Source organism: Enterococcus sp. AZ104 (assembly GCF_050546705.1).
GTDB lineage: Bacteria > Bacillota > Bacilli > Lactobacillales > Enterococcaceae > Enterococcus > Enterococcus faecalis.
On record NZ_CP172952.1, the window covers coordinates 1,827,914 to 1,943,256 of the forward strand.

Consider the following 115,343-nt stretch of genomic DNA (forward strand, 5'->3'; position numbering starts at 1 on the left):
TTCCAGTTCTTTTATTGCTTAGAAATATTGAATTCCCATTGCTTTTTTGACTTCTGTTAAGGTTTGTGCTGCCACTTTTTCAGCAGCAAGACTTCCTTTATGCAACATTTCCATAATCGCTTCTGGATTTTTAGCCAGCTCTTCACGACGTCGACGAATCGGTGCGAGTTCTTCTTCTAAGACATCAATTAAGTAACGTTTAATTTTCACATCTCCTAAACCGCCATGACGATAGTGCTCTTTTAATTCTTCAATATATTCTTTCTCTTTCCCAAAGACATCCAAGTAAGTAAAGACCATATTTCCTTCAACTTGTCCTGGGTCCTCTATACGAATATGATTTGGATCGGTATACATACTCATTACTTTTTTCTGTACCACTTCAGCTGGATCTGAAAGATAGATACCATTGCCTAAAGACTTACTCATTTTTCCGTTGCCATCAATTCCTGGCAAGCGTCCCATGCCTTTTGGTGGTAACACAGCTTCCGGTCTAACTAAAACTTCACCGTACGTCTGATTAAAACTATGCACAATTTCTTGCGCTTGTTCCAACATTGGTTTTTGGTCTTCCCCAACTGGGACTAAGTTCGCTTGAAAGGCAGTAATATCAGCAGCTTGTGAAACGGGATAAATAAAGAATCCTGTCGGAACACCTTCCCCAAATTTTTTTTGCTCAATTTCTGCTTTGACCGTTGGATTCCGACGAACACGTGACGTGGTCACTAAATTTAGATAGTACATTGTTAATTCAGCTAACTGTGGAATTTGCGATTGGATAAAAATTGTTGTTTTCGTAGGGTCTAAACCAACTGCTAAATAGTCCAAAGCAACTTCTAAAACATTGGCTGAAACTTTTTCGGGATTTTTTGCATTATCTGTCAATGCTTGTAAATCTGCAATCATGACAAATAATTGATTTGTAGGGTCTGCTTGCATTTCTACTCGTTTTTTTAAGGAACCTACGTAATGTCCTAGGTGCAATTTACCAGTTGGACGATCACCTGTTAAGATAGTATTCATTGTCTACACACCTTTATCGTTTACTTTCATTTATTATTTTACCTTGTTTTAAAAAGAATGAATAGTAGGCAATAGAATATTTATTGATTCTAGATAATCGAAGAGACTAGAAAGATTGCAAGGTACAGCAATTCTTGTTCCAGTCTCTTCAAACAGTTCGTTTATTTTGTGACTTTAATTGAAAATTGTGCAGTCACTACCGGTAAAACTTTGCTTGTTACTTTGATTTGATAATTTCCTGCAGCAGTCGTTGCTTCTGTCCTAATCAGACCGTTTTCATCTACACTTACTGTATTGCCAGCATCTGGTGTAACCAACTCATACGTTACTTGCGAGCTCCAAGCATCCGTTTCTGTGTGCGGCGCTTGACCAATCACTTTAGATTGAATTTGATAATTTTCGCCTGATTTTATAGTGGCTGTTTCTGTAGCAAATTGAATTCTTTCAGGAATCGCATGAGTTTGCACGACTTGGAAAATTTTTCGTTCATCAGGATTCGCAATTCCTATTTTTTCTTCTACTGCAGCAGGGAACTGGTAAGTACCTGGCGGGCTACTTGGCGAATAATTACTAACATCGTCATCCCAAGAAATAACCTTCAATTTCGTTTCGCTACCATCATCTAATTTTGCAATTACTTCAGTTGGCAAATTCAGTTCGCCTCGCGAGGTGCCTGTTAATCGATCCAGCGTAGGCAATTCCTTGAATCCAACAATATGTTTAGCGGTGACTTTTACATTGGCAATAATTGGCATTGAGACACCTGCTGCTCGTCCTACAACAGTGAATGTTCCTTCTTTTTGATAAGAAGATGCTGGAATTTCTGACCAATTGACAGTCACTTCTCGTTGTGAACCATCCGAATAAAAAATAGTTGTTTTTTCTGGTAGATTAGGGGCTTGACCCGCTTCTGTCGTGACCTCAATCGACTCATGTTTGACTTCGAAAACATTCGATAAAACAATTTTAGGAGCTAAACTATCCTCTGCTAGCTGTTGACCAGTTGGCAAGGTCAATTTGCCTGTTAAAAAGTCTTGATAGGCCTTTTGTGCGCCTTCTTTTGAAAAAGCATCAAACCCAGCATTATCAGAATCATAACCAGGCAAACGACTGTCTGTAATCGCTAATAAGAAACTTAACTTGGCTGGAATTTTCTCACCACTTTGAATTAGCTTCCGTAGATAGTTACTAATATCAATAGAGATTGTATTTTGATTATTCATAATTGAGCTATTTGTAAAAGATTGTCGAGCAATAAATTCTTCATTTGGTACATTTAAATTATTTGGACCATTGTTCCAAGTAATGGTGTTACTCATCCAATTAGTATCTGTTCCATAAACATCTACTTGGAACTGCGTATTTTTCAAACGTTCATCAGTTGTATTTCCAGCACCATTCCACGCATCATAACGCATCACATTTAGTTCTAAATTGGCACTTTTTAGTGATTGATAGTTCTTCAATTCTTGTGTATCAATTTCAACGTAAATCCGGCGATTATACCCCGCAGAACTAGCATTTTTTAATTTTAATGCGTAATTGCCCGTATAGTTTACTCCATAAGGATATTTATAGGCGTCTCCTGAACTAATGGCAGCGGTACCGCCTGCTATAGCAGAGTATGCTCGGTTACCATCACTCTTTTGAACATAGGCAGTTTGAGCTATTTTTAGTTTAACGGTGTCTTTTCCTTCACCAAGTTCACCCTCAAAAGAGACCTTGGCTGTTACTTTGACAGCATCTATCGGTAAGCCGATAACTGTTGCTGCAACTTCAACTGTGCCTGCTGTATTAATTTTTTCTTGAGGGATTGCTTCCCATTGTAACTTAAATTCTTTTTTGCCTGTCGCAACCACTTCTTCATTAACGACTTCTTCGTACGTTAATTCAACTTGCTCTGGCAAATTAGGATACACACCTGTTGCCGAACTAATTTCTAACACTTGATTTTGATAACGAATACTTTTTTCAATTGTGGATGCTTGTTGTGCACCAATATCTAAAACTTTATTTTTCAAGCTATTTCCAAAGAAGTCTTCGGCCGCACTGTTCACTTCCGACAAGCCTTTACCAATCGCTGGAGAGGTTTCTTTTAATTGGAACATTTGTGCTCGCTGACGTAAGCGTTCTTTGGAAGTAAATTCAACCACATTATCTTTTGTTGGTTTCAATGTCGTAAATTCTTGCTCTGCCAACTCTTTCACTTTTTCAGGGTTATCTGTGATTTCTAATTGTGGTTTTTCAAAAATGTTTCCACTTGATACTAATTTTTCAACAGTTGCACCACTTTTTTCTGTAGCAATTTCTTTTGGCCAAATAACATTATTTTTGAAATATTTTTCTGGATTATCGACCATTTTACGTTCAATTGGTTGTGTCCCATTTGTTGGATAATTAGATAAGAATTTTAATTGTCCGGTACCTTCTTTGTATAAAATATTATTGTAAAAATTGGCTACTGTACCACTGTTGTCAGAACTATTTCCTTCACCAAATAATGATGTTGAAATGCCGTCGCCAACATAAATCGTATTATTGTGGATAGTTGGCATTGCCGCTCCATCATTTTTCACCCAATAATGGAAAATACTTTGTTCTTTATAATTGTAGCCACCAGCTCCGCCTGGATTGTCTTTACCTGTTCCTCGGTTACCACCGCCGTCATTAGCTGAGATATTGTACCGAATAACCGAATTTTTTTGATCAGACATAAGCAATAAAAAGCCGCCAGTATTATGATGTGAATAGTTATATTGATAAATAACATTGTTTGACTGCATGTCCACATCATAAGCTTCGGCATCGTTAAATCCATATTTGATTCCGTATACTTCGTTATATTGGAACAGTCCGTCATCTACAGACATTGCCCAAACGCCCGCGTAATTTTGTGTACCATAATCGGCATTGCACATTCGGACAGCAACATTTCCTTCGACGACTCCGCCACTTTTGGCTTCTGACAAGACAATCCCGTCGCCAGCAATATCTTCTAAATAGTTATTACGAATCGTAATATTAGAAAACGTTTTGTAGAAAGTGTTGCCTCTTGAGGTATCTGAATCAGCTTTTGTTCGAATTCCTTCAAGTCCCACTCGTTGAATCACATTATTTTCAATCAAAATATCATTAAATCCAGTCGTTGTTCGATGATCATTGGCTGCCGTTACTACATTGCCATTCTCATCAAACCAACTTCCTAAAACAATAATTCCACCTACCGCTTTTAATCGTTTGGTTGCAGTATTCCCACTTAGATTCAAATAATATTCTGTTTGAACATCATGAACATAGTTATTCCTTATCGTGACACTATTGAACGTTCGATTTTGTTCATATCCTAGTACTAATATCCCCGCTCTTTGAGCATCTCCTGGTTTCTTATAGCCTTCGAGATTATCTAGCTCTGGTGTATTTGTCACTTCTAAATTTGAAATATCCCAATATTCTTGGTTCACTAACTGCACGGCCCCTGAGATTGCACGTTTGAAAGTCCCTGTGCTGTAGGTGCCACCACCGTTAATAATCGGACGCCGTGTTGTTTCAAAAATGGTTTCTCCTTTGTCATTCGTATCATAAAAATCAATGACAATCTTTTGTGCCGCTGTCCCATTCCCTTTTGGATGCAACAATTGGTTATTCCAGGTACTTTGCGCATTCAGCAAAAGATGGTCGCCTGGCTGAAACTCCGTCTGATTCACTTTTTCAAAATCACGCCAAGCACTGGCTGGAGACTGCCCATCATTGGCATTATTTCCTCCTTCCCCATCCACATAGTAGGTCGTTCCATTTTGAGCGACACCTACTGAACGAAAAAGTAACGGTTGATCACTCACTGTTTCCCCATAAGCAGGAAGACTAAATAATTGAAGCTGGGAAAAAACAAGCAAAATAGAAAGGAAGATGGTTACACTTTTAAAATACGCTTTTTTTCTCATTTTCTGCTCCTTAACTGTTTTTATTTTGATAATTTTGAAAAAACTTTTCTCTGTCTTTCTCCAACAAGTCTACTTTGGTTGCTTGTTGATACGTAGCTAATTTCTCTTTGTAACATGTGTTGATATAGGCATTTTTGCCAAATTGTGGTGCTTCTTCAAACTGTAAAAGTTGCCCTCCTTCCTTATTAAAAATATAAAAGTATTGGTTTTCGTGGTATCCTTTCACCACGGTACCAACAGCTTTTTCACTAAGAATCTCCCCAACAGACAACGAATAAATATCCTCTTTTTGGATTTCTGCACTCTTCAATTGATACGATTCAATAACAAGATTAGGTAATTTATTTTGCCACTCCAATAACGTCTCCTCATAAGATAGATTCGGAGAGATTGCTTCGGCTATTTTTTCTAATTCTGCTTGCTTACCTGAAAAAGTTGGAATTTCAATTGCTTCAACAAAGTAATCGGTCTTTTTATATTTATCATCCAATTGCTCAAAGGCCTGCCGCAATTCTTTTTGCGTTGGCTTTTCTTTCTCCATTAATTTCTCTTTTATTTGGTCCTGTAATTGTTGATCTTTTGCATCTAAAAATTGCCAGAGCGTTAAACTGCTCTTTTGGTCTTGCCATTCTTTTTTTTCTTGCCCAAATGTTTGTGAGTGGGCTATTTCTAACTCCGTCGCCAGCTGTTTAATCATTTTATGTTGTACTAAATCCTTCGTTGCAACCTTCAGTAGTTCCTGAGTGGGTGATTTTCCGTTATACGTTTTGCGCCAGAAATTTTTCCCAAACGAAGTTAAATTATTCTGATCAGAGAATTGCTTCGCTACACGATTCATATTTTTATCGCCATAAACAATTAATTCTTCGACTTGGATTGCTTCGTTATTAATCATACTTTGCTGGCTGGTAGTAAAAATAACGAGCACAAAAATAGCACCTATCAAAAAGCTACTTAAAATAATTATTTTTTTCTTCATTCGTTCGCTCCCTCCACTTTAATAAACAAGGCAAGAACAAAATAAGCAACCCCACCTTCATTCATTTTCCTGAAAATCGAGATTACTTATTATGTAAAAATTATTTATTCTTTTTTTGCTTTTCATGCAATTTCCCAGTATTTAAATAAATAATCCCTAGGAAAAGGACAGGGGTTACAACAAACCCAAACTGTGGCTTCAAAAACATCATTGCAAACATTGAGAATAGTAAAAAAACATTTAGACAGCTGACATACCATTTCCGCAGTCCATAGTAAACAGAAATCCGAAACACATCTTTAAAAGAAGCTTGCGGGTTTCGTACTTGAAAATACCAAGCATTCAGCATAATAGCTAACCCAAAAATTAGCAGAAGGACCATCAATGGAATAAACCATTTACCAATCGTTGTTTTGGCAAAAAAGAATATATCTGTCACACTGATGATGCTACTTCCTAAGCCTAGCAAGCTGATAAGAAAGCCTCTTAACCCAAACTGACGAAACTTTTGGAAAAAAGTTTTAAATGGATCCAACTCCTTTTCTTCTTTAAAAGTATCGATTAAGCCTAAAAGTGCAATCATCCCTGCCCCCATCGGCAGCAACGTTACTACAAAAAGTGGGAGGTTTCGTGGATCAAGGTCTAAGCTAATCACCGCTATAAAAAAAGGAATGTTCACTAAGAGAAGCCCTAGATTACCGATAAATAAAATGTAAAGCCAGCGAAAAATTTTCATATAGATATTATTATCAAAGGTTTGCTTAGTAAACATTCAAACTTCCTCCTAATTCTTCATTCCAGATGTAGCAATACCTTCAACAAAGTATTTTTGCATTGCTAAAAAGACAATCCCTACTGGTAAAATAGAAACCACTGATGCGGCCATGATTAAGGCATATTCAGCATCAAATAAACCGACGAACATTTTCAAACCTAACTGAATCGTTTTATTCTCAGTAGAAGATAAATAAATGAAAGGTCCCATATAGTCATTCCATGTATTCACAAAAGTAATAATCGTGAGACTGGCTAAAGCTGGTTTGGTTAATGGTAAAATAATTTTCCAATAAATTCCCCACTCACTTAACCCATCAATCCGCGCACTTTCACATAGTGAATCTGGAATACTACTGTAATATTGTTTCAGTAAAAAGACTCCAAATGCATTAAATGCTTGTAATAAAACAAGTGACCATAACGTGTCAGTCAAACCTAATTGACGCATCATAATAAATTGTGGAATCATATACGATTGCCAAGGAATAGCAATTGTTGCGATGTACGTAATAAAAAGTGTATCTCTTCCTCTAAAATTCATTTTTGAAAAGCCATATGCTGCAAAGCTTGAAGTAAATAGTTGAATAATCGTAATCATAATACTTAAAAATAACGTATTTTTAAAGAAAGTTAACAACGGAATGCGTTCCCAAATAACGGAATAGTTTTCTGGATGCCAACTTTTAGGAATCCATTGAATTGGAATGGTGAAAACTTCATTGTTTGTTTTAAATGATGCTGAAACCATCCAAATGAAAGGCACCAAAGTAATTAACGCAAGTAAAGTTAAGAGAATGATTACAAGGATCCCACCAGGTGTGACTTTTTCTGCTTTTTTCGTTTTTGCTTTTCGAGTATTTTCTTTTTTTGAAAAAGTTGCTTCCATCTTTTCTCCTCCTAAACTTTCTCTTGATGTTGATTCCATTTAAATTGAGCCACAGTAATCGCTAGAACGATGATGAATAAGACCATCGCAATGGCTGATGCATAACCAAAATTAAATTTGACAAAGGCTTCATTGTAAATTTCGTAAACTAACACATTCGTTGCACGTCCTGGTCCACCACCAGTCATAACTTGAACTAAGTCAAACACTTTGAAACAGTTAATTACAAGCATGATAGTCACGAAAAAGGTCGTTGGTCGTAGTGAAGGTAAGGTAACATTTAAAAATTGATTCCATTTACCCGCGCCATCCATTGACGCTGCTTCATATAATTCTCTTGGCACACTTTGTAAACCAGCTAAATACAAAATCATATAATACCCCATAAAGCGCCACACACTAACGATGATAATTGCTGGTAAAGCCCAAGTAGAACTAGATGTCCAGCCAGGAGGATTTTCAATAAATAATTTCAAAAATTGATTAATTGGTCCCATTGTTGGATGAAATAGCATATTCCAAACGACCGCAATCGCAACTAATGACGTTACATAAGGAAAGAAAAAAGCCGTTCTAAAAAATTTCATCCCTCTAATTTTACGATTCAACAAAATCGCTAGTCCTAATGAGCAAATCAATGTTAACGGAACAACACCAATCGTATAGATAAACGTTTGTTTTAACGAAATCCAAAACGTATCATCATGAATCATTTTGGTGAAATTTTTCATTCCGACAAATTCAGGGGTTGAAAAAGAATCCCAACTCATAAAAGCTAAAATCAGTGAACAGATAACCGGGATTAAAGTGAAGAGGAAAAAGCCAATAAAGTTTGGTGCGATAAAAGATAACGCAGTCCACGTATTTTTTCGTCTCAATTTATTTGCTGTTTTTGTTTTTGAAGTAATTTCCATAATTGTATTCTGTTAAGTGAACTTAACAGGCCCTCCTTCCAAACTCAAGCTACATTCTTTATTTAAAAAAATAAGCTGAAATTCATTGTAGGTTACTCATTTCAGCTTATTTTTTTCATCAATCTTTTGTGTTTTTGCAGAAAATAATAATTAGTCTATCTCTGCTTTGACACGTTTTTCCATGTTAGCAATACCATCTTTTGGTTTTTCGTCGCCAACCATAATTAAATCATGTTCTTCTTGTAATACTTTATCAATTGCGGCACCGTTTTTATCAGATGGGAATTCTAAATTAATTGTATCTGGGTTAAAGGCTTTTTGTGAGACTTCGTCTGAAGGCATTCCTTTTCTTGCAAAGTAGATTTTATCAATTTCATCTGTTTTATAAGAAGGAACCACCCCTACTTCTGCTAAAAGTTTTGCACCTTCTTTACCTGAAGCAAAGTCTAAGAATTTTTGAGCAGCTTTTTGTTTTTTACTGTTTTTATTAATTGCAAAACTTGTCGGTGAGCCAAAGGTAGTTGCTTTGCCTTTTTCTTGTTGTGGTATTTCGGCAATCCCCCATTCGACATTTGTTTTGCCATCATCAATGTTTGTTAATAAAGTCCCCATGTACCAGCTACCCATGTACATCATCGCCGCTTTTGAATTTTCAAATTGTGATTGATACGTTACTTTTGTTGATTTTGCTGTTCCAAAATCCATTTGTGATTGATCTTTTTGCATTCTCAATGCGCGATCATAATAAGTTTCCATATAATTGTATTTTGGTTCAATCAAATTGGCATTGTTTTGAGCAGCAGCAATCGCTTGAACGGTTGAACGCCAAGTATGTTGATAGGCACCATATACTTGTTCTTCTGGTTTAGATAATTTTTTCGCTAACGCTTCATATTCATCCCAAGTTAAGTTATCGGGATAGGCAATTCCGGCTTCATCAAACATTTTTTTATTGTAATACAATACCCAGAAATCTGTACGGTAAGGCTGAGCATAGGTTTTACCATCGATTTCATACATCTCGTAACTTGCTTTGGCAGGTTCGATATCTAAATCTTTAACGTGATCGGTTAAATCCACCAATTGATTGCGTAGCGCGTAATTAGAATATGAAAGTAAGTTTTTCATGGTTAAAATATCCGTCGTATCTCCTGATGAAAGCATCGTTGTTACTTTTGTGTCATAATCATCTGAAGCAATGTCCACCGGTTCAATAGTGATATCAGGATTTTCCGCTTCAAAAGCTCTGAATAATTTCTCAAATTCTGGAGTCGTGTCATAATTCCAAGTAGTTACTGTTAATTTTGTTTTGCCATCTTCACTCTTTTCAGTTGCTTTCTTTTCACTTGAACCACCACATGCTGTTAAAGTTACTGCCGCCACTGCTAACAACGCTGCCGCTGTTAAGCCTTTTTTCCAAAATTTCATTTGTACTACCTCCGCTATTTATTATTTTTTAGGAGTTTTCCTCCATGAATTACCAAAAAGAATACCAGCTTTTCGCTAAACGAGTTAACGCTTCCAAATAAAAGTAGTCGCCCCAAATCATGCATTCATCGACTCCTGTATTTGTTTTTTTATCATAGACACCATGAAGCAATAGGCCGTTCGACTCTGGTTGTAAAACCGTTGTATACTTTTCCGCTAATGCTTGTAATAGTTCTAGCGCAACCTTTTCATAATAGCCATGTTTTTCATCATTTAATGGAAGCTGACGAGATAATTCTAGTAAGCCACATGCGGCAATTGCAGCAGATGAGCTATCACGTTCTTCTTCACTCCCTTCATTGAAAATTAAATCCCAGTAACAGATTTTGTCCTCTGGTAATTCTTGAATAAAGTAATCAGCAACATTTTTTGCTGTTTCCAGAAAACTACTATCTCCTGTATATAAATAACTTAACGTAAAGCCGTAAATTCCCCAGGCTTGGCCGCGAGCCCAACAAGAATCATCTGAGTATCCTTGCTGTGTCTTTCCGTACAAGGCTTCGCCTGTTTCCGTATCAAAATAATACGTATGGAACGTAGTGTGATTTTCTCGCACAATATATTTTTGTGTTTGTTTCGCATGATTGTAGGCAGCTTCATAATACTCTTGCTTGCCAGTCATTTTTGCTGCAAAGTATAATAATGGTAAGTTCATTAAACAATCAATAATCATTCTACCTCGTTGCTCTGGATCGTCTAAATTCCCCCAAGCTTGAATAATCTTGGCTTTTGGTGAATAACGTTTCATTAATAAGTCCGCAGCTTGCAAGGCCATTTCTTTTGAGGCCTCATGACCATTGACTTGATAATCAGCAATGGCTGTTAAAATATACAAAAAGCCTATATCATGTGTTTCCAGCTCAATTTGTTCATCCAAGCGATGTTGAAAAGAAGCCATCTGTGTGGCAATCACCTCATCGAACTCTGTTGAATTTGTTAATTCCTTTGCTAAAAATAACATTCCTGGCCAAAAGCTGGCCGTCCAGTCAATATTTTCTTCAGGATAATAAATTTGATTTAAACTTGCCGCGGGTGGAACTAATTCTTTAAATGTCTCTAAATTTCCTCTAACTTTGTTTAAAGCAAAACTGATTTGCTTCGGCAACCACTCAATCTGTCCATTTTCTGTCATTGTGTATTTCTCCCCCTAATTCCCCAAAATTACAACTTTTTCTTCAACTAAAAGCTGATTTTCTTTTAACCTAACTTTAACTGGCTCAATTTGTTCATTCGGTAGTACGCCTGTCACCAATGAAATTAAAAGATGTTTCCCTTTCGACAAGTTTGCTTTCAAATATGGCAACTCCGTTAACGGATAAAGTAAATTTGTATTCGGTTCTGTTCGAATAATCGCAGCTTCAGAAAAGCCGTTGATATTTTCTACTTTTGACACACCTTTTGCATTTTTTACCTCAGCCATTTGATCAGAAACACAAGTGACCTTTTCATCGAAGAGCGGGATTGAGAAGCCACCTTCATAAGCCACTAATGCACGTTGTGTCTCAATTTCGTGGATCCGTAAATGTTGGCCTTCTAATGGTACAATTGTCGTTTTGATTGCTACATCGGACCAAGGATGCCATTGATGAATGATACGATCATCAAGAATTTCGTACTGATCATCTAATCCTTTCGTGCGGAAATAGTGGTCGTCTTCAGCTAAAGCCAAGCAATTATCATAAGCACCTTCGTAATACCAATAATCACTCTTTATAGTACTGAAACCAAAATGGGAAGAATAAACAAATTTACTATATTTATCATGCGCATGAGCTTGATAATTAATAAATTGTCCCGCTGGAAACATTAAACCATGTGTCCCTGCATCATTTACTTGATAGTAGTTCCGACTTTCTGGTGAAGGTAAGTGTTTTTCTGGAAAGCTAATAGGCTGTGTTTCTGCTTGCCAATAAGGATGATCTTTTGGAACCGCTAACAAAATGAATGTTTTAAAGGCCCAATAAGGTGAACCAGGACCATTATAGCCTTCGGCAAAGACCATATTTTGATAATCATAACCTACCGACAATAATCCATCTGTTGTAAAAATATCTTTGTTCATCCATTGATGAAGATGTCGGCTGATTAGACCTTTGATCTCACCCCACGGCAATGCTTCAACATCTGCAAAAACTAAAGCACTAAAAAATGACACTTGAGCAAAACGATATGTTAAGCTACGTCCAAAGGGAATCGCTTCTCCTGGCTGAGTAAACCAATATTTAAACTCTTGCGCGAACAAAGTTGCTCGTTCCTTCATAATAGCCACTCTTGCGGTATCTTCCGGGGCAAAACGACAATACAATAAACTATAATAATGAATAGCAAAAGAAACATAATAATCAACTTGTGTCTCGACTCCGTCATAATACCAACCATTACCGACATAAAAACGATCAATTACAGCCAAATCAACAGCAATCTGTTCTTTTGAATACGGCATTTCACAATGTTTCATCGTTAAATTCAGCAACACTCTAAAGAAATGCCAATTATTTGGCGGAATAATGTTTTCATTGGCTTGTATCAGCCAACTGTGTAAATTGTTTTGCTGTTCTTTTGTTAATTGGTCCCACGTTTTTTCTTTGTTTAACAAAAGAAATGTACTTAATGCTGCCATCTCAACAATCAATTGATCATAATCTTTTGTTTTTCCCCAATAAGATGAACTCTCAGGATCGGTTCCTTCGATAATTCCCGTTAGAAAGTCATTCAAATACTCACTTTCATTTTGCGTTACATAAGGACCTAGTCCCCATAATGGTCGTAAAAATGCCTCCGCATCACGTGTCCCTTTAGAATAAACCGTTCCGTGTGTCCCTAAATCCAGATGACCTTGATACTCTCGATCAAAAAACAATTCCAGTGGCGCTAATAAATCTTCAAATCCTTCTGCAACTTCTTCGTATGTTTCAAAAGGATTCTGTCTAATTCGTGGCTGAATCATGATTCTCCTCACTTTCAATTAATGTCCCTTTCAAAAAGCCGTAATATTCTCCGTAAACTGTCACTTCGTCACCAATCTTCAATTTTTTCTTTTGCTCATTAAAAACTTGATATTTACTAGAACCACTTTTCAAAATAAAACGATCACCTTTTTTTATTAAACTGGAACGACTGTCACTCTCAACAATCTCCCCTTTCAAAGAAATATATTCATTTAAACGAACGTCACCATTTTGTAATTCTGTTTCTGAATAAGACTGTGCCGTTTCCTTTAGATTTTGAAGAGATTCTTCATCAAATTCTTTTTCACCGGATTTACAACCTGTTAAAGCAAGTAAAATTAGTAAAAAAAATGAAAATCTTTTCACTAAACCACCTTCTCCATCGAATTAAAGCGCTTTCTTTGACTTTATAGTATATTTTTTTAGTCAAAAAATCAATAGTTTTTGCTAAAAAAAAGTAAAAAAAGCTTTTTCTTGCTTTTTTTTACTAAAAAGAAATATACTATATGCTATAATAGTACTTGAGAAGGAGGCATTTAGAATGGCAACTATCACAGATATCGCAAAAGTCGCGAATGTTTCAATTTCAACTGTATCGCGAGTTCTGAACTATGATCCAAACTTATCCGTTACAGAGGAAACCAAGCGAAAAATTTTTGAAGCAGCAGAAACCCTGAATTATACGAAATATAAAACTAAAAATAAAAACAAACAGCAGGAGCAACTGACACCTAACCTTTCCGTACAAACAGCTCCGCAAGAGCCTTCGATTGCCGTCGTTCAGTGGCGTTCAGATGACGAAGAACTAACGGATATTTACTATATGTCGATTCGTTTAGGCGCTGAAAAGCGGGCCGAAGAGTTAGGTTACAATATTCTAAAAGTTTCTCAATTGGAACAACATAACCTTCAAGGGATTGATGGCATTTTGGCAATTGGCAAATTCACCCAAAAGACGTTACAAGAGTTGCAGCAACTGCATCCAAACCTTTGTGTAATTGGCAGTAATTTTCCACTGGAAGAATTTGATTCTGTAAATACTGATTTTTATCAAGCAACCGAGATTGCCTTAACCCATCTTTTGGAATTGGGTCACGAAAAAATTGCCTTTATTGGTGCCGAAGAAAGCGAAAACATGTATGGTTTCCGTCGCTATAAAACGCCGACAACCAATGCTTATCTTGACATTATGCAGCATTATCACTTGTTTAACGAAGATTATTTTATCTTAAAAGAAAATGGGATGTTGGATGTCAAAACGGGGGAACAATTGACAGAAGAAGCGTTAGAGAAATGGGGAAATGATTTACCTACTGCGATTCTTGCTTATAATGACGCCTTTGCAATCGGTGTGATACATACGTTAGCCGCACACGGTATAAAGGTTCCTGAAGAAATTAGTGTCATGGGGATCAATGATATCTCTATTTCTCAATATGTCTCACCACCGCTATCCTCTGTCCATGCCTTTACTGAAGAAATGGGCGAGACAGGCATTAATTTATTGCACAAACGAATTCAAATGCCTAGCATTCCTCGTAGAGTCCTGTTAAACACAGAATTGGTTGTCCGCCAATCAACAACTAGCCCACGCCAGAAATAAAAAATAAGGACCGCTCCTATAAAGGAACCGTCCTTATTTTTTATTTGTTTTGACCAAATAATTCAATTTGTGTTAATGCTGGAAATGGTGATGGTTCATCTGCTTGAATTAACTCTGTTAGTATCACCCACTCCGCTGCCCGTTTCGCAAAGGTAAAGCTCTGGCGTTGCTCAGTCTTAACAGTTTTAAAGACCTCATGTGTACCGTCGGAAAATTTTAAAGTCACTTGTTGCCAATAATTATCATGAGGAAAGTCCGCTCGTAATGTTAAGATCACTTTATCCAACAAGACTTCACGCCCAAATTCAATTTTTAATGCGGCATCTAATTGCTGATTAATCCCCCATGATTGATAAGGATACGGCCCATGATAAAGATTAGCGAAGGTACCGTCAATCGCATTGCAAGCAAAAAAAGTGGCATCATTTCGCGTTTCCACGTTGGCAGATGCATGAGGATACGCACCAGTAAAATGTTGTAAATCATGCGGATTTAACGCCCAATTACGATAACTCTTAATTTCTTCTTTAGTGGCAATACGCACACTTATATAAGGTTTCTTGGTTTCAAAACGATACGCTGCTCGCGCTTCGATAGCGTTTTCATTTTTTATGATTGGAAACGTCCATTTTTGTTCTGGAACATAAATTAAACTGCTATCAAGCGTAGCATCTAACTTCACCATTAAATAAGTATTGGGCGTATCTAAACAAACTTGAATCACATCGCCGTCTTGTAATTGACAATCCCAAGCAGCTAAACAAACAAAATCTTTTCCTGTAATAGTTAACTCTTTCAAAGAATCTGAATCATCTATCTTAGCTTTTCTAACTTCTTGTTCTTGATTTAAAATCGATAATGAAATACACGTCATATGCTTCCCTCCTAGTTTTACCTTTATTATATATTATTTTAGTAAATTAATCTATTTTTTACTAAAATAACGACTAATTAAAGCATAAATGTTTAGATCAAAAAAATAAAAAGGATTTTCTTAAAAGTCTTCTTTTGTTCAAACTGATTATCTTTAAGATTTAAAAAGTGGGACATAAGTTGAGCCGACCCCCAAAAGTTAGATTTCTAGGTCTAACTTTTTGGAGTCGGCTCAAGTCGAAATGACTAATGTCCCACTTTCAATAAAAAAAGAATAAATTTATGATTTTTTCTGATCATCTTCATCCATCTTCAGAACCGCCATAAAGGCTTCTTGAGGAACTTCCACGGATCCAATTTGTTTCATCCGTTTCTTCCCTTCTTTTTGTTTCTCTAACAATTTACGTTTACGAGAAACATCGCCACCATAGCATTTAGCCAGTACGTTTTTGCGTAAGGCTTTAATATCTGAACGAGCCACAATTTTTTGACCAATCGCCGCTTGAACTGGGACTTCAAACTGTTGACGTGGAATTAGTTTTTTCAGTTTCTCAACAATCGCTTTACCACGCTCAAATGCGAAATCTCGGTGAACAATAAAGCTTAAAGCATCCACTTTTTCAGCATTTAATAGAATATCCATTTTTACTAGACGGCTGGTACGATAGCCAGCCATTTCGTAATCTAAGGATGCATAGCCTTTTGTACTTGATTTCAATTTATCGAAAAAGTCAAACACGATTTCAGATAACGGAATTTCATAAACTACGTTTACACGATAATCGTCTAAGTAATCCATTGTAATGAATTCGCCACGTTTACGTTGTGATAATTCCATTACTGCTCCTACATAATCGTTTGGCACCATGATTTGCGCTTTAACATAAGGTTCTTCCACAGATTCAATCGTTACTGGTTCTGGAAATTCAGCTGGGTTGTCAACAACAACGGTTGTTCCGTCAGTTTTATTAACGTGATAGATTACGGACGGTGCTGTTGTAATTAACTCTAAATTAAATTCTCGTTCCAAACGTTCCTGAACAACATCCATGTGCAGCAAACCTAAGAAACCACAACGGAAACCAAACCCTAAAGCTTGCGATGTTTCTGGTTCAAATTGTAACGCCGCATCATTTAATTGTAATTTTTCTAATGCTTCCCGTAAATCATTGTAGCGCGACGTATCAATTGGATATAAGCCACAATAAACCATTGGATTCATTTTGCGATAGCCTGGTAGTGCTTCTGCTGCTGGATTGTCGGCCAAAGTCACTGTATCCCCGACCCGTGTATCTTGAACCGTTTTAATGCTAGCGGTGATATAGCCCACATCACCAACCATTAAATAATCACGAGCGATTGGTTTCGGTGAAAAAACGCCGACTTCTGTTACATCAAACGTTTTACCGTTACTCATCATTTGGATTTTATCCCCAGGACGAACGACACCGTCAATTACACGGATGTTTAAAACGACCCCCCGATAACTATCGTAAATAGAGTCAAAAATCAAAGCCTTTAAAGGAGCCTCAATATCGCCTGATGGAGCTGGTACATACTCCACCACTTGTTCTAAAATATCTTCAATCCCAATCCCTGCTTTTGCACTTGCTAAAACAGCTTCCGATGCATCAATTCCAATTACGTCTTCAATCTCTGTCCGAACACGCTCTGGATCAGCGGCGGGTAAATCAATTTTATTAATAACAGGTAAAATTTCTAAGTCATTATCCAATGCCAAATAGACATTTGCTAGCGTTTGCGCTTCAATTCCTTGCGCCGCATCAACAACTAGAACAGCCCCTTCACAAGCTGCCAAGCTACGAGAAACTTCATAGGTGAAATCGACGTGCCCTGGTGTGTCAATCAAATGGAAAGTATAGGTTTCACCATCTTTGGCTGTATAGTTTAATTCAATTGCGTTTAATTTGATGGTAATGCCGCGTTCTCTCTCTAAATCCATTGAATCAAGTAATTGATCTTGCATTTCTCGACTGCTAACTGTATTTGTTTTTTCCAAAATCCGGTCGGCTAAAGTTGACTTCCCATGGTCAATGTGGGCAATGATCGAGAAATTACGAATTTTCTCTTGTCTTGCTTTCATTTCTTTATTGTTCATTTTTTGCCTCATTTCTTTTAAGAAAAGCTAGCTCCCTGCTAGCTTCATCAATCAATTGTTATATTTTAGTTGCCTTTTTTATCAAATTATCATGTTTAAAGGTCTAGGATAATCAGCACTTTTCATTATACCAATTTTTGAAGAAGATTTAAAGCACTTCCCTTTTATTCTTTTGGTTTCGAAAGGCTAACAGAGTTTCGAAAAATTTGGTATACTAAAAACAGTAAATTTATTGGAGATGGAAAAATGGATGAACAAGAATTTCGAAAGCAACTGACCTTAAAGCCTGTTGAGGAAGAACACATTGATCAATTTAATGAACTTCTTTCCTATGTTTTTCAAGTGACTGAAGCAGATATTGAAGAAAGTGGTTTTGAAAACAAACGCGCATTTATCAAATCAAAACAACCGATTTTAGAACTTTCAAAAGTATTTGGCTGGTTTCACGAAAATCAATTAATTTCACAAATTGCTATCTATCCATGCGAAGTCAATATCCATGGTGCTTTATATAAAATGGGCGGCGTTACTGGTGTCGGCACCTATCCTGAATATGCCAACCACGGTTTAATGAAAGACTTGATTCAAACGGCATTAGAAGAAATGCGCCAAGATAAACAGTGGATTTCTTATCTTTTCCCTTACAACATTCCTTATTACCGACGTAAAGGTTGGGAAATCATGTCTGACAAGTTATCTTTTAAAATTCGGGATACGCAATTACCAAAAACCGTTCCTGTTCCGGGAATGATTGAACGGTTAGCTGTCGATCACCCAGATGTCTTTGATGTCTATGCGCGATTCGCTCGTCAAAATCACGGCGCGCTCATTCGTAGTGCCTTCAACTGGGAAGAATATTGGCGTTTCGAAAACGAGGAAGAACGGACTGCTGCTGTCTATTATGGTGCCAATCAAGAACCTTTAGGAGTACTTTTCTATTGGGTGGCCGATGAGGTATTTCATATTAAGGAAATGTTTTACTTGAACCAAGAAGCCCGAAATGGCTTGTGGAATTTTATTACTGCGCATTTTTCGATGGTTTATTGGGTCAAGGGCGATATCTATAAAAACGAACCATTAGCCTTTCTTTTAGAAGACAGCCAAATTAAAGAAAGCATTGAACCCTATTATATGGCGCGAATTGTCGATGTCAAAGCCTTTTTAGAAAACTTCCCTTTTGAAAGTACAGCTAAGCCCTTCCATTTTGTCGTTAAAGATCCTGTGGCTGAGTGGAATAATGGTATTTTTGGCTTAATTTGGGATGAAAATGATCAAGTAACCATTACGGATGAACCTCTAGGCACCGCCGTTCACTTAGATATTCAAACACTAACTTGTTTAGTCATGAATTACCGACGCCCTTCGTACTTACATCGAATTGAGCGCATTGATACAGATAAAGAAACTTTAAATTCTTTGGAACGGATTTTTCCTGACCAAGAAGCTTATTTCAGTGATTATTTCTAAACCCTTGGATTGGAGACAGACAAATGACAAAAATTTATTTTGCAGGACCTTTATTTTCGCAAGCTGACTTACGTTATAATGCCTATTTAGTCGAACAAATTCGACAATTGGATAAAACAATCGATCTTTATTTACCACAAGAAAATGCGGCGATTAACGACAAATCGGCTTATGCCGATAGTAAAATGATTGCCTTAGCAGATACAGAAAACGTCCTTGCTAGCGACTTATTGGTTGCTTTATTAGACGGACCAACCATTGATGCGGGCGTAGCTTCCGAAATTGGTGTTGCTTATGCCAAAGGAATTCCGGTGGTTGCCCTTTACACAGACAGCCGCCAACAAGGTGCTGATAATCACCAAAAGCTTGATGCTTTGAACGAAGTCGCTGAAAATCAATTCCATTATTTAAACCTTTATACAGTTGGTTTGATTAAATTGAATGGTCGGGTTGTTTCTTCAGAAGAGGATTTGTTGGAAGAAATTAAGCAACGATTGTCAAAGTGTGTATAAAGAAATGAAAACAGAGTTTGGGGCATAATCCTCAAAAAGCATAAAAAAGAAGACCGAAAATCGTTTTTATTTTCAGTCTTCTTTTTTATGCTTAGTGGTCAAGAAACCAACTTCATCTCAACAATTTGCGAGGCTTTTAATACCTCATTAGAAGCTATCTTGAGAGCGTGAGATAAAAATCACTTTAGATTTTTGCTCCACTCTTAAAAACTAATAAACGGAGGAAACCCGATCTCTTCAATACATACAAAAAATCCAGTGAATTTTCTCCTCTTGATTCAACAATACTCTACTTTTCCTCATTGCCTGTACTACTAATTAACATATTTTTCTTGATAAAGCATCTAGTCATAGTGTATTTACTTAATCTTCAATATATTTATAATTATTTAGTTACATTGTTTCTTCGGTTCCAGCTTCTTTTTTATAGAAAGAAAGCTATTTTTAATAGGCTTTATTCCTAATCTATAAATTATTAGTACTCAAAATTTGATAACTAGATTTTGTATACTAATTTGTTTCGTTTATTTCCTGAACAATTTTTATTTGAATCAATTGCTTGAATGAACTAAATTTGTCTTCAATAATTTTTTCTATCCTAGAAGAGTGCCTTTCTAAAATTATATAAAATCTTCCATCTCTTACCAGAACTTGAAATTTTTCTGAAAACCCTTCAGATAACTTACATTCTATGTCTCTTTTTAACAACCAAGAGTCCCCATATTTTAGGCAATCGGATATTCTACCCAATAAATATAATTTACTATCTTTAAGGTATCCCAAATCTCCTGTGTACACTTCATCGAGCGCTATAGCTGTATGGTTACTGTACCCCTTAAATTTGTGGTTACTTTTGACAGTTATATGTCCAATCTCTCTTTCTTTAAGCTCCATATGAGAATGCAAATCTTTTATAGTGACATCCACAAAAAAACTAGGTGTCCCTACACAATATTCATTTTCACACCATTCTGTTGAATCAATAACAGATATTAACCCTAATTCTGTTTGTCCATATAAATCTAACAATTTTGCATTAGGAAACACTTCAACTGATTTTTCTCTTAAAAATTGATGCATTACTCCTCCTGTAATTGTAACCAAAGGTATCCTATTATAAAGATGTTTATTCTTTTTAGCTATAGAAATAAATTTTTTTATTCCATATATATTTGTAGTTAAAGATTCTATATCTGCTCTTTCACATAGATTAGTCATATCAAAACAATTATCTACGTCAATTTGAAGAATAGTTTTTCCTTCTTTCAAAGTTGAAAGTATTGTCCCCAAAAATGGTCTTACTGAACTACCTTTTGTGATGATATTAATGCCTTCATTTTGCTCAGTAATTGGGACATTAATAAAGTTAAATTGATTATAGCTGACAATGACCCCTTTAGATTTTCCTGTAGTTCCTGAAGTATATAATATTAATTTAGCAGGGCTGCAACTTTTCTCAAAAAACAATTGAATATCTTTTAACGATTCTTTTTCAACTATATCTTTGATATTAATTTTTTCAATAGGACTATTAATAAAATGATTACTCACATCTGTTAAAATGGTAGTATTTTTGTCAAAATCTTCTTCCGAAATAACAATAGCATCATTGGTAAACTCTACATCTTCAATCTTAGTATACTGATGTGCATCATATGGAATTATTGAATTATCAATGTTTAGTAAACTAGTTGCTAATAATATGGCTACCGCATTAGATTCCTTTTGACAAATAGTACATATTTGATCTATATTATTTTCTATTTTACTGAGAAAAATCAACATTTTTGAAATCTTTTCATTTAATTCTTTATATGTTACTTTTTCATTTATCCCAATATATGCTTCTCTATTAGGGTACAAATTAGCCATATCATTAATGTTTTTTATTACAGACCGCATTGTACAATCTCCTATTTTTTTATTTTAATGAGCACCAAGGAACTCAGCAAAAATACTAATGAAAAACCTAATAAAGCAATAAAATTTGTTGCTATATTTGAAATATTCCCATTATTTACAATGATTGTTTGAAATCCTTCTAATGCCCATGATTGTGGAACTAGTTTTGCAACATTTTGCATCATATCAGGCATTAAACTTAGAGGAACCATAGTCCCTCCTAATGCAGCTGAAAATAGAACAATAAACAATGAATAGCCTGTAAGTTGGGAATCAGTTTTAGCAATCAATGACAGCAATACTCCTAAAGACGTACTGCATAAAGATAAAATAGCTATCAACAAAATCAAAGCATACAAATTTTTCCCTAGACTCATTTTAAATGCCAAGCTTCCAAATATAAATAAAAAAAGAACTTGAAAAAAATTCACTACATAATTTGGAATAAATTTACCAAAATATATGTCAAATGAACTAGCTTTAGATGTTAACAACCTCTTCCATGTACCACTTTCTCGTTCTTTCAAAAACGATTTTCCTGACCACATGACAATAAAAAAAGCAAACATCACAGCATATCCAGGAACATTTTGTTGAAACGAGTTTGGAGCTTTCTTTTGTTCATTACTAAATACATTTTCAACGAAAATTGTTTGTATTTCTACTTCTTCCTTCATTAATTTTTCTGTATCTTTACTAATACTTTTTTCCTTGTCTTCATTTTGAAAACTATTAGCATGTATGGACATACCTAAATTATTTTCAATATCTTTAATTGTTTGTCCAACAGCTTCATTAACAAATTCGTTAGTCAGACCCGCCTGTTTTCTGCCATAACTTTCTAATTGATACTTGACTTCAAAAGCTCTAGAAATCCCTTTAATTGACTGAATCAACACATTTGCTGTAGTTGCTTGAGTGGCATCAGAAAACATTTCAATATTAATTTTAGTATTGTTGATTATTGATTTCTCAAATCCTTCAGGTATCATAAGTAAAACAATATATTTATTTTCTTCCTTATATCTAGAAAATTCTTCTGCCGAACTTATTTTTTTTAAAGAAAGTCCTCTTGACTCCTCGAATTTAGTTAGATAATCACGAGATGCTCTAGTGTTGTCTTTATCAAAGTATCCTAAAATAACTGGATTATCGTTACTACCATATTCATTTTTCAACGCAAAGCTCATAATAATCATGAACATTAATGGTAGTAGTAATAATACAACTAGCGCGCTAGGATCTTTCAAGAGAATTTTTATATCTTTAATTGCAATATATTTCCATTTCATATTTGTTATCCCTCCCTTAACTCTTTTCCAGTAGTTATTAGAAACAACGTATCTAAATTAGGAGGGGAATAATTTAGTGAATCAATTACAATTTTATTTTCACTGGTTTTTTTTAACATTTTTTTTGTTATTTCTTCTATGCTTTTATTCATACTAAAATAATAGGTATTTTCCCTTACTTTTAATAACTTGACTTCTGGAATTCCCTTAGCAATTGAAAGCATTCTACCAGTAACTGATATATCTTTAACTGTTAACTCTAATATACCCTTTCCTAAACTTTGTAACAGTTCTTTCGTTCTTCCTTTTAGAAGAACTTTTCCTTCGTCGATAATATAAATAAAATCACATAATTTTTCTACTTCATTCATATAGTGAGTAGTATAAACTATTGTTTTCCCTGCATTCTTTAAATTATAGATAATTTCATAAATATAATTTCTTGATTGTGGATCAATTCCTACTGTTGGTTCATCAAAAAAAAGAAGTTGTGGTTCATGAACCAAGGCTGCTCCAATATTTATTCTTCTTTTCATTCCCCCTGAATAAGTCTTTATTGATTTGTTAGCCTTACTATTTAATCCAACCATATCAATAATCTCTTTAACGTTACTTTTAACTTTTTTTCGATTACTAATATACATAGATCCAAAAAATGTTAAATTATCTATAGCGTTCAATTCTTCATATAAGGCAATATCTTGTGGAACATAGCCGATGTTTTCTTTAGAAATCTTTTCTTCTCCTCTATATAAAACTGATCCGCTGTATTGATCATCGAGCCCTGTTAGGATGCTAATCAAAGTAGATTTTCCAGCACCATTAGGTCCTAATAATCCAGTCATTTCACCTTCTTTAATAGAAATATCTTCTATATTTAACGCTGTATGATCTCCATATCTTTTAACTAAATCCTTTATTTTAACAAAATCCATACCGTCCTCCTCACTAAGATTTTTTTATTCATTAAATCAGCTCTTCAAAATAAACTGATATGTCCTCCTTATATCCTAAATATTTGCACATTCTAAAATGACTTAATGCTTTTTTACGATTTCCCCCAATTTCTTCAGGAGTTTTGTATAATAGCATAGCCAATAAATAATGAGCAAATGGATCATATGGATTTTTTTTGACCGCTAACTCAGTATATTTTTTTAAACTTGGATATAATGTGATTTTTTCCATCAATGATTTTGACTCTGCCTCTGAGCCAATAGTAGCAGCTAACCAAGTATACGCTTCTGAAAATTCATATTCTTTAATTATATCTTTAAAGCATAATTTCGCCCTATGATAATTTTTATTTTGAAGTTTTTGTTTTCCATATTCAAGTTTTGATTTAATCTTTTTTTCTCTTGTATTGTATATGTACGTAGGTTTTCTGCTTATTGGATACTTAAATATTTTTCCACGATCAACTAGCTCGCCTTCTTTAAAAATATGAACTTTTGCAGAAAGTAGTTCTAGTTTATCTTTCAGCTCTCTTTCTAGTTCGGATTTATTTATTATTTTATCTATATTATACTCCATTCTTATTTCGACATTCTCATTTTCTACATGAACTTCCCAAAAAAAAGGAACGTCATTCAATGAATAAATTGCCTCTTGTATTTCGAACATATCTATTTCTTTATTACTTAACTTTATTACATCACTAATTCTTCCTCTAGCACGAATTAGCTTATTATAATCTCCACAACTACATTTTTCTGACAAGACCTCTATAATATCTTCAATTTCGTAATTTCTAATTTTCGAAGTATGATTTTTTTTATTAGTAATATACACATTTTTATTAAGACCTGTCGATAATAAGGAAAACTCACCTTGCTGCACTTTTTCTATAAAAAAATTTTCTTCATCCATATGCATATTTCCAAATTCACAAGTATATCCAAAATTGCCTACTTCTGTTGCTCCATATAAGTTGAATACTTCAATCCCCCAATCAAGCTCTATGTAGTTCTTTCTTTTATGACTTAATACTTCGCCAGCAGTTACAAAAGCTCGTAAATTAGGCAAGTATTCACTAGGAGTAAGTTGTTGAACGCTCAACGCCTCAAACAAGAGTTCAATTTCTCTTGGGTTCGCTGCGAAAACAGTTACCTCTAGTTCTTTCATCAAACTTAAAAGTTTAAAATATGGAGCCATTTCTGTTCTACTACTTACTGGGATAATAATTGACTTACTTTTTTTAGCACTAGCTTCTATTAAATGTGCTGGTAAAGATAATGTGTACGGAAATCTAATCATTATTGTATCATTTTCAGATAATTGAACTCCTTTATTGATAATATGATTGGACATCTCTTTTAATTCAAAATCACTATACCAACCATATCCTCGAATACCGCTTGTACCAGAGGATTCAACATAAGTTACACTTTGATCAATCGCTCTATTTAATAACTGCTTTTGCGACATTTCTCCTAAAACCTTTTTTGAAAACACCACTTTTTCTCCCGTCAAATCTCTCCCTATTTTTTGTAAAATACTCGTTGATTTTTCCCTTTATGCTTAGGAATATTATCTGTGATTTCTATCTCACAGGTAATATCAAAATTGTCTTTGAATAATTTCTTTAATTCCATAGTTATTTCATTTTCAGATATATTCGGAAATAATTTTTCACATCTTATTGTTAACTTTTGATTTTCTATAACAAACTGATACCATAACGTTATATAATTACTTTTTAGTAATACATTTTCCAATACTAATGGTGGAAAATTTCCCTCTTTCAAACAAATTTGATCACTTTCTCTTCCAAAAAGAAATAATTTTTTCATTCTACAACCACATTCACACGTTTCTTCGGTAATAATCCCTATATCTTCAGTATTGTACCTTATCATAGGCATTCCTTCTCTTAATAAAGTTGAAACAACTATATTTCCCATTTCTCCGTTTGGTACAGGCTCACCATTAGCTCCTAAAATTTCTACAAACACATGCCCTTCACAAATATGGTAACCATTTTGTTTAATACATTCTTTTGCAATTAAGCCTATTTCAGTTGATCCATAGAAGAAAGTCATTTTACAATTCCATCTTTCTTCTAATTGCTTTCTATATGTAAATGAGCAACCTTCTCCAGTCAAAATAAATCTTTTTATTTGAAATTCCTTAGGATTAAAGCCTAATCTTATGGCTTCATCATATAATAAGGCAGCATAAGAAGGAGTTGTTGTAATCACTGTTGGTTGATATTCTTTTAGCAACTCTAAGGCTTTTTCCACTGGTGCCATATACCCACCTTTTCCTAGTGATAATACCATAGAACCAAAAACAAATTGAAAGAGCCGCTGAAATCCCAATGCAGGTAAAGCAAATTCATAAGGTAAAGCGACACCAACTATATCTCTAGCCTCAAACGGAAAGAGTTCATTATACTGCGGTAAAAGATCATAAATATATTGGTCTGCTAAAGTATATGCTATATATGTTGGTTTACCTGTTGTACCAGAAGTAAGATGTAATTGACCAATCTTTTCATTAGAAACACATTTAATTAAGTCTTTTTTGCCTCGAATATCTTTTTTTAATAATAGAGGTATTTTGTTTAATTCAGAAAAGCTTAGATTTTGATTTCTTTCTCTATAAAATTTATTGTTCTTTCTTGCAAAATCTAAAACATTATTCAATGCCATTTTTTGATATTCTAGCATTTCTTCAGAAGTATTATGTTCAAAGTTTTTGTCTTCTTTCTCCAATCTTTCAAAATATGATAAAGTCGTAGGGAATGCTATTTCATTTGTATTATCCTCAGCTTTAAAATATGCTTTTTTCATAAAATCCTCTCCTTTTTTATTCAGATTTAAAAACCATTTATTAATATTCTTACAGAATATGATAATGTTAACTTCCCTCATATTTTCTCTTTCAAAATCAATTATACGAAGTATAATTATTATATTTTAATAGTATCTTTCAAGGATTTTTCTCAAAAATTTCTGCATATGTAATGTTAAATAATTTTAAATTGTTAACAGATGTTACTACTAACTAAGCAAATTTTTTTTATTTCAATAAAAAAAATATACAAGTATATTAGCAATTATTAATGAAAAAATATGAGCAATTGTGAATCCTAAAAATACATACCTAAATCCTCTTTTATAATCTATTTCAGACATTTTGAATACGGCAGATACGATACCACAGTATGGCATATTTGCTAAAACAGCTGATGACATAACGCCTATTCTATGAATAACTTCCTTAGGAATACCAGAATCTAAATAATATGAACTAAAGTTCTCCATTATAATTGCAATACTACTTGAAGAAGAAGCCGTCATCCCACCAAAAAAAATTGATATGAGATTTAAACTCACAATGGAATTACTATTATTCGAAAGTAGTTGAAAAAAATTTTTGAAAATATCTGATTCAGCTATTACATTGCCAAATCCCATAGACGAAGCTGTATAGATTAACGGTGCAAAAGCATTCATCACTCCTCTGTTCAGCGCATCCATATCCCTATGAACTATCATAAAATATATTATTGATAAAACCATTGCTGGATATACTCCGTTTACATCTGAAAATATCCCAAATAGACTTATAGTTGAAAATAAAATTATTACAGGTATGATCGAAGCAAAAAGACTTATTTTTTTTAATTGATTATTTGATTTTTCAAAGACTTTTGGATACACATAGTTATTATTTTTTTGTTTCTTAAGTTCCCTACTCATAAAGAAAATAGAAAAAAGTACACAAACTATTGAGCTTATTAAGCCTATACCTGGAGCTGAAAAAACAGAAGTTCCTAAATATTTTATTGGAATATTATTCTGGATTGATGGACTTCCTGGTAACATAGTCATTGTGAATGTTGCCCCACCAAGAAAAATAGGTAATGTTACCATTTCCCAAGGAATATTCACTTTTTTAAATAATTGAAAACTCATTGGTATTAGAATAAAAAATACTACAAAGATGTTAATCCCCGCATATGTTAGCAAAGCACTTATACTGTATAAAACAATTAACATAGAAAATCTATTTTTCACACCTATCTTTGAAATGATTTTTTCTGCGATGCATTCAGATGCACCTGATTCTAAAAAATAACTTGATAGTATAGAACTTAACAGAAAAAGAATTATATAATTCCCTACAAACTCTTTTATTCCGGCTATATAAGAATTAGTTTCTCCAAAAAATGCAATCTCTATATCCATTTTATTGGTAAAAATAACAATAAAACTAGAAACTATTGTTCCTACAACTATATTCACTCTTTTAAAACTCATTAAAACTAAAAAAGACAAAGATAATAAAATACCTATCAATTCCACCTTAAAATCCTATCCATTTATAATCTTAATTTAATTTTAACCATTGTTTCTATAATAGTCAATATATTTTCTATTCTAATTATAAAATTAAGCAAATCAAAAATTTGTTTATGATTTATCTAAAAGATAGTTTTTTTCACTAATAAATAATAAAAAATGCGTTATTGTGATTGATATATAGATTCCCCTAGTCTACGCAAAACCAACTTATACCTTTTTCAATCCTTCAATTTAACGTAAAATAATAGTCCTCAAATAATTGTTTTTTTACATTATAGCTTTTACTTACAAATAAACATTGTTCACAAACATCGAAACAGCGTAGGTATTTCTCACTATTTAGATAAAAAGATATGTCAATATTTTTTAAAGTTTAATAAAGATGTTCTTGAGAAAACGGAAAAGCCAATATTATTCTGTCCCAGAAAAGTGGAATAGGCTAGCTTTTTATCTCAATAGCAAGATACACCATTAAGAAATAATTTGCCAATTATTTATGGACAACTTTTTACTACAAAATTAGATGATATTTCACATTCTGATAAAAGTAGAACTTGGTAGGTAACGGCCAATTGCATTGTATTAAAAGCAACAAAAAATAGAGCATAAAAATCTGCTCTATTAAAAATTTCTTTATACTTTTTATTAAAGTCAGAGTCATTTGCTACTGAATACAATATCTCTTTATTTCAATACTTTTGCTATTTTGATTACCTTATATCTCCCATGTTGGTATTGAAAAAATAACTACTTCCTTTTTTAAACACTCATTATCTTCTTTATTTGAAAAAACTAATAGTAACCAACTTTTAAAGTGTTCAATACGTAGAAAGTCTTTCTAATATCCACCTCATCTGCATTCCCTTTTAAAAATTGAAATCAAACTTCTGCTTTGGTTTCAAGAAAACCTGAAGTTTTTTAATGAATATACTTCTTCCTTAAGTAATAATCGTCTAATTCTAGTTTTTATTTCACAACGCTCAAAAAAGCGCACCCCCTTTTCTTAGGAAGCGCACTTTCTCTATATTTTTTAACTTGTTGTATCCACCAAATCCATTAGCATGAATTTCTATTTAAAAATTATTTTTATACTTCTTCTATTGGTTCATTTTCAAAAACTAATTGATTGTCTAATAGACTAATCGTGACTTTTGTTTTTGGCATTACTCGACCAGAAACAATTTCTTTTGCTAATGGTGTTTCGACTTCGCGAGTAATGAAACGTTTTAACGGACGAGCTCCATAAGCTGGCTCATACCCATTTTCAGCAATCCATGTTTTAGCTTCATCAGTGATTTCCAACACAATTTCTTGTTGCTCTAAACGATGAGCAAGTTGTGCGGTCATTTTACCAATGATTCCTTTCACATTATCCAAGCTCAATGGTGTGAATAAAATGGTATCATCAATTCTGTTTAAGAACTCTGGTTTAAAGTGTCCTTTTAGAATATTCATGACTTGATTTTCAACTTCTTCTGGAATTGTTCCTTCAGGTGTCACACCTTCCAATAAAAGCTGAGAGCCGATGTTACTTGTCATAATTAAAACCGTATTTTTAAAATCAACGACTCGACCTTTAGAATCTGTCAAACGACCATCATCTAAAACTTGTAATAAGATATTAAAGACATCTGGGTGCGCTTTTTCAATTTCGTCTAATAAGACAATTGTATAAGGGTTTCGACGAACAGCTTCCGTTAACTGGCCACCTTCTTCATAACCAACATAGCCTGGAGGGGCACCAACCAAACGAGACACGGCATGTTTTTCCATGTATTCACTCATGTCAATCCGTACCATATGATCTTCAGAATCAAACAAATCTTCAGCTAAGGCTTTAGCAAGTTCTGTTTTACCAACACCAGTTGGTCCTAAGAAAAGGAACGAACCGAGTGGGCGATTTGGATCTTGTAATCCTGCTCTTGAACGAATTACCGCATCACTAACAGCATCGACGGCTTCATCTTGACCAATCACACGTTTGTGTAATGTTTCATTCAGTTTCATTAATTTTTCTCGTTCGCCTTCAACTAATTTTGTCACAGGAATGCCAGTTAAACGACCGACCACTTGCGCAATTTCGTTTTCAGTAACCGATTCTTGTACCATTTTGACGTTATCTTTAGCGTTCTTTTCTTCCAATTCTTTCAATTCATGTTCTAATTGTGGAATTGTTCCATGACGCAAAACAGCAGCTCGTTCTAAATCATAATTATTTTCAGCATCTTCTAATTCGTGTTTTGCTTTATCAATCTCTGCACGTTTGTTGGAAACCGCATTAACTTCTTCTTTTTCCGTTTCCCATTGCATTTTCATTGAGTTGGCTTCTTCACGCAAATCTGCTAATTCTTCTTGCAAGTTGGCTAACCGTTTTTTACTTGCAGCATCTGATTCTTTTTTCAAGGCCGCTTCTTCAATTTCTAGTTGCATTAACCGACGTGTTACTTGATCGAGCTCTGTTGGCATCGAATTCATTTCCACTCGAATCGTTGCGCTTGCTTCATCGACTAAGTCAATCGCTTTATCTGGTAAGAAACGATCAGTAATATAGCGATCGGATAAAGTAGCGGCAGCAACTAAAGCATTGTCATGAATATTCACGCCGTGGTGAATTTCAAATCGTTCTTTTAAGCCACGCAAAATAGAAATTGTATCTTCTACTGTTGGTTCTTTGACTAATACTTTTTGGAAACGACGTTCTAAGGCTTTATCTTTTTCCATATATTGGCGATATTCATCAAGCGTTGTGGCACCGATTAAATGCAATTCACCACGTGCTAGCATCGGTTTTAATAAATTTCCGGCGTCCATACTGCCTTCTGTTTTACCAGCTCCGACGATATTATGAATTTCATCAATGAATAAAATGATTTTGCCATCACTTTTTTTCACTTCTTTTAAAACAGCTTTTAACCGTTCTTCAAATTCGCCACGGAATTTTGCTCCCGCAATTAAGGCGCCCATATCTAAAGAAAAAATGGTTTTATCTTTTAAGTTTTCGGGAACATCTTTACGAACGATTCGTTGTGCTAATCCTTCAACAATCGCTGTTTTACCAACACCTGGTTCACCAATTAAGACTGGATTATTTTTAGTTTTTCTTGATAAAATCCGAATAACGTCACGAATTTCTTCGTCACGACCAATGATTGGATCTTGTTTTCCTGCTTTTACTTGTTGTACTAAGTCAACACCGTATTTTTCTAGTGCTTTATATTGTTCTTCCTGGTTTTGAGAAGTCACACGATCTCCTCCTCTCATCTCTTCAATATTTTTTCTTAACTCTTTTTCCGTAATGCCTTGTTGCATTAAATATTTTGTTAAACGATAATTTTTCAATTTCATTAAAGCTAAAAGTACAATTTCGGTTGATAAAAATTCATCTTGGAATTCTTCTCGAAGTGAATCAGCTTCTTGCAATAAATGGAACAAATTTTGACTTAAATTTTGACCATATTGCACATTACCGCCTGCCACACTTGGATATTCATCTAACGCGTTATCTACTTCTCGTTCAAATGCGTCAACATCTAAACCAGCATCTGTGTAAAAATTACGTCCAAAATGGTTTGGTTGAAGAAAAATTTTCCATAAATGTGCGATATCAATTTCTTGATGTTGACGTGTCACCGCAACTTTTTGAGCTTCAGCAATCGCCTCTTGTAGCGTGGTTGTCATTTTTTCAATATTCATAAACGATCCCTCCCGTTTATTGTTTTGTCTTTTTTATTTTAACATTCTTTACAATTATTATTATCCGACTTTTGATGGATTTCTTCAAAAGTTAAGGTATTCGTAAACCTTATAGATTTATTATACCTCATTGGTCAGTAAAGGTCAATGAATAAATTGACCTTTTTTGACCTTTTTGATAAAAAAAACCTAAAACAACTAAATATCACTGTTTTAGGGCTTTTTTCGCAATCACAACTAGTTTGACCAACTCTTTATTGCTTTGATTTATTAAAAATAAAGTTTTAACGTAAGATACTTTTTATCGGCATAGCTAACCAAAATAGCCAAACTGGTTATCGCTAAAAATAATTCGTACTCATAACCACTAAAACCACTTGCCAAGCCAAAAGAAAAAATAGCTCCGACTAAAACTGCTATGAATCCTACTGATACCAAAGGAATTAAAAAGCCAATAATCATAAATAATCCACCAATTAATTCAATTGCTGCTACACCATAAACAAAAAGACTTGGCAAACCAATACTAGCAAAAAACGCTAAAGTATCTTCCAATGACGTTACTTTCATCACTCCATGAATTAGCATCGTCACCCCTAGCCAAATTCTAATCACTTGAATGCCTCGCTGTTGTTTATCCATACTTCTCCTCCTTTGTTTGCATTAAATAGTTAATGTAACTATTTAAGTTACATTATAAAGGATAAATCGAAAAAAGTATAGAAAAAAACAAACGTATTTAACAATACGTTTGTTTTTTAATCCTTCATTTTATAACATTATAAGAGAAAAGCGAGAAGAATCATCCTTCTTCTCGCTTTCTTTTTATCCTAAACCAACACGTTCAAAAATCGTGTCAACATTTTTTAAATGATAATGGTAATCAAAGGCATCATCTAGCTCTTCTTTTGATAAGACAGAAGTAATTTTTTCATCCGCATCTAGCAACGGACGGAACGCCGTTTGATGATCCCATGCGTAAGCTGTTTTTGGTTGGACCAGATCATACGCTTCTTCACGTGTCATGCCATGGTCAATCAATTTTAACAAGACACGTTGGCTGTAAATTAGTCCATAGGTCGCATCCATGTTACGTTTCATATTTTCTGGGAAGACCGTTAAGTTTTTGACAATATTACCAAAACGATTCAACATGTAATTTAGCAAAATCGTTGTATCGGGAATAATAATCCGTTCAGCAGACGAGTGAGAAATATCTCGTTCATGCCATAAACTCACATTTTCAAAGGCAGTAATGACATGACCACGAATCACACGTGCCAAACCAGTCATATTTTCAGAACCAATTGGATTCCGTTTATGCGGCATTGCCGAAGATCCTTTTTGTCCTTTTGCAAAAAATTCTTCTACTTCACGTGTTTCTGATTTTTGTAGACCACGAATTTCTGTTGCAAATTTTTCAATACTTGTCGCAATTAATGCCATGGCAGAAACATATTCTGCATGTAAATCACGTGGTAAAACTTGTGTCGAAATCTCTTGAGCACGGATCCCCAAATGTTCGCAAACATATTCTTCAACAAATGGTGAAATATTGGCAAAGGTACCTACGGCTCCACTGATTTTACCTGCTTCGACACCTTTGGCTGCATGTTCAAAACGTTCAATGTTGCGTTTCATTTCAGAATACCACAACGCTAATTTCAAACCAAATGTAGTCGGTTCTGCATGAACACCATGCGTTCTTCCCATCATGACCGTATGTTTATACTCTTTGGCTTTGGCTCCGACAATCTCCGTAAATGTTTGTAAATCTTTCCGTAAAATATCATTCGCCTGTTTCAATAGATAACCATAGGCAGTATCCACAACATCTGTGCTGGTTAACCCATAGTGCACCCATTTTCGCTCTTCACCAAGCGTTTCTGAAACGGCACGGGTAAAAGCGACAACATCATGACGTGTTTCTGCTTCAATTTCTAAAATACGTGCAACATCAAATGATGCATTTTCTCGGATTTTTTGTACATCTTCTTTAGGAATTTCGCCAAGTTCTGCCCAAGCTTCATCCGCCAAAATTTCAACTTCTAGCCATGCCTTGTAGCGGTTCTCATCTGTCCAAATTGCGCCCATTTCGGGTCTTGTATAACGATCAATCATTGTGCCTTATCTCCTCTTTACTCCTCAATTTTTGAAAAATAATTACGACCAAATCTTTGTTTCTTTAATTTCTTCAAGTGTTTCATCGATTTCTTTGGTTAATATAGTAATATGCCCCATCGCTCGTTGCGCTTTTGCTTCACTGTGGCCATAATAGTGGAAATGCCAATCTGGATGTTCATTAATAATGTCCATCGTTTCATAGGCTTCATTTCCAAGCACATTGACCGTGACTGCTTCAGACAACAGTTGAATCGTTGGCATTGGCCAATTACATAAACCACGAATATGCGTATCATATTGACTAAAAGAACAAGCATCTATTGAAAAATTCCCAGCATCTTCTGGACGAGGTAAAATTTTATTTACATAAATCCCGCCTGTTTCTGTATAAAACATTTCAATTGAAAGGGTGCCGACTAAACCAACTGCTTTAGCAATCATCTTAGCAATTCGTTGCAACTCACCACTGACTTCGTCATCAATTCGGGCTGGTGCAATCGTTTCATGTAGCTTACGCTCTTTTTTAATTGTTTCCACAACTGGAAATGTCGCAAATTCGCCACGACCATTACCAGAAATCAGAACAGATAATTCTTTTTCGTAAGGAATCCAAGCTTCCAAGACACAGGTTCCTTCTCTCAGAAGATTCATGGATGGCGCTAAGTCTGAAGTACTATGTAGTACATAACGACCTTCCCCTCGCGTATTCTTCAAGATACACGGATAACCAATGCCATCAATTGCTTCTTGAATATCAGTCGGACTAACAATCGTTGCATAAGGTGCAATCACAATATTATTATCTTCCAAGAAACTTTTTTCCATTAAGCGATCTTGCGTAATCGCTAAAATGTCTGTTCCTTGCGGTATATTCGCCAAATGTTGAATCGCTGTTAACGCATCAACATCTGCATGTTCAAATTCATACGTAATCACTTGGGCACGTTTTGCCAATTTCTCTAACGCTTCAGGATCATTATATGCTCCTAATAATTGCCAATCGGCAACTTGTGCAGCAGGACAATCAATTTGTGGATCTAGCACACCCACTCGAAACCCCATTTCTCTTGCACTAAGGGCCATCATTTTTGCTAAATGTCCGCCACCAATGATACCAATCACTTGACCAGGTAATAGTGGTTTATCCAAGTTCATCACAACTTTCCATCACAGTTTTATCCTTAAAATCCTTCTGCGGTTTCTCGTCGCAGTCTAGCCTTTAAGAGTGCTCTTTTTACATGATACAAGGAAAAAGGCTCAACTTCAAGTGCCAGCAGTGTTTCCATTAGGTTTTCTCATCAGAATTTATTAACATACTTTAGGATAAAACAGCGGTAACTTACTACTCGTCTCTTTGTAACCAAGCTTTTTTCTCTTTTTCTCTTCAAATTGATGAAAACATTAAATTTTTCTAAACGATGATGAGGTCAAAAAAGTATGAAAGAAAAGCCACCTGACCTTATCTATCATACTTTTTTGAAACTATTCGTTACTTTCTGAGGTTTCTTTTAAACCATTGAATAAAAGATTTAAAATAATTGCGGTAATGCTGCTCATGACAATTCCATTACCAGTAAACATGCTAACAGTTTCTGGTACTTTATTAAAGAGCGTCGGCATAATATTAAAGCCTAAACCAAAGCCAATCGAGATGGCAATAATTAATAAATTTTTGTCATTTGAGTAGTCAACTTTTGACAACATGCGCATTCCTTGGACAGCCACCATTCCAAACATAACCAGCATTCCGCCGCCTAAAACCGGCTCTGGGATAATTTGGGCCATCGCACCAATTTTTGGTAATAAGCCTAAAATAATTAAGAAAAAAGCAGAAAAATAAATTGGTCGACGTGTTTTGATCCCAGATAATTGAACTAACCCGACATTTTGAGAGAAACCTGTATAAGGAAACGTATTAAAAATCCCCCCTAAAATGACGGCTAAACCTTCTGCATGATACCCACGACGTAAATCATCTTCGCCAATTTTCTTCCCTGTAATATCTCCTAAGGCAAAATAAACACCTGTTGATTCAACCATACTAACAATTGAAATAATAATCATCAACACAATAGAAGAAAGATCAAACGTTGGTTTGCCAAAATAAAATGGCTGTGGAAAATGAAACCACGTAGCTTGACCAACAGGAGACAAATCCACTAATCCCAGAAACGCAGCTAAAATTGTGCCACCGACTAGGCCGATTAACACGGCAATTGACTTGATAAAGCCACGTCCCCAAACTTGCACAACAATGATTAAGGCAATTGTTACAAATGCGAGGAGCAAGTTTTTAGGATCACCAAAACTTTTGTCCGTTGCTAAGCCGCCACCCATTTTTTCAACAGCAACAGGAATTAAGGTCAAACCAATAACTGTAATGACTGTGCCGGTGACTAAAGGCGGAAATAGACGTTTAATTTTTGAGAAAAATCCTGCAATAAGAACGACAAAAATGCCCGAAGCAATAATTGAACCGTAAATTGCACCAACCCCTTTGTTCGTACCAATCATGATTAAAGGCGCAACTGCTTGAATGGCACAACCTAAAACGACTGGCAAGCCAATCCCAAAAAACTTATTCACCGTTAATTGTAAAAGTGTCGCAACGCCGCACATAAAAATATCGATTGAAATCAAATACGTCATTTGTTGCGAATCAAAATTCAAGCCGGTTCCGATTAATAAAGGTACGGCAACTGCTCCAGCATACATCGCTAATAAATGTTGCAATCCTAAAACGGCGGCTTTCCCATTTGGTGTTTCCGTCTGTTGTGGTGTATTCAATTGTTTTGTTTCCAAGATTATGCATCCTCCTCTAAAAACGTCACCGTTCCTTCACTTAATGAAGCAATACGTGCTAAAGAGACTACATTTAAGCCCATGTCTTCTAATAACTGACGACCATCTTGGAATGATTTTTCAATTACGATACCAATTCCTTCAACCTTTGCACCAGCCTGTTGGCATAATTCTACCAATCCTTTGGCAGCTTGTCCGTTAGCTAAAAAGTCATCAATAATCAACACTTTATCAGCATCAGATAAAAATTTTCTTGAAATGGAAATTTGACTTGTCACTTGTTTTGTAAATGAATAAACTGAAGCCGTTAAAAGCTCTTCATCCATGGTTAAACTTTTTGCCTTACGAGCAAAGATCATTGGCACGCCTAATTTTTGCGCTGCGTATAAGGCAGGAGCGATTCCTGATGCTTCAATTGTAATTACTTTGGTAATGCCTGCTTCTGCGAAAACCTCAGCAAAACGATTACCCATAGCCTCCATTAATTCTGGATCCACTTGGTGCGTAATAAAACTATCTACTTTTAAAACACCTTCACCTAATACACGGCCATCATTTTTAATACGTTCGACTAATTCCTTCACAATATGAACTCCTTTACTTATTTTTCGATAGATGCTTTGTTCTCATCCTGAGGAAAGGACGGTTCGTTAAAAACGAACGAAATAAAACAAAGTGCTATTTATATTCGTGTTCTAACAAAAGAAAAAAGCCCATTTTGCCAAAGCAAAAAAGGGCTATCCGCTCTTCTTCACTTATAGACCAGCATTTACGGTGCTGGGTAGAGACGGTCAACCGTATTTTGACCTTATACAAGCTTCTATGTTTCTCTAGGATAGTACAAAAATCTCTAACTTTCAATGGTTTAACAACTTTTTTTCATTAGAATTTTCAAATAATTGGTTCATTCTTCCATTGTTCCGTAAAAGCGAACATTAAATAGCTAAAAACGCTTTGGCAGTCTATCCTGCCAAAGCGTTTTTTATTCTTCATCGGTTGCTTTTTCTTGTTCACGATATTTTTTCATTTTTTTGCTGAATAATTCACCGTTACTAGGGGGCGTATATGTAATAGCATTCGCTCCAGCGATAATGGTTTCATGAATACTCGATTCAGTTGGTCCTCCTGTTGCAATAATCGGTAATTCTGAATACTTGCCACGGAAATAGCGTACGGTGGCTGCAGTGTCTTTTCCTGCACTGATATTAATCATATCCACGCCAGCCGCAAGTTTTTCATCAATTGGTGTATGAATAGAAGTTACTGTGCTGATAATAGGAATATCGATTGCTTCATCCACCATTTTAATTGTTTCAATTGGTGTAGGACCATTCAAAACGACACCCATTGAGCCTTGTGCTTCTGCAAATAAACTCATATAAGCAGAACGCATGCCTTGCGTTAAACCGCCGCCGACTCCTGAAAAGACAGGAATATCCGCTGCTTCAATAATGCCTTTTGTAATCGCTGGATGCGGTGTAAAAGGATATACAGCAATCACTGCCTGTGCATCCGTATTGCGGATAATCGCAATATCTGTCGTAAAAATAATTGATTTTATTTTACGGCCAAAAATTTTAATGCCACTGGCTTGCCGAATAATCTCTGGCATTTTTACAATATCTTGTTTCAGCGGCGTCATAATTTCTGGAATCCACTTTTCGCTCATTGTCATCATTCCTCCATGCTTAACGGTCGTATTTATTTAAATTGTATTCTTCAATTACATGAATGATCTTATCAGCGTATGTAGGATCCGTTGCGTATCCAGCATCTTGAAGCGCTTGTGCAGCCTCTTTATAATTTTTGGCTAACAAGACTTTTTCATATAAATTTGGATCCCAATCGACCCCATCAACAAATAACTTGGTATGATCTCGCATGGATTCTTCCCAATTGTCATAAACTCGAAAATCACCCTGAATCGTAATCCAGACCTCATTGACATACTCTTTTGTTTCTAAATTGACTTTTGGTTGATTCCCATATGCTTTAATCCCAAAAAGATTGTTATATTTCGATGCTAATTGACTTTGTCCAAAATTTGATTCTAAAACTGCTTGCCCCATAATAATACTTGGTAATACCCCGTAAGATTCTTGTAATTCACGTGCATACGGTGTGATTTCAGCAACAAATTCTTCTTTTGAGATGTTTTCATTTTGGCGATTGACTGACTCGCTTTGTCCCTTATCTGAATCAGAAAGGACAGATAACGAAAAGACAAAGGCCAAACCGACGACAACTACGCCTAAGAATAACTTTGGCAAATTCAGCTGCTTTTTTCTTTTTTTCTGATAGTTGCTCACTTCATTAATTCCCCACTTCATCTTTTATTTTCCGATAAAATGTTTCACTATCTTTCACTTTCGTGATTGATTTCATTTGTTACTATAACCGAATAATTGTATCATTTTCACAGAAAATTATCAACTTTCATCACTGCTTACGCTCGTGATTTCAGTACTTGATTCAGTGGTAGCAGTTGAAGAAACTGTACTACTTTCAGAAATTTTAGTGGATGATTTCACTGTTGTTTCAGTTGATGTGTGAACAGATTCTTCAACTGGCTTTTTGCCAAAAAAGACAAAAATTACCGCACCAAACATAATAATCACAGATAAAATCCCAGCAATTGTGTATTTCAAAAGACCATCCTTCCTATTCGTTATTCACCTACGTAAGTATCCATCAGATTTTCATTGACCCAATCTAATAATTCAACTTTTGAACCTTCCAATTGTCGTTGAATCGTAGCTGGTAACCGGAATGTAATAATGTCATCAAAACCCCATTCGCCATAGGCCAGCGTCACTTTCAAATCAATATAACCAGCAGCAATTTCTTGTTCCTGTTTATTGTTAGGAATCAATTCTACAACGCCCAAATCAGATTGTAACCATTTTTTGGCAATTGTTGTTTTTAACCGTTTATATTCCGAAACAGCTAGGTTACGTTTTTCCGGAAATAAGATGGTTTGGCGGAGTATTTTTTGAGTCAGCATCCACTCATAATCCGTAAACAAATTTTTAATTTTTTGCATGACTTCATTGTCCAAACCAAATTGGCCTTCTTTCCAAGCTTGCCAATCGGCTGCTTGAATTTGATAAGCGGAGTAAAAATTTTCTTCTGTTTGGTACTGTTCAATAATTGCGTCAACAATAATATCTACATAAACTTGATGCATAATCATTCGCCTCCATTTTCTATTTTACTGAAATTCTCTAAAAAAAGCATCTTTTTATCTCTGGATTTTATCATATTTACAAAATTGTCCTTGTTTTCTAATTTCTCTTGTTTACAGTATAATAAATAATGAAGAAGATTTGAAGAAATTGCATAGATTAGGAGGACTTCTTTTGACAAAAAAATTATATCAATGGGGCATCGTAGGATTAGGTGGGATTGCCCACGAATTTGCTTCAACGTTTAAACAAGAAACTAGCCAACTTGCAGCTGTTGCTTCACGGACATTGTCTAAAGCAGAACAATTTGCCGCTGATTATTCAATCCCTAAAGCCTATGGTTCTTATGAAGAATTGCTAGCAGATGAAACAATCGATGTTGTCTATATAGCAGTGCCAAATAAACAACATGCTGAACACATTTTAAAAGCGCTCCAGGCCGGAAAACATGTGTTGTGTGAAAAAGCTATTACGATGAACGCGGCAGAATTAAAACAAGCCTTGGCAGTTGCAGAAAAAAATGACCTTATTTTAGCAGAAGCCATGACTATTTTTAACATGCCACTATACGACGAATTACGTCGCTTGATGGATGCTGGCAAATTTGGTCAGTTAAAAATGATTCAAGCACCATTTGGAAGTTACAAAGAACCCGATCCTAAAAATCGCTTTTTTAATCCTGACTTAGCAGGCGGCGCATTGTTAGATATTGGTACTTATGCGGTTTCGTTTGCTCGTTGGTTTCTCAGCTCACAGCCAGACGTTTTAGCTTCTAGCATGGTCCCCTTCTCTACTGGCGTTGATGAACAATCGGTGACATTGCTTCGGAATAAAGAAAATGAGTTGGCTACTATTTCATTAACATTCCAAGCAAAAATGCCAAAGCAAGGAATTGTTGCTTTTGAAGATGCCTATATTACCATTACAGATTATCCACGTGCAGATGAAGCAATCGTTCACTACAATGACGGTACGGTTGAGACCATCGTTTCTGGGTACTCAGCTGAAGCCATGAATTATGAAATCTACAATATGGTTGAAGCAATCAAAGGTACACAACCCAACCGCTCCTTATTTTTCACGACAGAAGTCATTGATATTTTGGACCAGATGCAAAAATTATGGCAGAATTAAAAAAAGAACTTCGGCTTTTGCCGAAGTTCTCTTTTTTATTTGTTCTCTATGGATAAATACGGTTTAACATACGTGGGAACGGAATCGCTTCACGAATGTGTTCATTACCAGTAATGAACGTAACAGCACGTTCTAAACCTAATCCGAAGCCAGAATGTGGAACAGAACCGTATTTACGTAAATCTAAATACCAGCTATATTCTTCTTCAGATAAGCCAAACTCAGCAACTTTTTCTTTCAAATAATCATAATCAGTTGCACGCTCGGAACCACCGATAATTTCACCATAACCTTCTGGTGCAATTAAATCGGCACAAATTACAACATCTTCACGTGTTGGATGTGGTTTCATATAGAAGGCTTTAATTGCTTTTGGATAATTTAAAATGAATGTTGGAACGCCATAGTAATTTGAAATAAAGGTTTCATGTGGGCTACCAAAGTCTTCGCCCCATTCAATGTGATCATAATCATTGTTTGCTTCTTCTTTTTGTAATAACTCAATCGCATCATCGTAAGTAATACGTTTGAATGGTTCCGAAACATATTTCTCTAGTAACGCTGTATCACGTTCTAAAACATCCAATGGATATTGTTGATTTTTCAATACCGATTTAATTAAATGTTTTACATAGGCTTCTTGAATATCTAGTGATTCTTCATGAGTTGTGTATGCCATTTCTGGTTCAATCATCCAGAATTCCGTTAAGTGACGACGAGTTTTGGATTTTTCCGCACGGAAGGTTGGTCCAAAAGTAAAGACTTTTCCAAATGCCATCGCACCAGCTTCTGCATATAATTGACCTGTTTGTGATAAGAATGCTGGTTGTCCGAAGTAATCTGTTTCAAATAATTCTGTTGTGCCTTCTGGTGCTGAGCCTGTTAAAATTGGGCTATCAATTTTAATGAATCCTTGTTCGTTAAAGAACTCGTAAGTAGCACGAATAATTTCGTTACGAACTAACATGATCGCATGCTGTTTGCTTGAACGTAACCATAAATGACGATGATCCATTAAGAAATCTGTGCCGTGTTCTTTCGGCGTAATTGGGTAATCTTCTGAAGCGCCAACGACTTCTAAATCAGTGATATCCATTTCATAGCCGAACTTAGAACGGCTATCTTCTTTGATAACACCAGTAACCATGACTGCTGTTTCTTGTGATAAGTGTTTAATTTGTTGGAATTTTTCTGTACCAGCTTCTTCACCAAAGGCTTCAATGAAGTTTGGTTTGAACACGACACCTTGGAAAAAGGCTGTCCCGTCACGTAATTGTAAAAAGGCAATTTTTCCGCTTGAGCGTTTGTTAGCAATCCAAGCGCCAATTTTTACTGTTTCTCCAACATGTTTGTTTGAATCAATAATTTGAATTTGTTCCACGTTTGTCTCTCCGTTCATTTCTTAGTTTATTCTTTTAGGCGTTGTGCTGAATTCGTTTCTTTTCTATAAAGTCATTCATTCGCTCAATCGCTTTTTCTAACGTCATTAAATCTGTCGCATAGCTCATCCGCACATGTTCTGGTGCACCAAAGCCCTCTCCCGTTACCAGAGCAACATGCGCTTCTTGTAATAAATCTTCCACCCAGTTAGTCACGTTATCATACCCACAAATTTCTAACGTTTTTTTGACATTCGGGAATAGATAAAAGGCGCCTTCAGGTTTTATTAGCGAAACACCTGGCAAAGCTGCTACTTTTGGATAGATATGATTCAGGCGTTTTTCAAAGGCCTGACGCATGTCTTCAACTGTCGACTGTTCACCTGTTAAAGCCTCAATTGCCGCATATTGGCTAACTGCGACTGGATTACTGGTGGATTGTGAAGCGAGTTGTGTCATTGCTTGAATAATTTTTTCATCACCGACTGCAAAACCAATGCGCCAGCCTGTCATTGCATATGTTTTGGAAACACCATTAATAATGATTGTCTGTTGACGAATTGCTTCTGAGATGGTTGCAATTGGTGTGAACCGATGTCCATTGTACACCAAACGACCATAAATATCATCTGCAATAATGAGGATATTATGAGCAACTGCCCATTCACCAATTTGGCGTAATTCTTCTTCCGTATAAATAATACCAGTTGGGTTAGATGGTGAATTTAAAATGATTGCTTTTGTTTTGTCCGTTCGTACAGCTTCTAATTGTGCGACTGACACTTTAAATGATTGCTCTTGCGTGCTTGATACAAATACTGGCTTGCCTTCTGCTAATTTGACTTGTTCACCATAACTTACCCAATAAGGGACAGGGATAATCACTTCGTCCCCAACGTTCAAAATGGCTTGAAATAATAGATACAGCGCATATTTGGCACCATCTGTCACAATAACTTGCTTGGGTTGATAACGAAGTTGATATTCTCGTTCCACATAAGAGACAATTGCTTGCTTTAATTCAGGAATGCCGCCAGAAGGTGTGTAATAACTTGCTCTTCCATCCTCAATTGAAGCAATTGCTGCTTTTTGAATATTTTTCGGGGTTACAAAATCTGGTTCCCCAACCGTTAAGCTTAAAACATCTACACCTTTTGCTTTTAATGCTTTCGCCTTGGCGGCAGCTGCTAATGTAACAGAAGGAGTCAATTGCTGTGCTCGATTTGATACGTTCATACACCTTTCACTCCCACTTTCATCAAAACCTATCTAAATTAAATATCTTTGACAACGTTGATCTCTTCGCCTTTATCAAAGCTCATAAGATAATATGTTAGTACTCCTTGATCATTTTCGGTGACCACTTCCCATGCAGGGCGCTTATCATAAAGCCCTAACGTAGCTTTCATCACCGATTCATCGGGATGGGCTTTAGCAACAATGTCTGTTATTTGTTGTTCAGTTTGACCATCTTTTTGATTTAAGACCGTGACTTTTTCTCCCGATTTAGGGACAATCACGACAATCTCTGTGCCTTTATCATTTTTGCCGGTTAAAGTAAAATACGTATTTTTGCGTGTAAACCAGTAAAATTTATCAACTGTTTCTAAATTAGCAGAAGTTTTGGCAATTGCGGTTGCTTCTTTTTTGGCTTGAGCCATTGGTTGATTGGTTCGTACAAAAAAGATAATTATTGTTACAAGAATTGCTAAAAGGATTGCCAATAGGGTTAAAAGGACAGTAATCCGTTTCTTCTCTTTCTTTTCTTCTAATTCCTCCAAAAATCCTTCCATCCTCTCTAAACTTACTGGGTCTTATTATAGCAGAAAAATAGCGGCCTTTCACAAATATGACCTAAAAATAATCAATTATTTGTTTAAAAATTCCTTTAATTCTTCTAAAATTTCAGGCATGGGCGCTTCTTTTACTGAGAGTCCCTTGGGAAACGCTTTGATTAATCGTTTGCCATATTTTGCAGTGACTAAACGACGATCCAGAATCAGCAATGCCCCTCTGTCTTCTTCAGAACGGATTAAACGGCCCAGTGCTTGTCGCAAACGTAAGGCTGCTTTCGGTACCGCTTCTTGAGCAAATGGTTGTATCCCTTCTGCTTCTAAATACGCATATTTTGCTTGCACAAGTGGTCGTTTCGGGTTTTCAAAAGGCAAACGCGTGACTATCAATAACTGTAAAGCTGTTCCTGGTAAGTCCACACCTTCCCAAAAGCTATCAGCTCCTAGCAAGACATTTGGTTTTCCATTAGAGAACCGTTTAAGAATTTTTTCACGACTGCCGCTAATCCCTTGGGCGAGGACCTCTTGTCCTTTTTCCAATAATCTTTGCTGGACTTGATGATACACGGTGGACAATAATTCATGCGAAGTAAAAAGAACCAACATCGAACGTTCCTCTTGCGCCATCAATTTTTCAATGGTATCTGAAATATATTGACCCATTTCATAGAAAGAGGCATTTTGAATGGCTACTGCTTCTTCCGGTACATAGACTCGCGCATTTTCTGCATAGTTATATGGCGTTGGCAGGGTTTTGAACGTCACCTCTGTTAAACCTAACCGTTGCGGTAAATACTTTTTATTGTTGCCAAACTTCAATGTGCCGCTTGTATAAATAATTCGTTCATACCGCGGATACCACTTTGTTTCAGGAAGCAAACTAGCTTCTAAGTCATGAATTTCAATCAAGCCATGGTCTTCATTTTGTGGTAAATATTCTTTTACCCAACGTGGACGCCAATCATCAAGATAAATGGTAAAACAGTGGTGAATACGTTCAATTTCATCAAAAAATTGAAACAAGCGAACAAAAACGATGCGATCAGCCAAACTAAAGGTTTCCAACTGACTCATAATTGTTTGCTGTAACTTACTTTGAATAGTCAACAGCTCCTGCAGTAAAAGCTGGAGCGTTTGACTATGTTTTTCTCCCGCAGCAGATAAATAATCAATACGTTCTTTGGTTAAAAGTAACTCCTGATGGTCTATCCGCTTCTGCGTTTTACTAAATAAACGATGCAATTCAAAAAGAAAATCTTGCCATTCATCCACAAAATCCAGTAAACCTTGCTGATAAATTTTTACAAACCGCTGCTCTTCAGAAAACTGTTGAAAAATTTGCTGTAAAGCAACAAAAAGTTGTTCTTTTTCAATAAAATGCGTGACTTGTTTTTTTAGTATCACACTGTTTACTCGTTCGCTTGCCATCCGACTAGCGATGTCTGGTAAATGATGTGCTTCATCAATAATTAGCCACGGACTTTCAGGTAATAACGGTTGTTTTCTTAGCGACTCTTGCGCCAAAAATGCATGATTAACAATCAACACGTTACTTTGAGCGACTTTTTTATACAGATGTCTTAAAAAGTCAACTTCATAAAGTTCATCTTTTTTTGAAAGAAAATCCAATCCGCGATGTGTAACTTCTCTCCAGAATAAATGATTTAAATTCGTCAATTGTAGTTCATCTAAATCGCCCGTTTCTGTTTCTAGCAACCAGACGAGAACGCCCATTTGGTAAAGAGCGTATTGTTTTTGCGGAGTTGGCTGATTCAACGTTGCCTTAAAGCGTTGTAAATCAAGATAGTGTCGATGGCTTTTAATAACAATGCCTCGTAATTTCCCTTGGCAGATTTGATTGGCTAATGGTAAATCTTTTTCCACTAATTGATTTTGTAAAACAATCGAAACTGTTGAAATGATGACTGGTTTTTCTGGCGTTGCTAAATAGCTCATCGGCAACAGATAGCCTAATGTTTTTCCCGTTCCAGTCGCTGCTTCAATAAATAAATCTTTTGTCGTTCCTTCTGTAAAATGATCATAGACTAAATTCATCATCCGACTCTGTTCCGCACGATAAGCGAAACGTTCGCCAAACAGTTTTTCTTTGGCTTTTTTAGTTTTGGGATACGTGCTAGTCTGATAGAACGTTTCTTCAAAAAGAGGAACTTCTTTTTTGCGTAAAGCAATGCCACTGACCACTTGATAAGCTGGATTTAATGGTGTGACTTGTTTTTTCATTTGTTCATACGTTTGTTGAATAAAAGTACTGGTTTCCCGCGCTGTCTGTTGACTTAATTCCGCAATTTTTTCCATAGTGACTAATGGTAAAGATTTCATTTTTTCTTGAATTAATAACAAAAGTTCGGCTGTAACCTGCGCATCACTATCTGCTTGATGGGGATTCTCATGAGACAAACCTAAGCTTTCCGACAAATCACTTAAACGGAAACTTTTTTCTGTCGGTAAAAAAATCTGTGCCAATTCCACTGTATCAATGGCTGGAATAGTAAGTGGCGGCGTGCCACACCGTACCAGTTCACGAGCTAAAAAATTATAATCAAAGTGGACGTTATGCGCCACAAAAATAGTATCTTCCAGATAATGATAAATTGTATGTGCTACATCTTCAAAATAAGGCGCTTTTTGAACTTGCGTATTACTAATCCCCGTTAAACTTTGAATTTGTTTTGGTACTACTTGATTGGGATTCACATCTGTCGCAAAGTTCGCAATAATCTTTCCATCTTGAACGAGAACGCATCCAAACTGAATGATCCGATCACTTGTAGGATCTGTTCCAGTCGTTTCAAGGTCAACTACTGCATACACTTGTTTGTCTTTCAATGACTTCACGCCTTTCATTCATCTTTGAAAATTATACTACAATTTATAGGATTTTCACTAGTATTTCAAAAATTCTCTTGAAATCTTTTCCAGAAATAATAAGAAAGAGCCTGAAACAAAAATCCAAAGTGATTTTTGTTTCAGGCTTAAAAGCTGATAAACTGAACGGTTTTGTCTTACCTTCTCCTAAATAAACGATTAATAACAGTCAAGGATTTTCTGCATATACTGGTTTAATTGCCCATAGCCTTCCAATTCTCTGATTACTGGTAGCGGACAACGAACCTTTTTATTAAATAGTGTCCGCTTTTCAACATATTCTGTAACTTCGTCTAAAAATTTATCTAATCCTTTTTCTAATTTCATACAACTTAACTGATTGCAAATTCGCACGTCTCCTGCCTTTTTCTTTTGAACTTGTTTAAATGATTGTGAGAATGCTTTTGCTTCAAACATTTGTGCTTCTAACTGTCTTTTTTCAATCGTTATTTTCGGTACTGCTTGATTTCCATCAGTATCCTCTAACTGGCGACTCATAAAGCGACGATAAATTTCCTCTTCTAGTTCGTCCAATTGTCGTTGAAAGTCCGCAGGAATTGTCCGACTTGATGAATTTTCTTTCTCACTTTCCATAGAGACAGCTTCTTTTTCTGGCTTCTGCTCCTCTTCTTTTTCGGCAGACTTATCCACTGAATTTAGCGAGCTTTTTTCTGTTTCTTGTGGAAAAGTAAATAAAGGTTTTGCCGCGGTACTCTGCTGGTTTTCTTGTTTTTTTTCTGGCAGCGCTTCTTTAATTGGCGCTGGTTCAGATAACACTGGTTCTTTCGCTGGTTCTTCAAGCACTAGTTTGTTAACGGGAAGCACTGCTTCACTTGTTGCTACAGTTGTTTCACCTTCTTGATTTTCCCGATTATCAGGCGAGAGATTGACGTCTGGTTGTTCCAGATTAGTATCCTCTGATACTTTCAGCGATGCCTGTTCTGCGGCTATCACAGGAGAAGCTCTTTTCAAATGGATCGTTTTTATTTGTCTAGAAATGACGGGATTTCTCGTTTGATTAACGGCTTCATTTAAGGAGGCTAAATTTTCTTTTAAAAGTGTCAACATTTCACGTAAGACAGCAATTTCACCAGCTAATTCCGTTAATTGATTTTCTTGCGGCACTACTTGCACATTGGTTTCATTCATACGGACTATTTTTTTATTTTTAGTTGTCGGTATTTCATACATCCATTGTTTCAGTGCGGATCGTAAGTCACGAGTGGTCGGCTCAAAGCTTCCAAAATAAACAGTGTAGTACATTAACTCCGTTTCAACATAGACATAAATCTTTTTAACAATTAACTCTTCAAACTGTTCTGATTCATCCCAACTTTCACATAAAGCCTCAAAAAATTGTTCCCCTTCTGCTAAATTTTGGTACTCTTTCGCTAAATAAAGCTTGCGAATTAAGTAAAAATTATACGGTGTTTCAACATTATCCGCATAAATTTCTCGTCCTAAAAAATCTGGATTCGTTTCTTTACAAAGAAAGACCGTTTTCTCTTCTGGTTGTGTTTCAAGTGTTTTAGTCATGAGGTTCACTTCCTTTTTCTCCGTTAATAACCATTTTTTAATGATAGATACCTTTAGTATACAGGAGAAATTCTTCTGATTTTCTCATATTTTTAAGAGACAATAGAAATTTTAGAGAAAAATCGACAGAAAAAAAACGTGAGACAAACAGTCCTATTGACCATTTATCTCACGCAAAATACTTAAACTGACTATTTTATCCTTGAAACATGCAACCAATTATTCTGCTGAATCAATTGGCAAAATCGTGTCTTTTTTCTCGCGACGTGCAATTGCTGGTAAAATCATTCCTAATAGAATTAAGACGATTGGTGTCACAATGTTAGAAGCTAATTGGAACAACCAGCCTTGAGGGTCTGAGGCATACTCAAATTTAGGCACCATTCCTAGGATACAAGCAAAGGCTGTAAATAGGAAACACCAAAGACCAAACACAAAACCAATTTTAGGATTTTTAACAAATTTATATTCTGAATTAAATTGTTTGTATGCTTTGTTTAGAAGCATATAGGCAAAGAAGACCCACAAGTAACGCATTGGCATAACTACAGAATTTAAGTTAGTTAGCCATTTAACCACTTCGTTCATGTCCTTCAACCCAAACATCGGTAAAGCGATAATAATACTTACTAAAATACCTGTTAATAAGTAACCATTAATTAACGTACCTTTTTTCGTACGTTTACGTAACCAACTTGGAACAAATTCTGGATCTGCTTCAGCTAAAAGAATTTTCAGTGGAGCATCAATTGAAAAGGCTAACGCAGCCACTTGACCCACTGTATTCGTCAAAGCATAAACAATCATTAAGAGATTACCGACACCATAATATGCGCCTAATTTTTGGAAGGCACTGTAGGCACCATTTGCCATTAAATCTTTAGGAATATTGTCACTTGAGAATAACATTCCCATTGCAAATGAACCTAAAACAGCCGATAAACCAACCATTGCCGCTAGGAAAATCATTCCTTTAGGGAACTCTTTGGCTGGATTTTTAGTTGCATTTACGTAAGGAGAAATTTTTTCAGCGCCACCTACCGCAAAAACTAACATCGATACGGTTGTAAAATAACTAAAGTCAAATTTAGGAATGTAAGTGCTGACTTGTGACATGTTTGGCGTCGCAAATTCAACCGTTGAATTAATAAATGGTGCGCCTACCGCTAATAAAATAAATAAAATAGACATCACAAACATGGCGGTTCCAGCTAAACCACCAATAACTTTTAAGGTGGTTAACCCTTTTGTTGATAATAACAAGAAAACCAAGAAAATTATTAATGAAATAAATGATACCGTTACGATTGGCATCGTATTGACTAAGTTTCCATTCCCTTGAACTGCCCAACCTAAGGCAATTAAAATTGCTTGTGGTTTTTGTGCCAAGTAAGGAATGTGCACTACCCAATAAGTCCATGCTGCATAATAGGCTAGACGTTTAGTACTGGTATTTTGCACCCACGAACTAACCCCACCATTACTGTCTTTAAATGTTGAACCTAACTGTCCTACGATTAACGCATAGGGAATAAAATATAAAACTAAAATCAAAAGCCATGAAGTGACCACTGAAATCCCTTGTTGTGCATAATTATTCACAACATTTCCAAGACCCCAGACCATGTTAAAGGCAATTAACCCGACGGTGAACCATCGTAATTGCTTTTTGTCCATATAACCAATTCCTTTCTTATTAAAAAAATAAAGCTCTTCATTTATCATAAGCATTTTACTTTTTATGCACAAGCTCAACATAATTAAATAAAGATGGCTTTTTAATAAGTAATTAAAACGCTTCTAGCAATGATTTTCTAATTTATTTGATGACTAAAAAAGGCCGGTGAATAAGTTGCTTCACCAGCCTTTTTCTAAGAGATTTTTCTTTTATAACATATCAAATAATGATAATTGGTTTTCATCTGGCAAGTCTTTTAAGACACCATTTTCATTCATGTATTCAATTAACGTTTTAGAAACTTTGCCTCGTGTTGCCAAATCTTCTTTCGATAAGAACGGTTGCTCTTCTCGCGCAGCAACAATGGCTTTCGCTACGTTGAGGCCTAAACTTGGCACTGCTCGGAAAGGTGCAATCAAGGTATCCCCTTCAATCACAAAATTTTCAGCATCTGATTTGTACAAATCAATCATGCCAAATTTATAGCCCCGTTCCAACATTTCATTACATAATTCTAAAACCGTTAATAAGTTTTTCTCTTTAGTGGAGGCGTCCATCCCTTTGTCCGTAATTTCTTTCATTCGTGCTTTCACAGCTTCTTTCCCTTGTGACATTGCCACTAAGTCGAAGTCATCCGCCCGAACGGAGAAAAATGCACAGTAATATAAGATTGGGAAATAAACTTTAAAGTAAGCGACCCGCAATGCCATTAATACGTATGCTGCCGCATGGGCTTTCGGGAACATATATTTAATTTTAGAACAAGAATCAATATACCAGTCAGGGACGTTGTTTTCCTTCATCGCATTTAAATACGTATCCCGTAGTTCATCAGGAATCTTATTCCATTGTCCTTTACGTACCGTTTCCATAATCTTAAAGGCCATCCCACTGTCCAAACCAGCATGAATTAAATATACCATGATATCATCCCGACAACCAATTACTTCAGCAAGATTGGCTTCGCCGCGGCGAATCAATTCTTCTGCATTCCCTAGCCACACATCGGTTCCGTGAGACAGTCCAGAAATTTGAAGTAATTCTGCAAAAGTTGATGGATGGGTCTGCTCTAACATGCCTCGAACGAAACGTGTTCCAAATTCAGGAATTCCTAACGTTCCTGTTTTAGAATAAATTTGCTCTGCATCCACACCTAGAACATCAGGTCCTTCAAAAATACGCATCACTTCTGGATCGTCTGTTGGGATGGTTTTTGGCTCAATCCCAGATAAATCTTGTAACATCCGAATCACGGTTGGATCATCATGTCCTAGAATATCAAGTTTTAAAATATTATCGTGAATGGAATGGAAATCAAAGTGCGTCGTTTTCCATTCTGCCTCTTGATCATCAGCAGGGTATTGAATTGGCGTAAAGTCATAAACATCCATGTAATCAGGAATTACAATAATACCGCCAGGATGCTGCCCAGTCGTCCGTTTAACCCCTGTTGAACCTTTGGCTAAGCGATCAATTTCAGCACCACGCAAATGTAAATTATGATCTCTTTCATATCCTTTAACAAAGCCATACGCTGTTTTGTCGGCAACTGTACCAATGGTTCCTGCCCGGTAGACATATTCTTCACCAAAAAGAACTTTCGTGTAGTTATGGGCTTCGGCTTGATAATCGCCAGAAAAGTTCAAATCGATATCGGGAACTTTGTCGCCATGGAACCCTAAGAACGTTTCAAAAGGAATATCGTGACCATCTTTAAACAATCGAGCGCCACATTTTGGACAGGCTTTTTCAGGCATATCAAACCCTGAACCATAGGAACCATCTTCATAGAACTCAGAATATTGACACTCAGGACAATAATAATGTGGCGCTAAAGGATTTACTTCAGTAATCCCTGTCATTGTCGCAACAAAACTCGAACCGACAGAGCCCCGTGAACCAACTAAATAGCCATCTTCATTACTTTTATGCACCAGTTTTTGAGAAATTAAATAAATGACCGAGAAACCATTCCCGTTAATCGAATTCAGTTCCTTTTCTAACCGTTTTTCGACAATTTCTGGTAAAGGATCGCCATACAATTCGCGCGCACGATTGTAGCTTAAATCAGTGATCTCTTGTTCAGACCCAGGAATTTTTGGCGTATACAAATCGTCTTTTACTGGAATAACTTCTTCACATAAATCAGCGACTTTGTTGGGATTTTCTACTACAATTCGCTTAGCGACGTCTTGTCCTAAAAATTGAAATTCCGTTAACATTTCATCGGTGGTTCTGAAATGAACCTTTGGTAAACTATGGCGATTTAACGGATTAGCGCCGCCCATAGACCCGACTAAAATTTTCCGATAGATGGCATCTTCTTCATTTAAATAATGAACATTTCCAGTGGCGACAACCAGCTTGCCAAGTTCGTCACCGATTTTCACTAGATTACTAATAATTTCTTCCAAATCTGCTTCATTTTTCACCAATTCTTGTTCAATTAATGGCGCGTAAACTGGTTTGGGCATAACTTCAATATAATCGTAGAATTTGGCACGATTTTTTGCTTCTTCGACACCTTTTTGCATCATTGCTTCAAAAATTTCGCCGTTTGAACATGCGGAACCGATTAAAAGCCCTTCTCTTAACTTCGATAATTGCGAACGAGGAATCCGTGGTACTCGGAAAAAATAATCTACATTGGACATCGAAATCAATTTAAAAAGATTTTTTAATCCTGCTTGAGTTGTTGCTAAAATCGTTGCATGGAAAGGTCGAGCTCGTTTGTATGAATCTCCTTCGCCAATATGACGATTCAAATCATCATGGAAATGCATATCATGATTCTCTTTCGCTTCTTTTAAGAAAATCCAGCACAAATGACCTGTTGATTCCGAGTCATAGATGGCGCGGTGATGTTGTTCTAAGTTGACGCCAAATTTTTTCGATAAGGTATTTAGACGATGGCTTTTGAAATGTGGATACAAGAATCTGGATAATTCTAATGTATCGATGACGGGATTAGCCGCTTCAGGTATTCCATGTTTGCCATAACTTGTATTTAAGAACCCCATATCAAAAGAAGCGTTGTGGGCCACTAAAATAGTTCCTTCTGAAAACTCTTTAAACATGCGTAAAACTTCTTCTTCGGATTTTGAACCGCGCACCATTTCATCTGTAATCCCAGTTAAATTAATTGTCGTTTGAGATAATGGATGGCCAGGATCAATAAACTGCTCAAAAGTCTCAATGACATTTCCTTTGTGCATTTTGACTGCGGCCAATTCAATAATTGTATCATAAACAGCGGAAAGCCCCGTTGTTTCCACGTCAAAGACCACATAGGTAGCATCTGTTAATTCAATATGTTCTTCGTTGTAAGCAATAGGTACACCATCATCAACAATATTGGCTTCCACGCCGTATAAAATTTTAACGCCTGCTTTTTTACCTGCAGCATGGGCATCAGGAAACGCTTGGGCGCCGCCATGATCCGTAATTGCGATGGCCTTGTGCCCCCATTTCCCCGCTTGCGCCACCAAGTCACCGACTTTATTGGTCGCATCCATTGTACTCATGTTACTATGCATGTGTAATTCTACACGTTTTTCACCTTCTGGCGCGTAGTCTTTTCTTGGCGCATGGGCGACTTCCATCAAATCTTGAGCATTCATGACTAAATCACGCATGAAGGTATCTTCTTGTACACTACCACGAACACGAATCCAACTTTGCGGTTGAATCGCATCAAAAACTTGTTCATCCTTTTCCCCATTCGAAAATTTCTTCACCACGAAAGAGGAAGTATAATCAGTTATTTTCAAAATTAAAATTTTTCGTTTAGAACGCAATTCACGCACTTCTTTATCAAAAATAAAGCCTTCAATCGTTATACGACGTTCTTCTTCCAGTATATTTCCCATGGGCATAATGGGTTCATCATTGGGAATATTCCGACCTAAACGAATTGGACCATCAAACGCAGGCGCTTGTTGTTGTTTTTCTTTTTTCATTTGTTCATGTTTAACAAGCGATTCAGCAGCTTGTTGTTGAAAGGCTGCGGCTTGTTCTAATTTTTGCTCTTCAAACTTTTTCAACACTTCTGCAGCTTGCTGTTGATCCATTTTTGGTTCAATATGAAATTTAGGAAACCCATAAGAGAAATAAAGTTCCTCAATAATTGGTAAATATTGTTGCTTCAAATAAGGAATAACTGCTTCATTATCAACAGGTAAGATAATTTTCCGATCTTCAAATTGTGGTGTCTGTGTTTTTAAGACTTTCTGAACTAACGGTGTATTGCATTGACTATTTAACAAGGCCAACTGCCAATAATCCGTTAATTGTTCCTCTGTAAATGTTGTCTGATTTGTGGTTATTTGAACGGAAACCTGCGCAATTTGTTGAAAAGCTAGTTCCAATTGTTGCATAAATGTTTGATATAGCATCACTGGCATCAATTCATCAAAACTTAAATGAAATTCCCATAAGCGACTTTGTTGGTGAACAATGACCTTGTCAATCCGGCCATTTTGAATTAAGGGATGTTCTTTCGCTGTGTCATCTAACTGAATTTGCGTCATCAGTTTATCAAATAAATCGCGTGCTTTTTCTGTCACAAAATGAACCTCCTTCTATCATTGAAAAAAGGCCCTCAGACAAATCTGTCAAGTGCCTTTTTTCGGTTTCTCTGCATTCGCTTCTCTATTAAGTATACTCGTTTTTTGTAAAAAAACAATCTTGTTCCGTCACTGGCTTGCTAAAAATTAGAGAACAAGAGTAATGTACTCCTGAAGAATTCCATTATTTGTTTGAACATATTGAACAAAAAGACATCCTGTCAATCCGTATTTACCAATCCCTTACAAATCCATTCTTGCCATTTCTTCCAATTTCTCAATCTCTTTTCGATAATTTTTCCGCATGGCTTGTTCTGTTTCTTCTAGGATTGAAACAAACCAATTTTCTGTTCGTTTCATTTCATCTAAACTGGCGGCTATTTGATGATGAAACATTCGTTTGTCCCAAGAATCATTTCTAGTAAAATAAGCCACCTTGTCTACTAGTTGGTTCGTTTGTTGTCTAAATCGCTGGATTTCAGCGGAAACATGTTGCTGTTGTTGATTGATTTTGCGCTTTTCTTGATAATAGTTGTCTTCAATCATCTGGTAACTGCGGCGTTTTTCTTCCGGTGTCATCTCCTAACCTCCTTTTGCTGGTGTTTTTAAATTTGCGTCAGGAATCGTTTTCAAATAATGGCTCGCTGCGTCCGCCACTTGCCCTTGGAACGCACCTTTTAAGGAAGAAGGCAACGTAGTTTTTGATTGTTTGCTCATCAATTCTGAAAGTTTCTTGATTGTATGTGTGGAGGTTTGTTTGATGGTTGCGATTCTGGTTTGTTTTGCTGTAATCACAGCTTGAATGGCTTGGCGTTCTTGTATCTTTTGTACGCGTTCTAATTCCAATTGAAGTTCTCTTTCCAGTTCATCCATGTGCGACATCCTTTCATTTCTGTGCAAATAACTGATTACCTGCTTGGCGATCGTATTCTTGAATATTTTTAGCCGCAGTTGTTAACTTTTCACTAAATGTCATCAGTTTTTGATTATATTGTTTCACTTGTTTCCGATTGTGACTGGCCTGTGCCTCGTCCCACAAACGACTTTTTTCATAGGGTGCAATCATTGCTTGGACCTCAGAATAAGACAAATATTGTCTAATTTCATTGGCACTTGTTAAAATTTCCTTGGAAATTTCTGCTAACGCTTGTTCTGTGTCTTGCTGGCTTTGTTTCAGCAATTTCTCCGCTTCTTCACCGATTGTCCTAGCCTGATTAGCTACCTGTAATGCCAAGTCTGCTCGTAACTTGATTTTTTGACCGCCAGAAGCACTGGCAATTTTTGTATGTAAAGAACGAATAGCTTTATCAGTACCAGATTTTAATTTTTCCAAATTCGCATTCGTTTGCGCAAATTCGCCATAGAGTTCTAAGTACTCCTGCACTCGTTTTTTCGCTTCGGCTTCATTATTTGTGGTGGGATCCCAGTCGCCATTTTTCTTTGCCCAGACTTTCGCTGCTAACTTGACTTGCTCCAAAGTCATATTCGGTGCGAAAATGCCATCTTTGGCTAAACGATCCAAATCCAAGTCGTCTCCATCAAAATAGTTGGCTAAAGTATTATGTTCACCAACCCCTGAAATCGAAGAAATCGTGCCATATTTACTATCACGTCCTGACAGTGCTGCCCACGAATCATTTTGGTAGCGAATCAAAAATTCTGGATTTTCTTGTAGCCACTGTTTTTCACTCGTCGTTAAACGTTCAAATTGATTGCGGCCCCAATCATCAAAACTGGTGGTACGAAAGCCCATTTCTTGCCCGTATTTCCCTGCCATTTTCATCATGTAGCCACCTGATTGACTAAAGCCTGCAACATCGGTAATTGTGCCGTTTTGCGAGGCGATTTTTTGCTGCGTTTGTTTTAAAAATTTTTCAGCTTCCTGATATTCTTCAGAAAGTCCACCTACAAAAGCTGTCCCAGCTGTCTCAAAGCCTTTTTTACCTTCATCACCAAAGGAATTGGTACCAGCGCACACGACAGCGACGTTGTTATAGTCAGGTTTGCCTTGGTCATCTAAAGGGGCGATGGCCATGGCATTTAGTTGGCTGGATTTGGTGCTGGCGGCTTTGTTTATAAGGTAATAATCTTCCTCTAGCCCTTGAATAGATATTTTATTTCCATTTTCTCTATTTTGAACGATTTTTTTTGCTGAATCTATTGATTTTGCTAAAACTTCAGTAGTCATTTCATCACTCACTAAAACATGCCTCCTAATAAACTAATTCATGAATCTCTAAATTAGAGATTACTTTTGCATTTGAACTTCCTTCAGAAGATTTTTTAATTTTTTTAGACTCTGATATCTCTAATTTGTCTCCTATATTCAAGCCTTTTGTTGCATTTTCTACCTCCAACACTAAAATAGAATCTATTTTTTGAGGTCTTAGATAATCTAATTGAATATATTTTTCAAGTTTATCATCGTACTCAGTATTGTAATTTAACGTAAACGACATCGTAAAATAATTATCCTCAGATACATAAATTCTCACGTCACTATCCACATAATTCCCCAACAACGAAGGCCCATATCCTTTTGCATTCCGCCATTCCACGCCAACGCCTTGCCACTCAATCTTCTCAATGCCTTCATAGTTTTCTACTAAATAGTTCGATACATATTTTTGAATCAAATCGATCCCTTGTTGGTAATCTTTTTCTATTGCTTTTTTATCCATGTATTGTTTCCCTCCAATTCCTATTATGATTAGTACTGCAGCAGCTAAGGTACTTAGCCACCATTTTCTTTTTTTCACTGGCTTCCCTCCTTTCTTTTTATGTACACTAATTTTTTAAAACTTCTATTGTATTCGTCCCATAAATCCCTTTCACTAGTACAGCGCCAATGCTACTGGGTTCCCTTTACTAACCTAACTTCATTCAATCGTTTCTATTCTGAAAGAGTATTTTCTTTAATTTTCTAACCTATTTTTTATTGGTTATAACCTCCTCTATTCAATCTAATGAATTATCCACCATTTTATAATATCATTAACATATAATTTATGTAAATATAATTTTAAATCTTATCTATATATGAAAAATTTGTTTAAAAACAAAAAAATATCATTTAATCAGCTTAAATCACTTGTTTATTTCCTCTATTATTAAAAACAATAAATGAAATAATTTTATATAGATTAATCTTTAAAATCGAATATTGTTTATAGCTTGAGACATTTAAGTTTTTTATTACATTAAAAAAGCTTAAAACAAAATCAGAGAAACTTTGATTTCGTTTTAAGCTTTATACTGTTATTAAGTTTGTTTATTTATTCCGCTTCTGATGTTGTGTTCATCAAAATAGAAAGTGTACTTTCTAATTCTTCTTTGCGTACTTCCAACATTTCACCAGTACGTTTGATTTTGACTTCTACCACACCATCGACTGCTTTTTTACCGACTGTGATACGGATTGGACAACCAATTAAATCAGCATCAGCAAATTTTACGCCTGCGCGCTCATTGCGGTCATCAACTAATACTTCGTAGCCCGCTTCGGTCATCATTGCTTCAACTTCTTGTGATAGTTTTGTTTGGTACTCATCTTTCACATTCATTTGGACCACGTGTAAATCAAATGGCGCAATTCCTGTTGGCCAATTAATACCGCGCTCGTCTGCATTTTGTTCAACGATTGCTGAAAGTAAACGACTAACGCCGATGCCATAGCAACCCATGATCACTGATTTTTCACGACCGTTTTCATCTAAAACTGTTGCGCCCATAGCATCACTATAACGCGTTCCTAATTTAAAGATATGACCAATTTCGATTCCTTTAGTAAAGGCTAAGACACCATTGCCATCAGGAGAAGGATCGCCTTCTTGAACAAAGCGTAAATCTTCGTAACTAATTGGTTGGAAATCACGATCTGGATTTACATTTGTCAAATGATAGCCATCTTCGTTAGCCCCAACAATGGCGTTGGCTAAATCTTGAACAGCTAAATCTGCATAAATTTTAACATCTTCGGAAACATTGACTGGACCAATTGAACCAAAGCCCGCTCCTAAGACACGGCGAGCATCTTCTTCTGTTGCTTCATCTAAGAAATCAGCGCCTAAGAAGTTTTTCAATTTGACGTCATTGACATCATGATCGCCACGAACCAAGACCATTACTGGCTCTTCATCGGCAATAAATAGTACTGATTTAATAATACGTTGTGGCTCAACTTCAAAGAAGTTTGCCACTTCGGCAATTGTACCCACTTCTGGTGTTGCAATTTTTTCTAAATCTAATTGTGTTTCATGTGATTTTTTCGGCGTATAAAGACTTGTTGCCATTTCTAAATTGGCAGCATAATCACTTTCTGTTGAATAACAAATAGTATCTTCCCCAATTTCAGAAATCGCCATAAATTCTTTAGAATCTTTACCACCCATGGCACCACCGTCCCCAATAATGGCACGGAATTCTAGTCCACAGCGTTCAAAAATGCGTGAGTAAGCTTTTTCGTAATCACGGTATGATTGATCTAAACTAGCTTCATCGGCATGGAAAGAATAGCCATCTTTCATGATAAATTCACGGCCTCTTAATAAGCCAGAACGTGGGCGTTTTTCATCACGATATTTTGTTTGAATTTGGTATAAATTCAAAGGTAATCGTTTGTAAGAATTAATTTCATCACGAATTAATTCTGTGAAGGTTTCTTCATGCGTTGGGCCTAAGATATAGTCACGGTCATTGCGATCTTTTAAGCGATACAAGTTAGGTCCATAAGTTTCATAACGGCCTGATTCTTTCCAAAGTTCTGCTGGTAATAACGCAGGCATTAACATTTCAACTGCATCAATTTTCTCAAATTCTTCTCGCATAATCGTTTTTAATTTTTCTAAAACACGATTGGCTAAAGGTAAATAAGAATAGATCCCTGCAGCGACTTGACGAATATAGCCTGCGCGCAACAGAATTTGATGACTTAAGACTTCTGCATCATTTGGTACTTCTCTTAACGTTGGAATTAACATTTTTGACTGTTTCATTAAAACTCTCCTCTATTTTAAAATCAACTATTTTTGATTTCTTTACACACTTTTTTACTTAAGCTTTCTCCTTAAAAGAAAAAGCGTTGAATATCGTTCCAAGTAACTAACACCATTAACACCATGACAAACCCAAAGCCAATTAACGTAATGATGCCTTCTTTTTCAGGACTAATTGGTTTTCCACGTACACCTTCAATAATGTTTAAGACAATTTTCCCGCCATCTAAAGCTGGGATCGGCAACAAATTAATAATCCCTAAGTTCATTGACAACATGGCCATTAAGAATACAACTGTACTTACTCCAGCATTGGATGCTTCTTCCGATAACTTAAACATCATGACTGGCCCACCTAGTTTGTTTAAACTAAAGCCTGTGAATAGTGAGCCGAGTGCTTTAAAAATCTGTGTCGTACTATTTAAAGTATCCTGAATACCGCCCATCAATTTTGACGGTAAATCGGTTTTCATATAAGGATAAACGCCGACTTTACCAATCGTTTGTTTTTCCACTTTTTGTTTTTCTGGTGTCACTGTTAGTTGCTCTTCTTTGCCGTTACGCTCAACTACGAACGTTAACGGCTTTTCGGGGTTCTTCTGCACAATGGTTGTAAAATCTTCGTATTTTTTGATTTTTTGATTATTAATCGATAAGACTTTATCATTTTCTTTCAACCCAGCTTCTGCGGCTGGGCCATTAGGAATCACTTGTCCAATTTGATTCGTGTTTAAATCAGTAACGCCTCCTTGTAGAAAGACCGCTAACGTAAACAGAATAAACCCTAAGATAAAGTTATTCATGGGTCCCGCAAAGTTCGTCAAAATGCGTTGCGATAATTTCGCTGATTGAAATTGAACGTCAAGTGGCGCAATCCGCACCTCGGTTCCATCACTTTCAATAATCGTTGCATCATGGTCAACTTTATAAACGGTTTCTTCTTCCTCGTTTCCATTGACATAGCCCTTGATGAATAATTCTTTTTCAAGATCAAAATCAACGACTTCCATCGGAATACTATGAGGTAATTGTACTTTTTTACTTGTATTAATTTTAACCACATTACCCACGGCATTTAACTCAACAGATAGAGGCATACCTGGTGTGATTTCTGTCATGTCTTCGCCCATCCCAGCCATTCGCACATAGCCACCAATTGGCAATAAGCGAATCGTATAAGTGGTGCCATCTTTTCCACGATGCGCAAAAATCTTTGGTCCCATTCCGATTGCAAACTCACGAACTAAAATACCCGCTCGTTTTGCAAAATAAAAGTGGCCAAATTCATGTACGAGGACAAGAATACCGAAGACAATAATGAATGTGATAATTGTTTTCATAGATGTCCTTCTTCCTTCATTCACTGACGTTCAGTGCTTTTTATTATTACATGGGAAAGTCTCGTAAAACTTGCTCTGTTCCCTTCCCGATAAACCAGTGCAACTGTTTACTGAGAACAGTCGCCACTGTTAGTGAACAAATCTTTCCTTATGTAAGACAAGTTTTATTTTAGCATATTCACTCATAAATAACCATTGGACTTGACCACTTCGCCTAGATATTTTGTGTATTTTTAGAAAATCCGTTAATTTGAGAACGTTGCTTTAAAAATTCAATAAGAATGTGGTTTGTTTAGCTCGTTATAGAAAAAAATATAAGCTATAGTTGATTGGTTCTAATAGAAATAACTTTGAATAGATAAGGAAATTTCTTATTTGTTTTCTGCAAAGCAGAACGGTAGTTGTTACTTCAAGAAACCAGCGTTAGACGCTGGTTTCTTGAAGTATGTTGTTGGTTTGAGTTTTTAGGGGACTGAACCTTTCAGCAAAGGGTTAGTGGTTTCTACAAGTTTCAACAGCTTCTAAATGCTGTTAGCTCAACATCCGTTATTTTGGGCGGTACCATGAAATTCTGATGATTTTTCGGGATTGATGCTAGTTTGGGTGTTAGTTTTAATAGACCTATGCAACTTTAAAAGTATAGCTCCGCTTCTTGCTCAAGAATCTGCTTAGTTTCCACAATTTTTATCAAAGACTCTCTAAAAAGAGCAAACTCTTTCTTTTCAAGTGCAGCTTTAACTTTTTGAATATATTCATTACTAACCTTTTTACGAACATCTGAATATTTTTCAAAAGTTGCTACATTCATTTTTAAGGGTTGAATTTCAGGCCAAATCATTTGAATCTGAAGTAATATTCGAAATCCACCTAAATCAATGTCACCCCAATGATACAGTTCAGAAAGACCTTCTATTTTAAGCATTTTAAAAAATAAAGTTTGATGTCTAGTTAAAAAGCCCCCAGTATAAATAATAAGAGTTTCAGGTTCTCTTTCATTTTGTATATACCAATAATAATTAGCTAAATTTTCAATGGTAATAATCTTGTTATAAAAACAATTGATTGTTTTTATCTCTGCCAACATGTCAGCACCTAAATAGCTACCTTTTGACATGAATTCACAATTGACTTTCTCACCATTTTTCAAAACTAATTCAACTGGGCCTGTAAAATATAGGAGTTCTGGAGCGAAACCAATCCCTATTTGTTGAAGCTTTTCTCGATCGGTCAAAGCACTACTCCAATCCAATAAGTAACGTGTTAGTAGCTGTAATAGTTTTTTTTGAACATTCTGCTCAAAATATTTACTATCCGAAAATAAATTCACACTCAAAATACGCTTATCTATATTGCTCCCTTGATAATCATCCAACAATTCTAAAACCTTACAAACTTCACTTGTCTGTTTTGGTGATAAAATAAACTTCCAACTTTTCCCAATGCTATCAGCTTCTCCCAAAATAATTGAAAAAAGCTCAAGCATCCATGGTGTCTTAATAGTTAGCTGTTTCTCTCGAAGTATTTTAATACTTTGAGTAGCTATTTTATCTTTTGAGACACGTTGACAAAGTGCATAAGCATTCACCAAAGAAGCTTCTTCTATAATTAGCCATATTTCACTAATCAAGTTATTTTCTTCAAATTTCTCCCATTTAAAATCGATTACCTTTTCTTCTTTTAGTTTATTTATCACTTTAAAAAAGACTCTTTTTTCAATGGGATCTTCTAATTTTTTGCTTAATTTGAGATCTTTTTCCGGTTTATAAAGTACACGTCTTAGACTAACTCCATTTACAAACCCTATAGAAGTTTCATATTTATCCAAAAGTTGATTTAGAAGATACACATCATACTTCATAAGGCTCACCAATCAATTCATCCAATGATGAAAACTCTCGTAATGTTGCCTGATTTTGATTTCTGAATACAACAAGTGCTTTATCTGCTTCTTCCATAATCTCAGAAATTTTTTCTGGCGGTGTTGAAAAAATCGCTTGAAGACCAAAGCCTCTAATCATTTGAATACATTGCTTGATTTTTTCTCCGTCAATTTTATTAAAAGCTTCATCCATTATAATCAGCCTAATTGTATTATTCCTCCGAGTGTTATTCACTCGATAAACTTGTGAGAATGCTGCTAACAATGAAATATATAACGGAATCTGCGTTTCTCCACCAGATTTTTGCGCATACGTTTTAGATAATCGTTGTGTACTGTCTCCTTTTGTAACTATCATATCGAAGGTCAAATAAGTTTTATAATCAGAAAAAGCTTGAATTCTACTCTCTTTACTTTGCCCATTATCCAAGTCATTTCCAGATAAAATAGAAAATAACACTTCTATTTGTTGAGCATATTTACTTTCAAAAGCAGCACTCAATAAATTCCACTCTCCATTGTCCATTAACATTTCATCCATAATCATTTCATAATATTCTTTGTTATTACTAGCCGCTGTAATTTTAAATCGATAGGTGTCCTCTCCAAATTTACGATTCTTTAAAGCATCATTAATTTCATTTACTTGCCGCTGTAAATTCTCAATATTACTTTTTAACTTACCTAAAAATTCATACCTGAATTCATAGATAGCTTTTTCTTTGGCATCCTTAATATCTAATTCAAACTTTGGTAATTCACTATTCGTAAATTTTTCGTGTTCTTCCAAATACAGATTAGACTGTTTAAGATTAATTGACAAATTTTCAGTAAATGTTTGATTGTAATCATTCATCTGTTCTCTTATTTTTTCTTCTGATTCACTAATACTCACTTGTGTTTGTTTCCGATTATTTTCGTAATTTGTAATAAAATTTTGATAGACAAGAATATCTAATTTATTAACTGCCACTCTATACGCTTCTTCAAAGTTTGGTAATTGTTGGCATGATTCAAATTTAGTTTGAAAAATTTTTTCTTGTGCCATGATTTTTTCTAAACATTGAGGAAGTAGGCTCTGATTTATTTGATTCATTGTTGCTTGACTACTATTTGACTCTGTTGTTATTTTAGTAATTTGAACAGTTAATTCGCTTACTTCTTTATCCAAACGCTTGATTTTTTCATCTAACTCTACGAGCTCAGAGTCATCTAAATTATTCAATTTACTTTCTAACGTCTTTAACTCTGCTAATTTTTGATTAAGTTTCTTACTATCAGCAAATTCAGTAACTATTTTACATGAATAGAAATCTTTCTTTTGATAATTCTCTATTTCTTTTAGAATAGTGAGTTTCTTTTCTAGCGTTCGTAATTCTTCTTGACATCCATTGAATTTTTCTTGAACATCAAGTAATTGTTTTTCAACAGCAGTACTTCCAATTGACATCGTCAAATTTTTAAATTGCAGCTTACGAGTAACAAAACCTTTATATAAAAAACCATCTATAGTAATTGAAGTAGAGTATTTTGCTAAACTAAAAACATCTTCACAAGCAATAACACGTCCCAAAAGAAAATTAATGTATGCTTGGACTAACTGATTACCTGTTGTTAATTTCCGCGCTAGTGAATTTTTTTCTGCATTAAAATGCTTTTTCTGTAATTTCCCTAAATTAATTATCCCAATACCATAAACCTCTTTTTGCTTTTGAACGGACTGATAGTATTGTAATGCTTTATTATAAAATTTAGGGTCAATCACGAGATAATATCTTTGTCCACCAAGATAAGCTTCAACTGCTTTTTGCCAATTCTCTTCACCTTGTTTAAAGTCAATCACATCAGACAAATACTCAACGTGAGCATTTTTATCATGGTTACTTAAATATTTTTGTAACGCTTCCTTAAACACGCGTATTTGCTCTGGAACCATTTTAATCCCTTTTTTCAATTTTTCCTTCTCATTTAAAAGAACTGAAAGCTTAGATTTAAGACCTTTTTCTTGCTCATTAACGAAGTGCTTGTAACTAACAAGTTCTTTTACTATCTGATCCAGTAAATCATTCATTTCAACAAATTTACTAATTAATTTCTGTTCTTGATTATATTTTTCAAATACTTGAACTAAATTTGTGATAGACGGAAGCTCAATTGGTAACCCTTTGACTGCTTTAATAAAGTATTTCATTAAAGCAATTGCTTCTTGTCCTTGCTTTGTTTGATTTTGAATCGTCTGAAACTGTTCATTTACGCTCTTTACCTGATTGTTTAAATAAACTTTATCTTTTAAAACAACTAGAGAATCCCGTTTATCTCGCAGCTCCTCTTTTTTTACACCCAGTACATCTATTCTTTTTGAAGAATCAGTTATATCCCGAGTATTTTTTTCAATCTGTCGTTGGTAGTTTTCAACCTCGATATGATAATTTTGTTCTTGCTCTTGAAATGCATCCAGCTTAGCCTTTTCAATGAAATATTCTTGGCGCAACTCAGTTAACTTTCGTTTTTCCAGCCCCTGTAATTCACTCTTAATATCTTCCAGTTTAGCAACCTTGCTTTTAATCCTATCACTTTCCTGTTCAAGATCATTATAACGACGAATACTTTTTTGCATCTCTTCTACATTAATAGGACTTTCCGTTTCACTTACAAAATCGGTCAAAAACATTTCTATATCTTTTACAGGGGTAAAACTAACAGACTGTTTCAATAATCTTCGATAGTCATCTCGAATTTGGCCAAATAACCCAGCAATTTTTTTCCTATAATCCTTATCAGTTACAATTAGTGTGACCTTTTCATTTTCAGATTTAAAATTATTCTCATAAATTAGTTCATTGATTGAATAAGGTATTTTCTCTTCTTGATTAATAAAATAATCAGCTGGTAATTTAGATTTAGTTGTTAACCATTGCAAGTTAGGAGGACTGTGATCTGAGTTACAATCTGCTACAAAACCACAGCAAAAATACTCACAAGTCTCTTCATTTTCAAATTCTGCTACTAAATAACTGGTGAAATTTTCCTCACGTAAATAGAGAAAACCATCTCCACCATCATCTCCGAGTTTTCCATACAAATAGCTTTCTAATGTCCGACTAGAATTTTCATTAGCTGCTTTATTGAAGATATGCTTTTGCTTTTCTCCCAACAAAACTATATTCAATGCATCCATAATAGTCGATTTTCCTACTCCAGTTTGTCCAGTAATCAAGGTAATATCTTCAAATTCAACAAGTTGAAAATCATATGCTTGCCAATGAATTAGGAGTAATCTTTTTAATTTGATCATTAATTATTGACCTCCCTCAAGCAGCTTAATTTTTTCATCTAATCTTTCATTCGGCAGCAACAGTTTAATTGCAGGATAAATGATAAACATGGTGTCAGTATCTTCCCATTTCCCTGCCTTTTTCCCTAAAATACCAACTCTTGATAAATAACGTAAGCATCTACTTAGAGCTTGCAAATTAGGTTTCTTATCCTTGATACCATATTCTAATAACTTATCAATAAATTCAGCTACTCTAATAACAATTGTCGAAGAACCATTAAACTCTTTTACTTTTTCGTCAAAAAGTAATCTCAAAGCTAAAATATAAAGCGTGGTTTCCTTATCTAATTTCTTTCTAGCAGATGAAAACTGACTTTGAACGGAAATTACACTAATATCACGATTAATAATTACTTCGTACCCACCAAACTTAAAATAGTCCTGAAAAAGCTTAAATTTTTCTTCTATAAACAAATAATCTTCGTCCCAATTTAATCCATCATTTTTGATGCGATTAATATACGTGCAGTTCAGCAATCTAGTGACAGCTTTTTGAAATTTTAATACAGACTCCGACGACAAATTATCGTATGCTTTAACAAAATTCAACTCATACATTTCTATTCTCCTTTTTAAAAATCAATTTTGGTAATTTATAGTAGCCATTACGAACATACTCCTTTTTGATAGCAACTATATAACCGCTTCCATTTTCTTCATATCCACGAATCGCTCCCATAATAGTCAAGATAAATTCTTCATAAGAACTAATTTTATACTCTAAGGTTGAAATGGTTTCTTTCTCCTTTAGCAATTCTAAAATAAACTGATCGACCTTTTTCGAAGAATACCTAGAATTAGCTAGCTTTTTAAATAATTGATACTGCTCTTGCTCAAAACCATCTTCTTTTTTCTTAAACACTTCGATCTTCTTTCGAGTCTTATTACTAATATCTTCCTTCTTTTTTCTAGGTTCAAATAAGGACTCCTGATCAATGAGTTGAAATTCCACAATATTTGCTAAATCATAGGTTTGAGTTTCTTTATCTGCTTTAATTTGATGAATAAACTGATCAATTTTATCTTTTAACTGAAAATCAGAACGCAAACGATATTGAATTTTTCCAATTGATTTTTCAGTATATTCATTTTTCTTATTATCAATCTTATCAATCAAAAAACTGACATCCCGATAAAAATCAGCAATTCCATTTAAATTCGTGAGAACCTGTTTTTCAGCTTCCAATTCAAATCCAGAAATCGATTGATTTTGATTTTTTAAATTCTGTGTAATTAATAGTTCGATTACCTCGTCAGTATTATATTTAGTGATTAAATTCAGAATTGTATGTTTAAATCGAGGCAGGGAATCTCTTGTTTTTAGAGGAAATAAGACTTGATCAATAATTTCTTGTTTGTAAATACCAAAATGTTGAGATAGCATTTCACTTGTAGATAAATCATCAACAATTTGGATATACATTTCTGATAAATCGAAATAAGCATTTTGAATAGCCCGCTGTAATCCTTTTGTAGAAGTCCAAGCTGATTCGAGAGCTTCAAGTAGATTACTAGGATCCTCTAAACCAGTTTTCAAAGCAGAATAAGTAGAAAACACATAGCTTGAATAAGAGGCCGATTGATTTGAATCAATTTCTCTCAATATTTGAATGAAACTATTTACATAAGTTGGGAAAGAAACTTGCTGAGTAAAACCTTCCTCTAAATTAACTCTCAACCAACCTTTTTTCTCCAATTGTCTTAAAACGCTTTGGACCAGCATTCTTATTGTCTTTATTTCTTCTTCATACTCATCAGCATACTCTAACCCATTCAATGTAACCCCCAACGAAGATAGATGGTTCTGAAGACTATCAACAACCTTATCACGAGAAAAATAGATATTCCCTTGTAGTAAATCATCGATATGGAAGAGAGACTCCAAAAATATTTCCTTGTGTTTAGAAGTTAAAATTTTAAAAAAATCATTTGGAATTTTGTTAAATACATTCGTCATCTGCTCACACATCATTTCATTTTATTTTATTTGAAGTTTTCTCATCATTAATTTGATAAACTAGTAGAGTGTATTGAAATAGAAATACAAAAAATAATTTTTCTTCGTAAAGTAACCCTCTATCTCAACTAAACCTAACACAAGTTAAAATCACGGAAATATTGACTATTATTTAAATACCAAAGAATACAGGTTTATCACAAAATGTGTCTTAACTCTTTTATTGTAGCAATACTCGAAAAAAGTATCTAAAACGTGCAAAAAATATAGAATTATGTTCACAATATACATAGAATCATTATGAGTTAAGATATTCTATCTGCATGTTATAATTATTTGCTTTCTTATTAACTTGTTGATATTTATACTGAATTAATCTACTTTTCTCTTCCTCATGTGTGGATAAAATAAGTTGTGTCTCTGGAAATTCTTCTACTAAAAGATCCGCAAATGAATGAGCACTAATCTCATCAATAGATTGCAAGGGATCATCAATCATGATAATATCCAATTGGTTTTCTTTTGAATAAATTTTCCGTATGGCGAATAGTATTGATAATATAACTCCGTTAAGTTGCCCTACGCTCAGAATATTAAAAATATCTGTATTCATTTCAGTTTCTTTATATGCAACCTTAAAAACAACCTGTGTTGCATTTACTTCTGCATAAATTCCTAGGCCTAATTGATATGTTTGAAGAATACGTCCACTAATTAAAAATAGTGGTAATTGAATTTTTTGAATAAATTGTTCTTGGTACCTTTGGTAAGCTTTTAGATTATATGCTCTTATTCCTGTTATTAGTTCCTCTACTTGCTTGGCATTATTATGCTTGACTAAAATTTGTTCAACTTTCACAAATTCTTTTCTTATTTGTTGAAGTTCTCTTACATACACATCTTGATACTTAGATTGAATGTACAAATATTTAAAATCAAGGTCTTTACTAGTAATTCCTGGTTTTTCATTTTTGAAATTATTCTCAAAAACTTGGTTCAGCTCAATTAGGTCTTCTCTAGAATATACTTCTTCATCCCCTTTCAAGTTTATTAATCTTGTACGGAAATGTTCTATAAGTACTTGAAAATCCTTCCCTAAGTTTTCTGACTCAATAAATACACTTGAAAAATCTGGAATAAATTTTTCAATATTATTTATTTCCACACTAGTTAGGCTTGATAGATTTCGTAATTCATGAAATAAAGATAAATCTTCTATAAATGGCTGTATAACTTCTTTTAAGCTTTTTGAAATAGCTGTTGTTAACTCTGTTAGAGAAATTACATATTTATTTATCTTTGTTTGGATTTCATCCATAGATGACTCTAAATGATTTGTTAAATCAGCATAAGCTTTTTCTAAGTCATCAACATAACTTCCGCAAAAAGGACAATGCTCTAGGTCTGTACTCTCTTGATGCTTATGTTCTTCATACAACGCTTTTCTTTTCTGATTAAGCTTTACAATTTCAGTTCTATTTCCCTGTATAGTTTTCTCTAATTTATTTTTCCCTTCAAAATCTGAATGGTACTCAGTAATTAGCTTTACTATAGATTCTTTTCCTTTTATTAATTCAAATCCACAAATTCCTAAAGGAAATTGCTGCTCATCAACATATCTTTTCAAGGTTGATAATTGTTCCCACCAAGTATTACTATAAGATTCTACCTTTGATCTATAAAAATATTTTTTCAATCGATTATCTGGAATTTTTAGAAGCTTATTAACTTCTTCAACTTGTCTAGATTTAAGAAATAAATCATAGTTATCAATTAATTTTTTTATGGGTCCCAATTGATTTTCATAGCTTTCAAATGGAATAGTCACATCTATTTCTTCGGCATCAAATGGATAGTTCTTTTCGGGAAACAATTTACTATATGAAATTAATTGATCACCAATTTGAGTCTTTTTCACTATTTCCTCTAATTTTTTTTGATTAGATAATAAGTCTTGCTTTTTTTCATTTAGAATCTTATCTATACTTCTAATTTTTTCAGAATATCTAGATTTTAGTAATTTGATAAATTCTACTCTATCTTCTATCTCTTTCATATCTAGTATACTAGTCAGCATTTCTTTACGCTTTCCATATTTTTCCTGTAAAAATAGAAGAGAATCACTTTGAGAGATATACATTCCTATTTTGAAAAAATTCTGATTAATGTTCAACAAACTATATACCTGTTCATTAGTAATATTCCTTGAAGTTCCTTCTTTATTAGAATATATTAGCTCACTCTCATTCTTATTCTCCCACTTAAAAGTACGTTTAACACTAAAGGTAGTATCTCCATTTTTAAAGTGTCCCACAATCTCCGTGGGTAAAGAATTGGAATTAGCAATAATTGATAAATACGTAGTGTGCCCATTTTTAAGTCTAGATTTAAAATGATCAATATCTCCTGTAATCAATAACTCTAGAGAATCAAAAACTGTTGATTTTCCATAGCCATTTGGTCCATCAAATATAGTCGCACTATTCCCTTCAAAATTAAATATTTTCGGTTCATTAGATTTGAAACTTTTAAAGTTTTTAACTTCTAACTTTTTAAGATAAATATTCATCTAACTCGCCTCCATAAATATCATCAATGAAACTCTCTATTAGTTTCACAGCTGCTACTTCAAACTCCTCTTCATTGGGAATATTGGGAATAATTTTGTTCTCCATCGTAACGATTTGTTCAGTCGTAAATGCACTGGTTGCTTTTCTTTCCATTTCATATAGCGCTTGAAATTCTTCCAATTCTTTTTTTTCAAACGTCATTTTAATAATCGGTATCTTTATTATCATTCTGTACAAGAGAACAAACGAATCTTCTCTTCTAAAATTAGTATATACTTTGAAAAAATTATCTTTAAAATTGAATATGTCTTCATTCTGTCGTTTCAATTCCTCCAATTCATTGGAAGTGTAATAGCAAACATATTTTTTATATCGAAATTCATTTTCTTCAACTTCAATAATTTGTTTATAGTGTGCTTCATCTAAACTCCCAACTTCTGAAAATAGTATCAAATAGGTGTCTTGTGGAATAATTGCATAGTCTATAGACTCAGTGATAAGTTCATCAACTATGTCTAGTTGCTCCATTGGTTGTTGATTACTCCAGAAAAACAGATACTTTTTTCTAGAATTATTGGGTTTATACATCTTTAGAACCATATTTTTCTCATTACTAGAGTGCAATTCCGACCAATTACCATTTTCCAAATCAAATTTTTCAACTACTGATAACAAAAATTCTCCATTATTCATTCTCTAAACTCCTTTTCATGAATAGTTCTTTATTAATCAAATTAAAATTAAACTCTGGGGATATACTCATATTTTCATTTTCTACCTTTTTTCCTAAAATACTCTCTGGAATCACATGAATCTTTTGATTTTTATACTCGATTATTTTATCTGGCATTTCTGCAGTAACGGCACTTCTGTCATAAATTCTCTGTATCTCAGTATCTTTTTGTATTCCTTTTAGAACTTTAGAAAGTCCACTACCTTTTGTTATCTTAATAGACGAAGGTACTATTTTTTCTAAATAATCATCCAGTCCACTCTCGTTCACAACATATATGTGCTGATTGTCACAAAAAAATATATCTAAATTCATAATTTCAAAGACCTCTAACATGTCTTTGATGCGATAACCACTAAATACTTCAGCAACATATACGTTAGTGTCATCAATAGTAATTGTAGGATCTAATATTTTTGCATAAGTTTCACGGTTTATTGATTCAAAAGACTCTCTTAAATCATTTAGAGGACAGAATTCACAACTATCCTTCTCGCAATCTTCACAATAATCTGATAGCTCAGAATCCAGATTAGTTAGCACCTTCTCATCAATCGCCAATTTTGCAAAAAATAGTTTATAATCATGTGTCTCAATAAGCACGTTCCTTAAGATATTGTCTATATCTGAAAAATTAATCTGATACTCTTCATCCCTAGCATTCCTATGACGATGTAAATAATCAATTTTATCGATAATTATACGACTAATGCACGCAAAAGCCATATCGACCTCTAGCAAATCTTGATTCCCCTCAATATCTTCAAAAAAAACGACTATCTCTCTTTTTATACAATTAATAATGTCAGCTGTACTAATAAACATGCCTTCCTTATATCCATAAAGTGAAATCTTATCTACGAATTCTGATTCATTCCAATCTGTAATTTCCGCTGCAGTTGCCAGAAAACAAGTAGCCGCACTTGAACCTACTTGCCCCTTATGATTAATTAATTTTTCACAGGCTTCATTGTAAGCTGAAATACTTTTTTCAGTAACATATGCTTTAACCTGAAATAGTTCTTGCGCTATATCATTTTTATAGATAATGAAATCTTCATATTTTTCAATCTCAACAGAATAATTTTCATACTCTTTTTCTGGTAGACTGTTCATATATTCCAATGTTCTTAAAACAGTTACAAAACCTTGAAAATTAAATCCATTCCATGAAGGTGTGGCATCATTAGATTTAAATTGTGAGTTCATAACAGGCTTTTCAGGACAAACTTTGGAAAATTGTTCCATTATTCTATCATTGTTATATTGTTCTTCTGTTATCTCAATGTAGCCAAATTTTAATTTTGACCTATTAGAAATTTGACTGAATATAATTTCAGGTTTGGATAGTGTTTTTCTTGGCTTATTTTTAAATTTTTTTATTTCTGTTTTTAATTTTTTTACAGGTTTAAAGTACAATATATCGTTAGATTGGTTTTCAACATACTGTTGTAATAAAAATAAATCCACTCCTTTATCAGTTGATTTAGATGCTTCAAATGATAATTTACTCATAGAGTCAGCAAATATAAGGATTATTCCAAAAGAATCAGGTATTTTGGATAAAATAATATCTTCTTTATAAATTGATTTCTCTCTGCTTTTGTTAATCTCATGAACTATATCAATTATCGTTCCCATTACAGATTTCCTCCAATCAATTACTCGCTAGTTACATACACAATCAATTATATCAATAAGTAGATAAAAATAGAACAAATTATAATAAATAATAATAAAATAGAAATCACTATAGAATATCTATCCATGATCAAAACAAGACTTACCACTACGACCAGTCTGTAGTAGCGAATTTAATTTTAGATAAAAAAACTCAATAAAATTTACTAAAGAGAAAACACTCTTAGTTTCGAGTTATCTACACCTTGATGATATAACATTTAATGTATTTACATCAAGATTAACAAAAGCATGCGAGCTTATTAGAATACAAATGTTAGATCATTTGAAAGCCTTCGAGCTATTCACAAATCAAAAATAATGTTGTATTCTAGCCTTAGCTGGTTTAGCTAAGGTTTTTTTTGACGTCAAAAATCTCCTCTATTTCAGTAAATATGAAAGTGATGATTACTTAGGTTTAGAAAAAAATAAATAGACTACACAATTGTAATCTTTGAATTTTGGCTCTATACTTTCTGATGTTGGTATTTTTACCAACATCTTTTTTGATTCACAAAAAAGATACCTTCAAATTACGGATTTTCGTCCAACAAGGACAAGATATACAAACCAAATAAAAAAATCCAGAGGATTTTCTCCTCTGGACTCGACATGATTCTACAATTTCTCTTTACCAACATTATTTGACAACGTGCCGTTATTAACCCACACTGCCTTCCATCTCATAACTAATCAACCGATTCAACTCAACCGCATATTCCATCGGTAATTCTTTCGTAAATGGTTCAACAAAGCCCATAACAATCATTTCTGTCGCTTCGGCTTCAGATAAGCCGCGACTCATTAAATAATATAATTGTTCTTCAGAAATTTTTGAAACTTTGGCTTCGTGTTCTAAGGACACTTGGCTGTTATGGATTTCGTTAAACGGAATCGTATCTGATTTTGATTTTTCGTCCATGATAATCGTGTCGCATTCGATGTGGGAAATCGAGCCTGCGCTGTCTTTTCCAAAAGTCACTTGGCCACGGTAGTTAACTTCGCCGCCATCTTTAGCAATTGATTTTGAAACAATTGAGCTAGAGGTATTCGGCGCATTGTGAATCATTTTGGCCCCAGTATCTTGGATTTGGTTAGCGCCAGCAAAGGCAATCGATAACATCGTGCCACGGGCACCTTTGCCATCTAAGTAAACGCTTGGGTATTTCATGGTTGTTTTAGCTCCTAGGTTCCCATCAATCCATTCGACAGTGGCACCTTCGTAAGCTTTAGCACGTTTGGTTACTAGGTTGTAGACGTTATCTGACCAGTTTTGAATGGTCGTATAACGACAATAAGCATCTTTTCTAGTGAAAATTTCTACGATGGCCGCATGCAAGCTGTTACTTGAATACGTGGGTGCCGTACAGCCTTCAACATAGTGAACGCTGGCCCCTTCATCGACAATAATCAAGGTCCGTTCAAATTGGCCGGTATTTTCAGCGTTGATTCGGAAATATGTTTGTAATGGTACATCGACTCGAACGCCTTTTGGTACATAAATAAAGGTTCCACCTGACCAAACAGCTGAGTTTAAAGCGGCCAGTTTATTATCTGTTGGCGGCACAAGTTTTGAAAAATACTCTTTGAATAGGTCAGGATATTCTTTTAAAGCAGAGTCAGTATCTGTAAAAATGATGCCTAATTTTTCAAATTCTTCTTTCATGTTGTGGTAAACAACTTCTGATTCATATTGAGCAGAAGCCCCAGCTAGATAAGCACGCTCAGCTTCGGGAATCCCAATTTTTTCAAAGGTTTCTTTGATTTTATCAGGTACATCATCCCAATCGCGTGCGGGTTTGTCACTCGGTTTTTGGTAATATTTAATTTTACTAAAGTCAATATCTGACAGGTCTGGACCCCATTCTTGCATGGGCATTTTATTGAATTGTTCTAACGATTTTAAACGGAAGTCAAGCATCCATTCTGGTTCGCCTTTCACGCGAGAAATTTCGCGAACGACGTCTTCTGTTAGGCCGTCTCCGGTACTAAAGACTGGTTCCACATCGTCGTGAAAGCCAAATTTATATTCTTCTAATTCAGGTACTGTACTCAATTCGTCGTCACCCTTTCTTTATTTTTCACAATGTAAATGACCGGCTTCGCCTTGGCCGTTATTAGCAACAGCCTGCTCTAAGGCTTTCCAAGCCAGGGTTGCACATTTAATCCGAGCTGGAAATTTAGCTACGCCGCTTAACATTGCTGCATCGCCTAATTTTTCATCTTCGGCCACTTCATTTCCTTGAACAAGTTGAGAGAAATCCTCTGCTAAGGCCGTTGCTTCGGCGATTGTTTTTCCTAAGACCGCATCAGTCATCATACTAGCACTTGCTGTACTGATGGAACAGCCACTTCCTTGAAAGGCGATATCTTTAATCACACCGTCTTCAATGGCCACATCCAGTTCAATCACATCTCCACAAGTAGGATTATTCAGTTCAATTGTTTGGCTAGACGCATCTAGCGTTCCGTGGTGATGTGGGTGGCTAGAATGGTCCAAAATGACTTGGCGATATAAGTTATCTAATTTAGAAAGTGCCATGCTGGAAAAACTCCTTTGTCGCTTTAATCGCTTCAACTAAGCGATCTGCGTCTTCTTTGGTATTGTATAAATAAAAACTTGCCCGTGCGGTTGCTGGCACGCTCAAATAGTTTAATAACGGTTGCGCGCAATGGTGACCCGCTCTGACAGCGACCCCTTCCATATCTAACGCCGTAGCCACATCATGTGGATGTAAACCTTCAATATTAAAAGCAAGCACACCTGTGTGGTCTTTTGGATCCTGTGGACCATAAATCGTCAAGCCCTCGATAGCTTGCAACTTCGGCAAAACATAGTGAACAAGGGCTGCTTCATGTTGATGAATGGCCTCTAAACCAATTTCAGTTAAATAATCAATGGCGGCACCTAAGGCAATTGCCCCAGCAATATTAGGTGTGCCAGCTTCAAATTTCCAAGGAAGCTCTTTCCAAGTACTTTCTTGAAGATGAACAAAGTCAATCATTTCGCCACCAAATTCCACAGGTTCCATTTGTTCCAATAAATGACGTTTGCCATAAAGGACACCAATTCCAGTTGGTCCACACATTTTGTGACCACTAAATGCATAAAAATCAGCATCGATGGCTTGAACGTCCACAGGCATATGAGGAACTGCTTGCGCGCCGTCTACCACCATCACAGCGCCATTTTTATGAGCTAATTGTGTTAATTCTTCGATTGGATTAATGACCCCTAACACATTTGAAACATGAGCAATCGAAACAATTTTCGTTTTTTCTGTAATTTGTTGACGTGCACTTGCCATGTCTAAAAAGCCGTCTTCAGTGACGTCTATATACTTCAAAATGGCCCCTGTACGTTGGGCTAATTGTTGCCAGGGAATAATGTTTGAATGATGTTCCATGTAAGATATGACGATTTCATCCCCGGCTGTAACTGCCAAGTCACCATAACTTTTGGCAATCCAATTCAAACTGGTTGTTGTTCCTCGTGTAAATAAAACTTCCGCTGTTTCTTTGGCATGGATAAATTGGCGAACCTTTTCGCGGGAGGCTTCATAGTCCTTCGTTGCTCGTTCGGCTAACGTGTGCACCCCACGATGAACATTGGCATTATCGGTTTCATAATAATGTCGTAAAACATCTAACACTGCCGTTGGTTTTTGGGTTGTCGCAGCATTGTCTAAATAAACTAGCGGTTCATCATTAACTTCTTGAAATAAAATAGGAAACGATTGACGAATGGTTGCTGCATCCATCATGCGTTTAACTTCCCTTCAATTACTTCTACAAATTCATTTTGTACTTCTTTAACTGGAATTGCTGTAATGACAGAACCTAGGAAGCCACGAATCACCAAACGTTCCGCTTCTTCTTTACGCAAGCCGCGGCTCATTAAATAATACATTTCTTCTGGATCTACTCGACCAACGCTGGCTGCGTGTCCGGCAGTCACTTCATTTTCATCAATTAAAAGAATTGGATTGGCATCACCACGAGCTTTATCAGACAACATTAAAACACGACTTTCTTGCTGTGCGTCGGCTCCTTTTGCTCCTTTTAAAATGTGACCAATTCCGTTAAACGTTAAAGTACCACGTTCACGAATAACTCCATGTTGTAAAATATGACCAATTGAATGTGGCGCTTTGTTTGTCACTCGTGTGTCGATGCCTTGTGTTTGTGTACCTGCACTAATTGCAACGACTTTAACTTCTGAATGAGCGCCTTCGCCAACTAAATCAGAATCAAAATCAGCAACAACATCGCCATCATTCATGACGCCTAGAGCCCAATCAACAGAGGCATCCCGCATAATATAGCCACGACGATTCATATAAGTCGTTACAGTTTGCCCTAATTGATCCACAGCTGAGTATTTAACTTTTGCGCCATCTTTCGCAATCACTTCCACAACGATATTTCCAGAAGCTTTCTCTGCGTGATGACCAGTTGATTGAAAACGTTCTAAATAACTGAATTCACTATGATTATCTGCAACGATTAAAACATGTTTAAAGAAAGGTTGGTTGCTATCTGAATCCTGAATAAACAAAGATTCAATGGGCTCTTCAATCACTACGTTTTTAGGAACGTATAAGAAAACGCCACTATTCATGAAAGCTGCATGAGCTGCTGTCAGCTTGTCTTCTTCTGGTAATACGGCTTTAGTCATATAGTATTCTTTAACTAATTCTGGGTGCTCTTGTAAAGCAGTAAAAATGTCTGTAAAAATTACCCCTTGTTCCGCTAATGAGGCTGGCAATTGCTCAAAAGCATGAAAAGATCCTTGTTGAACAATTAAAGGATTGTCTTTCATTTGATCAAAACTTGCGACATTTCCTTCAGAAGGCACATAACTTTCCATGTGAACATTTAATAAAGGCCAACGATGAAATTTCACACGATCAATATGTGGTAACTCACTTTCGTCAGCGTTTTTTAAAGCCGTTGTTCGCAATTCAGTCATCCAAGCTGGTTCTTCATGTTCTAGTGAAAAAGCGGTGACTTCGTCAAGATAATCCATTAGATTTACTTTTTTCATTTATCTTGTCCTCCTTACGCTTCTTCTTTGTAATCAATACCTAATTCTTGGCTGATACCAGCATAGCCTTCTGTTTCTAAACGTTTTGCCAAATCAGCCCCACCGGTTTTCACAACGCGGCCTTCCATCATGATATGAACAACATCCGGCGTGATATAGTTCAATAAGCGTTGGTAATGGGTAATAATTAACGCACCAAAGTTCTCGCCGCGCATTTCATTAACCCCTTTAGAAACTACTTTTAACGCATCGATATCTAAGCCTGAATCAATTTCATCTAAAATGGCAAACGTTGGCTCTAACATCAATAATTGTAAAATTTCATTTCGTTTTTTCTCGCCGCCAGAAAAACCTTCGTTTAAGTAACGCTCAGCCATTTCTTCAGGCATATTTAATAATTCCATTTTGCTATCTAATTTTTTTAAGAACTGCATGACTGACATTTTGTTGTCTTCGTCACGTTTTGCATTGATTGCTGCACGCATGAATTCAGCGTTGGTAATCCCTGGAATTTCACTTGGGTATTGCATTGCTAAGAATAAGCCTAAGCGAGCGCGTTCGTCTACTTCTAAATCTAAAACGTTGACGCCGTCAAACAGAATTTCTCCTTCTGTGACTTCGTAGTTAGGATTTCCCATAATTGCTGCTGATAAAGTAGATTTACCAGTTCCATTAGGTCCCATAATTGCATGGATTTCTCCAGTATTAATTGTTAAATCGACTCCTTTTAGAATCTTTTTATCTTCAATTGATACGTGTAAATTTTTGATTTCTAACACAGACATGTACAATTCCCTCCAACTTGTTTTAATCGTTTTTCCGTTCTCACTCATTTTAGCCTAATTGAGAATGAATCGCAAATTACAATTGCTAAAAATAACAACTCTTATCATCAAATTTTAGGATTCAATTTGTGAAGGAAAATTTTAAAAGGCTGATATTTCAAAGTTTCTCTATATTTTTAAGTGATCCTCCCTACACAAAGAAAAAAATTCTGGTAGAATAAAAAAATTTATTCAAGAAAGCGTTTTCTTGGATAATTACTTTAGAATGACTTTCGCAAAGAGAGCGTTGAGATACGCCTTCATCATCTATACAAAAAAATCCAGAGCATTTGCTTCTCTGGATTCAATAATTTTTATTAGTGATTGGTTTTATACTTCTAAAAGTTCTTGTTCTTTTTCAGCAGTAATCGCATCGATATTTTTGATGCTATCATCTGTTAATTTTTGAACATCTTTTTCAAATGAACGTAATTCATCTTCAGTGATGTCGCCATTTTTTTGAGCTTTTTTCAACTCATCCATTGCATCACGACGAACGTTACGGACAGCAACTTTTGAGTTTTCCGCTTCTTTTTTCACGTCTTTGGCTAATTCTTTCCGACGTTCTTCCGTTAATTGTGGAATCACTAAACGGATGACATTTCCATCATTGGTTGGGCTAATGCCGATATCACTCATTTGAATAGCTTTTTCAATGTCAGCGATAGAATTTTTGTCAAACGGTGTAATCATTAATACACGTGCTTCTGGGATATTGATACTTGCTAATTGGTTAACTGGTGTTGGTGCACCATAATATTCTACTTGAATACGGTCTAATAGACTTGCGTTCGCACGACCAGCACGAATTTGACCTAATTCACGGCGTAAGCTTTCTTCCGCTTTTGTCATTTTTTCTTTGGCTGTTGCTAAAACTTCTTTAGACATTCTTTATTTCCCCCTTACAGTTGTTCCGATATTTTCACCAAGGATGGCACGACGGATATTTCCTGCTTCATTTAGGTTAAAGACAACTAAAGGAATATCGTTATCCATACTTAATGAGCTTGCTGTTGAATCCATTACTTGCAGCCCTTTAGAAATAACATCTAAATGTGTTAGTTCTTCAAATTTTGTCGCTGTTTCATCCACACGTGGATCTGCAGAATAAACACCATCAACATTGTTCTTCGCCATTAAGATGACGTCCGCATCTACTTCTGCAGCTCGTAACGCAGCCGTTGTATCTGTCGAGAAGTAAGGATTTCCTGTTCCTCCGGCAAAAATAACAACGCGGCCTTTTTCTAAATGACGTTCTGCACGACGACGAATGTATGGTTCTGCAATTTGACGCATTTCAATTGATGTTTGAACACGTGTAGGCACACCAAGATTTTCTAATGTATCTTGCAATGCTAAGGCATTCATCACAGTAGCTAACATGCCCATATAATCTGCTTGTGCACGTTCCATGCCCATTTGAGCACCAATTTGTCCACGCCAGATGTTTCCGCCGCCAACCACGATGGCCATTTCGATACCTAATTCATGGACCTCTTTAATTTCTTGGACGATTTCTTTAATGACTGGTGGTTTAATGCCAAAACCGTCTTCTCCGGCTAGCGCTTCTCCACTTAACTTTAATACGACACGTTGATACTTAGGTTTAACCATCATAATTCCCTCCAAGATTCTCTAAAAATCATTCAATTCCTCATTTAGATGACTTTTCACCAAAATGATTTTTTAGACCAAGCAGTGCGATCCACTAGTTTTGCCTAAAAAAAGGGAGCGCATATCAAAGTTATGCGTTCCCAAATGGCTGAAAGACTGCCTTGAATCAAGCAGTAATCAATTTATGCAGCTTCCTTTGGGGATCGCTGTCTGTTTAGATACTTATGATTCACGGCTTTTCAACCGAGCGTTTGATGCTCTTAGTTTTTCATTTGGCTCATTACTTCATCCGCAAAGTTATCTTCACGTTTTTCGATACCTTCGCCAACTTCAAAACGTACGAATGATTTCACTTCGCCGCCTTTAGAAGCAACAAATTTTTCGACAGTCATATCTGGATCTTTAACAAATGGTTGGTCAACCAAAGCGATTTCTGCTTTGAATTTTTGTAGACGACCAACAACCATTTTTTCAACGATATTTGCTGGTTTACCTTCGTTTAATGCTTGTTCAGTTAACACAGCTTTTTCGTGTTCTAATTCTTCTTGAGGAATTTGAGATTCATTGACATAGCGAGGGTTGATTGCCGCGATGTGCATAGCAACATCTTTCGCTACTTCTTCGTCAGTTGTGCCATCGATAACTGTTAATACAGCAATACGGCCACCCATGTGTAAGTAAGCGCCAAATGCAGCATTGTCAGCTTTTTCGACAACTTCAAAACGACGGAAGCTGATTTTTTCACCGATAACAGTTGTTGCTTCGATTAAATCAGATTCGATTGTGCCTTTTTCAGTTTTAATAGCCATTGCTTCTTCCATCGTAGCTGGTTTGTTTTCAGCAACTTTAGTCGCAATATCTTTAACTAAATCTTGGAACATTTCGTTTTTAGAAACGAAGTCAGTTTCTGAGTTTACTTCAACGATTGCTGCAACGTTACCCACAGTTGCTACGTTTGCTAAACCTTCGGCCGCAATGCGGTCATTTTTCTTCGCTGCTTTAGCCATACCATTTTCACGTAAAAAGTCTACGGCTTTTTCCATGTCGCCTTCTACTTTTACTAATGCTTTTTTAGCGTCCATCATTCCAACGCCAGTCATATCGCGTAATTCTTTTACCATTTTAGCTGTAACGTCTGCCATTATTTGTGTCCTCCTCGGATATTATCAATTCTTTTTAAAAAAGCTATCTCAAAGGAGAATCAGGCTTTTTGTCGCCTAGCCTTTGAGACAGCTCCGTAATCATTATTATCCAGCTGATTCGTTATTTCCTTCAACAACATCAACGATTTCTTCGATTGAAGTTGCTTCTGGTGTTTCTTCAACGAATAACTCTTCAGTTGCTTGGTCTTCCCCTTGGTTACCTTCGATGAAAGCGTCAGCCATTTTAGCAGTGATTAATTTCACGGCGCGGATTGCATCATCATTTGAAGGGATTACAACATCGATCTCATCAGGATCACAGTTTGTATCAACCATTGCAACGATTGGAATGTTTAATTTGTGTGCTTCTTGAACAGCAATGCGTTCTTTACGTGGGTCAACGATGTACATTACATCTGGAATTCTTGGCATATCAGCGATACCACCTAAGAATTTTTCTAAACGTTCACGTTCTTTGTTTAAGCCAGCAACTTCTTTCTTAGGTAAAACTTCGAAAGTGCCGTCTTCTTCCATTGCATTGATTTTTTTCAAGCGAGCAATACGTTTTTGGATTGTATCCCAGTTAGTTAACGTACCACCTAACCAACGATGGTTTACATAGTATTGACCAGCGCGGATTGCTTCATCTTTGATTGCTTCTTGTGCTTGTTTTTTAGTTCCTACGAATAAAGCAACGCCGCCTTCTTCTGCAACGTTTTTCATGTAATCGTAAGCTGCATCTACTAATTTCACTGTTTTTTGTAAGTCAATGATGTAGATACCGTTTCTTTCTGTGAAGATATATTTCTTCATTTTTGGGTTCCAGCGACGAGTTTGGTGACCAAAGTGTACGCCGGCTTCTAGTAATTGTTTCATAGAAATTACTGCCATGTTGTGTTTCCTCCAGTTTGGTTTTTATTTTCCTCTTCTTTTCGTCAACTCCTTGAAGAACTACCGTAGTAGCACCACTTCGCAGATGGAAAAGAATGTGGATTTCGTGTGTGAAAATCACACCTTTAACAGTATAAGATATTTTCAGAAAAATAGCAAGCCTTAAAACTAGAAATGTCGCTCCTACTGCACTTGCCAAACAAGATGACATTCTTCGTTTCCCGTTTCATCGATGGTTCGCTTTTGTTGGACAAAGCCTTGTTTTTGATAAAAGGCGTAAGCTGCTTGATTTTCCCTGTAAACAGCCAAAGATAAGATGTCCTGTTCTTCTTTTGCTACTTGCAGTAATTTCTGACCGATGCCCTTCCCTTGAAACGCTTTTTTTATAAAAATTCCTGCGATATAGTTATCCATTAAGCCTAAAAACCCAATTATCTGACCCTCTTCTTCCGCTAAGATCAGTGTTGCTTTTGGTAACGCAGCGCGGACAAATGCCTTATTTTCTTGCCAATAAGTTGGTGCGACAAATGGATGAGCTTCTAGGTTCGTTTGCAGCCAAATAGCCATAATGGTTTCTAATTCTTTTTCTGTTAACTGGGTTGTCTTTTTGATAGTCAGCATTTTTTGACACTCGTTTCTGTTATTGATTATTTTCAAAATAAAACATTAACACGCCTGCTGCGATAGCGACATTCAATGATTCTGCTTGACCTTTCATTGGAATATAAAGATTTTTCGTGGTTTCTGCTAACAATTCTGGCGAAACCCCGCTACCTTCATTGCCTAAAATCAACGCATAATTTTCCACTGCCTCTTGTTCATAATAAGCAATCGCAGCTTCATTTAGTTCTGTACCGAAAACTGGTAGACCTTGCTTCTTGAATGCCTGAACCACTTCAGTCAACTCTCGTTGAAGAACTGGTAAATGATAGTGGCTTCCCTGCATTGAGCGCAACACTTTTGTATTGTAAATATCTGCTGTGCCTTTACCTAAAATCACGCCTGCTAAACCTGCTGCATCAGCTGTGCGAATCATTGTACCAACATTGCCAGGGTCTTGGATATTATCTAAAAGTAACCAACCACCTTTAAAAGAAAGCGACTGCTCTTGTTGCGTTTCCAAGGTGACAATTGCCAAAATCCCTTGTGAAGTTGGCAGCTCCGACAAACTATTTAAAACCTCATCACTTACAAAAATTAATTTTTCTGTTTCTTGTTCAGCTAACCAAGTTCTCCATTCTTGTTGACCTCTTTGGTTAAACAAAATCCACTGAACATCGGCGTTGGCCTTCACGGCTTCTTCAACTAAATGAAATCCTTCTATTATATATTGGTTCAGTTCTTCTCGGTACTTCTTTTTGTGTAATTTTTTCCATTCTTTTAATTGGTTATTTTTCGTTGATATAATTTCTTTCATAAGTCACCTCGCCTTTGTATTATAGCATGCTTCTAGCTTGCTTGGATACTTGCTAGAACAAAGAAAAATCGCTATCATAAAGAAAAAAGCAAAGGAAGTGTCTCTCATGGAAAAACTAAGAATGAATGTACAAGGGCGTGTCCAAGGTGTTGGCTTCCGCTACATGACCAAAATGGTGGCAGATCAATTAGGTGTCACTGGTTCAGTGAGAAACGAAGACGACGGGTCCGTTTCAATCACAGCAATTGCACCTGAAGACATAATGGAAACATTTATCAAAAAAATCAAAGATTCCCCCAGTCCAGCGGGACGTGTAACGTATGTTGATATTCAAGAAGACCCTTTGTTAGAAGAAACGGAACAATTTAAAGTGATTCAATAAACTTACTTTCTAACGATTGATTTCTTTGGGAAGAAGCCTTGAACAGCAAGTAGTTCCTGCTTTTTATTGATTTTTGTAAGAGCTTCTTTTCGATTTTGATTGAAAAAGGGCGCTGTTTCAAGTATAGTTAACCATGTAAAAATTTTTTAGAAAAGGACCGAATTACATGCGTAAATTAAACCGATGGCTTTACGGCTCTGGCTTACTATTTTTAGTAATGTTTTTATCAGGCTGTGTGAAAACAGGAGCAGATGGACAACCAACTGGTGAAGGTTTTGTCTATAACTTCCTTGTTTTACCGATGAGTAATGCAATTACTTATCTTGTCGATAACTTTAATTGGAACTATGGTTGGGCGATTATTTTTATCACCATTATTGTACGGATCATTATTTTACCGTTAGGCTTACATCAATCGAAAAAAAGCTTTATCCAAACGGAAAAAATGCAAGCAATCAAACCCCAAGTGGATGTTGCACAAGCAAAAATGAAACAAGCAAGTACGCGTGAAGAACAAATGGCCGCACAAGCAGAACTACAAAAGATTTATAAAGAAAACAATGTGAGTATGGTTGGCGGAATTGGTTGTTTGCCTTTATTAATTCAAATGCCTATTTTCTCTTCTCTGTTCTTTGCTGCTCGTTATACAAAAGGTATTGCCACGGCAAGCTTCTTAGGAATGAATTTAGGGCAACCAAATATGATTTTAGTGGCATTAGCTGGTTTAGCCTATTTAGCTCAAGGTTATATTTCAATGATTGGTATTCCTGAAGAACAAAAGAAAACAATGAAATCAATGCTGATTGTTTCACCATTAATGATTGTTTTCATGTCCTTTAGCTCACCTGCAGGCGTAGCGCTTTACTGGGTAGTTGGTGGTATTTTCACATGTATTCAATCTGCCATCACAAATATCCTCTTACGTCCAAGAATTAAAAAACAAGTACAAGAAGAATTGAAAAATAACCCACCAAAACAAGTGGTTACTCCTATCAAGGATGTGACACCAAAAGAAACAAACAAAGTAACGCAAAAAACGAACCAACCAAAAGCAAACGGCAATAAAGGTCGTAATGCTGGAAAACAAAAACGTAAATAAAAAAAGGATCGCCTCTAAACGGCGATCCTTTTTTTACTTCAATTCTTTCCCAGTCATCTCTTCAATAGTTCGAATAGACTTTGGACCAAAGCCATGCAACGAAAGTAACGCTTTTCGGCCTCGTGCGTAGAGTTCATCCACACTGTCGATTTTTTCATTCGTTAGCGCACGAACAGCTGGCTTTGATAATTGTGTTAAAATTTGTTCAAATGTTGTTTCTAGCATACTGTCGGTTCCTCCTTAGCGGTCGAAAAACAGCGCTTTTTATTTCACAATTAATAAATCTAAGCTAGCAATTGATAACGCCATTTTAGCAATTTGCATTAATTGTTTTAATCGGTTTTGTTTGACTTTTTCATCCTCAACCATAACCATCGTTTCATTGAAGTACGCATCAATTAACGGACGTAGATTTACTAGTGCTTCATAGTTTTCTGCAATCGTGCGTGTCGCAAATGCTTCAGATAAATCGTTAACTGCTTGATACAGTTCTTTTTCTGCCTTATTTTCAAACAGACTTGGATCAATCCCTTCTTCAGTATCACCTAAAAGTTCTTGACCTTTTTTCGCTAAATTAATAACACGCGTTAAGGCTTCCATTGATGGTTTAAAATCTTGATCTTCAAAACGGCTTTTTAAAATATTCGCTGAAGCAAATAATTTCGATAAATCGGCTTGCTCAGCAGACACCACTGCATCGATAATGTCATGGCGAACATTTTTCGTCATTAATAATTGACGTAAGCGAGCTTTCACAAATTCAACGACTTCTGCTTGTCCTTCGTTTAGTAAAACGCCATATTTCTCAACATCTTGATTCACTGCTTCATCAACTTCTGTTTGTAATTGAACTAATGGGAAGGTCCAGCCTTTATCTTCAATAATTCGGATAATGCCATAGGTTTGACGACGAAGTGCATAAGGATCGTTAGAACCTGTTGGAATCATACCAACTGAGAAGAATGAAAAGACGCTGTCAAGCTTATCGGCTAAGGCTAAAACAGCCCCGATTGCTGTTTCTGGCAATTCACCTTCACTGGAAGTTGGTAGATAATGTTCTCGAATCGCCGTTGCTACGGCTGGTTTTTCGCCTTGTAATAAGGCATATTTTTCTCCCATAATTCCTTGTAATTCTGGGAATTCACCAACCATATTTGTTACTAAGTCAAATTTATAAATTTCAGAGGCACGTTTTAAATCTTCCAATTCATCCTCAGATAAGCCAACTTTTCGACCAATGATTTGTGCAATTAAAGCAACCCGTTGCATTTTTTCATAAATTGAGCCAATCTTTTCATGGAAAGTCACATTTTTTAGTTTTTCAACACATGCTTCAATCGTTAATTTTTTATCTTCATTGTAAAAGAATTCTGCATCTTCTAAACGAGCAATTAACACTTTTTCATTTCCTTTAATCACGTTTTCAAGGTGAACATTATCCCCATTGCGAACAGCGATAAAATGCGGCATTAATAAGCCTTGGTCGTTACGAACTTCAAAGTAACGTTGGTGTTCTTTCATAGAAGTCACTAATACTTCATCTGGAACAGATAAATATTTTTCATCAAAACTGCCTACAAATGCAGTTGGATATTCCACTAAATTCGTAACTTCTTCCAATAACTCTTCATCTAAAGCTAACTGCCAATTTTTTTCTGCAGCGAGAGCGTTCGCTTGATCAACAATCATTTGTTTCCGTTCATTCGGTTGAACCACTACAAATTGTTCTTTTAATTTTGCTTCATATTCATTAGCATGTTGGAACGTCACATCGTCTCCCAAGAAACGGTGGCCACGAGAAGTTTGCCCTGTCGTCACGTCTAACACTTTGAAAGGAATTACTTCATCATCAAGTAGTGCCACAATCCAGTGAATTGGACGAATATATTCGAAATCATAGTTTGCCCAGTGCATTGTTACCGGGAAAGTTAGACTTGTAATCACGTCATTTAATTTTGTTAATACCTCTTTGGCACTTTGGCCTTTGGTAAACTTCGTCACATAGACATATTCGACACCATTTAATTCTTTGAAAACAATGTCCTCAGTTGTAACTCCTTGGCCGCGTACAAAACCTTGTGCAGCTTTTGACCAATTTCCTTCAGCATCTAAAGCAATTTTTTTCGCTGGACCTTTTACTTCTTCTTCAACATCCGCTTGTTTTTCAGGAATCGCAGTTACTTTCACGGCTAAACGACGAGGTGTGGCAAAGGATTGCACTGTTTCATAGTCTAAATGATGTTCATCTAAAAATTTGATTACTTTTTCTTCAAGTTGGATACGGCTTGGTGTGACAACATGTGCGGGCATTTCTTCTAAGCCAATTTCTAATAATAAATCTTTTGCCATGTTATTCTGCCTCCTTGGATACACTTTGATCTTTATTTAATAATGGGAACCCTAATTTTTCACGTTCAGCCACAAAAATTTTCGCTACGGAACGAGCCATATTCCGAATGCGGGCTAAATATCCTGCACGTTCCGTTACAGAGACAGCGCCGCGAGCATCTAATAAATTGAATGTATGGCTACATTTTAAAATATAATCATAGGCTGGGTGAACTAAGCTTTCTTCAATACAGCGTTTAGCTTCTTTTTCAAATTTGTCAAAGTTTTCTAAAAGCATTTCTTGGTTACTAATTTCAAAGGAATATTTTGAATGTTCATATTCAGGTTGCACAAAAATTTCACCATATTTAACGCCTTGTGTCCATTCTAAATCATAGACACTTTCGACTTCTTGGATATATGATGCCAAGCGTTCTAACCCGTAAGTAATTTCAGAAGTGACAGGATGACATTGTAAGCCGCCGACTTGTTGGAAATACGTAAATTGGGTAATTTCCATGCCATCTAACCAAACTTCCCAACCTAAACCAGCACAACCCATTGAGGGATTTTCCCAGTTATCTTCTACAAAACGAATGTCATGTTCTAATGGATCAATTCCTAATAATTTCAAACTTTCTAGATAAAGTTCTTGGATATTTTCAGGAGAAGGCTTCATTACAACTTGGAATTGATGATGTTGGTATAGACGGTTTGGATTTTCACCATAGCGTCCATCAGCTGGACGACGAGAAGGTTCTACGTAGGCAGCATTCCATGGTTCAGGTCCAATGGCACGTAAAAACGTGTAAGGACTCATGGTGCCGGCTCCCTTTTCTGTATCATAGGCTTGCATTAACATACAGCCATTAGATGACCAAAATTTTTGCAAGGTTAAAATCATTTCTTGTACGGTTAACTTGTTTTTCATTGTTTTCCTCCTTGGAATATTTTTTATAGACATAGGGATTGGCTTTGCTTCGGGAATGTAAATTTAAAAAGGGCTACAGAGAAACAATTTTGTAGAATGGGGTAATTTTTATGCTGTTCATCATCTACTCTGTCACCTTTGCGCCAATTGAGCTTTTTTGAATAAACGTTACTATTTTTTCTTTTGGTGTTAACTGTTTGCTTTTTTTATTCGGTTACAACGTTCCCTTTGGTCACCTTGTACTGTTCATCATCTACTCCATGTTTTTGGCTAAGCAGTTTGTTTTAACATAGAGGAGACAACGTTCCTTTCAGTCACCTTGTGCTGTTCCACATCTGCTCTGACACAAAGTGTCAGAGCAGATGTGGAACATGCAAAAAGTCCCCATGCCTATTAATAGACATAGGGACGAATAATTATCGCGGTTCCACCCTACTTCCGATGTGTTCATCGGCAGCTTCGTTTGTCGTACTCCAAAGTGCCTTTCAAAAGTTCCGTGTTTCTGGCTCCCACTCTCCCAGATTCGCTTAACAGAGGGTTCTTTTTACTTCTCTTTTTCTTCGTACGTATTTAACTTCTCTATCATAATACGGTGTCTGAGGGAAGTTGTCAAATTTTTTTTAGAAAAACGACTGCTTGTTTATGTTTCTTTTTCTTCCTTCTTTCGTGGTGGAATTTTTAACGTATTTTCCCACGTTTTCATTTGATCAATAAATTTTTTACTTTTTAAGTGCAAACCAACATATTCATCGTATAACATATCAATCGTTTCTCGAATACTCTTCTTAGTTTCTTCTTTTACTTGAATGTTTTGGACTTTTTCATAGGAGACTTGCGAAAATAAGCGAATAAAATGAATCGCTCTAGGATCTGCATGGTAGCGCTGTTCATCTAAATGCCAATGTTTTTCACAAAGCACACCGCTATACTTTGAAGAGTAGTCAAATTTCCCTTGTGTTTCGCCACAAGCCACACAATGATGCCATTCTGGTCGTACACCAAACCGTTCTAACAATTGAATTTCAAAAATATTTGTAATGATTTCCGGATCTTTTTGCTCATTTAAAGCGGATAATGCCATGTGGGTAAATTGAAATAAGTTCGGATCATAGTGCTGATCTTCAATTGCTGCATCGACTAAGTTTAAAATATATGTTCCATATGCGTTAATAAATATGTCTTGTTGAATGTTTCGAAAAGGTTGAACTTCTTTGCTGCTATTGAGAAAAGATAAGCCTTCTTCTCTAAAATTTCCGATGTAGACGGCTTCTGTAAATGGCAGAATCGCTGGCAAAAGAGGATTATTTTTTCGATGCGCGCCTTTCACAAAAAACATCAATTTTCCATAGGATTCTGTAAAAATTTTGACGAGTTTATCCTTCTCTTTAAAATCCTTCGTAAATAAAATAATGCCTTTGGTCTCCCCTAATGCCATTCAATTCACTTCCATTTCTTATGTAAATTAGTGTAGTGTTTGGAAAGTTCGTTTATACACTCGCTTCCCAAACACTACTTTCTTAATATTCTTCTTTGCGATAACCAAAATCTTGTAAATAGATTTTTTTGTCACGCCAGTCTTTTTGGACTTTTACCCAAAGCTCCAAATACACTTTGTCATCTAATAAATATTCAATATCTTGACGCGCCTTGGTACCAATTTGTTTCAGCATTTTTCCGCCTTTGCCAATAATAATACCTTTTTGACTGTCCCGTTCCACAATAATGGTTGCTTGGACATGGACTTTATCGTTTTCATCTCGTTTCATTGAGTCCACAACGACAGCGACAGAATGAGGAATCTCATCTCTTGTTAAAAGTAACACTTTTTCACGAATTAATTCGGAAACGATAAAATATTCTGGATGATCCGTAATTTGGTCATCAGGGAAATATTGTGGTCCTTCTGGCATTTGCTCAACGAGAACATCCATCAAATGCTCAAAATTATTTCCTTCAGTGGCAGAAATGGGAATAATTTCTTTAAAGTCCATTTGTTTCGAATAGTCTTCAATAATACTCAATAAATCATCTGGATGGACTTTGTCAATTTTATTAATAATCAAGTAGACTGGACTATTATTATTTTTCAATCGTTCAATAATAAAGTCGTCACCTTTCCCGCGTTTTTGATCAGCACTTACCATAAATAAAGTAGCATCTACTTCACGCATCGCATTGTAGGCACTTTCCACCATGAAATCGCCTAAGCGGTGTTTAGGTTTGTGAATCCCTGGAGTATCGATAAAAACAATTTGTGCTTCAGGAATTGTATAAATTCCTTGAATCTTATTACGAGTTGTTTGTGCTTTGTCACTCATAATTGCAATTTTTTGGCCGACAATTCGATTTAACAATGTTGATTTTCCAACATTTGGTCTGCCGACAATGGCTACGAAACCAGATTTATGTTCAGTTGTCATTGTATTTCTCCTCTTATTTCCACATTTGAATGATTTGTAAAATTTTTGGTACAAATAGAATTAGTCCAACTAGCACTGCGAAACCGGCTGTTAATAAAACAGCTCCTGCGGCCATGTCTTTAACCTTTTTTCCGATTGGATGAAAGTGAAAATCCGTAAACATATCTACGACATTTTCAAAAATTGTGTTGATAATTTCTGCCAACCAGACGAGAAAAACGGCCAATAACAACCACAGCCATTCAGCAAGTGTTAAGGAAAACAAGAAACCAAACACAATGGCAGTGACACCAAACGCCACATGTTTGCGCATATTACGTTCTTCTCGAAAAACTGTTTTGATTCCTTGCCAGGCAAATTCTAATGAATTAATAAAATGTTTATTTTTTCCTGTTTGCTCATCTTTTAAGGCCATACGCATCTAAAATCTCTTTCTGTAAACCAAACATTTCTTTTTCATCTTCAGGTTCCATATGATCGTACCCATTCAAATGTAAAAAGCCATGTACTGCCAAAAAGCCCATTTCTCGCTCCAATGTGTGCCCATATTCAACTGCTTGTTCTGCTGCTCGCTCTGTTGAAATAATTAAATCACCTAGATTCCGTGGTAGCTCTGCCAACTCTTCATCATCAAAAATAATTGGCAATTCGTCTTCCCCTTCATCCTCTAAAGCAAAACTGATGACATCTGTAGGCATATCTTTGCCCCGATAGTCACGATTAATCACTTGGATACCTGCGTTATCTGTAAAAGTCACCGACATCTCCGTATCTTCGGCAATTTCTAGAAAACCCGCTGCAAATTGCAGCAAGTTTTCGATTTCTTTGATTTCTTCTGTTGGTACTTTCTCGGTTTCATCAATGAAAGTAATATCCATTAGTCATCTCTCTTTTCTTGTTCATCTTTCATTTCTTCTGCTTCAGCTTTCATTTTTGGATACTTAATCCGTGAATGGAAGGTACTGCATAATCCATTAATTAATGATTTTTCAATGATGCGAATCTCTTTCATCGTTAACCCACATTCATCTAATTGGCCATCTGAAATTCTGTCTTGAATCACATTATGCACAAAGGCTTGAATTTTTTCGTTGGTCGGATGATCCATCGCCCGCACAGCAGCCTCACAAGTATCAGCAATACTCACAATCCCTGCTTCTCGTGTTTGTGGACGTGGTCCAGGATAACGGAAGTCGGATTCTTTAATTTCAGGATTGCGTTCTTTTGCTTTCACATAGAAAAATTTCATTAATGTTGTGCCATGATGTTGACGACAAATGTCAATCACCATTTGCGGCATATTGTACTCTTCTAAAATTTTGGCGCCATCAATTACGTGGCCAAAAATAATTTGTTTACTATCTTCTGGTAATAAAAAGTTATGTGGATTTTCTGCACCAGCAGGTAAGTTTTCCACAAAGAAATTGGCGTGTTTAATTTTACCAATGTCATGGTAATAACAAGCAACTCGTGTTAATAGCGACCGCCCGCCAATCTCAGCAACAGCGTTAGCGCTCAAACTAGCCACCATCATGCTATGATGATAGGTACCTGGCGCTTCTTCTAACAGTTGTTTTAACAACGGATGGTTCGGATTACTTAATTCATTCAAGACAATCATACTATCATCGGTCACTAATAATTCGATATATGGATGCAAGCCCATTGTTGCTAAAAATGAAAGTACCGTTCCTGCACTTGCACAAATTAAAGCTGTCCACGTTTTACCATCTGTTAAACTCATCCCTTGATAAATCATTAAGACAACCGCCATGAAAACAGGAAAGACCACTACCCACATTAAAGCTGGGAAAACTTGCTCACTCATCCGTTTCCGTTTAACAACTGTTGCTAGAAATCCTGAGAATAAGTACATAATCAGAATAACCGTCAACGAGTTTGTGCCAATAGAATTATAAAAGATAAATAACGCAAAAACGACTTGGAAAATGGCAGCGATTATCCCTGAACGACGATTTACAAAATGATTTAGAATCAGCGGCGCAAAGGCTGCCGGATAGAACAAGGGAATATACATCAACTGCTCTGTTTGGAAAATCTGGAAGAATTTCATTAAAATAACACTGATTAGCATAGCACCCGTGTAAAAGATAATAAACGAGCGTTGTCGCGAAGGCTCAGTCACTTGTTTTGTAAAGAAAATCAACACTTCAACTTGAAGTAAAATAGCTAATGCTAATGCCACCATCGGAAAAATAGAGGTATTTTGACTAGTCATTCCTAGTAACTCAAGTTTTTCGACCGCTTTTGCATCAATTTGAGTACCTTCACGAACAATAATTTCGCCTTGATAAATCATTGCGGGTTGAACAGCATTCATCGCTTTTTGGCGTAGCTCTTCTGTTCGTTTTTCATTGGCAATATCGTTTACCACAATCCCTTGGTTAACAATGTAACGAATGACTTGTTGCATGGTACTCGTAATGTCTAAGTATTGAATTTTACCGTTAGCTTCTTGGCGAATTTTATCTAAATCAGATTCTCGAACGTGATTTTGCATTGCGTCATCCACCAACATCAAACTTTCTGAACGAACCTTATCCAATTGCTCAGAGGTTAATGTAAAGATTGTTTGATAAAAAACATTAGGAAAACTTTGATAAAACGTAACTTCATCTTGCGGTAAAGATTCAAACAATGACTTTAAGCTAGCTACTCGTTCTTCCACGGTCGGCGCAGGAATCGTTTCTTCCTTTTTGGCCTTCGCTTGCTTATTGCTGTACTCTTTGTCTACTTTTTCATTCGCAGAATCAATCAATTTAAATAATTTATCAATACGATTATGTTGGACAGATGCCGTATCTTCTTGATAAATATATTCGGGTGTGACAGCTTCTGCTGCCAATTTTTTTCTTTGTTCTGTTTCGTAGGTATTCTCGATATTTTTATTTGCACGAATGGTTTTCTCGGCCAGTTGACCTTCTTTAATTTCTACTCTTTTCTGATGGACACTGCCAAACATAATCATAAATAAAAGAAGAGAAAAAACGGCTAATAAAATAGGTAAATAGGCTTTACCTAAACGATCCCCTAACTTTGTAAGTACTTTTTTCAAAAGGTACTTTCACTCCTTCCCTAACTGCTTAGGAATGCTTTTGTTGTTCTTTTTCATAGGCTTGAATAATTTGTGCTACAACCGGATGACGCACAACGTCACTGGCTTCAAAATTTACAAAGGCAATTTTTTCAATGTCTTTTAACGTACGCTTGGCGTTAACTAAACCACTTGTTACACCACGTGGTAAGTCAATCTGACTAGTATCTCCATTAACAATCATTTTTGAACTAAACCCTAAACGAGTTAAAAACATTTTCATTTGGGCAACCGTGGTATTTTGTGCTTCATCTAGAATGACAAAAGCATCATCCAATGTACGACCACGCATATAAGCAAGCGGGGCAATTTCAATAACGCCGCGTTCCATTAAACGATTTGTATGATCCATACCAAAAATTTGATACAAGGCATCGTAAACTGGACGTAAATAAGGATCGACTTTTTCTTTTAAGTCACCTGGTAAAAAGCCCAAGCTTTCGCCAGCTTCCACCGCTGGACGAGTTAAAATAATTTTTTGTACTTCGCCTTTTTTTAAGGCTGCTACTGCCATCACCACGGCCAAAAAGGTTTTTCCTGTCCCCGCAGGTCCCACCCCGAAAATGACGTCATGAGTTTTAACTGCATCGATATATTTTTTTTGACCAACATTCTTAATTCGGATCGCCCGACCATGATGGTCCTTCATAATTTCTTCTTCATACATGGCAATAAACGCCTCTAAATTTCCAGCTTTGGCCATTTTAAAAGCAGAAACGACATCTGGCGTATGCACTTTGATGCCTCGTTGAATTAATGTTTGTAGCGCTCTTAACACGGAAGCGACTAACTCTACCTCTGATGATTCGCCAATTAACTGAATAACTTCGCCACGACTATTAATCGTTACGTGGGTATTCTCTTCTAAAAATTTGATATGTTTATCATGTGTTCCTAAAAGCATGTGTGCATCATCAGAATCAGTAAGTATTAATTCCAAAGATTTTGACTGATTATCTGTCAAAAAACGTCCATCTCCTTTATTATATAGTCCTTTACAATGATACCACATTCTTATCTGTTTAAAAAGAAGTCGTACCTGATTTGACTTTGAAAGTCAAAAAAGAGAAAACCGTAAAAAGCTACCGGTTTTCTCTTTGCATAAAAAAACTAGGACAGTATCCTGTCCTAGTTTCGATAACGCTCTTAGTTTTCTTGTAATAATTCTTTCACAATTGCGTTAACTTGGTTGCCATCGGCTTTGCCTTTGACTTTCGGCATCATAGCGCCCATCACTTTACCAAAATCTTTTGGTGAAGTGGCGCCAGTTTGCGTCATTACCTCTTGAACTAGTTGACGAATTTCTTCCTCCGTTAGTTGTTGAGGCATATATTTTTCAACAATTGCTATTTCAACTTTTACTTTTTCAACAAGATCGTCGCGTCCCGCCTTTTCAAACTCTGATAAAGAATCTTTTCTCTGTTTCATCTCACGAGACAATACAGTGAGTTCTTCTTCTCCGTTCAATTCACGGCCCGCTTTAATCTGATCATTTTGAATGGCAGTCTTTAACATACGAAGTACGGCTAAAGTTTCTTTGTCTTTAGCTTTCATCGCTGTTTTAATGTCGTCATTCAATGTGGTTAGCAATGACATACCACCAACTCCAATTCATTCAAAACTAGAATTTTTTACGTTTTCTAGCTGCTTCAGATTTTTTCTTACGCTTTACACTTGGTTTTTCGTAGAATTCACGTTTACGTGATTCTTGTAAAGTACCCGCTTTTGAAACGGAACGTTTGAAGCGACGAAGAGCATCATCAAGAGATTCGTTTTTACGAACGACTGTTTTTGACATGTTATTCCCTCCCTCCGAGCTTAAAAAGTAACCGTTTTTCTTATTTGTGGGAAAAACCCACAAATTAAAATACTGTCCTTGTTATATTATAGCTAAAGCATAAATAACCGTCAACCACTCTACTGATAAAATACGAAATTTTTGCTTGATTTTTCGTCTTATTCGCTATTTTTCGCAACAATCGGCACAACGACCAAGTATTTCAAAGCGATGTCCTTCAATTGAACAACCTTTTAACTGTTCTTCGAAAAAATTCATCGGACACATGTGAATTTCTTCCGTTTTGCCACAAACCGTACAAATAAAGTGATGATGATGTTCCACCTCTTGGCAACAACGGAAGCGAAACTTTTGTTCGCCATTTAATTCTGTTTTTTCCAGCAATTCTAAGCGCTCAAAGTCATGCAAGTTACGATAAACCGTATCATAACTGACTCCTTTAAAGGTTTCATTCATAAATTCATACACTTCACGTGCAGAAACATACCGATTTCGCTTAATCAAATAGCTCATCAGTAATTCTCGTTTTTTAGTATATTTTAATCCACTGGCTTTCATGGTTTCTAAGGCTTGTTCAATATTGGTTTTTACTGGTGCCATCGCCATTTCCTCCCTCACCAACCTAAATCAGAATCATTACGAAATAGATTCTGGACTTATGGTATAATAAAATTATTAAAAATGCAAGAAAGGACTTACCCTCTATGACTATTTCTGAAGAAAAAAAATGTGTGACGATTTTTGTCATCTCAGATTCTGCTGGCGAGACCGCTTCAAAATTGGCGGCTGCTTCAATGGCCCAGTACCCCACTGTTGATTTTACTTTGATTAGACGAACATTCGTTAAAGACGAAGATAAACTGGTGCAAGCGTTAGAAGATGCAAAAAAAGCAGAGGCCATGGTACTGCATACTATCATTAATGATCATCTCGTGGCGATTGCTAATCAATTTTTCAATGAGCATCAATTGTTCCATTTTGACATTTTGACACCACCTGTTGCGGAAATCGAACGATTAACAGGTGTCGCACCTATGCGGGAACCAGGTGCCTTACATCATCTGAATGAAAATTATTTTAAACGAATTGAAGCAATGGAATTTGCTGTCAAATATGACGATGGCAAGGACCCACGAGGCTTTTTAGAAGCGGATGTGTTACTTCTTGGTGTTTCCCGAACTTCTAAAACACCGCTAAGTCTCTTTTTAGCCAACAAGAACTTAAAAGTTGCTAATTTGCCACTAATTCCTGAAGCACATTTACCGAAACAATTATTCGAAATGGACCCTAAAAAAATTGTTGGCTTAACCAATGATCCCAATGTTTTAAACGGGATTCGTAAAGAACGAATGCGCGCATATGGATTGCCTGAAAATACTTCTTATTCAGATATTGAAAAAATTCGGCGAGAACTGGCTTTTGCTAATGATCTTTATCAAAAATTAGGTTGTATCGTTATTGATGTCGCTTCTCTTTCAATTGAAGAAACTGCCTCAATGATTCTTAATGCTTTGAACTTAGAAGATCATAGTTATTATTCCACGGAAACAGCCGAGGATTAAAAAAAAAAAACGAGAAAAAATCACTAGTGATTTTTTCTCGTTTTTTTAAAAGACTTGAACGCCTTCTTGATCAATATTGAAAATTTGGATGCTCGCTTTGGTAGATAATTTCTCCAAACTTTGAACAATTTCGTTGGTTCGTTCTTCTGGCGACAAGATTAGCACAGTTGGACCAGCACCGCTTAAGAAAGAGCCATAAGCACCTCTTTGCTGAGTTAAACGACGAATTTCTTTTAAGTGAGGAACCAATGAACGACGATACGTTTCATGCCATTTATCTTGTTCCATCATTTTGCCTGCTAAAGGTAAATCCCCGTTTAAAATTGCGGCAATCATAACATTGGCAATTGAGCTGGCCGCGACCGCTTCTTTATAAGCCAATTTTTCGGGCAAAACAGCGCGACTTTTTTCGGTAAATAATGGTTCCTCTGGAATAAATGCAATGACATCACACATTGGAAAGTGATGTTTGACATGGTAGACTTGGTTTTCTACATGGCTAGCCACCACGAAATCTCCTAAAATAGCAGGGGCAACATTATCCGGATGTCCTTCCATCTCTGTGGCCAAACGAACTTTTTCTTTAGGGGACAAATTTAAATGTGCTAGTCGGTTAGCTAATTCAATGCCTGCTACAATCACACTTGAGCTACTGCCTAGTCCTCTTGCAAGGGGAATGTCAGAAACCATCCGAATAACTTTTGGTGTTAATTCTGGTGCAATTTTCAATGCCGTTTGAATTAATAAATTCTCTTCATTAGTAGGAATCTCTTCTCCCAAAGTATGTTGAATTTCCCAAAATTCACTTTCACCTAAAACGTTGATTGTTAAATAAGCGGATAATGCAATGCCACATGAATCAAAGCCAGGTCCTAAGTTGGCACTAGTGGCAGGTACTCTTATTTTCATAGTGTTGCGACTCCTTTTCGTAAGTGCAGACGCATTTCTTCCACGTCACTCATTTTTGAAATAGCTACTTCTGTCTCCATTGCTGTATCAGGATCTTTCAATCCGTTACCAGTAAAGACTGCCACGACGGTTTCACCTGTTTTAATTTTACCGCTTTTAACATGTTGAATAACTCCAGCTAATGAAGCAGCCGAACCAGGTTCAATGAAAACCCCATCTTGAGCAGCAATTTTTCGGTAAGCCGTTAAAATTTCTTGATCTGTTACGGCATCAATGAAACCACCGGATTCATCCCGTGCCTGTTCTGCTAGTTGCCAACTAGCAGGATTTCCAATCCGGATCGCTGTTGCCACGGTTTCAGGTTGCTCAATCACTTGGCCTTTCACGATCGCTGCGGCACCTTCTGCTTCAAAACCATGCATTCTTGGTAAAGTTGTTCCTTGTTTTTCATGCCATTCTTTAAAGCCTTTCCAGTAAGCGGAAATATTGCCGGCATTTCCAACTGGAATCGCTAAGACATCGGGCGCTTGACCTAATTGTTCACAAACTTCAAAAGCTGCTGTCTTTTGCCCTTCTAAGCGATAAGGATTCACTGAATTAACTAGCGCAACTGCCTCAGTTTTCGCAATCTCTCGCACCGCTTTCAATGCTTCATCAAAGTTACCTGGAATCGAAATAATGTCCGCCCCATACATAATAGCTTGCGCCAATTTTCCCAGTGCGATTTTTCCTTCTGGAATCACTACATACGCTTTAATGCCTGCTCTTGTGGCATACGCAGCAGCGGCGGCACTAGTATTTCCTGTAGAAGCACAAACAATCGCTTTGGCACCTTCTTCTACCGCTTTTGCTACAGCCATCACCATCCCGCGATCTTTGAATGAGCCAGTGGGATTTAAGCCTTCGTATTTTCCATATAATTGAATACCTAATTCTTTGGATAAATTAGGTAAAGGAATCAGTGGCGTATTTCCTTCGGCTAAAGAAATCATTGGTGTTTTTTCTGTTACGGGCAAATACGCTTGATACTGTTTTAACAAACCTTCATACATGTTTACTCATCTCCTATAACCTTCATTACATTCAATAACTGAAAGGCTTCCGTATTTTGAATAGCTGTCACAACTTGTTGCATTTGTGCTTTTGATATCTGGTGTGTAATGGCAACAATTCTTGCTCGCTGTCCATCTGATTTCTGTTGAACTAATTGATCAAAGCTGACTTCTGCTTTAGTCATTAATTGCGTCAACTGCAAAAATTGTCCTGGTGTATCTGGAACATCTAATGAAAAATAGTACTGCCCAAATACATTTTCGGAACTCGTCAATTGGGTTTTATGTTGATACGAATTGAACATATGGCCAGTCGTTGCCAAGCGAATGTTTTTAGCAATCGTAATTAAATCACTGACCACACTGGTTGCTGTCGGTTTAGCGCCAGCTCCTGGACCGTAATACATTGATTCCCCCACGCCTGCACTTTTTATAAATACTGCATTGTACTCATTCCGAACAGATGCAATAGGATGCTTTTGATTGACTAGCATAGGCGCCACTTCCACCGAGATACTATTCTCATTTTGTTCAGCAGAGCCAATCAATTTGATTTCATACCCCAGTTGTTTAGCCATAGCGACATCATCTAAAGACAATCCGCGAATTCCACGAATATCAACTTGTGGTAATGAAACATTCATCCCAAAAGCAAATTGACTTAAAATAACCATTTTATAGGCTGCGTCAATTCCATCGACATCATTTGTCGGATCCGCTTCAGCAAATCCCAACGCTTGCGCTTCTGCTAAAGCTTCTTCATAACTTTTATCAGCAGAAACCATTTGCGTAAGCATATAATTCGTCGTACCATTCACAATCCCTAAAACTTGTTGAATATTGTCTGCCGCTAAGCTATTAGCAATTGTTCTTAAAATTGGAATCCCGCCAGCAACACTTGCTTCATAATATAAATCACAATGATGTTTTTGGGCTAACGCTACTAATTCACTCCCATGTTGCGCCAGTAAATCTTTATTAGCAGTCACAATATGTTTACCCTTTTCTAAAGCTTTCATGATATACGTTTTGGCTGGTTCAATGGTTCCCATTAATTCCACAACGATTTGAATCTCTTTATCTTCTAAAATATCATCAATTGAAGTTGTTAAAGAAAGACCGTATTCTTCCGCTTGCGCTTGTTTCGTTTCAAGATTTCGGACAAATGCTTTTTCAATGACTACATTCATTCCTGTCACTTGTGAAATTTTCTCTTGATGTTCTTTCAAGAGAGTTAAAACGCCAGTGCCTACAGTCCCTAATCCTAGTAACCCGATCTTTAAGGTATCCTTCATTTTTACCTCCATCAACAGCGCTATTCTAGTTACGCTATTTTTTCCTACTTTTTATCGATGTTCAATATGCTCAAAGGTCTGATTTAAAATATCTATTACATGATGATCATCCAATGTATAAAAAATCGTTTTTCCTTCGCGACGTGCCTTGACAACCCGGCTATCTCTTAATAATTTTAGTTGATGAGAAACGGCGGACTGTTCCATTCCCAATTGTTCACTAATCGCCGTTACGTTATGCTCGCCTTCTTTTAAAAGTAGCAAAATTCTTAAACGTGTTGGATCACTTAACACTTTATATAATTGACTTACTTGTTTGATTTCTTCCATTTGTTTCATTATAGTCGCCTCACTTTGCACTCATTATAACACAGAGTTTTTTAAAATAAGAACTGCGATTGTTCTTTCCTACGAAAAATATGGCACAAAGAAAGTTGGAAAAATGACAAACTTGTCGATTTTCCAACTTTCTTCATCTATTCGTGGTTGGCTTGCTGAACTGCATCCATCACGGCATAACGGAAGCCATTTTTTTCTAGAGCTACGACACCGCGAATCGTACTTCCTCCTGGAGAAGTCACTTCATCTTTCAATGCTCCTGGATGTTTTTTCGTGTCTAAGGCTAAGGTCGCCGTTCCTTTTATCATTTGAGCGACAATTTCATAAGATAAGTCTCTTGGTAACCCTTCTAAGACTGCTGCATCTCCCAATGCTTCCATAAAGATATCAACAAAAGCTGGACTGCAACCAGCCACAGTACCAAAAGTTTCCAGTTGCGCTTCACGAATTTCTTTGACTAACCCTAAAGTAGCAAGAAGTTCCATTACCAGGTCCTTCGTTTGGCCTTCAATTGTTGGTGCCAAGGCTACGCCAATCACGCCTTGATTCACGCTAACTGGTGTATTAGGAATGGCATGAACAACTTTGGCTTCTTTATTGCCAAGAGCCATTTGTGCTTCTTCTATGGTATGACCTGTTGCAACAGAAATCAATAGACTTTCTTTGGAAAAATGAGGGGCTAATTCCTGAAGAACAGGTAACACGACCTTTGCTCCTGTCGCAATAAAAATAACCTTACATTCTTGGAAAAGTGCATAATCTGTGACAAGTTGAAAGCCCCACTCTTTTTGAAGTGCTTCTGCTGTTCCACTTGAGCCGCCTTTCACATATAAATGTTCCTTCTTGACTGCCTCAGCTTTCAGTAACCCTTTAATCATGGCACCGCCCATACTGCCAGCACCGATAAAGCCAATTTTCATAGCATTCCCTCCTTAGTTAAATAAAGTGTTTGTGTCAAAAGTCAATTAGCTTTTGACACAAACACTAACATTCGTACTTTTTCCCGTACAGCCTGTTTCGTTTATTTTATTTTGTTAATTCATTAACGACTGCTTCAAACGCAGCAATTTTTTCAGAAGCTTCTGAACTACTTGTTGCTTTTGTCGCTAGATAGAATTTAATTTTTGGTTCTGTTCCTGATGGTCGGATAGCAATCCAACTACCATCTTCTAAATGATATTTCAACACATCAGAAGGAGGCGTTTGTAATTGTTCTGTTTGACCATCTGCAAAAGTGCGTGTTAATTCTTTAAAATCTTCCGTTTGAGCAACTTGAATCCCGGCAAACTCAGTTGGCGCTTGTTCACGACATTTTGCCATTAAAGCTTTGATTTTACCGCTGCCTTCAATTCCGCTCATTGTTACGGAAATAGTTTTTTCTTCAAAGTAACCAAATTCTTCAAAGATATCTTGTAAGCCATCGTATAATGTTTTTCCTTGTTTTTTATAGAAAGCCGCTACTTCTGCTAATAAAACTAACGCTTGAATTGCATCTTTATCACGAACAAAAGGTTTCACTAAGTAACCATAACTTTCTTCAAAACCAAACATAAACGTTTGACTGTGGTCTTCTTCGTATTGTTGAATTTTTTCAGCAATAAATTTGAAACCTGTTAAAACATTAAACATCTTCGTATTATATTTCTCAGCAATCGCTGTAGCAAGTTCACTAGAAACGATTGATTTTAGAACCGCAGCATTTTGAGGCAACGTGCCTGCTTGTTGATGGGCTTCTAAAATATAATGAATCATAATTGAACCTAATTGATTTCCTGTTAATACTTGGTAGTCTCCGTTTGGCATCCGCACAGCAGCACCTAAACGATCAGCATCTGGATCTGTTGCAATCAATAAATCAGCGCCTTCTTTTTCCCCTAAACGAATCGCGTATTCAAAAGCTGAATGTTCTTCAGGGTTTGGTGACTTAACTGTAGTAAAGTCAGGATCAGCAACGGCTTGCTCAGGTACTAAAACAAATTTTTCAAAACCGGCTTGTTTTAATGCCTTTTCTCCTAACATTTTCCCAGTTCCATGTAAGGGAGTGTAAACTAATTTTAATTCTTTACCCATTTCGTTAATTAATTCTTGATTAATCGTAACTGTTTTAATTTCTTTCAAATACGCGTTATCGACTTCTTCACCAACAATGTTAATTAAACCGCTGTGGGCAACTTCTTCATCTGATAAGACATCAATTTTCAAAGGATTTTCGATACTACGAACATATTTAGTTAATGCATCTGCATCAGCTGGCGGCATTTGACCACCGTCTTCACCATAGACTTTGTAGCCATTATAGGCAGCTGGATTGTGAGAAGCCGTAATCATGATTCCCGCAAAAGCTTTAAAGTAGCGGACCGCAAAAGATAATTCTGGTGTTGGTCGTAAGCTTTCAAACACAAAAGAAGGAATATCATGTTTAGCTAATGTTTTAGCTGCTTCCATTGCAAATTCTGGAGACATATGACGTGAATCATAGGCAATAGCTACACCGCGACGTTTTGTTTCAGGATCTTGCGTATCCATAAAACGTGCAAGTCCTTCTGTTGCTTGACGAACCGTAAAGATATTCATCCGATTAATACCGGCGCCTAAAATCCCACGCATCCCGGCAGTCCCAAATTCTAATGGTGCGTAAAATGCATCTTCACATTTTTCAGGGTCTGTATTTAAGTCCTTTAATTCATTTTTTAAATTTTCTGGAATATTTTCTTCATTTAACCATTGTTGGTAAACTTGTTCCCAAGACATGGAAAACACCTCATTTGTTTTTTTGTTTTTACTTTTTAAGTATAGCATTGGATATTCGTTTAGAAAAGGGAAGTTGTAGCGTTTTCTCTCAGCAAATGATTTTTATAAGAAAAATCTTACTTACTGTTCTATTTTTGTTTGTCTATTTTCAGAAAGCTGTCGTGTAATCCGTACCATTCGCTCACAAAAAAGAGGCATTTCTTCTGGTGAAATTCGGGAACAGTTCAAGCGAATACTTCCACGTTTTTCACTAAAAGCTACACTTGGTGCTACCAAAACACCTTCTCGTAAAAACACTTGCCAATCTTCTGGCTTAAGTGCCCCTTGACGCCAATGTGCCCATAAATAAAAGCCGCCTTTTACTGGCGAAACTTCCCATTCTGGCAACGATTTAAATACTTGATATACAGCTGTTGCTCGTTGTTCCACTTGTTTATTTAATAACGTAATTTTTTCAGAAAAAGAAGGATCTTCAATCGCCATTTTAGCGAGCATCTGCGGAAAAATACTCAACGAAACATCCATCATTTTTCTGGCTTCTGCAATTTGTTTCGTCACGGAGGCGGGCGCACTCAACCAACCAATTTTCGTGGTCGAACCTAAAATTTTTGACAACGAACCGATATACAGGACATTGTCTGGATCTAATTTTTTTAAAGGAGGAATTTCTGTTTTTGAGATAAAACTTAGCTGCCCAAAAACATCATCTTCTAAAATAGGAACTTGATACGTTTGACAGACTTTCACGAGCTGTTCTCTTTTTCTTAAAGGCATCACTGTCCCAGTCGGATTTTGAAAGGAAGGATTAACCATAACCATTTTGATGCGATGTTGTCGGATTGTTTGTTCTAGCGCTTCAAGATCAATCCCTTCCTCTGTCATGGGCACACCAAATAAGCGCACACCAGCAGCTTGGAAAATTGGTAAGGCATAGAAGAAAGATGGATCTTCTACGGCAACACTATCTCCTTGTCTCAATAAAACTTGTAAAACTAAAAAAAGTGCTTGTTGCGCACCTGAAGTAAGCAATAAACTTTCACTTGGTAAATGAAGCTGATATTCCGTTGCTGTAATGGCTTGGATTTCTTTTCTTAACGGCAAATAACCTAATTCATCTTGTGCTTCCTCTTTTAAAAATTGTTTCCAATTTAATGCTGGAAAATCGAAACTGGGAATTAAGTCTAACGGCAACTCACCTGTATACATATCTAAGTCAGTCGGCAAATTTTGTTTAGCTCGTAACTCAATCTCTGCCACCAAGGGATGAACTTGTTTGAACACATTTTGTTCTAAATAACGATGCCAATCCGTTCGTGGCGTCATCATTACCCCCCATTTTCCTTCGTTGACAATCGTTCCACTCCCTCTTTTTCGCACAATCCAGCCTAAGTCCACCAGTTCGTCTAATGCATGAACAACGGTTGAACGATTGACAGACAAGTACTCTGCCAGTTTACGTTCCGAAGGGATTTTTTCGCCTGGTAATAATTCGCCTGTTTGAATCTTTTGAACAATCATTTCCATAATACTGCGATAAATGGGAACATTTTGTTCTTTTTTAAGTTGCCACATAGCAATCACCTCAACAATTGGATGAGTTAAAAGTAATCCAGTTCAATACTTTTGTCAATCAAAAATACAAGAAAAGTGGGACAGCCGTTTTGACGAATGTCCCACTTTTCTGTTTTACTATTAACAGGTTTGTCTCAATACTTGTGTAAAAATGCTTGGATGGTGTTATAAAAGATTCCTGCGAACATAAAGATTAACCAACTAAACCGCCAATCCCCTAAAACAAAACTAATAAATAGATAGAGTGCAACAACTAAGGGCCAATAAACGGATGCAATAATTGCACCGACAGGATTTCCCACAGGTCCTTCCTCTGTTTTTGTTTGTTGAGGGGCAAAATCAGGATGACCAACATGTTCTGAATAAAAATAAGTTTCATTTAACAATTTATTAAAACTTCCTTTAATTACTCCACCAAATATAAACAAGAAGACGCCAACCGATACTAAAAAGAAGAGCCAACTAATCCCCATCGTTCCATTATAATATTGTCCGCCCATCATTTGATGCATGGAACGGCGCATCATCAGATGAAGGCCACTACTAAAGACAACAACTGGGATTAAACCCAAAATACAAAAAACGACGCCCGCTGCCATACAAAAAATAAATGATCGTTGAAAACTTTGTTCTCTTTGTACAACTTCTTTTTTTAACTTAATCGGAATCAATCGTTGCCCCAGCTGTTTGTCCATTGCAACAAACCGATTACCAGCAACAATAAATAATGGAACGCCGATTGCCACACCTATGAAAAGACAAACTAAACCAAGACCGTTAGAAAGAACACCACGCATACCAACCAGCAAGCCAACACCCACCATGATTGCAACAACACCAAGACCAATTTGAATAGCACCTTTACGTTGGACAGCTAAATAGTCAAGTCCTTCCTCCACTGAAATTTCTGGCAAACCGTTCATTGAATCGTTTGTTTCATCCACTTGTTTATTTTCTAAATTCAATTCTTCCATTAATTCATCAATAGTACCAAATTCAGAAATAATTGTACCAATTGCTTCATTTTCCGATTTTCCTTGGCTGAGCAAGTCTTCATAACGATCCTCAGCATTTGCTAATAAGTCCGCCTTTAATTGTTTTGTTTCAGATGTTTCAACAACGCCTGAAAATAAGCTATCAATAAATTCTTCTATAATTTTCATTTTCCCATCTCCTTTACAAATGCTTCGACGACGTCTTTTGTTACTTCCCATTCTAGTAACTTTTCCTCTAAATAACGCTCTCCTGCATGTGTTATTTGATAATAGGTCCGCTTTTTGCCATGCGTTACTTCTCCTGGAAATGATTCAATGTAGCCATTTTTCTCTAAACGTGTAAAAGCAGAATAAAGTGTCGTTTCTTTAATCGAATATTGTTCATTAGAAATTTCACGAATGCGTTTAGAAATCGCATAACCATATGAAGCGCCGGATTGTAAGATTGAGAGAATAAAGGTATCGTTGTATCCTCGAATTGCATCACTACCAATCACATAAATTCCTCCCTCAAGTACTTCAACTATCGTACTACGTCTGTCGTTGTAATTATCTTAACACGATTACTACGATAGGTAAAGTAAAAAAAGCACGTAATGCAGAAATCATTTTAATTTCTGCACTACGTGCTGTCTTCTTTTCAGTCTATAGTTGAATGTTAAATGGTATCACCATTAAAAATAGAATTTTTTACAATCACATAATCAACTTTACGAATCGCTTCTAAATCACGACCTCCCGCGTATGAAATGGAAGATTGTAAATCTTGTTGCATTTCGACTAAAGTATCTGCCAACTTCCCTTTATGGCGTAACCAGATTTTTTTGCCTTCAACGTTTTTCTTTTCGCCTTTTTGGAATTCAGAGGCGCTACCAAAGTATTCTTTGTAAACAACGCCATCTTCCACTTTTGTTTCACCTGGTGATTCTTCATGTCCAGCAAATAATGAACCAATCATGACCATAGTTGCCCCAAAACGCACAGATTTTGCAATGTCTCCATGGGTCCGAATCCCACCATCTGCAATAATTGGTTTCCGAGCAGCTTTGGCACACCAACGTAAAGCCGCTAACTGCCAGCCACCTGTCCCAAAGCCAGTCTTAATCTTAGTAATACAAACTTTTCCTGGTCCAATCCCCAATTTGGTGGCATCGGCTCCAGCGTTTTCTAATTCGCGAACGGCTTCTGGTGTTCCAACATTGCCCGCAATAACGAACGTTTCTGGTAAAGATTTTTTCAAGTGTTGAATCATATTAATCACCGCATTTGAATGACCATGGGCGATATCAATTGTCACGTAGTCAGGAACTAAACCTTCTCGGGCCAACGTTTCAACAAAAGCGTATTCCCCTTCTTTCACACCCACACTAATTGACGTGATCAAGCCCTTTTGTTGCATTTTTTTAATAAATGGCACTCGCGCCTCTTCATCAAACCGATGCATGATATAAAAATAACCATTTTCAGCAAGGGTTTCCGCAATCGTTTCATCAATAATTGTTTGCATGTTCGCTGGAACGACAGGCATTTTAAACGAATGTTTTCCTAAAGTTACTGTAGTATCACATTCAGAACGACTATTCACGATACATTTATTGGGAATTAATTGGACATCTTCATAATCAAAAACTTTCATACTTACTGCCTCCTAGTTATTTACAAAAATAACGTAAAAACCGAACATTCGGTCATTTAACGTTCGTGTTTACAAACACCATTGTTAATTTACACTATTTACCGCCACTTGTCAAAGGCGTTTTAACGAAAATTAATCTTTTTACCCTTCTTGAACGTTTGGTAAAATGGCCTGCAATAAAATAGCAACAATTGAGGCAGTTGCCACGGGTGAACTAAATAAATATTGTAAAAATTGTGGTAGAGTTTCCAAAAACTCTTTTGGTAACAATGTCAACGCTAATGTCATAATAATCGGAACGGAAATTACATACATCTCTTTTTCATGAATTGTTACATCGCTCATGACTTTCATTCCACTTACAGAAATGATGCCACAAACAACCACAAAAACACCGCCGATAACTGGTGCCGGAATGGCCGAAATCAAGGTGGAAAGTTTTCCAGATAAGCCAAATAAGACAAACCACGCACCTGCAGCCACAAAAACCTTGCGACTAGCAACTCCAGTGATTGAAATAATCCCAGCATTTGTAGAGTAACTAGTTACTGGCGTGCCGCCAATGAATGAAGAAACTAAGCAACCTAAGCCTTCACCAATTACGCCGCGATTAATTTTTTCTTCGGTCAAAGGTTCAGCGACAACATGACTCACAGCAAACCAAGTGCCTGTTGTTTCCGCCATTAAAACCAGATAAATAACTAACATCGTGGCAATGGCTGACCAATCAAATTGGAAAGAAAAGTTAACTAATGGTAACTGAGGCAAACTAAACCAAGCCGCTTCACTAACGGCTGATAAATCAAGTACCCCTAATAATTGTGCCGCGATGCTCCCAAATAATAATGCCAAAATGACAGAAGAAACGCGGAAAATCCGCCCTTTTTTCAAAGCAGAACCTAAGAGCGCAAAGAAGATCAACGTACCTGCTGCTATAAATGCTAATAAAATATTTTGTCCTAATTCCCCTTTTGCGTGGTAAATATTATCCGATAAAGCGACTGGCATTAACGAAAGCCCCACCACAAAAATAATTGTTCCTCCCACAATTGGTGGAACAAATTTAGTGATTAAACGATTAAAAATACCAGTAAATCCTAATATAATAACAACAATTGCCCCCACTAAACTAGCACCTAAAACTGCGCCCCAGCCATTTCCTTGTTGGTTATTGGCAAAATAAATTCCTGCAATTGCCCCGATTGGAATAAATGAAGGGCCTTGCGCAACTGGTAATCTCATACAAAAATGAGATTGAATAATCGTGGCAAGTCCTGCTGCTATGAATGTTGCTTGGATTAAAGAAGACGTTTGTGCTGTGCTAATACCAATAATTGAAGCAATGATTACAGGTACGACGTACACGTCCATTGCTAAGACATGCTGAATCCCTAACATAGTGGCCTGCCCAAAAGATACTGAATCTTCTGGCCCCACTGTTAAATGAAGATTATTTTGTTTCTTTTCACTCATTTTTTATACTCCTTTAGTTGCTGACATTAAATTTTTATCATGTACTTTTTCACCTTGTACCCAGACTTCTCGAATATTTTCTGGTCGTGCTAAATATAAGATTTTTTGGAAAATATCAAGCAATGATTCCCCTGGATTTTTAGGGATTCGTGCTTGTGACAAGCTTGTATTAATAATTTGAACATCCCAAGCATACCCTTTTTCTAATTTTCCAATTGGTAAACTTAGCGCTTGACCACCACCAGCAGTAGCTAAATAAAACGCTTCATTTACGGTAATCCGTGCTGTTTTAACACCTCGTACTTCTGGTTTTTTTGTAGCATCGACGCCATCTTCTAACATTCTAGAAGAAATAACCGCTTGCTTTAAATTGTCAAAAAGACTTGGTGAAAAACCACCTGAAAGATCACTACCTAAACCAACTTCTACTTGATGTTGATGTACTAATTTTGCAATCGGTGTTACTGCATTACCAAAATAAGCATTAGAGATTGGGCAGTGCGCCACAGCCGTCCCTGTTTCATGGAATAAATTCATATCTGCTTCTTCTAAAAAGCCTGCATGTGCCATCACTGCTTTTTCTGTCAATAAACCAAAATCATTCAATGCTTGAGCATCATTTTTTCCAAAACGTTCTTGAACAAATTGATGTTCCCAATCACTCTCACTACAATGACTTTGGACATGGACTTGATATTTCGCTGCTAATTCTCCTAATCCTTTAAGTGCTTCCTCTGTACAACTTGGAATGAAACGCGGAGTTACAACGGGATACACGCCTTGTTTTGTTTGCTGCGCTAATGTTTGAATTTCTTGAATAAACCGTTCCGTTTCTTCTAATGCTTGTTGCGTTGTTTGATCACGATAGTATTCTGGATTCTCATTAAGATCATCCATTACAACTTTACCAATTAAGCCACGCTGCCCTTTTTCCGCACAAATCTCTGCCAAACGACGGCTAGCTTCATAATGAATGGTTGCAAAATAAAGGGCTGTTGTTGTCCCATTAGCTAACAATTGGGTTACCAATTCATCATAGACTTGTTGGGCAAATGTTAAATCTGCAAATTTGGACTCCAAAGGAAACGTGTACGTATTCAGCCATTCATACAATGGAATATCCAAGGCGGTCCCTGATTGTGCCCACTGAGGTGCATGGACATGTAAATCAACAAAGCCGGGTAAAAGATAAGAATCTTGGGGTAATTCTTGAAAACGTTGCGCCTCTTTTTGTTCTGCTAGCACAGTTTCATACGCTTCAGCATCTGGTTCAATTATTTCCTGAATTACTCCGGCCTCATCTATACAAAAAAGTGTCTCTTCATAAACTTTAATCTCTTGCAAATTTTTACTAGAAAAACCTGTTCCTTTTATTACAAAATGAAACATTTAATACTCCTCCTTACTATCACATGAAGATTATACATAAACTTTCGCTTAATAACTATAAAAATGTGATTTTTTTTAAAAAAATCCGTGTTAAAACAAGCAAAAACCGAACATTCTAAGAATGATTTATTTTTTCTTTGGATAAACAAGAAAACTTTCTATTCTTAAGATTCTTCGGTATACTTGAAGAGAATCGTTAGAACTTTAGGAGGTCCTGAGATGATACAGATCGAACAAATTAGAACAGGTGTTATTCAAGAAAACTGTTATCTTGTTTATAATGAAGAAGCGTTATTAATTATTGATCCAGGTGCAGAAGGAGCAAAACTAATTCAAGAAATTACCCGTTTAGGGAAGAAACCAGCCGCTATTTTATTAACTCATACTCACTATGATCATATTGGTGCGGTAGAAGAATTGCGCCATCATTATCAAATCCCTGTTTATGTTAGTCCATTAGAACAAGCGTGGCTTTCCAATCCTATTTTGAATCTTTCAGGATTAGGCAGACATGATGATATAGCAAATATTATTGTTCAACCCGCCGAACATGAATTTAAACTAACCGATTATGAAATTGGCGGCATGAAATTTTCCGTAGTCCCAACACCTGGTCATTCAATTGGTAGCGTCAGCTTTGTCTTTGATGATTTTGTTGTTGTTGGGGATGCATTGTTTAAAGGTAGTATTGGTCGTACCGATTTGCACACTGGTGATATGCAACAATTATTACACAGCATTACGACCTATCTATTCACTTTACCAGAAGAATTTCCTGTTTATCCAGGCCATGGTGATGCCACAACCATTCAACATGAAAAAGCCACAAACCCATTTTTTAATTAGAGATTTATTCACTATTTAAAGAAACTTAGGAGGAGTAGCAATGACTGAAGCAACGACACTTTATATTATTCGTCACGGAAAAACGATGTTTAATACGATTGGCCGTACCCAAGGCTGGTCAGATACCCCCTTAACCAAACAAGGAGAAGAAGGCATTTATCATTTAGGCTTAGGTCTTAGGGACATAGACTTTAAGGAAGCCTATAGTAGTGATAGTGGTCGTGCCATGCAAACCGCTCAGATTATTTTACAAGAACATCAAAACCACCAAAAGATTCCTTACCTAACCGATAAACGGATTCGTGAGTGGTGTTTTGGTTCTTTAGATGGCGGCTATGATGGTGAACTTTGGGGTGTGGTGCCACGCATTTTAGCTTTTAAAAGTTATGATGACATGATGACCACGAAGATTACCTATCGTGAGCTAGCAAATGCTATTATTGAAGCCGATACGGCTGACTGGGCGGAGCCTTATGAAGTTATCCGTGATCGTGTTTGGTCTGGTTTCGAAGATATCGCTCATCATCGAGAAAAAAATGGTGGCGGCAAAGTCATGGTGGTTTCCCATGGACTAACAATTTCCTTTTTACTTTCCTTAATTGATGCAAGATTGCCTATGCAGATGGCACTGGAGAATGGTAGCGTGACGACCTTAACTTACGAAAAAGGAACATTTACCATTCAAGGAATTAATGATATTTCTTATATTGAAAAGGGAAAAAAGATCGCTGAAAAGCGCCGTTTGTTGTAAAAAAAGAGAAGGTTATCTGTCAAAATGACAGATAACCTTCTCTTTTTATTTATTCTTTTAAACGTTCTACATTTTTTCTTGAGATTTGAATTTTTTCTAAGGTTTCCTTATAGTTTTTTGCTGCATAAGCAAAAAATAAAACATCAACTACATACAATTGTGCCACCAAGGAAACAGTAGCCGCACTTCTCAATGGCACGTCTTCCCCACTAGAGGTTTGAAGGACGATATCACTTTTTTCACCAATCACTGATTTTTCATCTTGTGTGATACTAACAATAGGAATCCCTTGCTGCTTCGCTAAATCAGCTAAAGTACTTGCTTCTTTATTCGTGCCAGAATTAGAAATAACAATAAAAACACTAGGCTTTTCTGTTGAGCCTAACATGGAAGCAAATAAATGATGATCCAATGTTGTAAATACCGTTCGGCCTAATCGCGTAAACTTTTGATAAATATCTTGAGCAACCAACGAAGAGGCGCCCAACCCATAGACAAAAATTACTTCTGTTTTTTCCAACAAATCAACGGCTTCATTCACTGCGACATCCTCTAATGTCTGACCGCTTCGCTCAACCACATGAACAAAGCGCGCCTGTAACTTTTGTTTAATATCAGCTGTTGATTCCCCTTTAGTAACTTCAGTGTACATTTGCTGCTTCATTTGGCCAAGATTTGCAGATAATAAAAGTTTCAACTCTGTGAAGCCATTCACATCCATAGAATGACAAAAGCGAATAATTGCCGCTGGACTTGATCCTGCTTGTTTCGCTAGCTCTTGCGCATTCATTGAAATAACTGTTTCTGTATTTTTTAAAATATATTCTGCGATTTTTCGTTCTGATTTTGGTAATTGTTGTAGACGATCTTGGATAGATAAGACAATATTTTGTTGCATAAACACCCCTCCTGATACACCATTTCCTACGCAATTAAATTTTAACAAAGAAAAAGGGAGAAGCCAAGTTCTCCTTTTTCTATTTATTATTTAGTTGTTTGCATATCTTTAGGAATCCCAAAGAATAACGTTGCTACAAAACCACCTGCGTAAGCAGCCAATAAACCTAATACATATGCAAGCCATTGGTTGTTGGCAATTAATGGAATTAAAGCCACCCCACTTGGTCCAATAGCAATTGCACCAACATTACCGAAGGCCCCAATCACCGCACCACCAATACCACCGCCGATACAAGCAGTAATGAATGGACGTCCTAATGGTAAAGTAACTCCGTAGATTAATGGTTCACCAATACCTAAAATCCCAACTGGCAAGGCACCTTTAATCATTTCAACTAATTTTTTATCTGATTTACAACGAATCCATAATGCTAAAGCTGCACCGACTTGTCCCGCACCAGCCATGGCCAGAATTGGTAATAACAAAGTCATCCCTGTTTGATTAATCATTTCAATGTGGATTGGCGTCAAAATTTGATGTAAACCAAACATTACCATTGGCAAGAAGGTTAAACCAAGAGTAAAGCCAGCAACCATGCCACCTTTTTCTAAGACAACATTGATAATACCAACTAAGCCATTAGAAATAGCTCCGGCTACAGGCATGATTAAGAAAATAGTTGCTAAGCCAATCACTAAAAGTGAAATGGTTGGCGTTACGATAATATCAATTGATTCTGGGACAATTTTATGCAATTGTTTTTCTAACAATGATAATAACCATACGGCAAAAATAACACCGATAATTCCGCCTTGTCCTGCAGATAATGTTCCCCCAGTGAAAATATTACTGATTGGAGCATCCGGATTCATTCCTGTTAACATTGTGACTGCCCCAATAACACCACCCAACGCTGGCGTTGCACCAAAAACGCTGGCACTGTTAATCCCAGTGTAAAGAGCTAAATAAGCAAAAATCCCATTTTTAATGATATTTAAGACATCAATATATTGTTGCCATGAAGCTGAAATATCACCAGCAACAACTAAGTTAGACATAACAGCTGCAATCCCGCCAATAATACCAGCCCCAACAAAGGCAGGAATCATCGGAACAAAGATACTAGAAATGGCTTTTAACACTTTTTTAAATGGTGAAGTGTTATTTTGTTTCGCTTTTTGTTGTGCTTTCATTTGAGCGGCTTTTTCTTCTACTAAATCTTTTCCAGATTTGCCTGCTGAAGCATCAGTTGTGGTGCCATGATTAAATGGTTCTCCCAATTTGACACCTGCTTGATCTACCATTTCTTGTGCAACCTTGTTAACAGTCCCTGGACCAACAACTACTTGTAACGTATCATCTTCTACGACGCCCATAACGCCATCAATTTTTTTCAATCCTTCAATATCTACTTTGTCATAATCGCGGATATCCATACGAACACGAGTCATACAATGAATGACTTTGTCCACGTTTTCTTGACTACCAACTTCTTTATAAATCCCATCAGCAATGCGTTTAATTCTTTCTTCTGCCATGTTAAAACACCCTCCTAATTCCTTA

At 36.1% G+C, this 115,343-nt stretch carries 95 protein-coding genes and 1 riboswitch (1 of these 96 cut by a window edge); of the genes, 9 read left to right on the forward strand and 86 right to left on the reverse strand.

What is annotated here, in order from left to right; translation table 11 throughout:
• Nucleotides 1-18: 18 nt before the first annotated feature.
• The 10 genes from trpS to IGJ37_RS08825 all read right to left on the reverse strand — a co-directional run bounded on the left by trpS (nucleotide 19) and on the right by IGJ37_RS08825 (nucleotide 13,322).
• Entirely contained in the window at nucleotides 19-1,023 is a 1,005-nt protein-coding gene (trpS, locus tag IGJ37_RS08780; RefSeq protein ID WP_002356846.1) for a tryptophan--tRNA ligase, read from the reverse strand.
• A gap of 161 nt (nucleotides 1,024-1,184) precedes the next feature.
• On the reverse strand, nucleotides 1,185-4,964 hold the full coding sequence (locus tag IGJ37_RS08785; RefSeq protein ID WP_325814875.1) for an Ig-like domain-containing protein: 3,780 nt from the start codon (nucleotides 4,962-4,964) through the stop codon (nucleotides 1,185-1,187).
• Between the two features lie 10 nt (nucleotides 4,965-4,974).
• The gene (locus tag IGJ37_RS08790; RefSeq protein WP_174121139.1) at nucleotides 4,975-5,943 is read right to left on the reverse strand and encodes a hypothetical protein; all 969 of its coding nucleotides are present in this window, start codon (nucleotides 5,941-5,943) and stop codon (nucleotides 4,975-4,977) included.
• A gap of 100 nt (nucleotides 5,944-6,043) precedes the next feature.
• On the reverse strand, nucleotides 6,044-6,715 hold the full coding sequence (locus tag IGJ37_RS08795; protein WP_325814876.1) for a DUF624 domain-containing protein: 672 nt from the start codon (nucleotides 6,713-6,715) through the stop codon (nucleotides 6,044-6,046).
• Nucleotides 6,716-6,727: 12 nt separating this feature from the next.
• Nucleotides 6,728-7,645, reverse strand: a complete 918-nt coding sequence (locus tag IGJ37_RS08800) for a carbohydrate ABC transporter permease (RefSeq protein ID WP_325814877.1) — start codon at nucleotides 7,643-7,645, stop codon at nucleotides 6,728-6,730.
• Nucleotides 7,618-8,520, reverse strand: a complete 903-nt coding sequence (locus tag IGJ37_RS08805) for a carbohydrate ABC transporter permease (protein ID WP_002356840.1) — start codon at nucleotides 8,518-8,520, stop codon at nucleotides 7,618-7,620. Before IGJ37_RS08805 ends, IGJ37_RS08800 begins: the two co-directional genes overlap by 28 nt.
• A 150-nt stretch (nucleotides 8,521-8,670) precedes the next feature.
• Nucleotides 8,671-9,948 (reverse strand): ABC transporter substrate-binding protein, encoded by a 1,278-nt coding sequence (locus IGJ37_RS08810; protein ID WP_002359868.1) that lies wholly within the window; start codon nucleotides 9,946-9,948, stop codon nucleotides 8,671-8,673.
• A gap of 49 nt (nucleotides 9,949-9,997) precedes the next feature.
• Complete coding sequence (locus IGJ37_RS08815) at nucleotides 9,998-11,140, reverse strand: glycoside hydrolase family 88 protein (protein WP_002359867.1); 1,143 nt, start codon at nucleotides 11,138-11,140, stop codon at nucleotides 9,998-10,000.
• A gap of 15 nt (nucleotides 11,141-11,155) precedes the next feature.
• Entirely contained in the window at nucleotides 11,156-12,955 is a 1,800-nt protein-coding gene (locus IGJ37_RS08820; protein ID WP_174121138.1) for a DUF2264 domain-containing protein, read from the reverse strand.
• The gene (locus tag IGJ37_RS08825) at nucleotides 12,936-13,322 is read right to left on the reverse strand and encodes a membrane lipoprotein lipid attachment site-containing protein (RefSeq protein ID WP_002359865.1); all 387 of its coding nucleotides are present in this window, start codon (nucleotides 13,320-13,322) and stop codon (nucleotides 12,936-12,938) included. The genes IGJ37_RS08820 and IGJ37_RS08825 overlap by 20 nt, the downstream gene beginning before the upstream one ends.
• 175 nt (nucleotides 13,323-13,497) lie before the next feature.
• Here IGJ37_RS08825 and IGJ37_RS08830 point away from each other — a divergent pair, with 175 nt between their 5' ends.
• A complete protein-coding gene (locus IGJ37_RS08830) occupies nucleotides 13,498-14,559 on the forward strand; it encodes a LacI family DNA-binding transcriptional regulator (protein ID WP_002356832.1) in 1,062 nt (353 codons plus the stop codon).
• 40 nt (nucleotides 14,560-14,599) lie between these two features.
• Here the strand turns inward: IGJ37_RS08830 and IGJ37_RS08835 are convergent, their stop codons facing one another.
• On the reverse strand, nucleotides 14,600-15,433 hold the full coding sequence (locus tag IGJ37_RS08835; RefSeq protein WP_325814878.1) for a hypothetical protein: 834 nt from the start codon (nucleotides 15,431-15,433) through the stop codon (nucleotides 14,600-14,602).
• Between the two features lie 279 nt (nucleotides 15,434-15,712).
• A complete protein-coding gene (lepA, locus tag IGJ37_RS08840; protein ID WP_002362887.1) occupies nucleotides 15,713-17,551 on the reverse strand; it encodes a translation elongation factor 4 in 1,839 nt (612 codons plus the stop codon).
• 246 nt (nucleotides 17,552-17,797) lie between these two features.
• On the opposite strand from lepA, the gene IGJ37_RS08845 reads away from it, so the two are divergent.
• Both IGJ37_RS08845 and IGJ37_RS08850 read left to right on the forward strand, forming a co-directional pair.
• The gene (locus IGJ37_RS08845) at nucleotides 17,798-19,018 is read left to right on the forward strand and encodes a GNAT family N-acetyltransferase (protein WP_002356813.1); all 1,221 of its coding nucleotides are present in this window, start codon (nucleotides 17,798-17,800) and stop codon (nucleotides 19,016-19,018) included.
• 23 nt (nucleotides 19,019-19,041) lie between these two features.
• On the forward strand, nucleotides 19,042-19,530 hold the full coding sequence (locus IGJ37_RS08850) for a nucleoside 2-deoxyribosyltransferase (RefSeq protein ID WP_002370408.1): 489 nt from the start codon (nucleotides 19,042-19,044) through the stop codon (nucleotides 19,528-19,530).
• A 510-nt stretch (nucleotides 19,531-20,040) separates the two neighbouring features.
• Here IGJ37_RS08850 and IGJ37_RS08855 read toward each other — a convergent pair.
• From IGJ37_RS08855 to IGJ37_RS08930, 16 genes are all read right to left on the reverse strand, one after another.
• Nucleotides 20,041-21,432 carry a class I adenylate-forming enzyme family protein gene (locus tag IGJ37_RS08855; RefSeq protein WP_325814879.1) on the reverse strand — a complete coding sequence of 464 codons (1,392 nt, stop codon included), beginning with the start codon at nucleotides 21,430-21,432 and terminating at the stop codon, nucleotides 20,041-20,043.
• 11 nt (nucleotides 21,433-21,443) lie between these two features.
• Nucleotides 21,444-22,724, reverse strand: coding sequence for an ABC transporter permease (locus tag IGJ37_RS08860; protein ID WP_325814880.1), 1,281 nt, complete (start codon nucleotides 22,722-22,724; stop codon nucleotides 21,444-21,446).
• Between the two features lie 5 nt (nucleotides 22,725-22,729).
• Entirely contained in the window at nucleotides 22,730-23,659 is a 930-nt protein-coding gene (locus IGJ37_RS08865) for an ABC transporter ATP-binding protein (protein ID WP_002370411.1), read from the reverse strand.
• Between the two features lie 31 nt (nucleotides 23,660-23,690).
• Nucleotides 23,691-25,178 (reverse strand): hypothetical protein, encoded by a 1,488-nt coding sequence (locus IGJ37_RS08870; RefSeq protein WP_430598903.1) that lies wholly within the window; start codon nucleotides 25,176-25,178, stop codon nucleotides 23,691-23,693.
• A gap of 26 nt (nucleotides 25,179-25,204) precedes the next feature.
• Nucleotides 25,205-26,518 carry a phenylacetate--CoA ligase family protein gene (locus IGJ37_RS08875; RefSeq protein ID WP_002370415.1) on the reverse strand — a complete coding sequence of 438 codons (1,314 nt, stop codon included), beginning with the start codon at nucleotides 26,516-26,518 and terminating at the stop codon, nucleotides 25,205-25,207.
• A gap of 234 nt (nucleotides 26,519-26,752) precedes the next feature.
• Nucleotides 26,753-28,036 (reverse strand): GntP family permease, encoded by a 1,284-nt coding sequence (locus IGJ37_RS08880; RefSeq protein WP_002378530.1) that lies wholly within the window; start codon nucleotides 28,034-28,036, stop codon nucleotides 26,753-26,755.
• Nucleotides 28,037-29,122: 1,086 nt separating this feature from the next.
• Nucleotides 29,123-31,729, reverse strand: coding sequence for an ATP-dependent chaperone ClpB (clpB, locus tag IGJ37_RS08885; protein WP_252671356.1), 2,607 nt, complete (start codon nucleotides 31,727-31,729; stop codon nucleotides 29,123-29,125).
• Between the two features lie 270 nt (nucleotides 31,730-31,999).
• The gene (locus IGJ37_RS08890) at nucleotides 32,000-32,371 is read right to left on the reverse strand and encodes a DoxX family protein (RefSeq protein WP_002359784.1); all 372 of its coding nucleotides are present in this window, start codon (nucleotides 32,369-32,371) and stop codon (nucleotides 32,000-32,002) included.
• Between the two features lie 183 nt (nucleotides 32,372-32,554).
• Complete coding sequence (gene purB, locus IGJ37_RS08895) at nucleotides 32,555-33,850, reverse strand: adenylosuccinate lyase (RefSeq protein WP_002356808.1); 1,296 nt, start codon at nucleotides 33,848-33,850, stop codon at nucleotides 32,555-32,557.
• Nucleotides 33,851-33,892: 42 nt separating this feature from the next.
• Nucleotides 33,893-35,008 (reverse strand): 5-(carboxyamino)imidazole ribonucleotide synthase, encoded by a 1,116-nt coding sequence (gene purK, locus IGJ37_RS08900; RefSeq protein WP_325814882.1) that lies wholly within the window; start codon nucleotides 35,006-35,008, stop codon nucleotides 33,893-33,895.
• A gap of 327 nt (nucleotides 35,009-35,335) precedes the next feature.
• Nucleotides 35,336-36,655, reverse strand: coding sequence for a nucleobase:cation symporter-2 family protein (locus tag IGJ37_RS08905; protein WP_002382793.1), 1,320 nt, complete (start codon nucleotides 36,653-36,655; stop codon nucleotides 35,336-35,338).
• A gap of 2 nt (nucleotides 36,656-36,657) precedes the next feature.
• The gene (locus tag IGJ37_RS08910; protein WP_002356804.1) at nucleotides 36,658-37,239 is read right to left on the reverse strand and encodes a xanthine phosphoribosyltransferase; all 582 of its coding nucleotides are present in this window, start codon (nucleotides 37,237-37,239) and stop codon (nucleotides 36,658-36,660) included.
• Between the two features lie 154 nt (nucleotides 37,240-37,393).
• Nucleotides 37,394-37,491, reverse strand: a riboswitch (purine riboswitch).
• A gap of 146 nt (nucleotides 37,492-37,637) precedes the next feature.
• Entirely contained in the window at nucleotides 37,638-38,324 is a 687-nt protein-coding gene (locus tag IGJ37_RS08915) for a hydrolase (protein WP_156248848.1), read from the reverse strand.
• Between the two features lie 19 nt (nucleotides 38,325-38,343).
• Nucleotides 38,344-38,985 carry a glycoside hydrolase family 73 protein gene (locus tag IGJ37_RS08920; protein WP_002366997.1) on the reverse strand — a complete coding sequence of 214 codons (642 nt, stop codon included), beginning with the start codon at nucleotides 38,983-38,985 and terminating at the stop codon, nucleotides 38,344-38,346.
• 99 nt (nucleotides 38,986-39,084) lie between these two features.
• Complete coding sequence (locus tag IGJ37_RS08925) at nucleotides 39,085-39,264, reverse strand: hypothetical protein (protein ID WP_002384259.1); 180 nt, start codon at nucleotides 39,262-39,264, stop codon at nucleotides 39,085-39,087.
• A gap of 59 nt (nucleotides 39,265-39,323) precedes the next feature.
• Nucleotides 39,324-39,848, reverse strand: coding sequence for a hypothetical protein (locus IGJ37_RS08930; RefSeq protein WP_002382789.1), 525 nt, complete (start codon nucleotides 39,846-39,848; stop codon nucleotides 39,324-39,326).
• A gap of 166 nt (nucleotides 39,849-40,014) precedes the next feature.
• Between IGJ37_RS08930 and IGJ37_RS08935 the strand changes: the two genes are divergently transcribed.
• Nucleotides 40,015-40,974 carry a Gfo/Idh/MocA family protein gene (locus tag IGJ37_RS08935; protein ID WP_002382786.1) on the forward strand — a complete coding sequence of 320 codons (960 nt, stop codon included), beginning with the start codon at nucleotides 40,015-40,017 and terminating at the stop codon, nucleotides 40,972-40,974.
• Nucleotides 40,975-41,020: 46 nt separating this feature from the next.
• On the opposite strand, the gene asnS is transcribed toward IGJ37_RS08935, so the two are convergent.
• The 31 genes from asnS to IGJ37_RS09090 all read right to left on the reverse strand — a co-directional run bounded on the left by asnS (nucleotide 41,021) and on the right by IGJ37_RS09090 (nucleotide 84,236).
• Nucleotides 41,021-42,373, reverse strand: coding sequence for an asparagine--tRNA ligase (asnS, locus tag IGJ37_RS08940; protein ID WP_002385776.1), 1,353 nt, complete (start codon nucleotides 42,371-42,373; stop codon nucleotides 41,021-41,023).
• A 16-nt stretch (nucleotides 42,374-42,389) separates the two neighbouring features.
• Complete coding sequence (locus tag IGJ37_RS08945; RefSeq protein WP_002388293.1) at nucleotides 42,390-43,589, reverse strand: pyridoxal phosphate-dependent aminotransferase; 1,200 nt, start codon at nucleotides 43,587-43,589, stop codon at nucleotides 42,390-42,392.
• Nucleotides 43,590-43,627: 38 nt separating this feature from the next.
• Nucleotides 43,628-44,146: a DUF5590 domain-containing protein gene (locus IGJ37_RS08950; RefSeq protein ID WP_002382785.1), complete on the reverse strand. Its 519-nt coding sequence runs from the start codon at nucleotides 44,144-44,146 to the stop codon at nucleotides 43,628-43,630.
• Between the two features lie 75 nt (nucleotides 44,147-44,221).
• Nucleotides 44,222-47,011, reverse strand: a complete 2,790-nt coding sequence (locus IGJ37_RS08955; RefSeq protein ID WP_325814884.1) for an ATP-dependent DNA helicase DinG — start codon at nucleotides 47,009-47,011, stop codon at nucleotides 44,222-44,224.
• Between the two features lie 180 nt (nucleotides 47,012-47,191).
• A complete protein-coding gene (locus tag IGJ37_RS08960) occupies nucleotides 47,192-48,568 on the reverse strand; it encodes a hypothetical protein (RefSeq protein WP_002410802.1) in 1,377 nt (458 codons plus the stop codon).
• Nucleotides 48,569-48,787: 219 nt separating this feature from the next.
• Nucleotides 48,788-50,245 carry an amino acid permease gene (locus tag IGJ37_RS08965; protein WP_002356790.1) on the reverse strand — a complete coding sequence of 486 codons (1,458 nt, stop codon included), beginning with the start codon at nucleotides 50,243-50,245 and terminating at the stop codon, nucleotides 48,788-48,790.
• Between the two features lie 210 nt (nucleotides 50,246-50,455).
• Nucleotides 50,456-54,811, reverse strand: coding sequence for a PolC-type DNA polymerase III (locus tag IGJ37_RS08970; protein ID WP_002381593.1), 4,356 nt, complete (start codon nucleotides 54,809-54,811; stop codon nucleotides 50,456-50,458).
• Nucleotides 54,812-55,054: 243 nt separating this feature from the next.
• Complete coding sequence (locus tag IGJ37_RS08975) at nucleotides 55,055-55,390, reverse strand: hypothetical protein (protein WP_252671358.1); 336 nt, start codon at nucleotides 55,388-55,390, stop codon at nucleotides 55,055-55,057.
• A gap of 3 nt (nucleotides 55,391-55,393) precedes the next feature.
• A complete protein-coding gene (locus IGJ37_RS08980) occupies nucleotides 55,394-55,684 on the reverse strand; it encodes a hypothetical protein (RefSeq protein ID WP_002400826.1) in 291 nt (96 codons plus the stop codon).
• Between the two features lie 13 nt (nucleotides 55,685-55,697).
• A complete protein-coding gene (locus IGJ37_RS08985; RefSeq protein WP_252671360.1) occupies nucleotides 55,698-57,011 on the reverse strand; it encodes a hypothetical protein in 1,314 nt (437 codons plus the stop codon).
• A gap of 13 nt (nucleotides 57,012-57,024) precedes the next feature.
• Nucleotides 57,025-57,570, reverse strand: coding sequence for a hypothetical protein (locus tag IGJ37_RS08990; RefSeq protein WP_252671362.1), 546 nt, complete (start codon nucleotides 57,568-57,570; stop codon nucleotides 57,025-57,027).
• Nucleotides 57,571-58,086: 516 nt separating this feature from the next.
• Nucleotides 58,087-59,805, reverse strand: a complete 1,719-nt coding sequence (locus IGJ37_RS08995; RefSeq protein ID WP_002356780.1) for a proline--tRNA ligase — start codon at nucleotides 59,803-59,805, stop codon at nucleotides 58,087-58,089.
• 71 nt (nucleotides 59,806-59,876) lie between these two features.
• Nucleotides 59,877-61,145, reverse strand: coding sequence for an RIP metalloprotease RseP (rseP, locus tag IGJ37_RS09000; protein ID WP_002362168.1), 1,269 nt, complete (start codon nucleotides 61,143-61,145; stop codon nucleotides 59,877-59,879).
• 631 nt (nucleotides 61,146-61,776) lie between these two features.
• The gene (locus IGJ37_RS09005; protein ID WP_252671364.1) at nucleotides 61,777-63,003 is read right to left on the reverse strand and encodes a Wadjet anti-phage system protein JetD domain-containing protein; all 1,227 of its coding nucleotides are present in this window, start codon (nucleotides 63,001-63,003) and stop codon (nucleotides 61,777-61,779) included.
• Complete coding sequence (locus tag IGJ37_RS09010; protein WP_252671371.1) at nucleotides 62,993-66,319, reverse strand: ATP-binding protein; 3,327 nt, start codon at nucleotides 66,317-66,319, stop codon at nucleotides 62,993-62,995. Before IGJ37_RS09010 ends, IGJ37_RS09005 begins: the two co-directional genes overlap by 11 nt.
• A 3-nt stretch (nucleotides 66,320-66,322) precedes the next feature.
• Entirely contained in the window at nucleotides 66,323-66,919 is a 597-nt protein-coding gene (locus IGJ37_RS09015; protein ID WP_252671373.1) for a DUF4194 domain-containing protein, read from the reverse strand.
• Entirely contained in the window at nucleotides 66,912-68,318 is a 1,407-nt protein-coding gene (locus tag IGJ37_RS09020) for a Wadjet anti-phage system protein JetA family protein (RefSeq protein ID WP_252671375.1), read from the reverse strand. Before IGJ37_RS09020 ends, IGJ37_RS09015 begins: the two co-directional genes overlap by 8 nt.
• A 298-nt stretch (nucleotides 68,319-68,616) precedes the next feature.
• Nucleotides 68,617-70,887, reverse strand: coding sequence for an AAA family ATPase (locus IGJ37_RS09025; protein WP_325814886.1), 2,271 nt, complete (start codon nucleotides 70,885-70,887; stop codon nucleotides 68,617-68,619).
• Nucleotides 70,871-71,581, reverse strand: coding sequence for an ABC-three component system middle component 1 (locus IGJ37_RS09030; RefSeq protein WP_252671378.1), 711 nt, complete (start codon nucleotides 71,579-71,581; stop codon nucleotides 70,871-70,873). The genes IGJ37_RS09025 and IGJ37_RS09030 overlap by 17 nt, the downstream gene beginning before the upstream one ends.
• Nucleotides 71,574-73,262: a hypothetical protein gene (locus tag IGJ37_RS09035; RefSeq protein ID WP_252671380.1), complete on the reverse strand. Its 1,689-nt coding sequence runs from the start codon at nucleotides 73,260-73,262 to the stop codon at nucleotides 71,574-71,576. Before IGJ37_RS09035 ends, IGJ37_RS09030 begins: the two co-directional genes overlap by 8 nt.
• Nucleotides 73,263-73,962: 700 nt before the next feature.
• Nucleotides 73,963-75,357, reverse strand: coding sequence for a Fe-S cluster assembly protein SufB (sufB, locus tag IGJ37_RS09040; RefSeq protein WP_002356769.1), 1,395 nt, complete (start codon nucleotides 75,355-75,357; stop codon nucleotides 73,963-73,965).
• Between the two features lie 18 nt (nucleotides 75,358-75,375).
• Entirely contained in the window at nucleotides 75,376-75,843 is a 468-nt protein-coding gene (sufU, locus tag IGJ37_RS09045; protein ID WP_002356768.1) for a Fe-S cluster assembly sulfur transfer protein SufU, read from the reverse strand.
• Entirely contained in the window at nucleotides 75,830-77,065 is a 1,236-nt protein-coding gene (locus IGJ37_RS09050; RefSeq protein WP_325814887.1) for a cysteine desulfurase, read from the reverse strand. Before IGJ37_RS09050 ends, sufU begins: the two co-directional genes overlap by 14 nt.
• Nucleotides 77,062-78,348 carry a Fe-S cluster assembly protein SufD gene (sufD, locus tag IGJ37_RS09055; protein ID WP_083578534.1) on the reverse strand — a complete coding sequence of 429 codons (1,287 nt, stop codon included), beginning with the start codon at nucleotides 78,346-78,348 and terminating at the stop codon, nucleotides 77,062-77,064. Before sufD ends, IGJ37_RS09050 begins: the two co-directional genes overlap by 4 nt.
• 14 nt (nucleotides 78,349-78,362) lie before the next feature.
• On the reverse strand, nucleotides 78,363-79,133 hold the full coding sequence (sufC, locus tag IGJ37_RS09060; RefSeq protein WP_002356763.1) for a Fe-S cluster assembly ATPase SufC: 771 nt from the start codon (nucleotides 79,131-79,133) through the stop codon (nucleotides 78,363-78,365).
• A gap of 369 nt (nucleotides 79,134-79,502) precedes the next feature.
• Nucleotides 79,503-80,060 carry a ribosome recycling factor gene (gene frr / locus IGJ37_RS09065; RefSeq protein WP_002356762.1) on the reverse strand — a complete coding sequence of 186 codons (558 nt, stop codon included), beginning with the start codon at nucleotides 80,058-80,060 and terminating at the stop codon, nucleotides 79,503-79,505.
• A gap of 3 nt (nucleotides 80,061-80,063) precedes the next feature.
• Entirely contained in the window at nucleotides 80,064-80,786 is a 723-nt protein-coding gene (pyrH, locus tag IGJ37_RS09070) for a UMP kinase (RefSeq protein WP_002356761.1), read from the reverse strand.
• A 260-nt stretch (nucleotides 80,787-81,046) separates the two neighbouring features.
• Complete coding sequence (gene tsf / locus IGJ37_RS09075; protein ID WP_002356760.1) at nucleotides 81,047-81,928, reverse strand: translation elongation factor Ts; 882 nt, start codon at nucleotides 81,926-81,928, stop codon at nucleotides 81,047-81,049.
• Nucleotides 81,929-82,033: 105 nt separating this feature from the next.
• Nucleotides 82,034-82,819, reverse strand: a complete 786-nt coding sequence (rpsB, locus tag IGJ37_RS09080) for a 30S ribosomal protein S2 (protein ID WP_430598905.1) — start codon at nucleotides 82,817-82,819, stop codon at nucleotides 82,034-82,036.
• Nucleotides 82,820-83,002: 183 nt separating this feature from the next.
• Nucleotides 83,003-83,440, reverse strand: coding sequence for a GNAT family N-acetyltransferase (locus IGJ37_RS09085; protein WP_010730030.1), 438 nt, complete (start codon nucleotides 83,438-83,440; stop codon nucleotides 83,003-83,005).
• 19 nt (nucleotides 83,441-83,459) lie between these two features.
• On the reverse strand, nucleotides 83,460-84,236 hold the full coding sequence (locus tag IGJ37_RS09090; protein ID WP_002367051.1) for a TrmH family RNA methyltransferase: 777 nt from the start codon (nucleotides 84,234-84,236) through the stop codon (nucleotides 83,460-83,462).
• Between the two features lie 106 nt (nucleotides 84,237-84,342).
• Between IGJ37_RS09090 and IGJ37_RS09095 the strand changes: the two genes are divergently transcribed.
• Nucleotides 84,343-84,618 carry an acylphosphatase gene (locus IGJ37_RS09095; RefSeq protein WP_010706543.1) on the forward strand — a complete coding sequence of 92 codons (276 nt, stop codon included), beginning with the start codon at nucleotides 84,343-84,345 and terminating at the stop codon, nucleotides 84,616-84,618.
• Between the two features lie 166 nt (nucleotides 84,619-84,784).
• Nucleotides 84,785-85,717, forward strand: a complete 933-nt coding sequence (gene yidC / locus IGJ37_RS09100; protein WP_002356755.1) for a membrane protein insertase YidC — start codon at nucleotides 84,785-84,787, stop codon at nucleotides 85,715-85,717.
• Nucleotides 85,718-85,750: 33 nt separating this feature from the next.
• On the opposite strand, the gene IGJ37_RS09105 is transcribed toward yidC, so the two are convergent.
• The 12 genes from IGJ37_RS09105 to IGJ37_RS09160 form a co-directional block, all read right to left on the reverse strand.
• The gene (locus IGJ37_RS09105; protein WP_002356753.1) at nucleotides 85,751-85,942 is read right to left on the reverse strand and encodes a DNA-directed RNA polymerase subunit alpha C-terminal domain-containing protein; all 192 of its coding nucleotides are present in this window, start codon (nucleotides 85,940-85,942) and stop codon (nucleotides 85,751-85,753) included.
• Nucleotides 85,943-85,981: 39 nt separating this feature from the next.
• Nucleotides 85,982-88,066 carry a glycine--tRNA ligase subunit beta gene (gene glyS, locus IGJ37_RS09110; RefSeq protein ID WP_081115722.1) on the reverse strand — a complete coding sequence of 695 codons (2,085 nt, stop codon included), beginning with the start codon at nucleotides 88,064-88,066 and terminating at the stop codon, nucleotides 85,982-85,984.
• A gap of 1 nt (nucleotide 88,067) precedes the next feature.
• Complete coding sequence (gene glyQ, locus IGJ37_RS09115) at nucleotides 88,068-88,976, reverse strand: glycine--tRNA ligase subunit alpha (RefSeq protein WP_002379669.1); 909 nt, start codon at nucleotides 88,974-88,976, stop codon at nucleotides 88,068-88,070.
• A 640-nt stretch (nucleotides 88,977-89,616) separates the two neighbouring features.
• A complete protein-coding gene (gene recO / locus IGJ37_RS09120; RefSeq protein ID WP_002374343.1) occupies nucleotides 89,617-90,411 on the reverse strand; it encodes a DNA repair protein RecO in 795 nt (264 codons plus the stop codon).
• Between the two features lie 82 nt (nucleotides 90,412-90,493).
• Entirely contained in the window at nucleotides 90,494-91,396 is a 903-nt protein-coding gene (era, locus tag IGJ37_RS09125) for a GTPase Era (RefSeq protein WP_002359745.1), read from the reverse strand.
• A 13-nt stretch (nucleotides 91,397-91,409) separates the two neighbouring features.
• Nucleotides 91,410-91,811, reverse strand: a complete 402-nt coding sequence (locus IGJ37_RS09130) for a diacylglycerol kinase family protein (protein ID WP_002382764.1) — start codon at nucleotides 91,809-91,811, stop codon at nucleotides 91,410-91,412.
• Complete coding sequence (gene ybeY, locus IGJ37_RS09135; RefSeq protein ID WP_002356745.1) at nucleotides 91,795-92,274, reverse strand: rRNA maturation RNase YbeY; 480 nt, start codon at nucleotides 92,272-92,274, stop codon at nucleotides 91,795-91,797. Before ybeY ends, IGJ37_RS09130 begins: the two co-directional genes overlap by 17 nt.
• Complete coding sequence (locus tag IGJ37_RS09140; protein ID WP_002356744.1) at nucleotides 92,274-94,472, reverse strand: HD family phosphohydrolase; 2,199 nt, start codon at nucleotides 94,470-94,472, stop codon at nucleotides 92,274-92,276. The genes ybeY and IGJ37_RS09140 overlap by 1 nt, the downstream gene beginning before the upstream one ends.
• Nucleotides 94,473-94,500: 28 nt before the next feature.
• A complete protein-coding gene (locus tag IGJ37_RS09145) occupies nucleotides 94,501-95,415 on the reverse strand; it encodes a PhoH family protein (protein WP_411859951.1) in 915 nt (304 codons plus the stop codon).
• 242 nt (nucleotides 95,416-95,657) lie between these two features.
• Nucleotides 95,658-96,107, reverse strand: a complete 450-nt coding sequence (locus tag IGJ37_RS09150; protein WP_002356741.1) for a GatB/YqeY domain-containing protein — start codon at nucleotides 96,105-96,107, stop codon at nucleotides 95,658-95,660.
• A gap of 25 nt (nucleotides 96,108-96,132) precedes the next feature.
• Nucleotides 96,133-96,309 (reverse strand): 30S ribosomal protein S21, encoded by a 177-nt coding sequence (gene rpsU / locus IGJ37_RS09155; RefSeq protein WP_002356740.1) that lies wholly within the window; start codon nucleotides 96,307-96,309, stop codon nucleotides 96,133-96,135.
• Between the two features lie 165 nt (nucleotides 96,310-96,474).
• A complete protein-coding gene (locus IGJ37_RS09160; RefSeq protein WP_002387080.1) occupies nucleotides 96,475-96,915 on the reverse strand; it encodes a Fur family transcriptional regulator in 441 nt (146 codons plus the stop codon).
• Between the two features lie 98 nt (nucleotides 96,916-97,013).
• Between IGJ37_RS09160 and IGJ37_RS09165 the strand changes: the two genes are divergently transcribed.
• Nucleotides 97,014-97,871: a pyruvate, water dikinase regulatory protein gene (locus tag IGJ37_RS09165; protein WP_002389973.1), complete on the forward strand. Its 858-nt coding sequence runs from the start codon at nucleotides 97,014-97,016 to the stop codon at nucleotides 97,869-97,871.
• 45 nt (nucleotides 97,872-97,916) lie between these two features.
• On the opposite strand, the gene thrB is transcribed toward IGJ37_RS09165, so the two are convergent.
• From thrB to guaD, 12 genes are all read right to left on the reverse strand, one after another.
• On the reverse strand, nucleotides 97,917-98,780 hold the full coding sequence (thrB, locus tag IGJ37_RS09170) for a homoserine kinase (protein WP_010709745.1): 864 nt from the start codon (nucleotides 98,778-98,780) through the stop codon (nucleotides 97,917-97,919).
• Nucleotides 98,777-99,832 carry a threonine synthase gene (gene thrC / locus IGJ37_RS09175; RefSeq protein WP_002362683.1) on the reverse strand — a complete coding sequence of 352 codons (1,056 nt, stop codon included), beginning with the start codon at nucleotides 99,830-99,832 and terminating at the stop codon, nucleotides 98,777-98,779. Before thrC ends, thrB begins: the two co-directional genes overlap by 4 nt.
• 2 nt (nucleotides 99,833-99,834) lie before the next feature.
• Nucleotides 99,835-101,127, reverse strand: coding sequence for a homoserine dehydrogenase (locus IGJ37_RS09180; protein ID WP_002356731.1), 1,293 nt, complete (start codon nucleotides 101,125-101,127; stop codon nucleotides 99,835-99,837).
• A 51-nt stretch (nucleotides 101,128-101,178) separates the two neighbouring features.
• Entirely contained in the window at nucleotides 101,179-101,487 is a 309-nt protein-coding gene (locus IGJ37_RS09185) for an ArsR/SmtB family transcription factor (RefSeq protein ID WP_002356730.1), read from the reverse strand.
• Nucleotides 101,488-101,603: 116 nt separating this feature from the next.
• Nucleotides 101,604-102,386: a pyrroline-5-carboxylate reductase gene (gene proC, locus IGJ37_RS09190; protein WP_252671386.1), complete on the reverse strand. Its 783-nt coding sequence runs from the start codon at nucleotides 102,384-102,386 to the stop codon at nucleotides 101,604-101,606.
• 106 nt (nucleotides 102,387-102,492) lie between these two features.
• On the reverse strand, nucleotides 102,493-104,217 hold the full coding sequence (locus tag IGJ37_RS09195; RefSeq protein WP_002356727.1) for a phospho-sugar mutase: 1,725 nt from the start codon (nucleotides 104,215-104,217) through the stop codon (nucleotides 102,493-102,495).
• 120 nt (nucleotides 104,218-104,337) lie between these two features.
• Nucleotides 104,338-105,789 carry a PLP-dependent aminotransferase family protein gene (locus IGJ37_RS09200; protein ID WP_002380591.1) on the reverse strand — a complete coding sequence of 484 codons (1,452 nt, stop codon included), beginning with the start codon at nucleotides 105,787-105,789 and terminating at the stop codon, nucleotides 104,338-104,340.
• 134 nt (nucleotides 105,790-105,923) lie between these two features.
• Nucleotides 105,924-106,952, reverse strand: coding sequence for a permease prefix domain 1-containing protein (locus tag IGJ37_RS09205; RefSeq protein ID WP_325814888.1), 1,029 nt, complete (start codon nucleotides 106,950-106,952; stop codon nucleotides 105,924-105,926).
• A complete protein-coding gene (locus IGJ37_RS09210) occupies nucleotides 106,949-107,281 on the reverse strand; it encodes a PadR family transcriptional regulator (RefSeq protein WP_002362678.1) in 333 nt (110 codons plus the stop codon). Before IGJ37_RS09210 ends, IGJ37_RS09205 begins: the two co-directional genes overlap by 4 nt.
• A gap of 161 nt (nucleotides 107,282-107,442) precedes the next feature.
• Nucleotides 107,443-108,420 carry a GMP reductase gene (gene guaC, locus IGJ37_RS09215; protein ID WP_128705453.1) on the reverse strand — a complete coding sequence of 326 codons (978 nt, stop codon included), beginning with the start codon at nucleotides 108,418-108,420 and terminating at the stop codon, nucleotides 107,443-107,445.
• A 141-nt stretch (nucleotides 108,421-108,561) separates the two neighbouring features.
• Complete coding sequence (locus IGJ37_RS09220; protein WP_325814889.1) at nucleotides 108,562-109,893, reverse strand: nucleobase:cation symporter-2 family protein; 1,332 nt, start codon at nucleotides 109,891-109,893, stop codon at nucleotides 108,562-108,564.
• 3 nt (nucleotides 109,894-109,896) lie between these two features.
• Nucleotides 109,897-111,282 carry a guanine deaminase gene (gene guaD / locus IGJ37_RS09225; RefSeq protein ID WP_002376716.1) on the reverse strand — a complete coding sequence of 462 codons (1,386 nt, stop codon included), beginning with the start codon at nucleotides 111,280-111,282 and terminating at the stop codon, nucleotides 109,897-109,899.
• Nucleotides 111,283-111,501: 219 nt separating this feature from the next.
• Between guaD and IGJ37_RS09230 the strand changes: the two genes are divergently transcribed.
• Together IGJ37_RS09230 and IGJ37_RS09235 are read left to right on the forward strand one after the other, a co-directional pair.
• Nucleotides 111,502-112,128, forward strand: a complete 627-nt coding sequence (locus IGJ37_RS09230) for an MBL fold metallo-hydrolase (RefSeq protein WP_002356716.1) — start codon at nucleotides 111,502-111,504, stop codon at nucleotides 112,126-112,128.
• Between the two features lie 40 nt (nucleotides 112,129-112,168).
• Nucleotides 112,169-112,879, forward strand: a complete 711-nt coding sequence (locus IGJ37_RS09235; protein WP_252671391.1) for a histidine phosphatase family protein — start codon at nucleotides 112,169-112,171, stop codon at nucleotides 112,877-112,879.
• Nucleotides 112,880-112,928: 49 nt separating this feature from the next.
• Here the strand turns inward: IGJ37_RS09235 and IGJ37_RS09240 are convergent, their stop codons facing one another.
• The 3 genes from IGJ37_RS09240 to murQ all read right to left on the reverse strand — a co-directional run.
• Nucleotides 112,929-113,777, reverse strand: coding sequence for a MurR/RpiR family transcriptional regulator (locus IGJ37_RS09240; RefSeq protein ID WP_002385762.1), 849 nt, complete (start codon nucleotides 113,775-113,777; stop codon nucleotides 112,929-112,931).
• Between the two features lie 86 nt (nucleotides 113,778-113,863).
• Entirely contained in the window at nucleotides 113,864-115,318 is a 1,455-nt protein-coding gene (locus IGJ37_RS09245) for a PTS transporter subunit EIIC (RefSeq protein ID WP_325814890.1), read from the reverse strand.
• A 22-nt stretch (nucleotides 115,319-115,340) separates the two neighbouring features.
• Nucleotides 115,341-115,343 carry the final stretch of an N-acetylmuramic acid 6-phosphate etherase gene (gene murQ / locus IGJ37_RS09250; RefSeq protein ID WP_002362196.1) on the reverse strand. It continues 888 nt past the right edge of the window, so the window shows 3 of its 891 coding nt (coding positions 889-891); the start codon falls outside the window, past its right edge — the gene reads right to left on this strand; it ends in the stop codon at nucleotides 115,341-115,343.

What these genes read in the sequence shown, in the direction of transcription:
- trpS (WP_002356846.1), bottom strand. Translation starts at nt 1,023, where the DNA reads ATGAATACTATCTTAACAGGTGATCGTCCAACTGGTAAATTGCACCTA.
- IGJ37_RS08785 (WP_325814875.1), bottom strand. Translation starts at nt 4,964, where the DNA reads ATGAGAAAAAAAGCGTATTTTAAAAGTGTAACCATCTTCCTTTCTATT.
- IGJ37_RS08790 (WP_174121139.1), bottom strand. Translation starts at nt 5,943, where the DNA reads ATGAAGAAAAAAATAATTATTTTAAGTAGCTTTTTGATAGGTGCTATT.
- IGJ37_RS08795 (WP_325814876.1), bottom strand. Translation starts at nt 6,715, where the DNA reads ATGTTTACTAAGCAAACCTTTGATAATAATATCTATATGAAAATTTTT.
- IGJ37_RS08800 (WP_325814877.1), bottom strand. Translation starts at nt 7,645, where the DNA reads ATGGAATCAACATCAAGAGAAAGTTTAGGAGGAGAAAAGATGGAAGCA.
- IGJ37_RS08805 (WP_002356840.1), bottom strand. Translation starts at nt 8,520, where the DNA reads ATGGAAATTACTTCAAAAACAAAAACAGCAAATAAATTGAGACGAAAA.
- IGJ37_RS08810 (WP_002359868.1), bottom strand. Translation starts at nt 9,948, where the DNA reads ATGAAATTTTGGAAAAAAGGCTTAACAGCGGCAGCGTTGTTAGCAGTG.
- IGJ37_RS08815 (WP_002359867.1), bottom strand. Translation starts at nt 11,140, where the DNA reads ATGACAGAAAATGGACAGATTGAGTGGTTGCCGAAGCAAATCAGTTTT.
- IGJ37_RS08820 (WP_174121138.1), bottom strand. Translation starts at nt 12,955, where the DNA reads ATGATTCAGCCACGAATTAGACAGAATCCTTTTGAAACATACGAAGAA.
- IGJ37_RS08830 (WP_002356832.1), top strand. Translation starts at nt 13,498, where the DNA reads ATGGCAACTATCACAGATATCGCAAAAGTCGCGAATGTTTCAATTTCA.
- IGJ37_RS08835 (WP_325814878.1), bottom strand. Translation starts at nt 15,433, where the DNA reads ATGACGTGTATTTCATTATCGATTTTAAATCAAGAACAAGAAGTTAGA.
- lepA (WP_002362887.1), bottom strand. Translation starts at nt 17,551, where the DNA reads ATGAACAATAAAGAAATGAAAGCAAGACAAGAGAAAATTCGTAATTTC.
- IGJ37_RS08845 (WP_002356813.1), top strand. Translation starts at nt 17,798, where the DNA reads ATGGATGAACAAGAATTTCGAAAGCAACTGACCTTAAAGCCTGTTGAG.
- IGJ37_RS08850 (WP_002370408.1), top strand. Translation starts at nt 19,042, where the DNA reads ATGACAAAAATTTATTTTGCAGGACCTTTATTTTCGCAAGCTGACTTA.
- IGJ37_RS08855 (WP_325814879.1), bottom strand. Translation starts at nt 21,432, where the DNA reads ATGCGGTCTGTAATAAAAAACATTAATGATATGGCTAATTTGTACCCT.
- IGJ37_RS08860 (WP_325814880.1), bottom strand. Translation starts at nt 22,724, where the DNA reads ATGAAATGGAAATATATTGCAATTAAAGATATAAAAATTCTCTTGAAA.
- IGJ37_RS08865 (WP_002370411.1), bottom strand. Translation starts at nt 23,659, where the DNA reads ATGGATTTTGTTAAAATAAAGGATTTAGTTAAAAGATATGGAGATCAT.
- IGJ37_RS08875 (WP_002370415.1), bottom strand. Translation starts at nt 26,518, where the DNA reads ATGAAAAAAGCATATTTTAAAGCTGAGGATAATACAAATGAAATAGCA.
- clpB (WP_252671356.1), bottom strand. Translation starts at nt 31,729, where the DNA reads ATGAATATTGAAAAAATGACAACCACGCTACAAGAGGCGATTGCTGAA.
- IGJ37_RS08890 (WP_002359784.1), bottom strand. Translation starts at nt 32,371, where the DNA reads ATGGATAAACAACAGCGAGGCATTCAAGTGATTAGAATTTGGCTAGGG.
- purB (WP_002356808.1), bottom strand. Translation starts at nt 33,850, where the DNA reads ATGATTGATCGTTATACAAGACCCGAAATGGGCGCAATTTGGACAGAT.
- purK (WP_325814882.1), bottom strand. Translation starts at nt 35,008, where the DNA reads ATGAACTTGGATAAACCACTATTACCTGGTCAAGTGATTGGTATCATT.
- IGJ37_RS08915 (WP_156248848.1), bottom strand. Translation starts at nt 38,324, where the DNA reads ATGAGCGAAAAGTGGATTCCAGAAATTATGACGCCGCTGAAACAAGAT.
- IGJ37_RS08920 (WP_002366997.1), bottom strand. Translation starts at nt 38,985, where the DNA reads ATGAAGTGGGGAATTAATGAAGTGAGCAACTATCAGAAAAAAAGAAAA.
- IGJ37_RS08925 (WP_002384259.1), bottom strand. Translation starts at nt 39,264, where the DNA reads ATGTTTGGTGCGGTAATTTTTGTCTTTTTTGGCAAAAAGCCAGTTGAA.
- IGJ37_RS08930 (WP_002382789.1), bottom strand. Translation starts at nt 39,848, where the DNA reads ATGATTATGCATCAAGTTTATGTAGATATTATTGTTGACGCAATTATT.
- asnS (WP_002385776.1), bottom strand. Translation starts at nt 42,373, where the DNA reads ATGAACGGAGAGACAAACGTGGAACAAATTCAAATTATTGATTCAAAC.
- IGJ37_RS08945 (WP_002388293.1), bottom strand. Translation starts at nt 43,589, where the DNA reads ATGAACGTATCAAATCGAGCACAGCAATTGACTCCTTCTGTTACATTA.
- IGJ37_RS08950 (WP_002382785.1), bottom strand. Translation starts at nt 44,146, where the DNA reads ATGGAAGGATTTTTGGAGGAATTAGAAGAAAAGAAAGAGAAGAAACGG.
- IGJ37_RS08955 (WP_325814884.1), bottom strand. Translation starts at nt 47,011, where the DNA reads ATGAAAGGCGTGAAGTCATTGAAAGACAAACAAGTGTATGCAGTAGTT.
- IGJ37_RS08960 (WP_002410802.1), bottom strand. Translation starts at nt 48,568, where the DNA reads ATGACTAAAACACTTGAAACACAACCAGAAGAGAAAACGGTCTTTCTT.
- IGJ37_RS08965 (WP_002356790.1), bottom strand. Translation starts at nt 50,245, where the DNA reads ATGGACAAAAAGCAATTACGATGGTTCACCGTCGGGTTAATTGCCTTT.
- IGJ37_RS08975 (WP_252671358.1), bottom strand. Translation starts at nt 55,390, where the DNA reads ATGACACCGGAAGAAAAACGCCGCAGTTACCAGATGATTGAAGACAAC.
- IGJ37_RS08980 (WP_002400826.1), bottom strand. Translation starts at nt 55,684, where the DNA reads ATGGATGAACTGGAAAGAGAACTTCAATTGGAATTAGAACGCGTACAA.
- IGJ37_RS08995 (WP_002356780.1), bottom strand. Translation starts at nt 59,805, where the DNA reads ATGAAACAGTCAAAAATGTTAATTCCAACGTTAAGAGAAGTACCAAAT.
- rseP (WP_002362168.1), bottom strand. Translation starts at nt 61,145, where the DNA reads ATGAAAACAATTATCACATTCATTATTGTCTTCGGTATTCTTGTCCTC.
- IGJ37_RS09005 (WP_252671364.1), bottom strand. Translation starts at nt 63,003, where the DNA reads ATGAAGTATGATGTGTATCTTCTAAATCAACTTTTGGATAAATATGAA.
- IGJ37_RS09010 (WP_252671371.1), bottom strand. Translation starts at nt 66,319, where the DNA reads ATGATCAAATTAAAAAGATTACTCCTAATTCATTGGCAAGCATATGAT.
- IGJ37_RS09015 (WP_252671373.1), bottom strand. Translation starts at nt 66,919, where the DNA reads ATGTATGAGTTGAATTTTGTTAAAGCATACGATAATTTGTCGTCGGAG.
- IGJ37_RS09020 (WP_252671375.1), bottom strand. Translation starts at nt 68,318, where the DNA reads ATGACGAATGTATTTAACAAAATTCCAAATGATTTTTTTAAAATTTTA.
- IGJ37_RS09025 (WP_325814886.1), bottom strand. Translation starts at nt 70,887, where the DNA reads ATGAATATTTATCTTAAAAAGTTAGAAGTTAAAAACTTTAAAAGTTTC.
- IGJ37_RS09030 (WP_252671378.1), bottom strand. Translation starts at nt 71,581, where the DNA reads ATGAATAATGGAGAATTTTTGTTATCAGTAGTTGAAAAATTTGATTTG.
- IGJ37_RS09035 (WP_252671380.1), bottom strand. Translation starts at nt 73,262, where the DNA reads ATGGGAACGATAATTGATATAGTTCATGAGATTAACAAAAGCAGAGAG.
- sufU (WP_002356768.1), bottom strand. Translation starts at nt 75,843, where the DNA reads ATGGCACTTTCTAAATTAGATAACTTATATCGCCAAGTCATTTTGGAC.
- IGJ37_RS09050 (WP_325814887.1), bottom strand. Translation starts at nt 77,065, where the DNA reads ATGATGGATGCAGCAACCATTCGTCAATCGTTTCCTATTTTATTTCAA.
- sufD (WP_083578534.1), bottom strand. Translation starts at nt 78,348, where the DNA reads ATGAAAAAAGTAAATCTAATGGATTATCTTGACGAAGTCACCGCTTTT.
- sufC (WP_002356763.1), bottom strand. Translation starts at nt 79,133, where the DNA reads ATGTCTGTGTTAGAAATCAAAAATTTACACGTATCAATTGAAGATAAA.
- frr (WP_002356762.1), bottom strand. Translation starts at nt 80,060, where the DNA reads ATGTCTAAAGAAGTTTTAGCAACAGCCAAAGAAAAAATGACAAAAGCG.
- pyrH (WP_002356761.1), bottom strand. Translation starts at nt 80,786, where the DNA reads ATGGTTAAACCTAAGTATCAACGTGTCGTATTAAAGTTAAGTGGAGAA.
- tsf (WP_002356760.1), bottom strand. Translation starts at nt 81,928, where the DNA reads ATGGCAGACGTTACAGCTAAAATGGTAAAAGAATTACGCGATATGACT.
- rpsB (WP_430598905.1), bottom strand. Translation starts at nt 82,819, where the DNA reads ATGGCAGTAATTTCTATGAAACAATTACTAGAAGCCGGCGTACACTTT.
- IGJ37_RS09085 (WP_010730030.1), bottom strand. Translation starts at nt 83,440, where the DNA reads ATGCTGACTATCAAAAAGACAACCCAGTTAACAGAAAAAGAATTAGAA.
- IGJ37_RS09090 (WP_002367051.1), bottom strand. Translation starts at nt 84,236, where the DNA reads ATGAAAGAAATTATATCAACGAAAAATAACCAATTAAAAGAATGGAAA.
- IGJ37_RS09095 (WP_010706543.1), top strand. Translation starts at nt 84,343, where the DNA reads ATGGAAAAACTAAGAATGAATGTACAAGGGCGTGTCCAAGGTGTTGGC.
- yidC (WP_002356755.1), top strand. Translation starts at nt 84,785, where the DNA reads ATGCGTAAATTAAACCGATGGCTTTACGGCTCTGGCTTACTATTTTTA.
- IGJ37_RS09105 (WP_002356753.1), bottom strand. Translation starts at nt 85,942, where the DNA reads ATGCTAGAAACAACATTTGAACAAATTTTAACACAATTATCAAAGCCA.
- glyS (WP_081115722.1), bottom strand. Translation starts at nt 88,066, where the DNA reads ATGGCAAAAGATTTATTATTAGAAATTGGCTTAGAAGAAATGCCCGCA.
- glyQ (WP_002379669.1), bottom strand. Translation starts at nt 88,976, where the DNA reads ATGAAAAACAAGTTAACCGTACAAGAAATGATTTTAACCTTGCAAAAA.
- recO (WP_002374343.1), bottom strand. Translation starts at nt 90,411, where the DNA reads ATGGCATTAGGGGAGACCAAAGGCATTATTTTATTTACGAAGGATTTT.
- era (WP_002359745.1), bottom strand. Translation starts at nt 91,396, where the DNA reads ATGACAACTGAACATAAATCTGGTTTCGTAGCCATTGTCGGCAGACCA.
- IGJ37_RS09130 (WP_002382764.1), bottom strand. Translation starts at nt 91,811, where the DNA reads ATGGCCTTAAAAGATGAGCAAACAGGAAAAAATAAACATTTTATTAAT.
- ybeY (WP_002356745.1), bottom strand. Translation starts at nt 92,274, where the DNA reads ATGGATATTACTTTCATTGATGAAACCGAGAAAGTACCAACAGAAGAA.
- IGJ37_RS09145 (WP_411859951.1), bottom strand. Translation starts at nt 95,415, where the DNA reads ATGCTTTTAGGAACACATGATAAACATATCAAATTTTTAGAAGAGAAT.
- IGJ37_RS09150 (WP_002356741.1), bottom strand. Translation starts at nt 96,107, where the DNA reads ATGTCATTGCTAACCACATTGAATGACGACATTAAAACAGCGATGAAA.
- rpsU (WP_002356740.1), bottom strand. Translation starts at nt 96,309, where the DNA reads ATGTCAAAAACAGTCGTTCGTAAAAACGAATCTCTTGATGATGCTCTT.
- IGJ37_RS09160 (WP_002387080.1), bottom strand. Translation starts at nt 96,915, where the DNA reads ATGGCGATGGCACCAGTAAAAACCAATATTGAACAAGCCTTAGAAACC.
- IGJ37_RS09165 (WP_002389973.1), top strand. Translation starts at nt 97,014, where the DNA reads ATGACTATTTCTGAAGAAAAAAAATGTGTGACGATTTTTGTCATCTCA.
- thrB (WP_010709745.1), bottom strand. Translation starts at nt 98,780, where the DNA reads ATGAAAATAAGAGTACCTGCCACTAGTGCCAACTTAGGACCTGGCTTT.
- thrC (WP_002362683.1), bottom strand. Translation starts at nt 99,832, where the DNA reads ATGTATGAAGGTTTGTTAAAACAGTATCAAGCGTATTTGCCCGTAACA.
- IGJ37_RS09180 (WP_002356731.1), bottom strand. Translation starts at nt 101,127, where the DNA reads ATGAAGGATACCTTAAAGATCGGGTTACTAGGATTAGGGACTGTAGGC.
- proC (WP_252671386.1), bottom strand. Translation starts at nt 102,386, where the DNA reads ATGAAAATTGGCTTTATCGGTGCTGGCAGTATGGGCGGTGCCATGATT.
- IGJ37_RS09195 (WP_002356727.1), bottom strand. Translation starts at nt 104,217, where the DNA reads ATGTCTTGGGAACAAGTTTACCAACAATGGTTAAATGAAGAAAATATT.
- IGJ37_RS09200 (WP_002380591.1), bottom strand. Translation starts at nt 105,789, where the DNA reads ATGTGGCAACTTAAAAAAGAACAAAATGTTCCCATTTATCGCAGTATT.
- IGJ37_RS09205 (WP_325814888.1), bottom strand. Translation starts at nt 106,952, where the DNA reads ATGAAAATTATAGAAGAATTTATTGATAGCTTATTTTCAGGCGTTGTT.
- guaC (WP_128705453.1), bottom strand. Translation starts at nt 108,420, where the DNA reads ATGAAAGTTTTTGATTATGAAGATGTCCAATTAATTCCCAATAAATGT.
- IGJ37_RS09220 (WP_325814889.1), bottom strand. Translation starts at nt 109,893, where the DNA reads ATGAGTGAAAAGAAACAAAATAATCTTCATTTAACAGTGGGGCCAGAA.
- guaD (WP_002376716.1), bottom strand. Translation starts at nt 111,282, where the DNA reads ATGTTTCATTTTGTAATAAAAGGAACAGGTTTTTCTAGTAAAAATTTG.
- IGJ37_RS09230 (WP_002356716.1), top strand. Translation starts at nt 111,502, where the DNA reads ATGATACAGATCGAACAAATTAGAACAGGTGTTATTCAAGAAAACTGT.
- IGJ37_RS09235 (WP_252671391.1), top strand. Translation starts at nt 112,169, where the DNA reads ATGACTGAAGCAACGACACTTTATATTATTCGTCACGGAAAAACGATG.
- IGJ37_RS09240 (WP_002385762.1), bottom strand. Translation starts at nt 113,777, where the DNA reads ATGCAACAAAATATTGTCTTATCTATCCAAGATCGTCTACAACAATTA.
- IGJ37_RS09245 (WP_325814890.1), bottom strand. Translation starts at nt 115,318, where the DNA reads ATGGCAGAAGAAAGAATTAAACGCATTGCTGATGGGATTTATAAAGAA.